Below are 96,603 nucleotides of genomic sequence, written 5' to 3'. Positions count from 1 at the left end.
ATTCGCAGGATCTCGCTCGGGGCAACCTCTTCATGTTACTCGGTTCGCGGCTCCTTGTCCAATCGCCTCGCGGCTTTCGGTGTGAGCTCGTCGTTCCGAGCGGGTTTCCATCTTACATCCTTTTGACCGGTTCGCTGACCGCTCTCCAGGCGTCCGATGGACCCTCTGTCACCGCGTCTCGCCCTTCCGGGCTGCTCGCTGGCAACTCGGAATAAGTTACACACATGTTTCAGCGTTGTCCAACCAGATCGGCCATAACTTGGTGACACCAGGTACGTCGCGGGCATCCTCCGGAGGGCCCGAGCGCTCGCACCGGCGGAGCCGCTCGGCGGGCAGCGAATCAAGCCCGTGAACCGACCTCGCGGCCCCGCGCGCGACAGTTCTGCCGCCCGAAGCACAGCTCGGTCCGCCGATCTGGATCGGACGTTCTCCTGCCGGCACGGCCGCCGCATCGTGCTCCGATGCGGGGGCGGGCAGCTCTTCCTGGCCCTACGCACGCGTTTCTCCGCGCCGCTCCCAACACTTGCACGCAAGGATGCGTTCTCAGCAGCGACGAAAGGAGCGGCGTGAACAGCTGGGGGGACACGCTCGAGGCCGTGGTGCGGGAACGGGGCGGCGCCTTGTACGCGTACGCCTACGTGCTGACCGGTGACGTGGACGGCGCACAGGACCTCGTGCAGGAGGCGCTGGTGCGAGCCTTCCGCAGGCGAGGCGCGCCGCAAGGCGTGGACGCTGCACACGCGTATGTGAAGCGCGCGATGCAGACCGCGGTGATCGACGCCCACCGGCGCGCTCAGGTGCGGCCGCAACGAGACGATCGGGACGCAGTACGCGTCAGCCCCGATCCCGCCGACTCCGCGGCCACCCTCGACGCGCTCATGGATGCCGTCACCTCTCTACCCCCTCGCGAGCGCACGTGCCTGGTCATGCGCTACCTCGACGGCCTCAACGCCACGGCGATCGGTGCCGAGCTGGGCATCGCCCCCGGCGCGGTACGTCGGTACCTGTACGACGGGCTGACGACCCTGCGAAGGACCCACGGAGACTTCGGTCTGGATCCCGACGACGCCGTCGACGGCGGCAGCGACCACACGGTGGTCATCACGACGAGGGGAGGCGCACGATGAGCAACGAGCTCGAGGAAGCGATGCAGAGGCGTGCCGCCGAGGGTCGCGCGATGTACTCGGAGCGCGCCGAGGAGCTGGTGGCGCCGGCGCGGGCGCGTGTGCGTCGCGCGCGGGCCACCCGTGCCCTCGGCACCGCGGGACTCGCGGCGATCGCGGTGGGCGCGGTGACGACCGTCGCTATCGCGACCGGCGGTCGGCCCACGGTGGCGCCGGCCACGGCCTCGCCCGAGCCGACCACGTCCGCGACGCAGTCGACAGTCGCCACCGACATCTCCGGTGAGGCGCTGACGGCCGAGGACCTGCTGCGTGAGTCGACCACCTCGCCGCACGCCGCGGCGCAGATCGCCTGGCTCTGCGAGCCCGCCGCGCCGCGCGCGTGCGCGCAGGTCTGGATCGGCCAGACGTGGATGCTCGAGATCGACCCCGCCGCCACCGCGGTGCGGGTCTCCGGCGCGACGGGCGCGGCGGAGGTCGAATGGGGCTTCACCAACGTCTCCGAGGCGGGTCTCATGGTCGTCGCGTGGGCGACCCTGCCGCTGATCGAGCCGACGTGGGACATCACCGAGACCGCTGCGGCGGCCCTGGAAGGACTCGGCTTCGTCGATGACGGCCACGCCACGGTCCTCGCGGCAGGCGCCACGGAGCAGGGCTTCACCGAGGTGGCGCTCGGTTCCAGCTCGGCGGTGACGCCCGGTACGGCGATCGACCTGAGCACGCTGGTGCGCGTCCCGTTCTCGGACGCTGCCGACGCCCGGGAGCTGTGGCTGCTCGCGAACGTCGGCTCGACTCCCGTGACCGCGTCCGGCGACGGTGCGGCCGCCTCGAACGCGGTGCTGACTGCCGAGGGCCTGCGGGAGGACGCGGTCGCCCGCCATCGGGAGGACTACGACCGCGGGTCCGCGCAGGCGGGCCTCGACTGCGCGCTCGCGTCGCGGCCCAATCCGCGCACCGACGGCGATCTCGACGGCCAGGATGCGTTCAACCCGGTCTGCGATGCCGTGTGGCTCACGGACGAGGCCCCGCTCATGACCGTGACCGAGGCCACGTTCGACCTCGACGAGGTTCACGACACGGTGAGGGTGCGGTGGTCCGCGAGGAGCTCCGGCGCGCTGCCGGTCGCGGTCGACACCGGCGCGGTCACCCTCGCGTTCGAGCAGCCGATCGAACGCGAACCGCTGAACAACGGCAGCATCACCTTCACCGGCGATGGCGCGATCTTCGCCACCAGCCTCTGGACCTCCGACACCGAGCGCCATGCGGTGGTGAGGCGCGCGAGCGCGATCGAGACCGTGCTGCCTGGTCAGCTGATCTCCGGTGAGGCGGAGGTCTCCGCGGCGGAGCTCGGCGACCTCGCGACCGTCCGGCTCACCCTGCAGATCAGGGTCGCCGCCATCGACGACACCGTCGGCGCGAGCGAGCTCTTCCTCGAGATGCCGTGGAACGGAGACGCCGCCACTTCGGGATGACGACGGCGCGATCTGCCTGACGACGTCTCACGATGCGCGCCGCACCTCGCGGTGGGAGGATCGAGGAGTCGTCAAGGGAGCCGCGGAGTGAGCCACTGGGAACGGGTGCTCGAGGCGACGACGCATGCGCGCGCCGCCGAGCTGTTCGCCTACGCGCACACCCTGACCGGGGACGATGCGATCGCCGCGGCGGTCGTGGAGGATGCGCTGGCGGCGGTCTTCGGCCGTCGGGCCTACCCGCGGACGGTCGACGAGGCCTGGACGCTGCTCCAGCATGCGATGCGACGGGCCGCTGTCCGCGCCCACCCGACCCCGTCGGCACCCACCTCTGAGGCGGCAGACGAGGACGACGACTTGCCGGCCGATCTGCGCACGCTTCCGGTCCGCGAGCGCGCGCTACTGGCGATGCGGTACGTCGACGGGCTCGCGGTCCCGGCGATCGCGCATGAGACCGGGCTGGCGACGCATGCAGTGGAGGATGCGCTCACCCGCGCGGTCGAGTCCCTCTCGGACACGCACCCGGAGCTGCGCCTGTCGGTACGCGATGCGCTCGAGGGAGGAACGCTCGCGCAGGACGTCGTCGTGATCGGCGCGGCATGACTCCCGGCCCCCTCGCCCAGGCGCTCGAGGCGGAGGCGGACCACAGACCCGCCTCGGACGACGTCGATGCCGTCACCGAACGTGCGCGCCGGCGAGCGCTGCGCGGACGGCGGATGCGCCTGCTGATCTGGGGCGCGGGAGGCCTCGCGCTGGTGGTCGCGGCGGCGCTCGCCCTGCGCACGATGGACCTCGGCGCCGAACCGCCCTCCCCCGTCGCCGCGCCACCCGCGCCGACGCTGTACGCCGAGGATCTCATCGGCACCGTCGTCGAGCGCGCCCGCGGCGTGGATCCGGCGCGCGCCGCGCAGGCGGCGGTGCTGTGCTCCGTCCGCGAGGGCCGCAACCCGTGGTCGTCGGCGGAGGACGTCGGCGTGATCGAGAAGGCCTGCTCGGCGGGATGGGCGGCGGACGGGCCGCTGATCGAGGTCGCGACGGACGCCACCGACGTCCGTGTCTCCGTCGGGGGCGGCCACGCGATCGTCACGGTCGCATGGGCCGTGCGCAACACCGGTGCGGCTCCCCTCGAGCTCGACACCGCCGGAGTGCTCATCTCCCTCACCACCGATCCCGACCAGGTCGCGACGGACCATCGGTTCGGAGACCACCAGTACGCCGGCACGTCGCTGTGGGCCTCGAACACGCAGCGCTTCGCCGCGCTCTCGGGAGGCGCACGCCCGGTCGAGGTCGCTCCCGGAGGACTCGTGCGCGGCACCACCGTCTTCGAGGCGACCATGCCCTCCGCCGGTGCCCGACGCGATCCCGTCTGGGACATCGCCGCCGGCGCCGAGCCGACCCTGGGCATCCAGATCCGCAGCCAACCCTTCGGCCTCTCGACGACGCGTGAGCTGTTCCTCGAGACCGAGACCACGCTCGCCGATGCGGGTCCCGGCGCGACGGCCGATGCGCTGGTCGCGGGCTTCACGTCGCGCAGCCCCGGCGAGGTGCGCACCGGCGCGCAGGCCGTGCTGCTGTGCGAGGTGCCCGAGCACCTCCGGGCCCGCGCCTCCTCGGACGCCTCCCGGCCCTACACCTGGGTCGAGGCGAGCTGCGAACCCGGCTGGATCCCGCGGGTCGTGCTGCGCGATGCGGGCTCCCTCACCCTGACGCAACGCGGTGTCGCGCCGAGCGCGGACTGGGAGGTGCTCAACGCCTCCGGAATGACGGTCCAGGCCGCGGACTGGCAGGTGGTGGTCGAGCCGCGACCGGAGAGCAGCCGGGACGACGGCGAGAGCCTCGCGCTGCTCGGGCGCACGGTCGTCTCCCGCACCAGCGCGTGGCAGGCGGACGGGACGCGCGCCGTGCTGCTCGACACGACGCGGATGAACCGCGTCGTGCGCGCGGGCGAGAGCATCGACGGCCACGACCCGCTGTTCCCCGGGCTGCTCACCAGCGACGAGCCCATCGATGTCGACGCCGTGGTCCGCGCGATCCGCGGCGGAGGAACGACCACGCTCCAGACGATGGTGCCGTTCCTCACGGACCGGTCGCGCGTGCTCGTGCTCGAGACACCGCTCGACTACGCGGGCGACTCGTCGCTGGCACCCGAGTAGCGCCGGAGCACACCGCGACGGTCAGTCGATCGCGCGGCCGTTGAGCTCGGCGCGGTGCTCGCGCCAGCCGGGAAGGTGACGGTCCATGACGGCGTAGAAGCCCGGTCCGTGGTTGGGCTCGATCAGGTGCGCGAGCTCGTGCACCACGACGTACTCGACCAGGTGGATGTCCTTGCGCGCGAGCTCCACGTTGAAGGTGAGCGAGCGCTTGACCTTGTTGCAGCTCCCCCAGCGCGTCCGCATCACCCGCATCCGCCACGTGGGGTGCGGCACGCCCATGCGCGGCACCCACTCGTCGATCAGCGCGGCGAGCAGAGGGCGCAGCTCGCGACGGAGCGCATCGGCCTCGGGTCCGGGCGCGAGCGCCGCCGGCTGCGCGGCGGCCTCGACCTGCTTCGCCGCGATCCACGCCGACTTCGAGCGGACCCACGCGTCGATCTCGCGCTGCGGCGTCCGCATCGGCGCGCTCACGCGGACCTCGCCCGTGCCCGGCGAGATCACCATGCGCAGGTTCTTCATGCGCTTGCGCGTCAGCGTGTACGCGGGGACCGGTCCGGACATGCGAACACTGTAGGCGCGCGATCCGACGCCGCCGGGCGTTCTCCCCAGGCGCATCGTCCGCCGGGCGGCTCAGCCCTCCGGGGCGTCGACCACCTTGCGCATCCAGCCGTGCGGGTCCTCGGCGCGGCCGTACTGGAGGTCCGTGAGCCGGGTGAGGACGGCATCGGCCACCGACTCGCCCTCGCGCGGCGGCACCGCGACGTCGAAGTCGTCGGAGACCAGGCGCGCGATCGGGGTCACCACCGCGGCGGTGCCGCACGCGAACAGCTCGACGATCTCCCCCGACTCGAGGCCCTCGAGGATCTCGGCGAGGGCGATGTCGCGCTCCTCGACGGTGCGGCCCTCGTCGCGCAGGAGCATGAGGATCGAGTCGCGGGTGATGCCGGGGAGGATGGTGCCGCCGAGGCGGGGAGTGACGACGCTCCCGTCCGCGCGGACGGCGATGAGGTTCATGCCGCCGAGCTCCTCGACGTACGTGTCCTCGCGCGCGTCGAGGAAGAGCACCTGCTGGCAGCCGTGCTCCTTGGCCTCGCGCTGCGGCAGCATGCTCGCGGCGTAGTTGCCCGCAGTCTTCGCCTCGCCGGTGCCGCCGGGGTTGGCGCGGTGGAAGCCTCGCGACACCCAGATGGACACGCCGTCGCCGGCGGTCGAGAGGTACGCCCCCACGGGCGAGGCGGTGACGAGGAAGTCGGCCTCGTTCGCGGGCTGTACCAGCAGGCTCGGCTCCGTCGCGATGATGAAGGGCCGGAGGTACAGGCTCGCGCCGGGCGTGCCCGGGACCCAGTTGCGGTCCGCGGAGACGATGCCCTCGAGCGCGCCGAGGAAGTCCTCCTCGCTCACCTCCGGCAGCGCCATGCGGCGGCACGTGGCCGCGAGACGCGCGGCGTTGGCCTCCGGCCGGAAGAGCCAGATGGAGCCGTCCTCGTGCCGGTACGCCTTGAGCCCCTCGAATCCCTGCTGCGCGTAGTGCAGCACCGCGGCGCCGGGGTGCAGAGGCAGCGGGGCGAGGGCGACGATGCGGCGGTCGACCCAGCCCTCCCCGTCACGCCATGTCGCGCGCGCCATGTGGTCGGTGAAGACCTTCCCGAAGACCGGGTTCTCCATCGCGAGCCACCGCTCCTCCTCGGACGCCGGGTGGCGGTTCGGGATCACGGTGAACGATGCGGGAGGGGCCTGCGTTTCCATGTTCCGAGACTAGTCCCGCGGAGCGAGCGGAAGCCGCGCGGCGATCGAGGGGACGTCGTCGAGGGTGCCGTCGGCGACGGCCATCGTCAGCGTGAAGAGACCGTCGTTGTCGAGCATGACGCGATGGCCGTTGAGATCGACGAAGACCAGCATGAGGATCGCCGCCAGACGCTTGTTCCCGTCGGCCAGCGCGTGGTTTCCGCACACGGAGTGCATCAGCGCTGCGGCCTTCTCCGGCAGGCTCGGGTACGCATCCCGCCCGAAGATGGTGGTGGCAGGACGTGCGAGCGCCGACTGCAGCAGCCCCGCGTCGCGGATGGGCCCGATCCGCTCGGCGTCGATGATGCGTACGGCGATCTCGAACGTGACGTCGCGCGTCACCGGCTACACCGAACCGAGCCTGTCGATCGCATCCCGATACTCGGATGAGACGCGCGCGTAGGCCTCCATCGCGTCGTCCTCGAGACTGCGCGAGCGGTCTGCCTCCTGAACGGCGCGCAGGATCGCCTCGGTCTTCGAGACACCCCAGCGCTGCGCGAGCCGCTCGATCACGGAGTCGATCTCGGGGGTGGTGCGCAGTGTCATCGCCATGAGGCGATGGTATCACCGCGGTATCACTTCGCCGCGGGACGCCCGTCGACCGGCCACGCGACCGAGACCGGCGTGCCGATCGCCCACGCCGCCGTGTGGATCCACAGCATGATCCCCGCGCCGAGGGAGGCGTACAGCAGGGATCCTGCGGTGAGGAGCATCATGCGTGCGACCAGGGTGGGCACGCTGCCGATGGGGCGGCGGGCGCGGGGCGAGAGGAACACGCCCCAGAACGCCGCCACCGCGACCGGGGCGACGACCGCGAGCACCCAGCCGAGCGCTCCGCCGATGGCGGCGACCGGCCACCAGGCGAGCGCGGTCAGAAGCGTGAGCTCGGAGAGGAACACGAGTCCCGCGCCGAGCCAGCGCATCAGAGCTGGATCCGCCCGGGCCGCGCGGCGGGCCCCTCGGACGTCGGAGCCCCCGGCCCCTCCGGTGCGGCAGACGGGGCGGCCGGGGTCGCATCGGCCACATCGGCCAGCGCGACGCCATGGTCGATGCGCGCCCAGTTGCGTGCGAAGTCGAGCTCGATCGCCTGGGCAAGCTCACGCTCGACCGCGCGGGCGGCGCGGCGGCCGCTCTCCCCCGGCTCGTGACGGGCGGTCGCGAGGCGCGTCTCCGCGGCGAGGCGGAGGTCGCGGACCGTCCACCAGTGGTCGACGAAGGCGTCGCGCGCCTCGTGGAGGAGCTGCTGGGCCCGGCGGTAGCGGATCACGTCGGCGACCAGCGCCGGGTCGCCCTCGAAGGCCGCCTGCGCCTCGGGGTTCTCGATGCGCGGGATGACGTTGCCCGGCACCGGGTCCTTCTGCACCGCCTGGGTCGCGAGGCGCAGCACCAGACGATGCTCGAGCGACTGCGGCGCATCCCCCATCACGCGGGCGAGCGTGCCGTCGAGCGCGCGGCCCCGGACGGCGAGGTCCTCGAGCGCGCGGTCGATCTCGAGCACCATGTCGATCGCGGGCACCGCGGCCTTCTGGCGGGCGGTGCCCCGCGCGAGGCGGACGGCGGGCTCGCGGACCCCGCGGGTGAGGCTCTCCGGGGGAACCAGCGAGGAAGGGTCCTTGGCCAGCGGCGGGATGAGGGTGTCGTGCGCGCTCGCGAGGGCGAGCGGCGCCTCCTCCGCCCATGCGCGGCGGCGGATCCAGTGGTCGGTGACGCGACGCGACAGATCCAGGTAGCCGCCGACCGATGCGCCGGCGACCACCGCGATGAGCAGGCCCGGCACCAGGATCGACCAGTCGATGGACATGCCTCGACCCTAGGGCAGCCACCCCCGACCGACCAGGGACCCTGGGCGGTGTCGGCGACTATCCCTTGGCGGCGCGGGCCTCCAGGGCGCGCAGGTCGTGGAGGTGCTGCCAGGCGGAATGCTCGGCGAGCGTGACGAGGTGCTGGTGCACGTGCGCGCGGCGGCTGAGCGACGCGTACGAGTGGCGGACCACGCGGGCCACCTCGTCGCGCTCGAACTCAGGGAAGTGCTCAGCGAGATGGTCGATCGCATCGACCAGCGCACGTTCGACGTGCTCGGGGTGCGCCTCGCGGTCGTACCCGTTGGCAGGGGCGAGCGTCATGATCCCCTCCGCTCCTCCGCTCCGTTGCGGACTCGTTCACCTCTTGTTCATCTTCCCACCGTGGGCATGCGAAGGCCAGCGTGCGCGGTGCCTGTGCGCCGAACGGGGCCGCTGCCAGCGGCGATCGCGCGGACTACGCTCCGGCGTCGAAGGCGACGATGTCCACGAGGTCGCCCCAGGCCCCTGCGACGGCCCGTGCGCTCGCGTTGCCCAACGTGGGGTCGCGCAGGACGGACCAGTCCTGCGCCCCCGCCTCGACGAACAGTTGCGCGTCCGCGCCGCGCTGCACATAGGCCTCGACGCCCGGCCACTCGAAGGCGGTCCACGCATCCCCGCTCGGCGCGGCCTCCGCCGGCAGGATGAAGTAGGCGACGGCCGCCGTGGCGCCGTCCGATGCGACCGTCTCGCGGAGGATCCGGTAGCCGTCCCCCGCCTCGGTCACCGTGACCTCGTCGCTGTGCGCGGGGAGGATCACGATGCCGTCGGCCGCCGCGGCGGCACGCGCCGCATCGTCCCCGCGCGATCCCAGGAGGGCCCACCCGCCGATCGCGAGAGCGATCACCAGCACCATCGCCACGGGGATGACCCAGGTACGCGAGGTGGCATCCGGCTCCCCGATGCCGTCGCCGCCGGGCGAGACCTCCGGCAGCCGCGGGTCCCGGGCCGTCGACGTGTGATGGGCGGCAGGACCGATCATCGGCTTGTGGATTCCAGCGGACAGGTCCATCGCGACACCCCCAGGTCTTCGCCGCCACTCTATCGAGCCAGCAGGCATCACACCTGCTTGACGCGCTCCACGGTGGGGAGGATCGCCTCGAGCTCGGCGCGCGTGGTGCGCTTGCCGTACGCCGGGGTGTCGCGCTCGACGCGCCACGACTCGGCAAGGGGGCCGACGTCGACAGCGTCGAAGCCGATCGCGTCGAGGAAGGCGGTCACCGCATCCTTGGCCGCCCGGTCGTCGCCGGCGATGGGAAGCGCGCGACGGTTCGCGGTGCCGGCGGGCGATGCGTCGGCGGGGATCTCGTGCGCGTAGATGTTGTTGAAGGTCTTCACGACCCTGGCGCTCGGCACGAGGTCCTGCAGCAGCTGCGACGTGGTGCGGGTGTCGTCGTCGAGCGAGGCGATGCGGCCGTCGCGCTGCGGGTAGTAGTTGTTGGCGTCCATGACGACCTTGCCCTCGAGCTGCTCCGCAGGGATCTGATCGATGCGCCCGAGGGGGACGGCGATGAGGATCAGGTCTCCGCGCTCGGCGGCGTCGGCGGGCGCGGCCGCGCTGGCACGGTCGCCGAGGTCCTCGATCAGGGAACCCAGCGTCGCGGGGCCCCGGGAGTTGGAGAGGACGACGTCGTAGCCGGCGGCGATCGCCGCGCGGGCGACGTTGGAGCCGATGCGGCCGGCGCCGATGATGCCGATGGTGGTCATAGTGGCGGGGGCTCCTGTCGGGGTGCGGGTGCGGATACCGAGGACGAACGCTGACTAGCTTCTCCTTGATGATTGCGGCAAGCTGCGACCGTGTCGATCCCATATCCGCTCTGGAAGCACTACCCGCTGAACTCGATTCCGCCCGAGTGGGCGCTCGAGGTGGTCGACGTGGTGAACCGCGCGGAGCTGACGATCTCGACCGTTGAGGGCCATACCGGGCTGTCATCGGACCAGGTCCTCGCCGCGCTGCGCCCGGGGCTCGAAGGCCTGGGCTTCGAAGTCGAGAGCGGCAAAGGCGCTCATCAGAAAGTGCGCCGAACCGTGCTCTTTGGCGAGAACGGTCGCCCCGAAGTCAACTACGACATCGACGCATTCAACGACCACCTCGGCGCTGCGATCGAGGTCGAAGCCGGACGAGGCGCAGCGAACAACGCCGACTACCGCGACATAGTTCGGACGGCATTGATCCTCGACGCCAGATTCCTCGTACTCATGCAGCCGCAGGCGTACCGGTCGAACCCAAGCGCGCGGCCCCTCCGCGCGTACGCCAACTCGCGAGACCAGCTCGATGCGATCTACGCCTCACAGCGGTTGCGTCTCCCCTTCGAGGGCATCCTCCTCATCGGTTACTGAGGACTGCACAGCCGTACCGTCGAGGGGTGGACGCACAAGCCTCGTGGGCCTCGTCTCCGGGCGTCGCGCGCTCGATGCGGAGCAACAAGAAGCGCGACACCGGGCCCGAGCTCGCAGTCCGGAGGCTCGTCCACGCCTCAGGACTGCGCTACCGCGTCGCGGCTCCCCCGCTCAAGGGCGTGCGCCGCACCGCGGACCTGCTCTTCGGCCCGACCAAGGTCGCGGTGTTCATCGACGGATGCTTCTGGCATTCGTGCCCGGTGCACGCGACCAGCCCGCGCACGCACAGCGACTACTGGCTGCCCAAGCTCGAACGGAACCGCGAGCGCGACGCCGAGACCACGCGCACGCTCACGGATGCCGGCTGGCTGGTGCTGAGGTTCTGGGAGCACGAGGAACCCGCGGAGGTGGCGGCGACCATCGTCGCGACGGTCCGCGAGCGCCGCGCCTGATCAGAGCGCGCCGAGCAGCAGCCACGCGCCGGCCGCGAGGCACGCCGCCGAGGTCAGCCAGAACAGCGCGACCCAGACCGCCCCGGGCACGTGGGTGAGCCGTGCGAGCGCATCGGCGTCCGAGCCGCGGGCCCCGCGACCTCGCGACGTCTGCAGCTCGACCACCGCACGCACTCCCCCGACCATGAGCAGCCAGGCCAGCCCGCTCGCGAGTCCCACGCGCCACTCATCGTCCAGCGCTGCCGCCGCGACCCCGAGCGCCGCACCCATGACCACCACGACGAGCACGCCGTAGACGTTCCGCACCTGCATCAGCACCGCCACGAGCACCGCGACCGCCACCCACAGCACCGCGACGCCGTGCCCCGCGGCCACGGCCCACGCCACGGCGAGCCCGACCACGCCCGGCGCCGGGTAGCCCGCGAACGCCTTGAACGCGAGCGGGAGCCGCCGGGCATCTCCGCGCGAGGTCGTGAGCCCCGAGGTGTCCGCGTGGAGCCGGATCCCCCGCACCTCGCGACCCAGCAGCGTCGCGACCACGGCGTGGCCGGCCTCGTGGACCAACGTCACCATGTGGCGCGCGAGATGCCACAGGAAGGGAACGGCCACGCTGACCGCCACGACCGCGAGCGAGATCCACAAGGCCCGCGGCGTCGGCTCGACCACGGCGGTGACGTCCGCCCAGATCGCGTCCAAGAACTCTGCTCTGCTCATGAGGCCTCGACCCTAGTCGCGGACCGCGCCGACGCCGCGCAGGCCGTGGCCCAAACGTGACCCGCGGCCGCTAGCGCGACACCCTCGCACCAGCGACGATGATCACATGGCCTGGAGCTCGCCGGCGGTAGCAGCCGCATCCCTCGCGGTGCGCATCGTGCCCGCGCTCGGCGCGGTGTTCGTGGGCCTGGCCCCGCTCGAGCAGCTGGAGACGTGGGACGATCCGTCCGCGGCCACGATCCCCACCGAGCACACGATGCCCTACGCCGCCAACTGGCTGCTCGGCCCGGTGATGCTCGCCGCCGCGATCGCGCTGATCGCGGGATGGGCCGTCCGCCTCCGATCCCGCAGGAACGGTGCGGCGGCCGGCGACGGCTGGGGCATCCGCGTATGGCGGGCGTGCGCGTGGGTCACCGCCATCGCGATGGTCCCGTGGATCGCCGTGCTCGCGGCCTCCCAATGGATCGCGTCGCGGCCCACCGACGGCGTCATCGGGATGGGATTCCCGGGTGACGCGGGCGACGGCCTGGCCGCGTTGGCGGCGCTCGCGACGCTCGTCATTGTGGCGCGCGACCTGCGGAAGGCGAGGGCGCGGCAGCACCGCGCCGAGGCCGCCGTCCAGTCCGCGCCCGCCTGACGACCGCGACCTATCCTGACGGTATGGGCCGGCTGATCGTCGAGCAGATCGTGTCCGCGGACGGCTTCGCCGCCGGACCGCAGGGCGAGATCGACTTCATGCGCGCCCCGGGAGACTTCGATCCGAACGATCCGGGCCAGCTCGCGATGGTCGCGCGCTGCGACGCGATCCTCCTGGGCCGGAACACGTACGGGATGTTCGCGGAGTACTGGCCCGAGCGCAGCGCGATGGACGAGACCATCGCGAGCTTCATCAACGGCGCCCCCAAGCACGTGGTCAGCAACACCCTGGCGAGCGCTCCCTGGGGCGACTACGCCTCCGCCACCGTCGAGCCGGGCGAGCCGCGCGACACCGTGCGCCGGCTCAAGCAGCGCTACTCGGGCGACATCATCCTGTGGGGCAGTCTCATGCTCGCCGGTGCCCTGCTGCAGGCGGAGCTGGTCGACCAGGTGCGCCTGCGCATCGTCCCCGTCCTCATCGGCGAGGGACGGACCGCGACCCCGGGGCTGCGCCACCCGCGGCACTTGCGCCCGACGGAGATCGACACCCTGCCGAGCGGTCACGTCACGCTCGTGTACGACGTCCTCTGACGCGGCGACGTCCGACCTCGACGGCGAGTGCACGATGCGGCACTCGAACGTGCACGGAGCGTCAAGGTACACGCTTGCACGGCGAAGGGGACGCGGGTCTGGGAGCCCGGACATGAAAGGACTCCGAGATCGGGAACCCGGAACTGGAAGGAAAGGGCACCCGACCTCGGAGTCGGTTCAATTATCCGCGATGAACGCTCCCGCACGCGACGCGCGCGCCGCGTTCACCCGGCGTTCAGTCGCAGTAGTCGCACGCGCCGGTGGACGGGAGGTTGGTGAAGCAGGTCGCACAGGTCGGGATGACCGCCTCCTCGACCTTCTCCGCCACCGCGGCGAAGCCCTTGGCGCTCGCCTGGTGGGCGGGCAGCTCGACCCAGAAGTTGTCACCGTCCTCGGGGTGCACCGCGACGTAGCCGCTCGCGATGAACGCGAGGGGGCTGCCGCCGCCGGCGGGCTCGAGCGCGATGAACGCGCGCGACTCGGGGATGTACACGTGCTCGTAGCGCAGCCCGCGCACCGTGTCGAGGATCATCTCGACGTTCTCGGCCGGCGGGCGGAAGTCCGCCAGCGCCGCCTCGAGGGTGCGGAAATAGGTGCGGGGCTCGATGTCCTGTGAGATTGTCACCGGAAGATTCTGGGGCATCCGGATGGCACTCCGTGACACCTTTGGTCCCGTCGGCCGGGCACTCCCGCGGCACCCCCGAAGGGACCAGGGACGATGCGATCAGCGAGGATCGCGATAGCGCCACATCGTCAGCGAGCCGAAGACGAGCACCAGCGCCGCGGACCACCCGAGCGACGCGAGCGCCTCGACGCCCACCTCGGTGCCGTTCATGAACGCGCGGACGGCCGTCACCAGGTCGGAGACCGGGTTGACCTCGACCCACGCCTGCAGCCAGCCCGGCATGGTGGCGGGGTCGACGAAGATGTTGGACCCGAACAGCAGCGGCATGAGCGTGAAGCCGGCCACCCCCATGATCGCTCCGGGCGTGCGCAGGATCAGCGACAGGAACGTCCAGATCCAGCCGAGCGAGAACGCGAAGATGAGCAGCAGGCCGATGCCCGCGGCCACGCCGAGCACTCCCCCCTCGGGACGCCAGCCGATCGCGAGGCACACGGCCGCGGTGAGCAGCGAGGCGACGAGGAAGCGCACCGCGTCGCCGAGCAGCATGCCCACCAGCGGGCTCGGCCGCCAGATCGGCAGCGACCGGAAGCGGTCGAAGACCCCGCGGTCGATGTCGGTGCGCAGCGTGGATCCCGTGTACATGGTGATGAACAGCACCGACTGCACCAGGACGCCCGGTGCGATGTACGCGATGTAGTCGGTGACCGAGCCCGCGATCGCTCCGCCGAACAGGTACGTGAACAGCAGCGTCATCATCACCGGGAAGACGGTGACGTCGAAGAGCTGCTCCGGCACGTGCTTGATCTTGAGCAGCGCGCGCCAGCCGAAGATGGTCGAGGTCTGCAGCGCGTTGGGACGCCGCGGACGGGACGATGACGTGAGCACCGAGGCGATGGCCTCCGCCTGCGCGACAGGCGACTCGGCGCGGGTCGAGGTGGTCATGCCGCCTCCCCCTCCTCCTCGTCGGGCTCGGCCTCGTGGCCGGTGAGCGCCAGGAACACCTCGTCGAGGGTCGGCTGGCCGAGTGCGAACTGGGCGAGCTCGATGCCCGCCTCGTCGAGCGCGGTCAGCGCGCGCGTCACGCGGCCGCGCTCCTCCAGCGCCGCGACGAGCAGGTGCGGGTCATGAGCCGCCGAGACCTCGACTCCGAGCTGGTGCACGAGCACCGCTCGGGCGCGCTCGCGGTCCGCGCGATGCATCACCCTCACGTGAAGCGATCCGGATCCCACCGAGGCCTTGAGCTCGGAGCTGGTGCCCTCGGCGATCACCTTGCCGTGATCGATGACCGAGATGCGGTCGGCGAGATGGTCCGCCTCGTCGAGGTACTGCGTGGTGAGCAGCACGGTGGTCCCGACGGCGACCATCGCGCGCACGATGTCCCATACCTCGTTGCGGCTGCGCGGGTCCAGACCGGTGGTGGGCTCGTCGAGGAACAGGATCTCGGGAGTCACGACGATCGACGCCGCGATGTCGATGCGGCGCCTCATGCCGCCGCTGTACTTCTTCACCTGCTTGTCCGCCGCATCGTCCAGGCCGAAGGCCGCGAGCAGCTCCCCCGCTCTCCGGCGCGCACCCTTGCCGTCGAAGCCGTAGAGGCGTGCGAGCAGGCGCAGGTTCTCCGCGCCCGTGAGGTCCTCGTCCACGGACGCGAACTGACCCGTGAGGCTCACCCGGCTGCGCACCTCGTCCGACTGGCGCAGCACGTCGTAGCCGAGGACCTCGGCCCAGCCGCCGTCGGGCCTGGTCAGGGTCGCGAGCATGCGCATCGTGGTGGTCTTCCCCGCTCCGTTGGGGCCGAGGAATCCGTGCACTCCCCCGCGTGGGATGCGGAGGTCGATGCCGTCGACGGCGCGCGTGTCGCCGTACACCTTGGTGAGACCGGTGGTCTCGATCGCGAGCTCGGACATGGGCACCTCCAGGCCGCGCCGCGGCGCGACCCCGTCAGGCTACGTCCGACCTCCGACAGCGTGAAGGACCCACTTCTGGGGGCATCGGCGCCCCCGTGCCGCTACGCGCGGTTGGCCGGCGACGGCCCTCCCGCGGGCGCGTAGATCGACTCGATCACGTCGGAGAAGTGCTCGATGACCACCGCACGGCGGACCTTGAGCGAGGCGGTGACCTCCTCGCGCTCCTCGGTGAACTCGCGCGGGAGGATGCGGAACTCGCGGATCGCCTCGGCGCGGGACACGTGCTCGTTGGCGTGCGCGATCGCCCGGCCGATGAGCGCGCGGACGCGCTCGTCGGTCGACGCCTCCTCGACCGTCATCTCGGGGAGGTCGTGCCCCTTGAGCCATGCGGGCAGCAGCGTGCCGTCCAGGGTGACGACCGCGGAGACGAAGTGCCGGCCGTCGCCGATCACCACCGAGTCCTGGATCGCCGGGTGCGAACGGATCGAGTCCTCGAGCACCGCGGGCTGGATGTTCTTGCCCGAGGAGAGCACGACGATCTCCTTCTTGCGGCCCGTGATGGTGAGGTTGCCGTCCTGGATCTCGCCGAGGTCGCCCGTGGCGAACCAGCCGTCGCGCATCACCTCGGCCGTGGCCTCGGGGGCGTTCCAGTAGCCGGCGAAGAGGTTGACGCCGCGCGCGAGGATCTCGCCGTCCTCCGCGAGCGTGATGTCGCAGCCGGCGATCGGGTGACCGACGGTGCCCATCACCTGGCCGGTGGAGGGCGTGCCCATGTGCGCGGCCGTGGTCTCGGTGAGGCCGTAGCCCTGCATCACCGTGACGCCGAGCCCGCGGAAGAAGTGGCCGATGCCGGGCGTGAGCTTGGCCCCGCCGGCGAGCACGAAGCCGAGCTGTCCGCCGAGCAGGTGACGGATCTTCTTCAGCACCAGCGCGTTCGCGACCGCGTACTGCACCTTGAGGACGATGCCGTGGCCGCCCGACTCCTCCGCCTGCGACACCTTGCGCGCCACCCACGCGGACCAGCGGAAGATCTTCTTCTTGAGGCCGGTCTGCGCGGCGTCCGCGCGGTTGTAGATGGTCTCGAGCACGCGCGGTACAAGCGGCATCCACGTGGGGCGGAACGAGGAGAGGTCGGCGGCAAGCGTCTTGTGGCTCGGCGAATAGCCGATCACGGCGCCCGAGGACAGCGCGAGCACCATCGCGAGGCGCGCGAACACGTGGGCGAGCGGCAGGAACAGCAGCACGCGGGTGTCGCCCTGGACGAAGGCGCCGAAGTGCGGGTCGCGCTCGATGTTCGCGCAGTGGGCGACGAGGTTGCCGTGGGTGAGCATCGCGCCCTTGGGCCGGCCCGTGGTGCCGGAGGTGTAGATGATCGACGCGAGGTCGCCCAGCACCACGTCGGCGGTGCGCTGGGCGAGCGTCGCATCGTCGACGTCGCCGCCGGCGGCCGCCACGGCGTCGAGACCCTCCACCGAGAGCTCGAGCGCGGTGGGCGCGTTGTCGAGCCCGGTGAGCATCGTGCGCTGGTCCTCGGTCTGCGCAGCCACGAAGGCGAGGCCGGCATCGTCCACGATCCACTGGCACTGCTTGGCCGACGAGGACGGGTAGATGGGCACCGTGACGCCGCCCGCGGCGAGCACCGCGAAGTCCATGACGGACCACTCGAGGCTGGTGTCGCCCATGATCCCGACCCGGTCGCCCGCGGCGACGCCGGAGGCGATGAGGCCCTTGGCGACCGTGAGCACCCGCTCCTCGAACTCCCCGAGCGAGACCGGGATCCAGCCGTCGGACCCGTCCTTGACCTCGGCGAAGGGCGCGGCGGGATCCGCTGCGGCACGCGCGCGCAGGAGCGCGGTGAGGTGGAGGTGGTCGTCGACGGTGGCAAGGGCGGGGGACGTCATGCTGCTCTGCATGGGGAAAGCCTAACCTACGCCACCGTAGGTTGGTGTGAGCCGAACGGCCCAGACGTCAGACGATCACCTGCTCGGCCCACCAGCGGTGGATCATGCGGGCGTGGCGGTCCGGATCGTCGAGCCACGGCTGGTGCCCCGAGCCCTCCATCACGTGCACCGACGCGCGCGTCGCGTGCCCGGCCCACGCCCGCACCCGTTCGGGCGCCGCGAACGGGTCCAGGTCCCCCACGATCCACAGGCTCGGCATGCGGAGCGCCTCGAGCTCCTCCTTGCCCGCGACCCACTCCGGCCGAAGCCCGCGCAGCGTGGCCGTGCGCCGGATGAGCGAGAGCTCGTGCCAGTACGTGTCGGTGTAGCGCGACAGGGCCATGCGCCAGGCGAGCTCCTCGGGCGGCGGTCCGCCCGCGTCGATGAGCGAGCCGTGACCCATCGCGCGGAACGAGCGCCTGAGGTCCGCCTCGTTGACCTTGTGTCCGGCGACGAGGCGCGCGATCGGGCTGAGCGCGGTGAGGCGCAGTTCGCGCGGCAGTCGCATCCCCCTGATCGCCGGGACCCCCTCGATCACGACGCTGCGCACCAGCGCCGGAAGCCGCGCGGCGGCGAGGACCGCCGCCCCTCCCCCGGCCGAGTTGCCGAGCAGGTCCACCGGGCCGTCGACGAGCGCGCCGATCACCGCCTCGACGTACGCCGCCACCGCGGAACGGAGGCCCTCCGGGGTCATGTCCGAGTAGTCGAGCGGGTCGCTCAGCCCGCAGCCCGGGCGGTCGACCACGATGGCCCGCACCCCGGACAGCGCCGCGACGAGCGGCACGAACACGTTGCCGGCGGTCGGGTTGCCGTGGATCAGCACCACCGGGCGCCCCTCCCCGTGCTCGAGCGCGCGCACCCGGATGCCGTAGCCGGGGACGTCCACCCACCGCTCGACCGGGGTCATGCCGTGGTGCGCCCAGACGGCCTGCTCGGCCTCGCGATAGCGGGCATCGTCCCGTCTGGAGACGCGTGGGACCACGGCGGTCATCGTTCCACTCCTCGAGAGCGCGTGGGGGCTATCCCTCAGGATGCGCCACTCGGCCGCTCCTCGCCACCGTCGGGCGCGATCTCGCCGTCGAAGTGCGCGAGCACGTGCAGCGCGTGGACCGGCACCAGTACCTGCTCGGGCGAGCCGAGCAGCGTGCGGTGGGTCTGGTACCGGACCGCGACGTCGCCGGCGAGGAGCCAGTCGAGGACCTCGCTTTCGACGCGTGCGCCCTTCACGTCTGCGCGGCCTCCGCATCCGCCTCGATGTGCGGTGCCGCATACGCATCGCACGTCGCGCGGTACGGCTCGTCGAGCATGTACAGACGCCACTCGCCTTCGGTCATGTTGCGACCAGCGACGCCGCAGGCCTGATCGGCACCGGCGACGGCCGCGTCCGGCTGCTCGTCGACGGACGCCGGCACGACACCGGTCGACACCATGTAGGCCTCGTCGTCGCCACCGGCGAGAACGAGCCACGTGCCGTCATCCGAGAGCTCGAGCATCCGCATGCTCTCCGGGAACGGGACGGAGGCCAGGTCGAGGTCGAAGCCCGAGACTGCGAGCGACGCTCCGGCCTCGAGCCCCCCGGTCGACAGCGCGACCGCCTTTCCGTCGGGAAGAAGCCCTGCGGCTCCGGCAGGCAGCGGGAAGTACCCGTCACCGACCAGCTCCTCGACGACCTGCCCGGTCTGAACATCGACCACGGCGGCGATCGGTCCCGTGGACTCGCCCGCCGCGCTCGTCGCCGGATGGGACATCACCACGCGAACGTTGTCCGGGGGCAAGATCACGCGGGTCGCGCCGTCCGAGGCCAACACGGTGATCGGAACCTCCATGGTCGCGAGGTACCCGGTCCGGGACACCTCGTACTTCCACGAGGACAGCACCTCCAGGCTCCCGTCGACCGCTACCACCTGCGACTGGCCGGTGCCGAACACGACGCTCGCACCGTCGGCGCTGCCCTGGGCGAAGAGGATCGTGTCACCCGGGAGCATGCGCTCCGGTAGACCCGATGCCGAGACCTCGCCGTCGGAGGCCAGCGTGACCGACTGCCCGGCGGCCACGAAACCCGTCGGCCCCCACGACGCGAGCGTGAGCGCGCCCGGCTCCACCGCCACCGTGTCGAGCGGCATGCCGGTCGCGTCGAAGGTCCGCAGCTCACCTCCGACGAGGGCGCCCAAGGTCTCACCGTCGTGCGCCCATGCGATCGCGTAGGCGGCGCCCTCGGTATCGACCTCCACCGGGCTCCCCGCCTCGGCCAAGGGCCAGATGCGGACCACGCCGCGCCAATCGACCGTGGCGACGTGCGCGAGCCCCGCGTCGATATCCGCGACGCCGCTGTCGTGGCCGAGCAGGCGGCGCGTCTCCGCCGTGGCCCGCTCGGTTCGCACGACCGAGCTGTCGGCGACCTGCGCGGCCGCCAGCGCGGCGGCGGCCTGCTCGGTCTCCGCCGCCCGGCCGGCCTCGATCGCGAGCAACGTCGCGAGCGCACCGTCCTCGGAACGTACCTGGTCCGCCAACGCCGCGAGCCGACGGCTCTCGCTCGCGGCACGTTCGAGCACCGCACGATCGCGCTCGCGCTCGGCCTCGGCTGCGGCGGCCGTCGCCAGCACCGCGCCCGCACCGGCGGCAAGCCCGAGCACTGCCAGGAGCGACGCCGTCGCCCGGGTGAGCCATCGCGTGCGTCTGCGCGCCCGGACCTCCTCCCCGAAGATCTGGTCCTTCGCGACACCGATCGCCGGGGCGACGATCTCCGCGACCTGCTCGGCGAAGACCGCGTTGCGCAGCGAGACATGCCGGGTGCGGTCGGCGCCGTAGTCGAGGTGCCGCGGAGGCGTGCGGAACGCCGTCACCAGCGCTCGCGGCACCGCCGTCGAGGCCGCATCGAGCGACCCACGGCTCACGTCCCAGTCCCAGGTGCCCGCCGTCACCACGACCTGGAAACGTGCGACCCCGACCGCCGTGGTGCGCGCGACGATGGCCCGCTCGACCGCCTCGCTCGCGGCCGCCTCGGGCGAGGCGAGGAGCAGGAACCAGTCGCGCGCGGCCGGGTCCCCGGCGCGCACCACCCGCACCCGGCGACGGCCCGCCGCGCGCGGAAGAGCGCTCTCGAAGGCATCCGCGAGGGACGCGTCCGGCCCGTCGGCGGCGCAGAGGTAGATCGTCGGCGTCGTCATGCGGCACCCTCGGCCCCGCACGCGACCGGCGTGTGGGCCAGCCCGGTCCAGGCCTCGTACTCCGCCGAGGTCGGCACGGAGCCGAGCGCCGTGCAGACGTACCCTTCGAGATCCTCGCCACGCACGGGCCAGACCCCGAGCTCGCTCAGGATGTAGCGACCGGCCTCAAGACCGGTGACCACGGCCCCGGCGCCGGATTCGTTCTGACACCCGACGCCCTCCGTGGGCGGCGGACCGTCGACCGGCAGGCTGGCCACGCGCGACATCGTCGGCACCGAGAGCAGCGCCGGCGGTTCGCAGGCGAGCGCTCTCGTGAGTGCGAACTCGTCGCTGAGGAACACCAGCGGCCCTGGAGACGAGATCTGCATCGCGTCGCCCTCCTCCTCGAGGGTGCGCGGATCGAGGACCAGGATCTCCGCGCCGTCGCGGACCCAGAGCTCCGTGTCGTCGTCGTTGAAGCGCGCGGTGCCGATCGCGGTCGACTCCCGGCGCATCACCTCGGTCAGCGCATCGGCAGCCGACGCGAAGGCGAGGACTGTGGCTCCGGCCCCCGCGTACGTGCTCGAGCCGGAGACCCGGACCGCCACGCTCTCAGCGTCCGCGGTGACGTCGATCGCCATGCATTCGGGGCACCACAAGTCGACATATGCATCGAGCGGCGCTCGCCGCTCGCCTCCGGAGGCCAGGTCCGCGAGCACGACATCCGGACCGTCAGGGCCGTCGGCCAGATACGCCGCGCTTCCGGCCGACTCGGCGAAGGCCACCTCCGACACAGGCGGCGGAAGCTGTGCGCCCGCCGTCACGGCTCCTCCGTCCTCGAGGTGGACGACCGTGCCCGACGGCCCCAGCGCGACCGTGCCGTCGGGCGAGAGCGCGATCCCCTCCTCGAGCGCGGTCCACGTCTCGCCCGTCACGGCGTCCATCACCATCGCGCCGCCGCCGGTGCTCACCACGAGGCGACCGGTCGCGGACGAGCCCTGGACCATGCCGGCGCCGACGCCCGCCGGAAGGATCGCCGACAGGTCGATGCCGCCCTCATGGTCGGCTCGGGCGGCGATCTCGAGCATCGCCCCCGCCGGCTCAGCGCTCGGCGCAAGCGCGTACGCCTCCGCTGCCAGCGCGAGCGCCGCACGCGAGTCCTCCTGCCCGCGGGCGAGCGCCGCGAACTCGCGCCCGAGCGCCACGCGCGCCTCCGCCTCCGCGGCATCCCTCTCCGCCGCCGCGACACGCTGGTTCTCCTGGGCGACGAGCGCCGCGACCACCGCGGCGGCGGCAGCGATCCCCATGAGGAGGACAGCCGCACCCACCATCGCGCGCGTGCGCCGACGCTGAGCGAGGTCGCGCCGGATCGCATCGTCCACGCTCTCGCCCGTCACCCGCGACACGATGCGCGCGACGTCCGCGCGGTAATGGCTGTTGTCGCTGGTCAAGTCGGCCGCGCGCTCTGCCCACTTGAGATCGACGAGGAACGGCTCCGCGTCGAGGACGCCGCGCAGCGCCGGGTGGATCGCCGTGGAATCGGCGGTGAAGTCCCCCGCCTCGTGGTCCCACTCGGCCTCGCCCTCCGTGATCACCACGATGAGGCGCTCGGGCCCCTTGGTCTCCAGGCAGTGCCGGATCTCCTTGCCCACCCAATCCGATCCCGCCGCCATGGGCGAGGCGAGCAGCACGAAGTACTCCGAGCTGTCGAGCGCCGCGACGATCGAGTCTTCCAGATCGGGATTCACCGACAGGCCGGTCTGGTCGCGGAACACCTCGAAGGAGCGGCGCCGATGCCACGGCCGCCCGAAGCGAGCGAGCGCGCGTTGGAGCGACGGCGCGAACTGTCCGTCGGCCTTGCGGGAGTACGAGATGAAGACGTCGTAGCGCCTCCCGGTGCCGCGGCTCTGCGGCTGCGCTTGCTCGCTCATGAGATCCTCGCGATCTGCAGGTCGGCCGCGGCCAGCACGCCGGGCATGCGGCGGATCTGATCACGGCTCTGGGCGGCGTTCTCGGGCGTGACATCGGCCCACTCCGGCGGTGGAGCCTGCGGGAACTCCTTGGCGAACCATCGCGCGTGCTCGGCGGCCGCGAGCTCCTCGAGCTCGTCGGGCGGGAAGGACTCCACCACGGGAGCGACGGCACCCAACGGCACCACGTCGTAGCCGCGCAGCCTGAGCTGCACCCACGCGTCCCGGGCCGCCGCGTAGTTATCGGCGCGGTACTCGGGCGACAACCGGTCCCACGGCCGGTAGGCGGCTTTGAGCCTCCGCTCGTCGAGCGTTCTGGTCCGGTCGAGCTGCCGCAGGTAGCCGAGGTGGAGAGCCCGTGCCATCTCGTCGAGCTGACCCCGCGCGATCGCCTCCTCGGAGCACAGCTCGTCGAGCACGTCGAAGACCTCGATGCGCGGATGGTCGCGCACGAGCGACACCAACGACCGGGTGATGGTGACGGCGACCACGCGCGTGTCTCCGCCACGCAGGCGCAGATCGGCGGCGAGGAGCAGCTCCAGCGCCTCCGCATCGTCGTCGTGCGCGATCACCACCAGTCCGGGCGGCCGTACGAGCCCGTCGAGCGCGTCGGCGAACCGCGTCCGCAGCGCGCCACGCGGCGCCTCGAGCGAGTCGACCGCGGCCTCCGCGGTCGAGACGACACCTCCGGCCGGGACCCCTTCCGGGCGGATCCAGAGGATGCTCATCCCGCTCGCGGTCGAGCCGTCGCGGACCCGCGCACGCCACTGGCGCGCCGCGGTCGCCGTCACCGATCGCGCAGCGGTCGTCCCACCGACGACCACGACCGGATCCGCGTGGGTCGCGCCCATGAAGCCGGCCCACCGGTCCACCACCAGCGGCCCCGCACGACCCTCGAGGCTGAAGAACTCCCTGCTGCCGGGCCGACGCGTGGCCGTGAGGAGCGCGTTGAGATCGTGGACGGCCCGACCGTCGCCTACCTCCACGAAGCAGCAGAAGTCATCGTGCATCGCCCCGACGCTCGCCTCGACCTCGGCCAGCGCATCGGCGACCGCGGCGCCGAGGGCTGCGTCTCCGACCAGGACGATCATCCGCTCCGCCCGGTCGACGCGCGCCGCGCGCAGCCGCTCGGGATCCGCTCCGGAGCCGAGCACCACCGGGATGCCCGCCCGGCGCGCGTCGCGGAGCCGCGGGCTCTCCGCGTCGGCATCGATCACGACGACCCGGCGGCCCCGGTTCCGGGCGCTGTGCGCCACCCGCCACCCGCGCTCGCCCAGGCCGACCACCACCACGTGACCGCGATACCACCGCGACCACCACTCCCCCGCACGGCGCCTCGCGAGCGTCAGCGCGGTGCCGACCGCCGCCGTCGCGAGCACCAGCGGCGCGAGCCAACGCGCGACTTCGAGCGCCCAGGGCACGGCCCCTTCGGCGTCTCCGTTCTCGAGGAAGAAGAGCGTGAGCGCGAGATAGAGCCGGGTGCCGAGCGACCAGTCCTCGCCGACGAGATCCGCGTACCGAGTGAGCCCGATGAGCCCCAGAAGGTAGACCGCGGCGACCGCGAGCAGCATGACGATCCAGCCGGACCTGTCCCAGTGCGCCCACAACCGATGTCGCATCGCGACTTCCCCCCTACGCGTGATGCTGTGAGTATCTTCACATATCGGATACGAGGGGTGAAGGGTGTGAACGAGGCTCAGATGGAACGGCTGGCGGAGCTCGCGCACGCCCGCTTCGCCGATGCCGCACCTGCATCTCCGGCTGCAGTCGAGTGGCGCGCGCTCGATGAGCACACGCGGGACGCGAATCGCGCCTGGGCGCGCTTCCAGCCCACGCTGGCCGCGGCGCTCGGCCTCCGCATCGTCCCACGAGAGGCGCCGGGTGCCCGCTCGAGGCTCACCCCAGAGGAGGTCGAGGCAGGAGGACGGATCGAGCACCTGCGGTGGGCGCGCTTCACGCGCGCATCGGGCCGCGGCACACATCCCGACCTCGTGGAGTGGGGGGAGCTCGACGATGCGACGCGCGAGCTTGACCTCATGCGCGTGCGCGACCTGCCGGAGCTGCTCGCTGCGGTGGGCCTCGCGGTCGGCGACGCGGACGGCTGACGACCGGTGGAGCGTCGCAGGCTGCTCGCGATCGACGGCGGCGGGATCCGTGGGGTTGTCGCGCTCGAGACCATCGTCGAGATCGAGGCGGTCCTGCGTCGCGAGACGGGCGACCCTGACCTGAGGCTGGGCGACTGGTTCGACTACATCGCCGGCACCAGCACGGGCGCCATCATCGCGGCAGCGCTCGCGCTGGGGAGATCCGCTCATGAGGTGCTGGACCTCTACCAATCGCAGGCTCGGCGCATCTTCCACCGCGCGAACGGGCTCGCCCGGCTGAGGCATCGCTACGACCATCGGGGCCTGACCGCGTTGCTCCAACGGGAGCTCGGCACCGACACCTTGCTGGGTTCGCCGCGCCTGCGGTGCCTGCTCATGGTGGGCGTCCGGAACGCGACCACGGACTCGCCCTGGCCGGTGAGCAGCAATCCTCGAGCCGCCTTCAACGACCCCGCGCTCGCGAGCTCGAACCTGCGCATACCTCTGTGGCAGCTGGTCCGCGCCAGCACCGCCGCGCCGACCTACTTCCCGGCGGAGCGCATCACGCTCGACGGCGTCTCGTTCGAGTTCACCGACGGCGGCACGACGCCGCTCAACAACCCCGCGTTCCAGCTCTTCCTCATGGCGACGATGCCGGAGTACCGCCTCGGCTGGGCGACGGGGCCCGACCGTCTGCTGCTGGTGAGCGTCGGCACCGGGTCCTCCCCGGTGACGGTGGCGCCAGGGACACCGGAGCGGATGCTCTGGGACCACGCGAACGAGGTCCCGTTGTCGCTGATGCATTCGATCGCGGTGCAGCAGGACCTCGCGTGCCGGTCGTTGAGCACCGTGCGCCACGGCCTGGATCTCGACGAGGAGGTGGGCGCCGTCGAGGGGTTGCCCGTCCATGCCGCGCCGCTCTTCACCTACACGCGCTACGACGCCGAAGCGCCGACCCCGCTCTCCACCATCGACGCGGTCGGCGCGGTCCCAGAGCTGCGCGCCTGGGGCCGCCGGATCGCGTCAGGGGTCGACGCCTCGCACTTCGCGGGCTTCGTGTGACGCCGCCTTGTCAGTCGTAGAACGCGCAGTGCTGCTTGACGGCAGCATCACCCGCGATGTCCTGGTTGAAGCCCAGGAATGCGAGGTCGCCATCGGCGAGGAGCGGCACGGGGTCCAGTGCGAACACCCAGAACGTCCGCGCGGGGTCGACCGCGAGCGCGGCCGTCTGCGGCGGCCCGACGCGCAGCTCGAAGCCCGTCTCCTCGAATCCGTCCAGCTCGGGGGCACGCGGGCACACGCCTCCCCACGCCGCGACCGGCGAGGTCTGCACCGGGTACCGCGCGCCCTCGACCTCGACGATCTCCACCTCGCGGAGCTGAACTCCCGACCCCTCGTCCTCGCATGCGAGCTGCGCGTCGGTCCAGGGCATGCGGAGCGCCTCGTCGATGCGGAATCCCGTACCTGTCGCCTCGACCGAGCGCACACGGTCGCCGCACGCGACGTCGCGCGCGATCGGGTACGGCACCTGGATCGCGGTCGGTTCGCCCTCCGCCGCGTGCTCGACTCCGAGCCACACGTACCAGAGCACCTCCGTGGTGTCGCCGAGCACCCTCGTGATGGGCAGCGCCGCATCGAGGACGCCGTCCGCATCCGCGTCCGCCTCGACGCCCCATCCGAGCTCGAAGTCACCACCGCCCGGCGCGTCGCTCGCCGCACCCTCGGCAAGCTGCACCGTCATCGGCATGCCCGTGCCTCCGGGTGCGTAGGACCATTCGGCGTCGGCCGCCCAGTCCATGATCGCCGCGATGCCTTCGCGGGTGGAGGGGCTCGGTTCAGGGGTCGGCGTCGTCTCCGCGCTCGGCGCGTCGGCCTCGGGCGTCGGTCCCTCCGGGACCGCGATCGACGACGCCGAAGGCGTCGGTTCACCGCTGTCCCCCTCGGCTCCCGCGCACCCCGTAGCCGCGCTCACCACCAGCACCATCACACCTGCACGCACGGCAGAGCGTCGCATCGTCCCATCCCCCCGTCTGGTCGACGGGTTCCACCCTAACCAGGGCGAACACGGACAGGTCAAGGTCCGTTTCTGCGGCGCTACCGGGAATAGGTCGCGACCAGCCTCGCCTGCTCGATCACCGCGTCGTCGTACGCGTGCAGGAACGCGTCGCGCGAGGGCTCGCCGATGACCGGGCGCGCGAGCGCGTAGACCCAGAAGTAGTAGCGGTGGTCGCCGTGGCCGAAGGGCGGGAACGGGCCCACGTAGCCGATGCCGCCGTCGTCGTGGGGGCCGGGCCTGCCGGCGTCGACGTCGATCTCGCCCTCGACCGCGGGCAGCCCGTAGAGCGTCCAGTGCGTGAAGCCGTGCGCCATCGGGGCGTCGGGGTCGTGGCACACGAGCGCGAGCTCGACCGTGCCCTCGGGGATGCCGGCGACCACCATGCGCGGGGTGTCGGCGCCGTGCTGACCGGCGAACTTGTCATCGATGCGCTCGCCCCAGGCGATGTCGGGGCTGGCGAGTGCGAGATCCTTCACGGCCACGAGAGGCTCCTTCCGTTCCGGTCCGTGTCCATCATGCGCGAGCACGCGCGGCGGTGCCACAGGGCTGCGACGCCCGTCAGCGGTCAACCAGCGATCAAGGAGTTCTGGAAGCCGCAGTGCTCGACGCCACCGGGTTCTCGGGGCATCTCAGTGACGAACGGGACGTACATCGCCGCGAGCCCGTCGTCGATGAGCTCCGCATACTCCGGCGCACCCATCCAGAACCTCTGCTCGGGCTCGACCGCGAGGGGCGCCGACGCCGGCGGCGCAGCACGGACCTCGATGCCGACGATGCCGACGCCCTGGTAGTAGCCCTCGACCCGGGTCTGAGGGCAGACCCCGCCCCAGGCGACGACGGGCGCGATCTGGATCGGGTACAGCTCGCCCTCGATCTCCCGCAGCGCCACGTCCTTCACCAGCAGACCGGTGCCGTAGTCCGCGCAGGACAGGTCGACGTCCGACGTCACCCAGAGCACCTCGTCCACACGGATCGCGCCGTCGAGCGCCGTCACCGAGTTGACCCGGTCGCCGCAGTGGACGTCCTTGGCGACCGGGTAGATCACCTGCTCGGCGACCGTCTCGCCGTCGGGCCCTTCACGCGCCAACCACACGTACCAGAGGGTCTGCATGGTGAAGGCGCGCTCCTCGACGATGGGGATCACCGCGTCGAGCAGCCCGTCGCCGTCCATGTCGACCTCCACCCCCTCGTCGAGGTAGTAGACGGTCTCGACATCGGGCTCGGCGCGTCCGTCGCGGATCTCGATCGGGATCGGTGCGAACCAGCCTGCGTTGGCGAACGACCAGTCGGCGTCCGAGACGTACTCCGTGATCGCCTCGAGACCGCCGACGACAGGCGTGTCCGGCGTGGGTGTCTCCGACGGCGCGACCGCGACCGCGGGCTCGGCTGAGGACGCCGCGACGGGGGGTGACTCCGACGCCGACTCCTGCTCCGACGTCACGGCCGGGCTGCACGCGCCCAGCGCCGCCAGACCTGCCCCGATCACCACGCACGCGCGCACGCGCCAGCCCGAGCCCCGCATGGTCTCGTCCCCCCGGATTCGGCCTCAGCGCGCCTTCACAGTAGGCACGCCGGATCGACCGGGGTCAAGGAACGCGCACGAAAGCCGCGCGGCGCATCGTCCGCGTCAGATGACCTGCGTCATCCAGCCGTAGGTGTCCTCGGCGCGGCCGTACTGGATGTCCGTGAGGCGCTGGCGGACCTTGAGGGTGACCGGGCCGGGCTCGCCGTCGCCCACGGTGACGTCGAAGTCCTCCGAGGCCATGCGGCCCACGGGGGTCACGATCGCCGCCGTGCCGCACGCGAAGACCTCGACGATGTCGCCGTCCTCGATGCCCTGGCGGAGCTCGGTGAGGGTGATGTCGCGCTCGACCACCTTGAGGTCCTCGTCCTCGACCAGCTGGATGATCGACGAGCGCGTCACGCCCTCGAGGATGTTGCCGTTGAGGATCGGGGTGAGCACGGTGCCGTCCTTGTGGACCGCGAAGACGTTCATGCCGCCCAGCTCCTCGAGCACCGAGCCGGTGGCCGCGTCGAGGTAGAGGACCTGGTCGAAGCCGCGCTCGATGGCCGCCATCTGCGGGCGCAGCGAGGCCGCGTAGTTGCCGCCGCACTTCGCGGCGCCGGTGCCGCCCGGGCCGGCGCGGTGGTAGTCGCGCTCGACCCAGATGCTCACGGGCTTGACGCCGCCCTTGAAGTACGGCCCCGAGGGCGAGGCGATGAGCAGGTAGTCGACGCGCTTCGGCGCGCGAAGCCCCAGGAAGACGTCCGTGCCGATGAGGAACGGGCGAAGGTAGAGCGAGGTCTCCGGAGCGTCGGGGACCCACGCCTGGTCGATCTCGACGAGCGCGTGGATCGACTCCATGAAGTCCTCGACCGGGAGCTCCGGGAGCGCCATGCGCCACGCGGAGCGGTTGAGACGCTCGGCGTTCGCGACAGGACGGAAGAGGTGCACCGAGCCGTCGGCCCAGCGGTACGCCTTGAGCCCCTCGAAGATCTCCTGCGCGTAGTGAAGCACGGAGGCGGCGGGGTCCATCTGCAGCGGACCGTAGGGCTCGACGCGACGGTCGGCCCAGCCCTCGTCGGCGGTCCAGGTCATGTGGGCCATGTGGTCCGTGAACTGGAGGCCGAAGGCCAGGTCCTTGAGGCGCTCGGCGCGCTCGGCGTCGGTGGCCGGGTTCGGGTTGCGGACGACCCGGAAGGCCTCCGCGGTGGACGATGCAGCGGTGTCGGTCACGTCGAAGCCTTCCTGTGATGCTGAGTGGATAAGAGAGTAGTGCGCCCTGGCAGTCGGTAGGTGCCGGAATCTGGGTCAGACTCCGCACTCACCGACTGCCAGCGCACGGATGCGGGCTAGCCGCGGATGCGGGCGGCGATCGCGTCGCCGACCTGCGAGGTGGACCGGGGGCCGTTGCCCTCGGCGCCGCCGGCGACCTTGGCCGCGGCATCGGCCGCGACCGCGTCCTCGACCTTCTGCGCCAGCTCCTTGTGGCCCAGGAAGTCGAGCATCATGCCGACGGACAGGACGGTCGCGGACGGATCCGCGATGCCCTCGCCGGCGATGTCGGGCGCCGAACCGTGGACCGGCTCGAACATCGACGGCCCAGTCTTGTCGGGGTTGACGTTGCCGGAGGCCGCGAGACCGATGCCGCCGGAGATCGCCGCGGCCTCGTCCGTGAGGATGTCGCCGAAGAGGTTGTCGGTGACGATGACGTCGAACGATGCGGGCGCCGTGACCAGCTTGATGGTCGCCGCGTCGACGTGCAGGTAGTCCCACGTGACGTCCGGGAACTCCGGCGCGACGGCCTCGACCGTGCGGCGCCACAGGTGACCCGCGTGGACGAGCACGTTGTGCTTGTGCACCAGGGTGACGTGCTTCCGCTCGCGCCCGGTCGCGACCGAGAACGCGTAGCGGACCACGCGCTCGACGCCGTGACGGGTGTTGACGGAGACCTCGGTCGCGATCTCGTGGGGCGTGTCGACGCGCAGCGCGCCGCCGTTGCCCACGTACGGACCCTCGGTGCCCTCGCGGACCACCACGAAGTCGATGTCGCCAGGCTCGCTCAGCGGCGAGACCTCGCCCGGGTACAGGCGGCTGGGGCGCAGGTTGACGTACTGGTCGAGCTCGAAGCGGAGCTTGAGCAGCAGGCCGCGCTCGAGCACGCCCGACGGCACGGTCGGGTCGCCGATCGCGCCCAGGAGGATGACGTCGTGGCCCTTGATCGCCTCGAGGTCCGCGTCGGTGAGGGTCTCCCCCGTCGCGTGCCAGCGCTTCGCGCCGAGGTCGAACTCGGTGGTCTCGAACGTGATGTCGGTGCCCTCGGTCGCGGCGGCGAGGCACTTGAGCCCCTCCGCCACGACCTCCGGGCCGATGCCGTCGCCGGCGACTACTGCGAGGCGGTACGTGGTCATCGAGGCTCCCTCGGTCGAATGATGTCGCGCCGCGCGATCGGGGGGCGACGGCTTCACGCTCATCCTAGGGGAAGTGTCCACATGTTGGGGACAGCGTCTCGCATAGCGAGATGCGGAGGGGTGCTCGATCACCCTTCACCGACGAAGTCGAGCCCCTCGATCGCGCTGTCGACGAAGGTGACGTACCAGTCGTAGCCGACCCGCTCAACGGGGACGGCCGCCTCGACGGCGATCACGCCATCCGGCCCGTCGAGCAGGTACAGGCGCACGGGCGACGTCGCCGTGATGGTCCGGTGCAGGTGGGTGCCGTGGTCGTCGATGAGGTAGGCGGCTGCCGGCTCCCCGACCGCTCCGGGGCAGGTGAGCTCCCAGTCCGGCGCGAGCGCAAGGTCCATCCGATATCCGGGCAGCCCGCCGACCTCGGCGGGTTCGTCAACCGCGACATCGAGCGCGGATCGCGTGGCGAGCGCATGGTGGATCGCCTCGAGGTCGCTGCCGACCTTGGGAGCCGCGGTGTCGCCGCACGGCGAGCGGGGGGTCAGCGGGTTCGCGAAGACCTCGACGGACGGCACCGCCACCGCCCCCGGCACCACCCAGTCGGGCAGGCGGAGGACGAGGTCGCCCTCAGGGAGCCTCGTCGCGGACCAGCCTTCGGGCAGCTCGTACGCGACGTCGAGCGGCGGGTAAGCGACGTCGAGCGGTCGGTATCCGGCGATCGGTGAGCCGGAGTCGTCCGGCGGCACCAGCACGGAGTACCCGTCCGAACCGACCGCGTGAGGGACGCAGACGGCCGCGGGCTCGCAGACAGCGGCTCCCGGCGCGCGGGCGTCCGCGCTCACCTGCGACACCAAGGCGGCACCCGCGACCAGCGCGGCCGCGGTCCCGCCAGCGGCGATCCATGTGGTGGTGGTGATCATGATGACCTCCTTCTGGTCGCCCTCAGTCGACGCGAGGCGCGTATGGCCTCGGTATGCAGAGCGCGTGGCGCGGTATGCGTCCGGTATCCGCTCGCGCGCTGGTCCTTGACCCGGGTCCTGCTCCCGCCGAGACTCGAGACGTGAGGGTCGCGGTCCTCGGGGGGAGGGGCGTCTCGGACGAGCCGAGAGTCAGCCCACGGGAGCGCGCTGTGCTCGAGGCGCTCCTGGTGAGCCGACCGGCGGACGCGAGCTCCGCCGCGCTCGCCGAGGCGGTGTGGGGGGAGGATCCGCCGGCGACCTGGGCCAAGCAGCTGCAGGCCTCGATCGGACGGCTCCGCAAGGCGTACGGCGCGGCGGCGATCGTGACCGTCGCCGGCGGATACCGCATCCTCCCCCGGGGCGCCGGCGGACCGCTCGAGGTCGACGTCGACGAGTTCGAGGAGGCCATCTCGCGTGCGAGAGAGCTCAGCGCAGCCCGTGAGCATCCGCGCGCGGCGACCGTGCTCGAGCGGGCGCTCGCCCTCTGGGAGGGACGACCCTACGCCGATCTCGAGGAGTGGCCCCCGGCGCACGACGAGGCCGACCGGCTCAGCGAGCTGCGCGCGGCAGCAGAGGATGATCTGCTCGAGGCGAGGCTCGCCGCCGGGGATCACCGTGCGGTCGCGGAGCACGCCTCCGGCCTGTGCGCGGCCGAGCCGTATCGCGAGCGACGGTGGCACGCTCTCGCGCTCGCGCAGTACAGATGCGAGCGCCAGGCCGATGCGCTCGCCACGGTGCGCCGGGCCCAGCGGAGGCTGGTGGACGAGCTCGGCATAGATCCGGGCGCATCGCTCGTCGCGCTCGAGCAGGCGATCCTGCGACACGACGAGTCGCTTCTCGCGGCGCCGGCGGCGCGGCCGCCGAGCCCCGACTGCCCGTACAAGGGACTCGCCGAGTACCAGCCCGAGGACGCCGAGCTCTTCTTCGGTCGCGACGACGACGTGCGCGCCGTCCTCGACACGCTCGAGCGCACCGGCTTCGTCACGGTGACAGGGCCGTCGGGCATCGGGAAGTCGTCGATCCTGCGCGCCGGCCTGGTGCCGGCGCTGCGCCGCCGCGGCCCCGAGCCCGTGCTGCTCGATGCGACCGCCGGCGTGGTCGACGTCGTGGCTGCTGCCGCCGGAGCGCCGATCATCGTCGACGACCTCGGCGCAGCCCTGACCGACGCGGACCGCGCGGGCGCGTTGTGCTCCGCGCTCGCGTCGGCGCACGAGGAAGGCAGGCTCGTGTGCATCGCGGTGCAGTCGCGGCATCTCGACGCGTGCGCCGCCCAGCCGGCCATCGGCGCGCTCGTCACCGCGGGAATCCACCTGGTGGCTCCGCCGACGGCGGCGGCGATCCGCGACGTCGTCGAACGCCCCGCGGTGCACAGCGGCCTCACGGTCGAGCACGGGCTCGTGGACGTGGTGCTCCACGACGCCTCACGTGTGGAGTCGGCGCTGCCGCTCCTCTCGCACGCGCTCGCCGCCACGTGGGAGCGCCGCGACGGCACCACCCTGACCATCGAGGCCTACGAGGCGACCGGCGGGCTCGCGGGCGCGGTCGCACGCTCCGCGGAGAGGGTGTTCGGCAACCTGACGGCGGAGCAGCGCGACGAGTGCCACGCGGTGATGCGTCGCCTCGTGACCGTCGACTCCACCGGGGCCGTCACGCTTCACGCCGCGGATGCCGCCGCGGTCGATGCCGTGCCTGCGCGTACGGAGGCCGTGGCGCGGCTCGTCGCCGCTCGTCTGCTGGTCGCGCGCGCGGACGACTTCCTCGTCGCGCACGAGTCCCTCACCCGCGAGTGGCCCCGACTCGCGGCGTGGCTGGACGACGACGTCGACACTCACCTGCTCGTCGCGCATCTCGCCGCCAGCGCGCGTGCGTGGGACGCGAGCGGAAGACACGCGGACGACCTCTACCGCGGCTCGCGACTGACGGCGGCGCTCGCATGGCAGGACGACTCGGCGGATGCGCTCGCGGAGGTCGAGCAGGACTTCCTCGCGGCATCCGCGGAGCGACACGACCAGGAGGCGGCCGCCCTTGCCGAGTCCGACGCGCGCGACCACCGCACCCGCCGCCGCGCAAGATTCCTCGGCGCCGTCGGCGCGGGCGCGGCGCTCGCCGCCCTCGTGCTCGGCGGCATGGCGGTCGCATCGCACCGGAGCGCCTCACGCCAGGCGGACGATGCGCTGGTGCAGACCCTCGCGGACGACGTCGCGACGCTCGCCGACAGCTCGCGCGAGGCTGCCGCACTCATCGCCGCCGAGCTGGCGCAGCGCTGGCCTGACGACCCCCGCGCGCGGGCGGCGCTGTTCGACGTCGCGGCCGCCCACCCCGACCTCGTACAGTCCGTCGTCACCGACGGCGCAACCGGGATCGCCGGTGCGTCCGACGCCGCCGGCGACATCATCGTCGCCACGCAGGCGGGCCTCGAGGTCCACGACCCGAGCACCCTCGAGGCACGGACGCGGATCGCGGACGCGCGGCTCACGCGAGGGGACCGTGCGGTCGCGGTCGCTCCCGACGGGTCGGTCGCGGTCGTGCTCGCTCAGGCGAGCGGCTGCGACACCGGCGCGGCGTGCGGGAGGATCACGTCGTACGACCTCGTCCGAGGCACGGTGCTGGCCTCCGAGCCTGCGACGGTCCCCGATGTCTCGGACAGCCCGCTCCAGGTCGCCATCGACGCCTCCGGCGCCGTGGTCGCGACCGTCGACCACAGTCGCGCAAGCGTCGACCTCCGCGACGCGCGCTCGCTCGGTGTGGTCACCTCGGTACGGGTGACCACACCCACCCCCAACAGGATCACGGTGGCCGCAGAGCCGGATGGCGCCTTCGTGATCGGATCCGAGGGATCGGTGAGCGTGGTCGATCCGACGAGCGGAGAGGTGCTGCAGTCGTGGGCGGTCGAGACGAGCGCGACCGGGCTCGGGATCGCGGTCACGGCGGATGGGCGTGCGCTCACCTCGGGCCCGAACCACGTCGCGCTCACCGACCTCGCGACCGGAGAACCGGCATGGATGGTGACGTTGCCGGACCCGCAGATGTACGCCTGCATGACGATGGTGGTGCCCGTCGCCGCGGAGAACTTCTACTGCGGCGGCGCGTTCGGCGAGGTCCAGGAGCGCACGCTCGACCGCGGCGGGCCCACCGGGCGCGCGTTCGACGTGCAGCACGGGTCCGCCGGCACGCTCGTGGCCTCCTCTACCGAGCTTCTCGCCTTCAGCTGGCGTTCGCCGGTCCTCACGCGGTGGGCGCTCGACGCGAAGGGTCCGATCCACCGTGTGATCGCAGGACCCGGCTACATCGTCGGGGACGGCTACCGTGACGACGGGCTCGCGCTGCTCCTCTGCGAGATGCACGGCGAGGATGAGCCCTGCACGTACGGGGTGTGGAGCATCCCGGAGGACACCGCCGAGACCATCGTCACAGGCGAGGCGGACGGCCTCAGCTGGGCGTCCGAGGACACCGTGGTCGCGTACTTCCCGTCCACCGACGACATCGGCCGGTACGACCTCAGCGAGCAGCGCCGGACCCTCACCTACCCGATCGGCGCCGAGGTCGACCACCACTTCCGAAGCGACGCCGGCGACCGCCAGCTCGCGGCGGACCCCGACGGGACGGTGTGGCCCTTCGACCTCGCCAGCGGCGAGCCGGATGGCCCGACGATCGACGTCGAGGGCGTCGCGGCGCACATCGTCACCTCGCCCGACGACCGGTACGTGGTCGTGTCCTCCCACCTCGCCGGCGGAGGCCTGGGCGCGCAGGTCTTCGACCTGCAGACGGGCGCGCCCCTCTCCCCCTTCGTGGACGGCCTCGAGAAGGCCGCGGTCAACGACGACGGCCTCGTCGTCGCGCAGATCGGGTCGCTGATCGGCCGCTACGACCTCGAGCTCAACCTCCTCGCGTCCACGGAGGGCTCGCGCGCGGAGATCGGCCGCTTCCAGTTCTCCGTCGACGGCGACGTGTTCCTCACCGCGGACCTCGGCCAGCGCAGCATGCTCTACGACTCCGCCACCGGTCGGCGCATCGCAGGACCGTTCCCCTCGCACGCGCCGCTCGCCTGGCCCGCGTGGCTCCGCCAGGACGGCCTCGAGGTCGCGGTGGACGAGTCGGAAGGCATCGGCATCTGGACGCTCGATCCCGACGCCTTGCGCGACGCGGCGTGTGCCGCCGCGGGCCGTGACCTCACCGCGGACGAGTGGGCCGCCTACCTCGCCCCGCTCGGTGAGTGGCGATCGACGTGCGGCTTCGGCGACGAGCCGTACGACGCATCGTCCTGAGGCACGACGAAGGGGAGGCCCCGTGCGGGACCTCCCCTTCGCGTCGTTCCGGTGAGCGGGATCAGCGCGCGGCGGAGCCGTCGACGTAGTCCTTGTCCGCGGTCGCACCGGACCACGAGAACAGCGCGCGGAGCTCCTTGCCCGTCTTCTCGATCGGGTGGCTCTCCTCCTTGGCGCGGAGCTCCTTGAACTCGGGGGCGCCGGCGTCCTGATCGCCGATGAAGCGGGTCGCGAAGGCGCCCGACTGGATGTCCGCGAGGACCTCCTGCATCGCCTTCTTGACGTCAGGCGTGATGACGCGCGGGCCCGAGACGTAGTCGCCGTACTCGGCCGTGTCGGAGATCGACCAGCGCTGCTTGGCGATGCCGCCCTCCCACATGAGGTCGACGATGAGCTTGAGCTCGTGGAGGACCTCGAAGTAGGCGATCTCGGGCTGGTAGCCGGCCTCGGTGAGGACCTCGAAGCCGTACTGGACCAGGTGCGACGTGCCGCCGCAGAGCACGGCCTGCTCGCCGAACAGGTCGGTCTCGGTCTCCTCGGTGAAGGTGGTCTTGATGACGCCCGCACGGGTGCCGCCGATCGCCGAGGCGTAGGACAGCGCGGTCGCCCACGCCGAGCCCGACGCGTCGACCTCGACCGCGATGATGTCCGGGATGCCGCGGCCCGCGACGTACTCGCGGCGCACGGTGTGGCCCGGGGCCTTCGGGGCGATGAGGATGACGTCGACGCCCTGCGGGGCCTCGATGTAGCCGAAGCGGATGTTGAAGCCGTGCGCGAACGCGAGGGTCTTGCCCTCGGCCAGGTTCGGGGCGATGTCGTTCGCGTAGATGGTGCGCTGGTGCTGGTCCGGCGCGAGGATCATGATGACGTCCGCCCACGCGGTCGCGTCGGCGACGTTCTGGACGGTGAAGCCGTCCTCCTCGGCCTTCGCGATCGACTTCGAGCCCTCACGCAGCGCGACGCGGACATCGACGCCCGAGTCACGGAGGTTCTGGGCGTGGGCGTGGCCCTGCGAGCCGTAGCCGACGATCGCGACCTTCTTGCCCTGGATGATCGAGAGGTCGGCGTCCTTCTCGTAGAACAGCTCAGCCATGCGGATATCTCCTTCTTGGGGTGACTTGCTAGGGGTGACGATCAGGCGGTGGCGACGCGGTCGAGCGCACGCTCCGTGATGGAGCGGGCGCCGCGGCCGATGGCGACGGTGCCGGACTGGACGATCTCGCGGACGTCGTGCGGCGCGAGGGCCGCGAGGAGCGCCTCGAGCTTGTCGGGCGTGCCCACGGCCTCGATCACCACGGAGTCCGTGGAGACGTCGACCACGTGGGCGCGGAACAGGTCCACGATCTGCAGGACGTCGGTGCGCTGACGCGCATCGGCCCGGACCTTGACCAGCAGCAGGTCGCGCTGGACCGAGCGGCCCTCCTCGAGCTCGACGATCTTGAGCACGTGGACCAGCTTGTTGAGCTGCTTGGTCACCTGCTCGAGCGGGAGCTCGTCGACGTCGACGACGACGGTGATGCGCGAGATCTCGGGGTGCTCGGTCTGGCCGACCGCGAGCGAGTGGATGTTGAACGCGCGGCGCGAGAAGAGGCCGGCGACGCGTGCGAGGACGCCGGGCTTGTTCTCGACCAGCACGGACAAGGTGTGCTTCGTCATGCGGGTCAGTCCTCCCGGTCCCACTGGGGCGCGATGCCCTTGGCGTACTGGATCTCGTCGTTCGACTTGCCGGCGGCGACCATCGGCCACACCATCGCGTCGCGCGACACGGTGAAGTCCACGACCACGGGCTGGTCGTCGATCTCGTTGGCGCGCTTGATGGTCGCGTCGACGTCCGCGTCGGACTCGCAGCGCAGGCCCACGCAGCCCATGGCCTCCGCGAGCTTGACGAAGTCCGGGACGCGGCGCGTGCCGTGGCCGGTGTGCAGGTCCGTGTTGGAGTAGCGCTGGTCGTAGAACAGCGTCTGCCACTGGCGGACCATGCCGAGCGACGAGTTGTTGATGATCGCGACCTTGATCGGGATCTCGTTGATGGCGCAGGTGACCAGCTCCTGGTTGGTCATCTGGAAGCAGCCGTCGCCGTCGATCGCCCACACCTGCTTGTCGGGCGCGCCGACCTGGGCGCCCATCGCGGCGGGGACCGAGAAGCCCATGGTGCCCAGGCCGCCCGAGTTGATCCACGTGTTGGGGTGCTCGTACTTGATGAACTGGCTGGCCCACATCTGGTGCTGGCCCACGCCCGCGGTGTAGATGGTGCGGTCGGGGTCGTTGAGCTCGCCCAGGCGCTGGATCACGTGCTGCGGGCTCGAGAGCTGGTCGTTGGTGGGCGTGTAGCCGAGCGCGTAGGTGCTGCGCCAGTCGTCGAGCTGCGCCCACCAGGCCTCGAGGTCCGGCTTGCCGTGACGCTCGTGCTCCGCGGCGAGCGCGGGCACCAGGGCGGCGAAGACGTCCTTGAGATCGCCCACGATCGGCACGTCGACCGCGCGGTTCTTGCCGATCTCGGCCGGGTCGATGTCCGCGTGGACGATGGTCGCGTGCGGGGCGAACGAGTTGAGCGCGCCCGTGACGCGGTCGTCGAAGCGCGCGCCGAGCGAGACGACGAGGTCCGCCTTCTGCATCGACGCGACGGCCGCCACGGTGCCGTGCATGCCGGGCATGCCCAGGTGCTGCGGGTGCGAGTCGGGCAGCGCGCCGCGCGCCATGAGCGTGGTGACCACGGCCGCGCCGGAGAGGTCGACCAGCTTGCGCAGGCCCTCCGAGGCGCCGGCGCGGATCACGCCGCCGCCCACGTAGAGCACGGGGCGGCGCGCGGTCGCGAGCAGGCGCGCGGCCTCCTGGATGGTCTTCTGGTGCGGGCGGGCGCCGTTGTTGAAGCCAGGCAGCTCGATGCGGCCGGGCCACTGGAACGTGGTGGTCGCCTGCTGCGCGGACTTCGCGATGTCGACGAGCACCGGGCCGGGGCGGCCGTGGCTCGCGATGTAGAAGGCCTCCGCGATCGCCTTGGGGATCTCGGCGGGGTCCGTCACCAGCACGTTGTGCTTGGTGATGGGAGCCGTGATGCCGACGATGTCGGCCTCCTGGAAGGCGTCCGTGCCGATCATGGCGGCGCCCACCTGGCCGGTGATCGCGACCATGGGGATCGAGTCCATGTTCGCGTCGGCGATCGGGGTGACGAGGTTGGTGGCGCCGGGACCCGAGGTCGCGATGCAGACGCCCACCTTGCCGGTCGCGTGGGCGTAGCCCTGCGCCGCGTGCCCCGCGCCCTGCTCGTGGCGGACGAGGATGTGACGCAGCTTCTGCGAGTCCATCAGCGGGTCGTAGGTCGGGAGGATCGCGCCGCCGGGGATCCCGAAGACGTCGGTCGCGCCGGCGCACTCGAGCGAGCGGATGATCGCCTCGGCGCCCGTCATCTGCGCGCCGTTGAGCGCGGGATCGGGGTTCGACTGCGGCGTGGGGCGTGCCAGCGTGGGCGCGCCCGGCGCCTGGCGGGCGATGCGGGCCGCGGGCACGCCCGGCTTGGCCTGAACCTGTGCCATCTTCTCTCCTGGTCGATCGAGGTGGAGGCGGTCCCTGCGTCCGCCTCGCATGGAAAGACCCCTCAGCCGGGTGGCATCGGGGTCAGCGCGCGGACGAGTTCGGGGCTACCGGTCGCGGTCCGCGCGCCTGGTAACTCGTACAAGGATCGTCTGCATGTCAGCGACTCTACGCCCGGGTCCGGGCGGGTGTCGCCATATGTGACATGAATCTCACATCGTGGTTCACCATCTTGAATTATGAGACGGAGCCACGAGCGGCGCGGCATTCGCCCCTTCTGGGAAGCTCTCGCCATCCATCCTTGCACCAGGGACGTCGGTACCTATTGACACTCTGTCAATGAGCGCTACGGTCACGGCATGGACCAGCGCCGCTCCCGCATCGTCAAGGCTCCCGACGAGCGCCACGACGAGATCGTCGCCGCCGCGCGCCTGATGTTCTCGCGCCAGGGGGTCCGCGGCACGACCTTCCAGCACATCGCCGACGAGGTCGGGGTGACGCGTGGCCTCGTCTACCACTACGCCGGGTCGATGGATCAGCTGGTGACGCAGGTGCTCGACGCATGCGTTGCCGACTTCGCCGACGAGCTCCGCTCATGGGACGCCGCACGCACCCCCGGCGACATCGACGGCGCCGTGCGGACCTACGTCGACCTGTTCCGGCGCAACCTCCCCCATCGCATCGACGGCGAGGCGCACACCGCGAGGCCTCTGCCCCGGTTCGACGACGCAGGGCTCTACGTCCGCTACCTCGACCAGTCGGTGGACGCGCTGCTGGACGTCCTCGAGGCGACCACCATCCCCGCGTACGCGGCGCGGCACACCATCGAGATCCACCACGTGCGCGCCACGTTCGCGATGCTCCTCCACGGCATCGTCGGCGTGATGCGCACCACCCCCGACATCGGCGACGACGTGCTCGCCGATCTGGTCCGCCAGACGCTCCGTCTGGCTTCTCCCCCCTCCCGGGGCCCCGACCGGGACCAACCGCTCGAAGGAGAGTGAGATGTTCCTGTTCGAATCGATCACGCTGGCCCAAGGGGTCATGTGGTTCGTGGTCCTCGGAGCCCTGATCGGGCTCAACGAGCTGTCACGACGAGGGCCCTGGGCCGGCATGTTCTTCTTCATCGCCGTGCCCGTGGTGCTGACGATCTTCGTGTGGCCGCACACCGCGGGCGAGGACTCGTCGACCGGCACCTGGTTCCACTGGGTGAAGGTCTACTCCGCGCTCGCCGGATGCCTCGGCTTCCTCGCGATCCGCTACATCCCGCGGTTGCAGAAGAACCGCTGGGCGCTCATGTTCCCCGCCGCGATCCTCGCGCTCAACATCTTCGAGGCCTGCCTCCGCGACTTCGAGGTGGGCGCGATGGGCGCCGACGGCATGGTCGACGGCGTGTACATGCTGTCCGGGTCCTGGAACTGGATGAACGGCGTCGCGGGCCTCATCAACCTGCTCGCGATCACGGGCTGGATGGGCATCTACATCTCCCGCGACAAGACCAAGGACATGATCTTCCCCGACATGATCTGGCCCTGGATCATCGCGTACGACCTGTGGAACTTCGCCTACGTCTACAACTGCGTCGGCGACCACTCGTTCTACGCGGGCGCCGCGCTGCTCATCTCCTGCACCATCCCCGCGTTCTTCCTGCGCAAGGGCGCATGGCTCCAGCACCGGGCGCACACGCTCGCGTTCTGGATGATGTGGACGATGGCCGTGCCGGCCTTCGTCTCCGACTCGTCCTTCGCGGTCGACTCCTCGCACGACCCGGCGGCGCTCTTCACCGTGTCCGCGATCGCGCTCGCGGCCAATGTCGCGCTCGCCGTCCTCCAGATCCGCAAGATGGTCACCGGCCGCAAGAACCCCCTCAAGGTCGAGATCTACGACGACACCGCGGCCTACCGCCGCGTGGTCGAGACCATCCCCGGTGCGTCCGACGCGCAGCTCGCGGCCGCGGCCGTCGAGCGCGAGCGCGCCACGGTCACCGCCTGATCGCCGCAGGATCGGAACGCGCGGAGGCCCCGCATCGTCCCTTCCGAGGGACGATGCGGGGCCTCCGTCATGGTGCGACGCGGCTCAGCTGAGGACGGCGCCCTTCGAGGCCGAGCCCACGAGCTTCTGGTACTTGCCGAGGACGCCCTTGGTAAAGCGCGCGGGGATGGGCTCCCAGCCCTCCTTGCGGGCCTCCATCTCCTCGTCGGACACGAGCACCTCGAGGGTGCCGTTGGCGACATCGAGCGTGATCCTGTCGCCGTCGCGCACGAACGCGATCGGGCCGCCGTCGACGGCCTCCGGCGCGATGTGGCCGACGCACAGGCCGGTGGTGCCGCCGGAGAAGCGGCCGTCCGTGACGAGCAGCACGTCCTTGCCCAGGCCCGCGCCCTTGATGGCGGCGGTGATGGCGAGCATCTCGCGCATGCCGGGGCCGCCCTTGGGGCCCTCGTAGCGAATGACGACGCAGTCGCCCTTCTGGATCTCGCCCGCCTCAAGCGCGTCGAGCGCGGCACGCTCGCGGTCGAAGACGCGGGCGGTGGCCTCGAAGACGTCGTCGTCGAAGCCCGCCGACTTCACCACCGCGCCCTCAGGGGCGAGCGAGCCCTTGAGGATGGTGATGCCGCCGGACTTGTGAATCGGGTTGTTGAGCGCGCGGACCACGCGGCCGTCGATCGCGGCGGGCTTGAGCTCGTCCATGTTCTCGGCGAGGGTCTTGCCCGTGACGGTCATGACGTCGCCGTGCATGAGGCCCGCGTCGAGCAGCGTCTTCATGACGGCAGGGACGCCGCCCACGCGGTCGACGTCGTTCATGACGAACTGGCCGAACGGCTTGAGATCACCCAGGTGCGGAACCTTGGCTGCGACGCGCGCGAAGTCGTCGAGCGTGAGGTCCACCTCGGCCTCGTTCGCGATCGCGAGCAGGTGGAGGACGGCGTTGGTCGAGCCGCCGAAGGCCATCACCACGGCGATGGCGTTCTCGAACGCCTCCTTGGTCATGATGTCCCGGGCGGTGATGCCCAGGCGCAGCATGTTGACCACGGCCTCGCCGGACTTGTGCGCGTAGTAGTCGCGGCGGCGGTCGGCGCTCGGCGGGGCGGCGGAGCCGGGGATCGACATGCCGAGCGCCTCGCCCACGGACGCCATCGTGTTGGCCGTGTACATGCCGCCGCACGCGCCCTCACCCGGGCAGATCGCCTTCTCGATCGCGAGACGGTCCTCCTCGGACATGAGACCGGCGGCGCAGGCGCCCACGGCCTCGAAGGCGTCGATGATGGTGACGTCCTTCTCGGTGCCGTCCGAGAGCTTGACGTGGCCGGGCATGATCGAGCCGGCGTAGAGGAAGACGCTCGCGAGGTCGAGGCGCGCCGCGGCCATGAGCATGCCGGGCAGCGACTTGTCGCAGCCCGCGAGCAGGACGCTGCCGTCGAGGCGCTCGGCCATCATCACGGTCTCGACCGAGTCGGCGATGAGGTCGCGCGAGACGAGCGAGAAGTGCATGCCCTCGTGGCCCATCGAGATGCCGTCGGAGACGGAGATGGTGCCGAACTCGAGCGGGTAGCCGCCGCCGGCGTGGACGCCGTTCTTCGAGGAGGCGGCGAGGCGCTGCAGCGAGAGGTTGCAGGGCGTGATCTCGTTCCACGAGGAGGCGATGCCGATCTGCGGCTTCGCGAAGTCGTCGTCGCCGAGACCGACCGCGCGGAGCATGCCGCGCGACGCGGTCGCCTCCAGGCCATCGGTGACCTGGCGCGAGCGGGGCTTGATGTCGGGAGTCTGCGTCATACGCGCGAGTCTAGGGCGCTCGCGTGGGACGCGGCGCCCGCATCGTGGACACGGACGATGCGCGGCCGGGCCGCCGGGGCGCGCAGCGCGGGGTCAAGGGGTTCTATGCGAGGTCCTCGCGCATTTCATGCACGAAGGGCGGCGGACGGGCGGCGGCGACGGGCGGCGGCGGACGGGCGGCGGCGCGGCGGTGCGGCGGTTTGGGATCGTCAGGCCGTGCGAGCGCGACGCTCGCGCATGAAAGGTGCGAGGACCGCGACCCTTGCCCCACCGCGCTTCGGTTGCTTGTGCGTGAAAGGTGCGAGGACCGCGGAGGGCCGGATCGCGACCGCCGCCAACGTTCACCGAGGATTCACCGCGCGATGTCCTGTTCGTCACCTTCGCGTCGATACGTTGAGGACGGCCCCGCGCCCGTTCTGGCAGGGACGATGCGCTCCCGGAGGCCGCAGACCGACCCGGAGGACCCGATGAAGCCGTTCCTTGCCGCCTGCGCGGCCGCCACCCTCGCCGTCGCGGCCGCCGCGCCCGCCGGCGCCGCCATCGTCGACGACCCGATCGCCCTCTCGGCGGACGGCGCCTCGCTCGCCCTCACGCCGCTCGGCACGTACGAGACGGGCGTGTTCGACGAGTCCGCCGCGGAGATCGTGGCCTTCCACGCGAAGAGCGCGCAGCTCTACAGCGTCGACGCCAACGCGGGCGCGGTGAACGTGCTCGACGCCTCCGACCCCACCGCGCCGACGCTGCTCGGCACGCTCGAGGTGGCCGGCATCGTCGATGCCTCCGGGACCTCGATCCCGGACGGCTCCGAGGCCAACTCCGTCGCCGTGCGCGACGACGGCCTCGTGGTCGTCGCCGTCGAGGCCGCGACCAAGACGGACCCGGGCTGGCTCGCGTTCTTCGACCTCGACGGCGAGGCGCTCGGCGCGGTGCAGGTGGGAGCGCAGCCGGACATGGTGACCGTGACCCCCGACGGCCGCATGGCCGTCTCGGCGAACGAGGGCGAGCCGAACGAGACGTACGAGATCGACCCCGAGGGCACCGTGAGCATCGTCTCCCTCCCGAGGAAGGTCGCGCCCCCGGCCCAGTCGGCCGTCCGCACCGCCGACTTCCACGCCTACGAGGGCGACGCGCTCCCCGAGGGCGTCCGCGTGTTCGGCCCCACGGCCGACGACGGCGAGGCGTACCCCGTGTCGCGCAACCTCGAGCCGGAGTATGTGGCGGTCGACGCGAGGTCCCGCACGGCGTACGTCACGCTCCAGGAGGCGAACGCGATCGCGGTGGTCGACCTGCGCTCCGCGACCGTCGCCGACCTGTGGTCGATGGGCACCAAGGACCTCTCGATCGAGGGCAACGGCATCGACCCGTCGGACAAGGACGATGCGATCGCCATCCAGACCGTGCCGCTCCGGAGCTTCTACATGCCCGACTCGATCGCGTCATACACCTCGCGCGGCATCACCTATCTGGTGACCGCGAACGAGGGCGACGCGCGCGACGACTGGAACGAGGGCACGGACGAGTACGAGGAGTCGACCCGCATCGAGGACCTCGCCGAGGACGGCCTGCTGTGCGACGGCCTTCTCACCGACGAGCAGCTCGAACGCGAGGTGCTCGGCCGGCTCGACGTCACCACCGCCTCGGGCTACAGCGAGGAGCTCGGGTGCTACGACGAGCTCTACGCCTTCGGCGGCCGGTCGTTCTCGATCTGGACCACCGACGGCGACCTGGTGTTCGACTCGGGCGACGACTTCGAGCAGCTCACCGCGGAGGCGCTGCCCGACTACTTCAACTCGACGAACGACGAGACCGAGTTCGACAGCCGCTCCGACGCCAAGGGCCCCGAGCCCGAGGGCGTCACCGTGGGCGAGCTGCGCGGCCGGACCTACGCCTTCGTCGGGCTCGAGCGCGTGGGCGGCGTGATGGTCTACGACATCACCTCGCCGGTCTCGCCGGAGTTCGTCACCTACGTCAACAACCGCGACTTCGAGGCGGACCCCGAGTCCCCCGAGGCGGGCGACCTGGGCCCCGAGGGCCTCGCGTTCATCGCCGCGAAGGACTCCCCCACCACGGAGGCGATGCTCGCGGTCGGCAACGAGGTCTCGGGCACCACGACGCTGTTCTCGGTCGAGACGCTCAAGGACAAGGCGTCGAAGCAGGGCAAGAAGGGCAAGCGTCGCCGCTGACGCGCCGCGCACAGGAGGCCGGATCGGGCGCTGCCCGGTCCGGCCTTCCGCATGCCCGGCCTGCCGCATGTCCGGTCGCACGTCCGACCGCGCGTCCGGGCCCCGCTTGACGTTGACGCGACGTCAACTCCTACCGTGGTCGACATGGACCTCGACATCTCCGCCGTCGCCCGGATCACCGGCGTGACGAGCCGCACGCTGCGTCACTACGACGCGATCGGGCTGCTCGCGCCCGCGGCGACCGGCCACGACGGCCGTCGGCGCTACGGCGAGGCCGAGCTGGTCCGCCTCCAGCACATCCTGGTGCTCCGCGAGCTCGAGGTCCCGCTCGACACCGTCGCGAGCATCGTCGACACGGACGATCCCGCGCTCACCGCCGCGCTCATGCGCGACCACCACTCCGCGCTGCTCGCACGGCGCGACCGCTTCGACGCGCTCGCGGAGACCGTCGAGCGCACCATCATCCGCCTCGAGAAGGGACTGCCCATGACCGCCGACGACATGTTCGAGGGCTTCGATCACGAGCGCTACGAGCCCGAGGCCCGCGAGCGCTGGGGGGACGACGCGGTGGAGGGCTCGAACGCCGCGTGGGCCACGCTCGGGCAGGACGGCCAGCGCGCGCACCTCGCGGAGCACGGCGAGATCGCCGCGGGGATCGCGCGGCTTGCGGCCGCCGACGTCGACGCAGGCGACGCCGAGGTGCAGGCGCTCGTCGCACGCCACCACGCCTGGGTCTCGCTCTTCTGGACGCCCGACCGCGACGCCTACGTCGGCCTCGGGCGCATGTACGCGGACGACCCGCGCTTCCGGGCGACCTACGAGAAGTTCGGCGACGGCACGGCCGAGCTGCTGCGGGACGCGATCGCCGTCTACGCCGAGGGTCTCGAGGGCTGACGGGAATGCGGCGCCCCACCTGGGGCGTTGCACCGCCGACCGCCTCGTCGGCGGCCGCCATACGACGATGGCGCGAGCACCTGAGGAAGGACCCTCCCCATGCCGGTCATCGGACTTCTGATGGGCAACCTGCCCCAGGCGCGCACCACGCGCCTGCTGTCGTCGCTGCTGCATGCGGCCGCCCCGTCGGGAACCAGGCTCGTCGAGCTCACGCCGACCGACCTCCCTCTCCACGGCCCGTACACGGACGCGCCGGTGCCGACCGCCGCGCTCGAGTGGAAGCGACGGCTCGAGGAGGTCGACGGGCTGCTGATCATCACGCCGACCCACGAGCGCGCGATCCCCGGCACCCTCAAGCACGCGCTCGACTGGGCGGTCGCCGCACGCAGTTCGCTCGTGGACAAGCCCGTCGTGATCGCCGGCGCCGCGGCACCCCGTCAGGGCAGCTTCATGGCGCTCGTCAACCTGCGCAGCGTCCTGAGCGACGCAGGCGCGCTGGTGATGCGCCAGCCCGAGCGCACGCTGACCGCGCAGGCGAGCGACTTCAGCGCGCACGGGCACTGCCACAGCGCGGAGCTCGACTCGCAGGCCCATGAGCTGCTCAGCGCCGCGGCGGGATACGTCGCGCATGTGGTCCGCGTGGGCGGCCCGGGGTCGCTCCCGTCCGTGCCGACGGACCCGATCCGCGCGGTGCGCGCGGCGCGCACTCCGGCCCCGCGGAGCCCCGCCGACGGGATCCCCGCCTTCTCTGACACGGCGTCGACCCCCGACCCGCTCGCGATCACCGCGGACCCCGTCCTCGGCACCATCAGCATGGACACGACGACGGGCGCACCCGCCTGAGCGGTACCGCTTCGCACGCGTCCCGCCTGGTCTACCAGGCATCGTCCATCCCGGTTTGTTGATGCGTCATCTTCTGGAATAGTTGATACGTCACCGTCGTTGCGGTGACCATCCGACGCCGTTGTCGGAGCCTCCATCCGCACCCTCTTCCAGGAGACACCATGACCCGCATCGGCTACATCGTCGGCTCGCTCTCGAGCACGTCCATCAACCGCCAGCTCGGACGCGCGCTCGAGACGCTCGCACCCGAGGGCATCGAGCTCGTCGAGCTCGACTTCTCCGCGCTGACCCTCTACACGCCCGACCACGACGCGGACTACCCGGTCGCGGCGCGCGAGTGGAAGGCCGCGATCGAGGGCGTCGACGGCGTCATCATCCTCACCCCCGAGTACAGCCGCTCGCTGCCGGGCGTGCTCAAGAACGCGCTCGACTGGGCCGCGCGCCCGTGGGGCACCAACTCGTTCAACGGCAAGCCCGTCGCGATCGCCGGCTCCTCGGTCGGCGCGATCGGCACCGCGGCGGCGCAGCAGCACCTGCGCGCGATCCTCGGCCACTTCAACGCGCCGACGCTCGGTCAGCCCGAGGTCTTCTTGACACACTCAAACGTCTTCGCTGCGGACGGCTCGCTGCTCGAGACCGCGCGTCCCGTGCTGGAGACCTTCCTCGCGGCCGCGATCGCGCACGTCGAGAAGCACGCGCCGGTCGCTGTCGCGTAAGCACTCGCGCAGACCCGAAGGCCCCGTCCGGCGTCGCGCCGGGCGGGGCCCTCTCACGTCCGGGCGCTCAGGCGTGCGCGAGCATCTGGAGCGCCACGACCGCCGCGGCGAGCACCGCGAAGGTGCCGAGGAGGACGACGCGCCGCGCCCACGTCGCGCCGACGCCACGCGCGGCGAGCCACACCACCACGGCCAGCCCCACCGCGACGGCGACGAGCGCCACCGACGTCGCCATCTGCTCGGAGAGCCAACCGGCGGCTCCGCCTGCGAGCACCACGACCGGGACGACGGCGACCGCGAGCGGCATGAGGGCGGCACGGACCGCATGCCGGAGCTCGCCGCGCTCGAGCCCGCGCTCGTGGATCACCAGGTGCGAGATCGCATGCGCGAGCATCATGGTCGCCGCGAGTGCCACCGCGGTGACGGCCAACGTCCCTGCAAGCCGAGCTGTCTCCTCGCCGCCGTGGGATGCGGTCGCGATCATCACCGCCACCAGCGTGAACGCGACGTAGATGGCCTCCGCGAGGGACTCCGCCCGCTCCTCGCCCGACGCGCGGCCGACGAACCGCCCGCGTCGCCCGTTGCGCCGCTTCATGGGCCGACCGCGGAGACGACCGCGCCGAGCATCACGGCATCGTTGGTCAATCCGCCTCCTCCAGGCTGGCAATGAGGGCGTGGAGGCCCTCCACCATCGTCGCCGCCAGGGCGGGCTCGCGCATCGCGAACGTCGCCATCTCCGACCCGAGCATCGCCACGTCCGCGGCGTCGACCACCGCCCGCCCCGCGGGCGTGAGCGTCACCACCCGCTCTCGACGCGAGGTCTCCGACGGCGCGGTCTCCGCATGCCCCGCCCTGCGCGCGCCGTCAAGGAGCCTGCTCACGGTGCCCTTCGTCAGCCCCAGGCGATCAGCGATGGCCTGCTGGGTCACAGGACCGGTCCGCGCGTGAACGACGCTCAAGACCATGTATTGACCCAACGAGACGCCGGTCGCGCGCGCGACCACGGCATCGGCGTGGCGCTCCATCATCGTGGCCGCCTTGCGCATGGCGAACCACAGTTGCTCGGCAGGGGTCGTCTCGCTCGTCACGTCGGAAAGTCTAGCGCTCAACCGTTTGACGCTCAACGCTCTTCATGGGATGGTTGAGTATCAAACTGTTGCAAGGAGTGCACCATGAACACCCTGATCGTCTTCGACCACCCGTACACCCGCACCGCATCCGAGAACGTGCCCCACCAGCGCAGCTTCACCGCGGCCATGACCGCCGCCGCCGAGCGCGGCCTGGAGCGCGCAGGCCACCACATCGACCTCATCGACCTGCACGCCGACGGCTTCAACCCCGTCATGAGCGCCGACGACCTCGCCGCGTGGCGCACCAAGAAGGTCGTCGACCCCCAGGTCGCCGACTACCAGCGGCGCGTCTTCGCCGCCGACCGTCTCGTCTTCGCGTTCCCCATCTGGTGGGAGTCCATGCCCGCCCTCACCAAGGGCTTCCTCGACCGCGTCCTGACCAAGGGCATCGTCTACTCCGAGCCCAAGAAGGGCCGCCCCTTCGTCAACCACCTCGACCGCCTCCAGGGCGTCACCGCGCTCACCGTGATGAGCACGCCCCAGTGGATCTACCGCACCGTCTTCGGCAGCCCGCTCACGAAGATGATGTTCCGCGGGACGTTCCGGAAGATGGGCGTGAAGAACCTCACGTGGATCAACGAGTCCGACCCGGCAGGGCGCACCCTCGAGCAGCGCCGGGCCTCGCTCGCAGGAATCGAGGCGCGCTTCGCGCGAGCGTGAACGGCTCGCCGAACGCGGGTCGGCCCGGCCAGCCCGAGGTCTTCCTCCAGCACACCGCGGTGTTCTCCGCGGACGGCGAGGTCCTCGACTCCGCCCGCCCGGTGCTCGAGGGCTTCCTCGCGGCCGCGATCGCGCACGTCCAGAAGCACGCGCCGATCGCCGTCGCGTAGTTCCTGCATTCAGGCCGTGGGCCCCGTCCGGCTATCGCCGGACGGGGCCTTGCACTGCTCGCGCCGACGATCGCATCGCTTCGCCTCGCGCCGCAGCGCGCTTGCCGCGGGGACGATGGTCCCGAGACTGCTTGACATCTGTTGCTTACCGTGGACAGGTACCCAAGCACCGGCGACGAAGCCGGATCCCATACCCCGAAAGGACGGGTCCACGATGAACCACCAGGAGCACTACGACGACGTGATGTGCGGCATCGGCGCGCTCGGCGAGCACATCCCCGGCACCATCAAGAGCTTCTTCTCGCTCCACCACGCGGCCCTCGCCGACGGTGCGCTGCCGAAGTCGACCAAGGAGCTCCTGGCGCTCGCGATCGCGATCTCGGTGCGCTGCGGCGGCTGCATCACCTGCCACGTCAAGGACGCCCTCGCCTCGGGCGCGACCCCCGAGCAGGTCTACGAGACCATCGGCGTCGCGATCCTCATGGGCGGCGGCCCCTCGGCCGTCTACGGCAACGAGGCGCGCAAGGCCGTCGAGGCCTTCGCCGGCGTTCCGGCCTAAGCACCACATTCACGAAGGCGGGGATCCCTCCGGTCCCCGCCTTCGTCGCGCCTGCGCAGATTCTCCGACGAGGACTTCATCTGCGCACGCGGCGCACGCCCTTGGCCAGCCCGAGGTCTTCCTCCAGCACACCGCGGTGTTCTCCGCGGACGGCGAGGTGCTCGACTCGGCGCGCCCCGTGCTCGAGGGCTTCCTCGCGGCCGCGATCGCGCACGTCGAGAAGCACGCGCCGGTCGCCGTCGCTTAGCACCCGCCCTCCAAGGCGAAGGCCCCCGTCCGGCGTCACGGCGGGCGGGGGCCTTCGCCACGTCGGCTGCACCCTTGCTCGTCCGCAGTCCCGGGCGCGTCGCACCGTCCGGTCGACCGCCTTTCGAGGCACGATGCTCGCAGCGCCGCGTGGCTTCCGCCGGCGCGGAGGGAGCAGGGATGTCCCGTCATCGCAAAGCGAGCATCGTCGCCACGACCTTCGCCGCCGTCGCTCTCGCCGGCTGCACCGACGCGGGCGGACTCGAGATCATGAACGAGACCGACGCGGGCATCGAGGTGAACGTCGACGGCATCGTCGACATGGTCGAGCCCTACGGCGGGGTGATCTACCTCGACCACGGGTGCACGGAGGGGGACGTGACGATCACGCTCGCCGACGGCACGAACCTCAGCGTCGTGGGGCCCGTCTGCCCGCCCGACCGCATCGTCGTCCGCGACGGCGCCGCCGCGCTCGTCACGCCCGCCTCCGACGGTTGAGCGGCCGCCCGCCGGAATCCCGCGACACTCTCGCCGCGTTGGGAGTGGCATGACGCTGACAGGCTGGGTCCGATGACGACGGTGTGGTGGGTGCGGCGCGATGCGCGCCTCGCGGACAACCCCGCGCTGCTCGCGGCGCAGGAGGACGGACCTGCCGCCGCCGTCTTCGTCTGGAACCGCGGCGTTCACCTGTGGTCGGGCCGTCGACGCGCGCACCTCGCGCGCGTGCTGTGGAGCCTGAAGGAGGACATCGGCGGAGCCCTCGGCGTCCGTCGCGGCGAGGCGGCCGATGCGGTCCTCGCGATCGCACGGGAGCACGATGCGCGGGTGGTCGTCGCCGCACGCGAGGGGTCGCCGGCCGGCATCGGCGCGCAGGACGCGGTGGCCTCCGCGCTCGCGGCGGACGGCCGCGAGCTGCGCCTGGTCGGCACGCCGTACGCCGTCGCTCCGGGGCGCGTGCGCAAGAGCGACGGCAGCGAGTACCGGGTCTTCACGCCCTTCTCGCACGCGTGGCGCGAGCACGGGTGGCCCTCCCCCGCCGCGCACGCGGACCCGGAGGCGTTCGTGCCGGTCGAGTCCGACGTCGACCTGGACGAGCGCGCCGCCCACGCGGACGCCGAGGACCCCCTCACGGCCCGCCACGAGTTCCGCGAGGAGCGCGTGCGGGAGGCTTGGGAGGGCTATGTCGACGGGCCCCTGGCCCGCTATGCGGAGGAGCGCGACCGCCCCGACCTCGACTCGACCTCGCACCTCTCGGTGCCGCTCGCCTACGGCCAGATCCACCCCCGGACCGTCCTCGCCGCGACCGCCGCGATGCCCGGCGAGGGACCTCGCAAGCTCGAGGCCGAGCTCGCCTGGCGCGACTTCCATGCGGACGTGCTGTTCCGCCACCCGCGAGCGCAGCGCGAGTCGCTCACCACCGTGCTGCCCGACGACTCGTGGACGACCGGCCGCGACGCGGACCAGGCGTTCATGGCGTGGCGCGACGGCAGGACCGGCTTCCCCCTGGTCGACGCCGGCATGCGCGAGCTGGCCGCGACGGGCACGATGCACAACCGCGTCCGCATGGTGGTCGCGAGCTTCCTGGTCAAGGACCTGCATCTGCCGTGGCAGCGCGGCGCCGACCACTTCCGCCGAGCGCTCCTCGACTACGACCACGCGCAGAACCAGCTCAACTGGCAGTGGGTCGCGGGCACCGGGCGGGACGCCGCCCCGTTCTTCCGGATCTTCAACCCGGCGGCCCAGGCGAGCCGCTACGACCCGGAGCGCCGCTACATCGAACGCTGGGTCGCAGAGGTCGACACCCCCGCCTACCCGGCGCCGATGGTCGACCACGCCGCCGAGCGCGCCGCGGCCCTCGCCGACCACAAGCGCGCGCGGGCCGGCGCGGGCGGCTGAGCCCATGCATCGTCCCGCCATACGGCACCGCGCGGCGTAACACAGTTATTTCCCTGTCGACACCGCGGCGACACATCGGCGCCGTACCGTGAGGCACGCCAGAGAGGGCGCCCCGCACCGGGCGCACGGCCCCGCCGAACGCCCTCGACGCCGGGCGCCCTCCTCCCACCGGGGAAGGGGAACGCCATGCCGCCCGCAGACACCGAGTACCTGGGATACGTCGGCCACCCCGAGCTCCCGCACGGGTACTACCCGTACCTGGGCCGCCGACCCGACCAGCGCAAGGACTGGCTCGCGACCGCCTCCGTCGCCGCCGGCGTGGTGCTCCTGTTCCCGGTCGCGATCACGCTGGGCCACCTCAGCCTGCGCGCGGTCCGCAACGGCGAGTCCGGCGCCGAGCGTCGCGCCAAGGCGGGCCTCGTGATCGGATACGGGGTCGCGGCCGCCGTCCAGATCGCCTACCTCGCCGTCGCCGCACACGCCGCCATGACCCGCGGCGCCGCCTGACGCGACGCGCGGACCGCTGCCGAGGGGCGGTCCGCGCAGGGCCTACGGCCATGTCCGATGACCGCGAGCGCGGCAGGTCCGCGATGCGTCACACTCGGGAGCATGTGGGACGACGAGACGCGCTACGCGGTGATCCGAGGCAAGGACGCGCGGTACGACGGGCAGTTCGTCACCGCCGTCCGGACCACTGGGATCTACTGCCGCCCGTCGTGCCCGGCGCGCACGCCGGCGCGCGCCAACGTCGACTTCTACCCGAGCGCGGCCGCGGCGCAGCGCGCAGGCTTCCGCTCGTGCCGACGATGCTTCCCCGACGACTCCCCCGGCTCGCCGCGGTGGCGCGTGGGCGAGGATGTCGCGAGCCGCGCGATGCGGCTCATCGACGACGGCGTGGTCGAGCGCGAGGGCGTCGCGGGCCTCGCGCACCGGCTCGGGTACACCGAGCGGCACGTGACGCGCGTCCTCACCGACGAGCTCGGCGCCGGGCCGCAGGCGCTCGCCATCGCGCATCGTCTCCATCACGCGCGCACGCTCCTCGAGACCACCGCACTGCCCGTCGCCGACGTCGCATTCGCGGCGGGCTTCGGGTCCGTGCGCCAGTTCAACGACGCCGCGCGCGCGGGGTGGGCGCTCACGCCGAGCGAGGTGCGGGGGCGCTCTCGCGCGGCTTCGGAGGGCGCCGCCGAGGGCTGGACGCGGGTCCGGCTGCGGCTGCGCCATCGTGCCCCGGCGGACATCCCGCGCGTGCTCGCCTGGCTGGGAGCGCGGGCCGTGACCGGCATGGAGACCTGGGACGGCGAGGCGTACGCGAGGACGATGCGCCTCCCGCACGGCGGCGCGCGGGTCCTCGTCTCGTCGCGCGAGGGGCACGTCGAGGCGGAGCTCGAGCTCGAGGACGTGCGCGACCTCAGCGCCGCCGTCGCCCGCTGCCGACGACTGCTGGATCTCGACGCCGATCCGGTCGCGATCGACGAGGCGCTGTCCGCCGATCCCCTGCTGCACGCCCACGTGGCCGCCGCGCCAGGACTGCGGGTGCCGGGCGCGGTCGAGCCGTTCGAGATGGTGGTGCGCGCGATCGTCGGCCAGCAGGTGAGCGTCGCAGGGGCCCGGAGCACGCTGGGGACGCTGGTGGCGACCTTCGGAGCGGACCTCAGCGTCCCGGGAGGGGCGCCGGAGCGCGAGCCAGCAGTACTGAGCGTCCCGACCCGGGTGTTCCCGGCGCCGGAGGCGCTGGCGGACGTCGACCCCGGCATGGGGCTCATGCCGCGGGCCCGGTGGCGTGCCGTCTCCGGCGCTGCACGCGCGATGCTCGACGGCGACCTCGACCTCGGACCGGGCGCGGACCGCGCCGGGGCGCGCCGCGCGCTGCTCGCGATCCCCGGCATCGGCCCCTGGACGGCCGAGTACGTCGCGCTGCGCGCGCTCGGCGACCCCGACGCGTTCCCCAACGGGGACCTGGTGCTCCGCAAGGCGACCGGGCTCGACGGCCCCGCGCTCGAGCGGGCCGCCGAGGCCTGGCGCCCCTGGCGCGCCTACGCCGCTCTTCACCTCTGGACCGCCGTCTCGGAAGGACGCTCATGACCCCGCTCGCCCGCCGCGACATCCCCACCCCGCTGGGCCCGCTCACCCTCGTCGCGGACGAGGAATCGCTGCTCGGCGCCTACTTCGCCGACCATCGGCGCCGCCCGGAGCTCGACGCTGTCGCGGCGCCGGACTCGCATGCCGTGCTCGAGAAGGCCGCCGCAGCCTTCGAGGCGTACTTCTCGGGCGAGGCCGCCGACGTCCCCGTCGACGACGTCGCGCCGGGGACGCCGTTCCAGCGCGACGTGTGGCAGTCGCTGCGCGCGATCCCCGCGGGCGAGACGCGCACGTACGCGCAGATCGCGCAGGCGCTGGGCCGGCCGAGCGCGACGCGCGCGGTCGCCGGGGCCATCGGGCGCAACCCGCTCACCATCGCCGTGCCGTGCCACCGGGTGATCGGCGCGGACGGCTCGCTCACCGGGTACGCGGGCGGCGTGGACCGGAAGCGATGGCTGCTCGCGCACGAGCGCGGCGCATGAGGCGGGTCTAGCCTCGGAGCATGGCCGACAACGACGTCGACGCCTGGATGGCGGCGTACGACAACCCGATGAAGGACGTGGTCGCGCACGTGCGGGAGATCCTGCTCGCCGCGGACCCTCGCCTCGAGGAATGCGTGAAGTGGCAGGCGCCCACCTTCACCTACCGGGGCAACCTCGCGAGCTTCTTCCCCCGCTCGAAGCAGCACGCGACGCTCATGTTCCACCAGGGCGCGCTCATCCCGGGCGACCACCCCCACCTCCTCGGCGAGGGGAAGGAGGGTCGCACCATGACGTTCGCCTCGGTCGCGGAGGCCGACGAGCGCCGGACCGAGCTCGAGGCGATCGTCGCGGCCTGGATCGCGATGCGCGACGAGGCGTAGCAGAGCGGAGAAAGGTCACGAAACGGTCACGACCCCTGCGGGTCGCGCACCTGCGGCCTAGCCTGTCGAGGGGAGGCGCCGCGCGGTTGCACCGCGCGAGAGCCACGGCTGAGGGGCGGTGCCTTCCCCGCGGAGGTGGGGCTACGCGGGGAAGGCGCCAATCAGCACCTGGTTGACCGCCTGCTCCCCCTGCGCGAGCGCCTGGATCTGACGGCGCACGAGGTCCGTGTAGCGGCGGTTGGTGAGCCGCTCCGTGCCGGCGATGTGCGGCACCACGATGCACCCGGGCGCTGCGAAGAGCGGGTGGCCGTCGGGCAGCGGCTCGGGATCGGTGACGTCGAGCGCGGCGCGCAGGCGCCCCGACTCGAGCTCCGCGAGCAGGGCATCGGTGTCGACCACCTTGCCGCGGCCCACGTTGATGAGCAGCGCATCGTCCTTCATCGCGGCGAGGAAGCCCGCGTCGACCAGCCGGTCGGTCTCCTCGGTGTGCGGTGTCACCACGATGACGATGTCGAAGCGCGGCAGGATGCCGCGGATGTCCTCGATCGCGTGCACCTCGGTCCCGTCTGGCGCCGTACGGGCGGTGCGGGCGACGCCCTCGACGTGGACCTCGCTCGCGCTCAGACGCACCGCGATCGCCTCGCCGATGCTGCCGTAGCCGACGATCAGGGCCCGCGCATCGGCCAGCGACGGAGTGTCCTGATCGGGCTCCCACACGCCCCGCCGCTGCGCGTCGAGGAACTGCGGGAGGTGCCGCTGGGACGCGAGCGCGAGCAGGAGGGTCATCTCGGCGACGCGGGTGTCGTGGACCCCGCGCGCGTTCGCGAGCGCGACGCCGGGCGGGACCAGCGCCGCGACGTGCTCGTAGCCCGCCGACGCGATCTGGATGACCTTGAGCTCCGGGCATGCCGCGAGCCGCCCGTAGACCCGGCGTCCTGCGGTCCAGTGCGGCATGCACACGAGCGCGATCCGGTCGCGCTCGGCCTCGGGGGCGTCGCCTTCCGCGGGGTTCCACACGATCACCCGTGCGTCCGGCCCGGGGTCCCCCAGCGCATCGGCGACTTCCTGCGAGGGCACGGCGACGGTGATCATGCGGCCAGTGTGCCAGGCAGGACCGTCACGCGAGCGCGGCCAGCGCCGTGCCCGCGGGATCGCGCAGGAGCGGGGCGAAGGCCCGTTCCGCGGCTCCGATGAGGAGCCGGTTGCCGCCGAGGGCGGCGCGGGCGATGACCACGTCCTCGGCGTCCGGCCGGAAGGCCATCGCACGGACCTGATCGGTCACCAGCTCGCGCCGGACGTCGAAGAGCGCGCCCAGGTAGCCGGCGAGCAGGACCGCGTCGGGGTCGAAGGCGCATTCGAGGTTCGCGATCGCGGCGGCGAGGACCTCGGCGAAGCGGTCGAGCGCGGCGGCGTCGTGCGCGGCCTCGTCGAGCAGCGCCGCGTTGACCTCGGTCTCGAGGCAGCCGCGGCGGCCGCACGAGCAGCGGTCGCCGTCCGACCGGATCATCATGTGGCCGAACTCGCCTCCGTAGCCGCGCCCGCCGCGCAGCATCCGTCCGCCGACCAAGGCCGCCCCGCCGATGCCGGACGCGGAACCGTTGAGGTAGACGACCGTGTCGACGCCCTTCGCGGCCCCGAAGCTCCACTCGGCCCGCAGACCCATGTTCGCGTCGTTGCCCACGACCACCGGGATGCCGAGCGCACCGCGCAGCCGCTCCCCCAGCGCGACATCGCGCCAGCCGAGGTGCGGCGCGTCGACGACGGTCGCGCCGTCGATGCCGACCAGCCCGGGCACCGCGGCGCCGATGCCGGCCGCGCGGACGCCGCCCAGCTCCGCCGCGACCTCGCGGGCGGCCTCCCAGGAGAAGGCCGCCGCATCGTCCGGCGTGGGCGGCGCGTCGAGGTTGGCCCGGCGGCGTGCGAGCACCGCGCCGTCGATCCCGACGGCGCCGAGCTCGAGGGCGTCGACGTCCGCGTGGAGGGCCAGCGCGACGACGTCGCGGCGGGGCCGCACGATGTGGCTGGGGCGGCCGACCGTCCCCGTCTCCGCAGCGGCGTCCTCGACCACAAGACCGAGCTCGGAGAGCTCGGCGACCAGGCCGCCGATGGTCGAGCGGTTGAGGCCCGTGTCCCGCGTGAGCTGCGCGCGCGTGAGCGGGCCGCCGTAGTGGACCGCAGTGAGGAGCGACGAGAGGTTGCGCCGACGCGTGTGGTCGTTGCGGCTGCCGCGCGCGGCGGCGATGCGCGCCTCCGCCGGGGTGTCCGCGTGCACCGTGTCCTCTGGCATCGATCCTCCTTCGTGCCCGTCAGTATGCCCGCCCGCGAGGCTCTCGACACATCGCGGGGCGCCGGAACCCCGTCGCTGGGCCTCGGGACGGTCGGCGCGGCGCGGCGGGTTTTGACCTGACCCCCTCGCGGGTATATGTTCTCTCCCGGAACATTTTATCCCTCAACGACGAAGGAGAGCCACGATGTCGCTCACCCCCACCCCCGCCGATCACTTCACGTTCGGCCTCTGGACCATCGGCTGGCCGGCGGCCGACCCGTTCGGCACCGCGACCCGCGGGCCGCTTGACCCCGTCGCGGCGATCCACAAGCTCGCCGCGCTGGGCGCCTACGGCATGACCTTCCACGACGACGACCTCTTCCCCTTCGGGTCCTCGGACGCGGACCGCCGGGCCGCGATCGACGCATTGAAGAAGGCGTGCGAGGAGACGGGGATGACGATCCCCATGATCACCACGAACACGTTCTCGCACCCCGTCTTCAAGGACGGCGGCGTCACGTCGAACGCGCGCGACGTACGTCGCTTCACCATCCGCAAGATCCTCCGCAACATCGACCTCGCCGCCGAGCTGGGCGCGAAGACGTTCGTCATGTGGGGCGGCCGCGAGGGCGCCGAGTACGATTTCTCGAAGGACGTCCGCGTCGCGCTCGAGCGCTACCGCGAGGCGGCCAACATCTTCGGCGACTACGTGCTCGAGAAGGGCTACGACCTCAAGTTCGCGATCGAGCCCAAGCCGAACGAGCCCCGCGGCGACATCCTGCTGCCGACCGTCGGCCACGCCATGGCCTTCATCAACACGCTCGACCACCCCGAGCTGGTGGGCCTCAACCCCGAGGTGGGCCACGAGCAGATGGCGGGCCTCAACTTCACCGCGGGCATCGCGCAGGCGCTCGACCACGGCAAGCTGTTCCACATCGACCTCAACGGCCAGCGCGGCATCAAGTACGACCAGGACCTCGTGTTCGGCCACGGCGACCTCATCAACGCGTTCTCGCTGGTCGACCTGCTCGAGAACGGCGGCCCGAACGGCTCGCCCGCGTACACGGGCCCGCGCCACTTCGACTACAAGCCCTCGCGCACCGAGGACTTCGACGGCGTGTGGGAGTCCGCCAAGGCGAACATGCGGATGTACCTCATGCTCAAGGAGCGCGCGGCCGCGTTCCGCGCCGACCCCGAGGTCCAGGAGGCGATCGCCGCCACCCGTCAGGGCGAGCTCGCGCAGACCACGCTGGCCGAGGGCGAGTCCACCGCCGACCTCCTCGCGGACACCTCCGCCTTCGAGGACTTCGACCCGGACGCGTACTTCGACGGCAAGGGGTTCGGCTACGTCCGTCTCCAGCAGCTCGCCGTCGAGCACCTCATGGGCGCCCGCTGACCCTCCCCCTCCCTGGCGTCCCGTCCGCTCTCCCTCCTTGGAGCGGGCGGGGCGCCCCTCCCCTCGGCAGTACTGAGCGTCCCGATCGCCGCCCGAAGGCGCGTGGCACCGGTGCTGAGCGTCCCGATCTCGAATGGAGCACCAGATGACCCTCGTCGCCGGAGTCGACTCCTCGACCCAGTCCTGCAAGGTCGTCGTCCGCGACCTCGAGACGGGCGCGGTGGTGCGCATCGGGCGCGCCTCGCACCCCGACGGCACCTCGGTGGATCCCGCGTACTGGTGGGACGCGCTGCTCGCGGCCCTCGCGGAGGCCGGCGGCCTCGCCGACGTGGCCGCGATCTCCGTGGGCGGCCAGCAGCACGGCATGGTCGCGCTCTCCGCCGACGGCGAGGTCATCCGCGACGCGCTCCTGTGGAACGACACCCGCTCGGCCGGGGCCGCCGCCGACCTGGTGGCGGAGTTCGGCGCCTCCGCGCTGGCCGAGCGCACGGGCCTGGTGCCCGTCGCATCGTTCACGTCGACCAAGCTGCGCTGGCTGCGCGACGCCGAGCCGGAGAACGCCGCGTGCGTCGCCGCCGTCGCCCTCCCCCACGACTGGCTGACGTGGCGCCTGCGGGGCTACGGCCCCGCGGCTACAGCCCCGCTCGGTCCGGACCTGGACGCGCTCACCACGGACCGCTCCGACGCCTCGGGCACCGGCTACTGGAGCGCGGCCACCGGCGAGTACGACCGCGAGCTCCTCGCCGCGGCGCTCGGGCACGATGCGACGGTGCCGCGCGTGCTCGGCCCGGGCGAGAGCGCAGGAACCGTGCTCGAGGAGATCGCCGGTCACGCCGGCTGCCTCGTGGGCCCCGGCGCGGGCGACAACGCCGCGGCGGGTCTCGGGCTCGGCGCCGCGGTGGGCGACGTGATCGTCTCGCTCGGCACCTCCGGAACGGTGTTCGCCGTGACCGAGCAGGGCTTCAGCGATGCCAGCGGGACGGTCGCGGGCTTCGCGTCCGCCTCGGGCGAGCACCTGCCGCTCGTGTGCACCCTCAACGCGTCGCGCGTGCTCGACGCGTTCGCGCGGGTGCTGGGGGTCGGCTACGACGAGCTCGGCACGCTCGCCATGGACGCCGAGCCTGGCGCGAGCGGCCTCACGCTCGTGCCGTACTTCGAGGGCGAGCGCACCCCGAACCTGCCGGATGCCACCGCGTCGCTGTCCGGGATGACGCTGGCCAACACGACGCGCGAGAACATGGCCCGCGCCGCGATCGAGGGCATGCTCGCCGCGCAGTCCGTGGGTATGGAGGCCATCCTGGCCGCGGGCGTGACCGCCAGGCGCGCGCTGCTCGTGGGCGGCTCGGCGCAGAACCCGGCCGTGCAGGCGATCGCGGCCCAGGTCTTCGACGTGCCCGTCGAGGTGCCCGAGCCCGGCGAGTACGTCGCCGCCGGCGCCGCCGTGCAGGCGGCCTGGGCGCTCACGGGCGAGCGCCCCGACTGGCCGCTCGCGGTCGTCGCGGCACCCCCGCAGGACACCAGGCCCGCGATCATGGCGCAGCACCGCGAGGCGGCAGCCGCTTATCTCGGCTGATCGGCGTCCATCCGGTCGAGCCAGTCCTGGAGCAGCGCGGCGACAAGCGTCGGTCGTTCGAGGTGCGCGTGATGGCCCGCCGCGTCCAGCACCGCGAACGTGCCGCGCGGATAGTGATCGCGGCGCGCCCAGCCATCCTCGTAACCCGTGACATGGTCCTGCCGGCCGAACACGTGCACCGACGGCCGCGTGAACGGCGCCGGACGCGCGTCCTCGGGCTCGGCGTCCAGCGCGTAGTCGGCGGCGACCGCGTCCATCACCGCCTGATCGGCGTCCCTCAGCCCCGGCTCCACCCAGCGCAGCTGCGCGGCGAGGGTCTCCGGTGTCTCGATCACCGCGATCTCGCGGAAGGCCTCCCCCGCCGCGCCGGCACGCTCGACGAGCGCATCGTCCCTCATGAGCGGTCGCGGTGTCGGGAGACGTCGCGACTCGTGACGAGGCTCGAACACGCCGACGAGCGTCGCGAGCCCCAGGGCCCGGGGCTCGCTCACGTGCGCGATGTACCGCGCGAGCTGCGCCCCGAACGAGTTGCCGAGCACCGCGAAGGGTTCGTCGCCGAGCCGGTCGGCGATCCCCTCGACCAGCGCCTCGGCGATGCTCTGCGCTCCGCCGGTCTGCGGCCCGGTCCAGCCCGGCGCCCACGGCAGGTCGACGTAGAGGCGCCTCCATCCGCGACCGGACAGCGCATCATCGAGAGGCAGCACGATCCTGTGGTCGACGCCGAATCCGTGGAGCATCACCACGGGCCGACCCTCACCGCGTTCCGTCACGAACATGACGACACCCTACGAGCACGGTCGGACAGCCCCGCCCCGACCACGGCATCGTCCCTCGACGGGCGCCTGTCGGAGCGCGCGCGTAATGTCCGTATTCAGGGCCTCCACCGGCCCCGGAGGGGCGGACATGACCATCAGCTTCGTGCTCGAGGCGATCGTGGTGCTCGGCTCGATCGTGCTCGGCACGCGCGCCGGCGGCATCGGCGTCGGCGTCTGGGGCGGCGTGGGCACGTTCGTGCTCGTCTTCCTCTTCGGGGAGGCTCCCGGCGGGGCGCCCATCACCGCCATCGGCATCATCCTCGGCGTGGTCACGGCCGCCGCGCTCATGCAGGCCGCAGGAGGCATCGACTGGATGGTCGCGATGGCGGCACGCGTGATCGAGAAACGCCCCAAGCAGATCACCGTGATCGCGCCGCTCACCGCGTTCCTGTTCTGCGCGGGGGCGGGCACGGGCAACATCGTGTTCCCGCTGCTGCCCGTGGTCTACGACCTCTCGGTGAAGAACGGCATCCGGCCCGCGCGACCCCTCACCGTGACCGTGGTGCAGTCCGGCATCGCGCTCGCCGCGTCGCCCGTGTCCGCGGCGATGGCCGCGATGCTGACCTTCACCGACGTCGCGCCGTACAACCTCGGCCTCGCGCAGATCCTCGCGATCACCTTCCCCGCGTGCGTCATCGGCATCGTGGTGACGTCGCTCGTGGTCAACCGCATGTGGAGGGACATGGACGATGACCCGGAGATCCAGGAGCGCATCGCCGCCGGCGCCGTCGCCGCGCTGAGGGACGGCGGGGGCGGCAGCTCGACCGCCCACCTCACCTTCACCGCGCGGGGCCGCAACGCCGCCATCGCGTTCCTGCTCGGGGTGTTCGCGATCGTGGCGTTCGGGATCTTCGAGGGGCTGCGTCCGTCGTACACCGTCGACGGCGAGACCGTGCGCGTCGACATGGGCGTGACGATCATCCTCGTGATGCTCGTCGTCAGCGCGATCATCATCTTCGTGGGGTGTCCCAAGGTCGGCTCCGTGCCCGACCAGTCCGTGTTCAAGGCGGGCATGGTGGCCGCGATCGCTCTGTTCGGGATCGCGTGGCTGACGGCGACCTTCATCGCCGCCCACGAGGAGTACATCGTGTCGACGGTCGGCTCCTGGGTCACCGACTTCCGCTTCATCTTCGCGCTCGCGGTGTTCCTCGTCGCGGCGATGACGACCAGCCAGTCGACCGCGACCAACACCATCGTCCCCATCGGACTCGCGGCCGGGCTGCCCGTCGGCTCGGTGGCGGGCATGTGGGCAGGCGGCCTCGGCGGCGTCTACACCCTCCCCGCCAACGGTCCGCAGATCGCGGCCGCCAACTTCGATGAGACCGGGTCGACCAAGCTGGGCACCAAGCTGCTCGATCACAGCTTCTTCGTGCCGATGCTCATCCTCTCGGTCACTACAGTCGGGGTCGGCGCGCTCATCGGCGCATTCTTCTGACCCGCATCCGCACGGAAAGGCGTTCACCCATGCCCGCATCGTCCATGGCCGCGAAGGTTCGCGACCTCATGCCCGGAGTCATCGCAGATCTCGAGGAGCTCATCTCGATCCCGTCCGTGGCGTTCCCGGGCTACCCCGAGGAGCCGGTGAACGCGATGGCGTCGCGGACGCTCGAGCTGGTGCGCGAGGCCGGCTTCGCCGACGCGCGCCTCATGGACGTGCCGTGGGGCTACCCGCCCATCTACGGCGAGATCCCCGGCCCTGCGGGCTCGCCGACGGTCGTGCTCTACGCGCACTACGACGTCCAGCCGGCCGCGATGTCGCAGGGGTGGACCTCCGAGCCGTTCACCCCGACCCGCAAGGACGACGGGCGCATCTACGGCCGCGGCGCCGCCGATGACAAGAGCGGCATCGCGACCCACCTGGGCACGCTGCGCGCCTTCGGAGGCGAGCCGCCGTGCACCCTCCGGATCATCCTCGAGGGCATGGAGGAGACCGAGAGCAACCTCGAGGAGTTCGTCGAGGCGCACCCCGACCTGTTCCAGTGCGACCTCTTCGTCGTGTGCGACATGGGCAACCTGGTCGCCGGCGAGCCCGTCCTCACCACCGCGCTGCGCGGCGACGTCTCCTGCAAGGTCACCGTCCGCACGCTCGACCACCCGCTGCACTCGGGCGTCTTCGGCGGCGCCGCCCCGGACGCGATGATGGCGCTCGCGCGCCTGCTCACCTCGCTCGTGGACGATGCGGGCGACGTGGCCGTCGCCGGCGTCACCGGCGGCTCGTGGGCGGGCGCGGTGCAGAGCGAGGAGAGCTTCCTCGAGGGCTGCCCGCTGCTGCCCGGCGTCTCGCTCGTGGGCACCGGGACCATCTCCGACCGGCTGTGGGCGAAGCCGTCGATCAACGCGATCGGCGTCGACATCACCTCGATCGCGGACTCCTCGAACGTCATCCACCCGGCGGCGAGCGCGAAGATCTCGATGCGCATCGTGCCCGGTACGGACCCGGAGGCGGAGCTCGACGCGCTTGTCGCGCACCTCGAGACGCACGCGCCGTGGGGCGCGCAGGTCGCGGTCGAGCGCGTGAAGGCGGCGCCCGCGTTCCTGGTGCCCGGCGGCGGCGCGGCGGTGTCGGCGGCGCGCGAGGCCATGGCGGAGGCCTTCGGGATGGAGGTGAGCGAGGTCGGCTCGGGCGGCTCGATCCCGCTGCTCCAGACGCTGCACGAGGCCTGCCCGACGGCCGAGTTCGTGCTGTGGGGGCCCGAGGACATGGAGCTGTCGCGCATCCACGCGTCCGACGAGAGCGTCGACCCGGCGGAGATCGAGCGGATGGTGGTCGCGCAGGCGCTGCTGCTGGAGAAGCTCGGCGCCCAGGGCTGACCTGCGGCTCCGGTCCTCCCTGCATCGTTCGCTCTTCCCCGACCGGCCCCGCGGCGATAGCCTGCGAGGACGGGCGTGAGGGCGCCCCGTGGGACGCACCTGGGGAGGCTGCGATGACCTACAAGGACGAGCTCGGCTTCGTGGGGCATCCCGAGCTGCCGCACGGCTACCTCCCGTATCTGGGCGCGCACCCGCGGCGCCGCGACGACTGGATCGGACGCCTCGCGCTCGCCGCGGGGACGATGCTGCTGTTCCCCTTCGCGATCGTGCTCGGCCACGTGAGCCTCGGGCGGTTCCGCGCCGGGAGCGCGCGGAACCGTCGCGCCGCGGTGGGCGCTCTGTGGCTCGGCTACGGGGCCCCGACCGTCGCTGCCTTCGGGTTCGCGGTCGCGCTCATGTGGATCGCGGCGGCGGGGGTCGGCCTGCTCGGCTGAGAGGCGTCTGAACCAGCACACCGCCCCTCCACAGGGCGCGTCCGTCTTGTCCTGATTGTCAGACCCTGCTGTTTGACTAGGGGCTATGGACGTTCCGAGCCTTCTTGATGCCGAGCCTGGCGGGGGTGAGACCGCTGTCGGCGGGTTCGCGCGGGCGTGCGCGGCGGCGCGGGAGTCGGTGGGGACGATGCGGGCGCTGACGGCCGAGGGCGGGTCGCCGGGTCGGGAGGTTCTCGGACAGCTCGAGGCGGTGGCGCTGCTGGCCCGGGAGGTCGACATGGTGCTGGCGCGGCTGAGCCGGGAGGCGCAGCGCCTGTCGGACGAGACCCCCGGTGGCGGGCTGGCACGCCGGCACGGGCATCGCGGTGCCGCGGACCTGGTGGCGTCGACCACGGGCGGCACCCGCGCCGAGGCTCAACGCCTCCTCGATGCCGGTCGGGCGCTCGAGGGGGTCGAGCCTGCACCGGCCGCGAGCGGAGCCGGTGCGAGCGAGGATGGTGCGGCCGATGCGGCCGGGACTGCCGTGCCCGTGCCTGTTCCGGCGCCGCGTCACCCTCATGTCGCGGCCGCGTTGGATCGCCTCGAGATCTCGGTGGACTGCGCCACCCAGATCATCGACATGCTCGACGCCCTCGAAGAGCGCGTGGAACCGGACCGGCTGACGCGTGCCGAACGGGAGCTGGTGGCGCGGGCGCGGGGGATGTCGGCGACACGGTTCGCGGCCGTGGTGCGCCGCACCCGCGCCGCCCTCGACATCCACGCACACGAGAAGAGCCTGGCGCGGATGCGGGCCGGCCGGTGGGTACGCATGCACGAGGACCGCGACGGGATGATCGTCCTGAACGGCCGTCTCGACCCCGAGACCGCCGCACCCGTGCGCGCGGCCCTGGACGCTCTCGTCGGCGACGCGATGCGCCGCTCCAAGGACGCCGTCGGCGAAGACACGCGCTCCACCGACCAGATGCGCGCCGACGCGCTCGCCGGGCTATCCCGTCACGGTTTGGGCTGCGCTGCCACGGACCTGCCCCTGTCGACCGTGACCGTCGTCGTACGCGTAGCCGAGAAGGACCTCCACGAAGGGCTCGGGCTGGGCGAGGTCGACGGCACCTCCACACCGGTCGACGTGGCCACCGTGCGCCGGATGGCCGCCGACGCGCACCTCATCCCCGCCGTCCTCGGCTCCCGAGGCGAGCTGCTCGACCTCGGACGGCGCCGACGCCTCTTCACAAGGTCGCAGCGCCTGGCCCTGGGCGAACGCGACGGCGGCTGCGCCTTCTGCGGCGCACCCCAGGCCTGGACCGACGCCCACCACATCCGCTGGTGGGGACGCGACCACGGCCTCACCGACCTCGCCAACGGCGTGCTCCTGTGCGGCCACTGCCACACCACGGTCCACACCCAAGGCTGGGACATCCACGCCACCGCCACCACCATCGACTTCATCCCGCCCACCAGCGTGGACCCCGCGCGACGGCCCCGCCCTGGAGGCCGACGCCGCTTCCACGCACCCCACGGACTCGCAGCTCGCCACGACCCCGACGCCGAACCAGCACCACCACCCGACGCCTCCTGACACCGGACCTGGCGGCCCCGGCACGGCGAAGCGCGCGTCGGTGAAGGCGAGGGACGCTTGGAGGTGAGCAAGCGCGACGGTATGGGGGTCAGGGCATCTCGGGGAGGACGAAGCTCCAGCCCTCGGCGAGGCGCTCCGTGACGACCTCGATGACCGCGTCGACGGTGCCGGAGCGGTTGCCGCCGCCGTCGTGGAGGAGCACCAGCTCCCCGGGGGTCATCGCAAGCCGGAGACGCGAGGCGAGGACCGCCGGATCCTGGTCCACCCAGTCCTCGATGACGTTCGCCACGTCGAGCGGCTGCATCCCCAGCCGGACCGCGACCGGGGCCGTCTGACCCCACGAACCGTTGGGGGCGCGCCAGTACGGCACCGGCACCTCGTCCCCGACCGCCTCCTCGATGATCGCGAGGTTCTTCAACATGTCGTCCCGGACGTCGAGCGCGTGCCAGGAGCCCATGTCCTCGAAGGACGTCGAGTGGTTGCACAGGACGTGACCGTCCGCGACGATGCGCTGCAGCACCTCCGCCCCCGAGGGGATGGGGGAACCATCGGCCGTGGTGCCTGCGGGACGCTGGATCTCCGCGCCGATGACCGCGAACACCGCCCGGATCCCCCGCGCCTTGAGGAAGTCGAGCAGACGGATCGTGTCGAGGCCGTTGGGGCCGTCGTCGAAGGTCAGCGCGCAGGCGGGGCCGGGAAGCGCGAGACCCCCGCTCGCGACGCGGCGAACGGGGGTCTCGCTGAGCATGGCTCGGGTCCTCTCGACCGGTGGCGTCAGCCCTCGACGCCGGCGCGCTGCAGGATGATCTCCCGCACGCGGCCCGCATCGGCCTGGCCGCGCGTCGCCTTCATCACGGCGCCGACGATCGCACCCGCTGCCTGGACCTTGCCGTCCTGGATCTTCGCGAGCACGTCGGGCTGGGCCGCCAGCGCCTCGTCGACGGCCTTCTCGAGCGCCGAGTCATCGGAGACGACCTCGAGGCCGCGGGACGCGACCACCTCGGTCGGCGAGCCCTCACCCGCGAGGACGCCCTCGAGCGCCTGGCGCGCGAGCTTGTCGTTGATCTTGCCCTCGTCGATCAGCCCCTGGAGCTCCGCGATCTGGTCGGGGGTCACGGGCAGGCTGGTGAGCGCGACCTCGCGGTCGTTCGCGACACGGGACAGCTCGCCCATCCACCACTTGCGCGCGGCCTGCGCGGACGTGCCCGTCTGCACGGTGGCAGCGATGAGCACCAGCGCATCGGCCGCGACCACGTCGCGCATCTCGAGGTCGCTGAAGCCCCACTCCTCGCGCAGGCGCGCACGCATCTTGGCGGGGTGCTCGGGGATGGTGCTCCGGAGCTCCTCGACCCACTCGCGCGACGGCTGCACCGGCAGCAGGTCCGGCTCCGGGAAGTAGCGGTAGTCCTCCGCCTCCTCCTTGGAGCGGCCAGGCGTGGTCGAGGAGGTGTCCTCGTGCCAGTGGCGGGTCTCCTGCACCACGGGCTGGCCGCCGAGCAGCAGCGTCGCCTGACGCGCGGCCTCGAAGTGCACCGCACGCTCGATCGCGCGCAGCGAGTTCACGTTCTTGGTCTCGGAGCGCTTGCCGAACGGGACGTCGTCCTGCGACTCCCCCGCCACGGCCTTGGGGCGCAGCGAGAGGTTGACGTCGGCGCGCACCGAGCCCTGCTCCATGCGGCCGTCCGAGATGCCGAGCGCCCGCACGATGTCGCGGATGGTCGCGACGTAGGCGCGCGCCACCTCGGCGGTGCGGTCGCCCATGCCCGTGATCGGCTTGGTGACGATCTCGACCAGCGGCACGCCGCCGCGGTTGTAGTCGACCAGCGAGTAGTCGGCGCCCTGGATGCCGCCCGAGCCACCCACGTGGGTGTTCTTGCCGGCGTCCTCCTCCATGTGCGCGCGCTCGATGCCGATCTCGACCACGGTGCCGTCATCGAGGACCACGTCGAGGGAGCCCTCGTAGCAGGTCGGCTCGTCGTACTGCGAGATCTGGTAGTCCTTCGCGAGGTCCGGGTAGAAGTAGTTCTTCCGGGCGAAGCGCGAGGACTCGCGGATCGAGCAGCCGAGGGCGAGCCCGAGGCGGATCGCCGACTCGACGGCCTTCTCGTTGGTCACCGGCATCGCGCCCGGGAGACCGAGGCAGACCGGGCAGACCTGGGTGTTGGGCTCGGCGCCGAACTCGTTGGCGCAGCCGCAGAACATCTTGGTCTTCGTGTTGAGCTCGACGTGGACCTCGATGCCGAAGACCGGGTCGAACTCCTCCATCGCCTGCTCGTACGTCATCGTGGTCACTCGGCCACCTCCAGCTCCGGGGCCTGCGCGGACAGCGGGCCGCCCCACTCGGCGGTCAGCGACGCCTCGAGGGCGGCACCGATGCGGTACAGACGGGCGTCCTCGTGGGCCGGCGCCAGGATCTGGAAGCCGACCGGCAGGCCGTCCTCGGGCGCGACGCCCGAGGGCAGCGACATGCCGGGGATGCCCGCGAGGTTCGCGGGGATGGTCGCGATGTCGTTGAGGTACATCGCCAGCGGGTCGTCGATGCGCTCGCCGATCTTGAACGGCGTGGTCGGCGTCGTGGGCGACACCAGCACGTCGCACTGCGCGAAGGCCGCGTCGAAGTCGCGCTGCACCAGCGTGCGGACCTTCTGAGCCGAGCCGTAGTAGGCGTCGTAGTAGCCCGCCGACAGCGCGTAGGTGCCGAGGATGATGCGGCGCTTGACCTCGTCGCCGAAGCCCTCGGCGCGGGTCGCGAGCATCGTCTTCTCGATCGTCGACTTCTCGACGCGCTTGCCGAAGCGCACCGAGTCGAACTTCGCGAGGTTGGACGAGGCCTCCGACGGGAGGATCACGTAGTACGCGGCGAGCGCGTACTCGAAGGACGGGCACGAGACCTCGACGATCGCGGCGCCCATCTCGCGCAGCCGCGACAGCGACTCCTCGAAGCGCTGGGTCACGCCGGCCTGGTAGCCGCCGTCGGCACCGCTCAGCTCGCGGACCACGCCGATCTTGACGCCCGTCAGATCCTGACGTGCGCCCTCGAGCGCCGCGTCGACCACGGCGGGGACCGGCTCGTCGAGCGACGTCGCGTCCATCTCGTCGTGGCCGCCCATGACCTCGTGCAGCAGCGCGGTGTCGAGCACCGTGCGGCCGCAGGGCCCCAGCTGGTCCAGCGAGGAGGCGAGCGCGATCGCGCCGAAGCGGCTCACGCCGCCGTAGGTGGGCTTCACGCCGACCGTCGCGGTGACCGACGCGGGCTGGCGGATCGAGCCGCCCGTGTCGGAGCCGATGGTGAGGGGCGCCTCGAAGGCCGCGAGCGCCGCGGCCGAGCCGCCGCCCGAGCCGCCGGGGATGCGGTCGAGGTCCCACGGGTTGCGGGTCGGACCGTAGCCCGAGTGCTCCGTCGAGGAGCCCATCGCGAACTCGTCCATGTTGGTCTTGCCCAGGATGGGCATGCGCGCCTCGCGGACGCGGCGCGTCACCGTCGCGTCGTAGGGCGGGATCCAGCCCTCGAGGATCCTCGAGCCGGCCGTGGTGGGCAGGCCCTTGGTGACGAGCACGTCCTTGATGCCGATCGGCACGCCGGCCAGGCGGGGGAGCTCGACCCCGGCGGCACGGTCCGCGTCGACCGCGCGGGCGGTCTCGAGCGCGCCCTCGGCGTCGATGTGGAGGAAGGCGTGGACGGGTCCGTCCACAGCGGCGATGCGGTCGAGGTGCGCCTGCACCAGCTCGACCGAGGTGACCTCGCCGGCGGCGAGGGCGTCGGCCATCTGGGCGGCGGTGGCCCGGGTCCAGTCGTTCATCAGGCCTCCTCCCCCAGGATCTGCGGCACGCGGAAGCGTCCGTCCTCCGCCTCGGGGGCGGCGGCCAGCGCATCGTCCTGCGCGAGGGACGGGCGGACCACGTCCTCGCGGTGGATGTTGGCCATCGGGATCGGGTGGCTCGTCGCCGGGACGTCCTCGCCGGCGACCTCGGCCACCTTGGCGACGGCGTCGACGATCACGGCGAGCTGGCCCGAGAGGCGGTCGAGGTCCGCGTCGGTCATGTCGATGCGGGCGAGCGCCGCGAGGCGCGCCACATCGGATCGCTCAAGGGAAGACATGGCGACGAGTCTAGTGGCGCATGCGGCCGCTCACGGCGCCGCGGGCGGCTCCCACGAGTAGCCCAGCAGCCGCACCGCGCCCTCGGGCGGCTCTCCGCCCTCGAGGGGGACCCGCGTGATCGAGCCGTCCGCGTTGTCGACGACCACCCAGTCGAGCTCGGCTCGCCGGGAGAAGCCCATCCGCTCGTACAGGCGGTGCGCGACGTGCATCGTGTCCATGGTCGACAGGACGATGCGGCTCGCACCAGCCGCCACGGCGCGCTCCATCGCGGCCCGCGTGAGGTCGCGTCCGATGCCGCGGCCCCGCTCGATCGGCGAGACCGCGAGCATGCGCAGCTCGTACTCGTCGTCGGACGCGAGCTCGATGAACGGGCTTCCCGGCGGCACCAGGGTGATGGTGCCCACGATCGCACCCTCGCCCTTCTCGCCGTCCATCATGGCGAGCAGGTCGGCGCCCTCGGCGCGCGCTTTGGCGTCGCGCAGCTGCGGCAGGTACGGATGGGCGTGGTCGACGAGACCGTCGGCCAGGTAGGCGAGCGCGGTGAGCTCGCCGATCTCCTGGAGCCGGGACTTGTCGTCGGGGCTGATGACGCGGACGGCAGATCTCACTGTGGCCCCTCGTTCGGGTCGATGCGGCGGTCCCAGTGCGGGGTGGACGTGTCGGACGGGGTGCCCTCGACGGGGTCGGGGTGTTGGCCGGTCGGCCCGCGGCCCGGGTCCTCGCGCGGCGCGGGCGGCTGGCGGCGCGCCAGGCTGATCGCGACCACGGCGACGAGGACGGCGAGCACCACCACCCCGGCGACGATGCCGATGATGAGCGCGGTGTTCATGAGGTGTTCCTCCCTCCCCCTCGCCGCCAGCCTACCCACGGCAGGGCGTCGCAGGGAGGGGTCCGCGACCGGGATCAGCACGAACCCGGTTCGGCTACGACAGCCCCGCGGGACCGCCCTCGAGCAGCATGACGAACTGTGCCTCGTCGAGCATGGGCACCCCGAGCGCCTCCGCCTTGGCCGCCTTGGAGCCGGCGTTCGCGCCGAGCACCACGTAGTCCGTGTTCTTGGAGACCGAGCCCGCCGCCTTACCGCCGCGGGAGATGATCGCCTCCTTGACGGAGTCGCGTGTGAAGCCCTCGAGCGAGCCGGTCGCGACGATGGTGAGCCCCTCGAGGGTGCGCTCGATGGTCTCGTCGCGCTCGTCGGCCATGCGCACCCCGGCGGCGGCCCAGCGCTCGACGATCTCCGCGTGCCACGGCACCGTGAACCACTGCAGCACCGATTCCGCGATGACCGGTCCCACACCGTCGACCGCCGCGAGCTCCTCCTCGGAGGCGGCGCGGATCGCGTCCATGGACCCGAACTCGGTCGCGAGCGCGCGCGAGGCCGTCGGGCCCACGTGCCGGATCGACAGCGACACGATGACCCGCCACAGCGCCTGGCTCCGCGCGGCCGCGAGGTTGTCGAGGAGCTTCTGCGCGTTCGCCGAGAGGTCGCCCGCCTGGCGCACCACACCCTTGATCTTGGAATCCTTCTCGAGCACGAAGAGCGGGACGTTCCGGAGATCCTCGGCCGTCAGCGCGAACAGGCCAGCCTCGTTCGCGAGCACGCCGCTCTCGACCAGGGCGGCCGCCGCCTTCTCGCCGAGCACCTCGATGTCGAAGGCGCCGCGCGAGCCGATGAACGCGATGCGGTCGACGATCTGCGCGGGGCATGACTCCGAGTTGGGGCAGCGCAGGTCCTTGTCGCCCTCCTTCTGCTCCGCCAGGGGCGTGCCGCACGACGGGCAGTCGGCGGGCATCGTCCACTCGCGCTCCGCGCCGGTGCGCGCCGCGACCACCGGGCCGACGATCTCGGGGATCACGTCGCCCGCCTTGCGGAGCACCACCGTGTCGCCGATGAGGACGCCCTTGCGCTTGACCTCGTGTGCGTTGTGAAGCGTCGCGAAGGTGACGGTGGAGCCGGCGACCAGCACCGGCGTCATGACCCCGTACGGCGTGACGCGGCCGGTGCGACCCACGTCGACGCGGATGTCCTCGAGCGTGGTGTGGACCTCCTCGGGCGGGAACTTGTACGCGATCGCCCAGCGCGGCGCGCGGCTGGTCGAGCCCAGCGCCCCCTGCACCGCACGGTCGTCGACCTTGAGCACCGCGCCGTCGATCTCGTGGACCAGGTCGTGACGCCGGGACTCGAGGTCGCGCAGGTACGCCTCGACCTCGGCGACGCCGTTCACGCGCCGCGCGTGCGCCGTCACCGGCAGCCCCCACGAGGCGAGGACGTCGTAGATGCCGTGCTGGGTCCCGATGGCCGGGTGCGGCGTTGCGTCGCCCCACTCGAGCGCGCCGAGCGCGTACGCCGTGAGCGCGAGCGGCCGCGTCGCGGTCACCGCGGCGTCCTTCTGGCGCAGCGAACCCGCGGCCGTGTTGCGCGGGTTCGCGTACGGCGCCTTGCCCTCCTCGAGCAGGCGCGCGTTGAGCTCCTCGAAGGCCGCGACCGGGAGGTAGACCTCGCCACGCACCTCGACCAGCGCGGGGACGTGGTCGCCAGACAGGCTCTCGGGCAGACCCGCGATGGTGCGGACGTTCGCCGTGACGTCCTCGCCGGTGGTGCCGTCGCCGCGGGTGACGCCGCGCACCAGCGTGCCGTCCTCGTAGGTGAGCGAGATCGACAGCCCGTCGATCTTGGGCTCGCAGACCACCGGCTGCTCGCCCGCGTCCTTCTCGACCCGCGCGAGCCACGCCTCGACGTCCTCGATCGAGAACGCGTTGTCCAGGCTCATCATCCGCTCGCGGTGGCGCACCGACGCGAAGCCCTGGGCCACCGCGCCGCCGACCTTCTGGGTGGGGCTCTCGGGGGTCGCGAGCTCGGGCCACTGCGCCTCGAGGTCGCGCAGCTCGCGCTCGAGGACGTCGTACTCGGCGTCCGAGACGGTCGGGGCGGCGAGCTCGTAGTAGGCGTGGCGGTGAGCCTCGATCTCCTGGACGAGCTCCTGATGGCGGGCGCGGGGGTCGGTCACGGTCCTATCCCACCACGGCCTACCGACACCCATGCACCGGCACTACCCTTGCCGCATGTCCCCGCGCCACGCCCGTCCGTCGCGCGGCGCCGTGCGCGCCGCGGCGGCCACGGCGACCACGGCGGCCTTCGCCGCGATCGGCCTCGCCGCAGCGCTCGCCTCGTGCTCGGCGTCGACCGACACCACGGGTGCCGAGGCCTCCCCCACCTCCGCCGTGGAGAGCCCGACGGCGGCCGCCAGCCCGTCGCCCTCCGCCACCGCATCGTCCGAGGCGTCGCCCGAGCCCACCGAGACTGCGAGCGCCGCACCGAGCGCCTCGCCCTCCCCGAGCGCGACGGTCAACGCGTATGCGCGCCCCGAGTGGCTGGGCGCCACGGTGCTCGAGAAGCAGGAGAACGGCCTGGGCGAGCCCGGCGGCACGCCGGCGGCCCTGCGCGACCGGCAGCTCGAGCCGCGCCCGGGCGCCTACCCCGACCCCGAGGACGATGCGTGGTTCGCCGAGGTGTCCGCGGTCCCGGACGACGTGCTCGCGCGCTCGAGCTGGCGCGACGAGTGCCCGGTCCCGCCCGAGGACCTCGCCTACATCGTCATGCCGTTCTGGGGCTTCGACGACGAGCCGCACACGGGCGAGATGATCACCTCCGCCGAGCACGCCGAGGCGATCGTCACCGTGTTCGAGAAGATGTACGAGCGCCGCTTCCCCATCGAGGAGATGCGCGTCACCACGTGGGACGAAGTCAACGGGGATCACACCGGCGACCAGAACGTCACCATCAGCTTCGAGTGCCGCCACGTCACGGGCGGCTACGACCGCTGGTCGCAGCACGCGAGCGGCCTCGCGATCGACATCAACCCGTTCCACAACCCCTGGCGACGCGACGGCTACGTGTTCCCGGAGCTCGCGCGCGCCTACCTCGACCGCGACTGGCACCGGCCCGGCATGATCGACGCGAAGCAGAGGACCGTCTCGGACTTCGAGAAGATCGGCTGGAGCTGGGGCGGCAACTGGGTCGAGCTCGACGACTGGATGCACTTCTCCGCGACCAACCTCTGACTACCCTGGTACGACGCACCCGTCTCCCGAGGAGGGCACATGGCCGGACCGACCCTGATCGAGGGCGGGCACGTCGTCACGATGAACGCCGCCGGCGCGGAGCTCACCCGCGGGTGGATCACGGTCCGCGGCGGGCGCATCGTCGACGTCGGCGAGGGTGCGGCCCCCTCCGAGGTGCGCGACGCCTTCCCCGACGTCATCGACGCGCGCGGCGCGCTCGTCACGCCCGGGCTGGTCAACACGCACCACCACCTCTACCAGTGGCTCACGCGCGGCTGGGCGCAGGACTCGATCCTGTTCGACTGGCTGGTCGCGCTGTACCCGACGTGGTCGCGCATCGATGCCGACACCGCGGGTGCCGCCGCGGCCGGCGCCATGGCGGTGCTCGCCCGCTCGGGCTGCACCACCGTCGGCGACCACCACTACATCTTCCCGCAGGGGTCGGGCGACATCGTCGGATCGATCGTGCACGAGGCGTCCGAGCTGGGCCTCCGCCTCCACGCGACGCGCGGCAGCATGGACCTGGGCGAGTCCGACGGCGGCCTCCCGCCGGACTTCGCGGTCGAGACCACGGCCGATGCCCTGAGCGCCTCGGCGGAGGCCGTCACCCGGTATCACGACGCGTCCTTCGACTCGATGGTCCGCGTCGCGATCGCTCCGTGCTCGCCGTTCTCCGTCACGAGCGACCTGCTGCGAGAGGCCGCGACCCTCGCGCGCGACCTGCACGTGCGGCTCCACACCCATGGCGCCGAGACGGTCGAGGAGGAGGCGTTCTGCCGCGAGCGCTTCGGGATGAGCCCCACCGACTATCTCGAGTCGCTCGGCTGGCTGGGCTCCGACGTGTGGATGGCGCATTGCGTCCACCTCTCGCCCGAGGACGTCGCGCGCTTCGCCGCGACCGGCACGGGCGTGGCCCACTGCCCGTCCTCGAACGCGCGCCTCGCCGCCGGGATCGCCCCGGTGCGCGGGCTGGTCGACGCCGGCGCCCCGGTGGGCCTCGGGGTCGACGGCGCCGCCTCGAACGAGCACGGCCGGCTCGGGTCGGAGATCCGCCAGGCCTCGCTGCTGTCCCGGCTGCGCGACGGTGCGACGGCGATGCCGGTCCGCGACGCGCTGCGCCTCGCGACGATGGGCGGGGCACGCGTGCTCGGGCGGGAGAAGGAGATCGGCTCGCTCGAACCGGGCAAGCTCGCGGACATCGTGCTGTGGGAGCTCGGAGAGGTCGAGCACGCGGGCATCGCGGACCCCGTGGCCGCGCTGGGCCTCGGCTCGCTGCCGACGGTGCGGCGCATGCTGGTGCAGGGGAACGATGTGGTGGTCGACGGGCGGCTCGCGCGCGGAGACGAGCGGGCGATCGTCGGCCGGGTCACGGAGGCTGCGGCGCTCCTGCGCGGTTGACCGCGGGCCACCCGGGGACATCCCGCACGCGCCCTCACGACCGAGCGGCATCGGAGCTGGCGGAAGGAGCCGTCGCGGTGCGCGGCGCCGACGGGTTCGAGTCGCCGTCCGCGCACATTTCACGCACGAACGAGCACCGCCGTGCGCCGAAAGCCGAACGCCGAACGCCGAACGCCGCACACTGGATTCCGCCCGCCGGATTCCGGCCGCCGGATTGGACCGAACCGTCGTGCGTGAAATGTGCGAGGAGTCGTGCATGCATCGGTCCGTGCCCGGCCGACACGCCGCCGACACGGCGTCGCCGCCACGCCCGCGCGCTGCGGGCTACCGCACCTGCTGCTTCACCACGAGCAGCCGGTACGGCCGCTCGGACCACCACCGGTGCGCGACCCCGCCCGCGTAGTAGACGGAGTCGCCGGCCGGCAGCGTGTGCACCTTCCCGTCGACCTCGACCTGAGGCGAGCCCGCGACGACGTACACGAACTCGTCCTCGGCGTGCACGAAGGTCTCTCCCGGCTCGACGGCGTCCGACTCGACCAGGATCGGCGTGAAGGGACGCGCGCCGCGGGCGAGCGAGACCGCCTCCCCGCGCGCGAAGCCCTCCGGCGTGGGCCGGCGCGACCCCGCGCGCACCACCTCGATGCGACGCGGCGACGCGCCCTCCCCCGGCTCGGCCGCAGCGACCAGCTCGACCGGGCTGGTCTCGAGCGCCACCGCGATGCGTCGCAGCGACTGCAGCGAGAGGTTGGCGAGGCCACGCTCGACCTGGCTGAGGAACGGATGCGACAACCCGGTCGCGTCCGCCAGCTGGACGAGCGTGAGCCTCCGCGCCTTCCGCAGCTCGCGCAGGCGCGTCCCCAACCTCGCGGCGGCCTCGTCGGGCTCGCCGCCGGCCGCGGTCACGCCTAGACCCGCTTCTCCGGATGCATGCCCATGCGCGCCAGCACCGTGCTCTCGAGGATCGCCACGAGGTTGTAGAGCACCAGCGAGACGCCCGTCACCACGACCACGGACGCCCACAGCTCGTCGAACTTCGCCGAGGTCGCGTAGCCGTTGATCACGCCGCCGATGCCGCCGCCGGTCGCGAGCCACTCGGCGAGCAGCGCACCGGTGATGGCGCCCGGAACGGACACGCGCACCGCCGCGAAGAACGCCGGCAGCGAGGCCGGGAGCGCCACGGTGGTGAGCTGCTTGAGCGGGCTGCCGCCGTAGACCTCGACCACCTCGAGCATCTGCGTCGAGGCCTGCTTGAGGCCGAACGCGATGTTGACGAGCGCCGGGAACAGCACGACGATGCCGCCCATGACCGCGACGGTCATGAACTCGCGTCCGAAGATCATGATGATCACCGGCGCGAACGCGATGAGCGGCACCGAGCGGAGCAGGAGCGCGAGCGGCATGACCGCGTGCTCGAAGCCCTGCGACAGCCGGAAGCCGATCGCGCCCGCGAGCGCGAGCAGCAGTCCGGCGACGAAGCCGATGGTCGCGTCGCGCAGGGTGACGGCGAGGTTGGTGGCGATCTCGGCACGGTTCTCGGCCGCGTCCTCCTCGACGAAGAGGAAGCTCCACACGTCGGCGGGCCCCTTCGCGACGTACGGCGAGAGGTCCGAGGCCCAGAGGACCACCTGCCACATCACCACGACGCTCACGAGCGTGAGCCCGAAGACCAGCAGGGACGAGCCCAGGGACTTCAGGGTCGCGCGCCGCGCCTGGCGACGGACCTGCTGGGCGAGCTCCGCGACCTGAGGCCCGGGCTGCTGAGGCTGCTGCGTGACGGCCATCAGGCTGCCGCTCCCTTCGCCCAGGGCGTGGACATGCGCGTGAGCAGACCCACGGCGAGGTAGAGGACCAGCGCGACCGCGCCCGAGGCGAGCGCGATGCCCCACACGCGGGGCGAGTTGAGCGACTGCTGTGCGATCACCATCGCGGGGCCGATGCCCGTCTCGACCTTGCCGAAGTACTCGCCGAGCACCGCGCCGAGGAAGGCCGCGGGCACCGCGATCTGCAGCGCCGTGAGCACGGCGGGCAGGGCCGCGACCACGCGCACCTTGCGCAGCTGCGTCCACGCGTTGCCGCCGTAGACGGAGACCACGTCGAGGCTCGCCTTGTCCGCCGCGTGGAGGCCCAGGAGCGAGCCGACGACGGTGGTGAAGAACACGCTGAGCGCCGCGATGAAGATCGCGGTGCCGGAGGGCTCACCCTTGGCCGGCACCTCGAAGATCAGCACCAGCAGCGGGCCGATGGCGACGATGGGGACGCAGTACGAGATCACCGCGAGCTGCGTGACGGCGCCCTCGAGGCGCGGGATCACCATGACGAGCGCCGCGAGGATCAGCGCGATGCCGTTGCCCCACAGGTAGCCCTGGACGGCCTCGTTGAGCGTGACCGAGAAGTGCGTGACGTAGAAGTCGAAGCCCACGTTGCCGTACTCGGAGACCACCTGGGGCGGCGACGGGATCGCCTTGGTGTCGCCCGAGCCCACGTTCGCGAAGACCGTGACGGACAGGATCCACCACGCGGCGACGAGGCCGACCGCGCTCACGGCGGCCGTGGCCCACGGCGGGAGGCGGCGGCCCATCAGTGGTCCTCGGTGGCCGCGCCGCCCGCGCCGAACAGCAGCTCCGAGGCCTGGTCCACGTACGCGTGGAACTCCGGGCTGCGCTGGATGTCCGGGGTACGGGGACGCGGGAGGTCGATCTGCATGACCTCCTTGACGCGTCCGGGGCGCGGGCTCATGACGGCGACCTGGTCCGCGAGGAAGATCGCCTCGGAGATGCCGTGCGTCACCAGCAGCGTGGTCGCGGGCTTGGCCGCGAGGATGCGCATGAGCTCGAGGTTGAGGCGCTGACGGGTCATGTCGTCGAGCGCGCCGAAGGGCTCGTCGAGCAGCAGCACCGAGGGCTTGAGCACCAGCGCACGCGCGATCGACACGCGCTGGCGCATGCCGCCCGAGAGCTGCGCGGGCTTGGCCTTCTCGAAGCCCTTGAGCCCCACGAGCTCGATGAGCTCCTCGATGTAGTCGTCGTCGACGGGCTTGCCGGCGACCTCGAAGGGAAGCTTGATGTTGGCGTACACCGAGCGCCACGGCAGCAGCGCGGAGTCCTGGAACGCGATGCCCAGCTCGTTGTAGGCGCGCAGATCCTTCGGGGACCGGCCGTCGACGCGGGTGCTGCCGCTCGTCGGCTCCTCGAGACCCGCGAGGATGCGCAGGATGGTCGACTTGCCGCACCCCGACGGACCGAGCAGCGCGAGGAACGAGCCGCGGTCGGTGTGGAGGTTCGCGTCCTGGAGCGCGGTGACGGTCTTCTTCCCGGAGGTGAAGACCTTGTTGAGGCCCGTGATCTGCAGGCCGGTGCCCGGGGCGGACTCGCCCCGGGCACCGGTCTCGGTGACGTCGGTCACTGGTTCAGATCAACCTGCGTAGGCGACGAGCTCGGGGTGCTCCTCGTAGACCTCGGCCAGGAGGCTGAGGTCGAAGAGGTCCGCGGGCTCGAGCTCGATGCCGGCACCGGCGAGCGACTCGATGGTCGACGCCTGGAGCGCGTCGGAGATGGTGAAGAGGCCGGCCGAAGCGGTCTCGTCCGAGACCACGAGGTCCTCCGCCTGCGCGATCGCGCCGGCGATGGAGTTCTCGGGGTTGAGCTCGAGGTCGGCACCGTAGACCTCGTACGCGAGGCGGGCGCCCTCCTCCGGGTCGTTGACGGCGTCGGTCCAGCCCTTGATCTCGGCGACGAGGAAGGCCTTGAGCTTCTCGCGGTCCTCGGCGATCGCCTGGTCGGTGACGGTGAAGGTCTCCGCGACGAACGGCAGGCCGTTGTCCGCGAACGGCAGGTTCACGGTGTCGTAGCCGGCGGCCTCGACCGTGATCGACTCGTTGGTGAGGTAGGCGATGAAGCCGTCGACCTCGCCGTTGGTGAGCGGCGCCGGGTCGTACTGGACCGGCACGATCTCGAGGTCGTCCTCGGTGAGGCCGTTCGCCGCGAGCAGCGCCATGAACAGCGCGGTGTTGGAGTCCTGGACGCCGATCTTCTTGCCGACCATGTCCTCGGCGGTGACGATGTTGCCGCCGTCGGCCAGCGAGAGGACCGTGAAGGGGTTCTTCTGGTAGGTGGTGCCGATGATCTTGAGCGGCGCCTCCTCGGCGGCGACGGCCGAACCGATCGAGACCGCGTCCGAGAGCGCGACGTCGGTCGAGCCCGAGAGGAGCTCCGCGACACCGGTCGACGGGCCGGGGGTCAGGGTGACGGCGTCGAAGCCCGCCTCGGTGTAGTAGCCGTTCGTGTCCGCGAAGAACTCTCCCGAGAACTCCTCGTTCTTGATCCACGACAGCTGGACCGCGAGGTCACCGTACTCAGGCGCCTCCATGGCCACGTCGTCGGAGCTGCCCGACTCCGAGGCCGCGGGCTCGGAGTCCGACGAGCAGGCCGCGAGCGCGAGCGCCGCGACGCCCGCGAGACCGGCGACGGCCGCGCGACGGCTCGCCTTGCCACTGATGAAACGCATGTGTTCTCCCTTTGGAATCGACGCACGATCGACCGGGAAGACAGGTGGTGGGGTCGCCTCCCGCGGTATCCGGGCACACTCCCGGCACGTCGCCGACGACGTTATGGAATGTAGATTTCATGAACATGCGTCGTTGTGTTTCGCCCTCGTAAATTCAGGGTTCCGTGACACAACCGTGACTTTCGTCCGTGGCAGACTCGCCGGAAGTCGGCTCGGAAGGGAGGCGTCATGGACCTCATGACGGTCACCGGATACCGCCGCGCCACCACCCGCGCGGACCTCGCGCTCGCCCCCGGCGAGCGCTTCCTCGCGGGCGGCACGTGGCTGTTCTCGGAGCCCAACCGCGACGTCACGGGCCTCGTCGACCTCCAGGGCATGGGCTGGCCGCGGCTCGAGGTGAGCCGCGACGGACTCGCCATCGGCGCGACGTGCACCATCGCCGACCTGCTCGCGCTGCCGCCCCACGTCGGGTGGGCCGCGCAGCCGCTGTTCGCCGAGGCCGCGAACGCGCTCCTCGCGAGCTTCAAGATCTGGAACGAGGCGACGGTGGTCGGCAACATCTGCCGCTCGTACGCCGCGGCCGCGATGCTCGCGGCCTGCGTCACCCTCGACGCGGCCGCCGTGATCTGGACCGCCGACGGCGAGGAGCGCATCGTCCCCGTCGCGAGCCTGCCCACGGGGAACGGCACCACCACGCTCGGTCACGGCGACCTGGTCCGCGAGGTGCGCATCGGCGCCGACGCCCTGCGGGCCCGGACCGCGCTGCGGAAGGTCGCGCTGGCGGAGCTGGGACGCTCGGGCGCGGTGGTGACGGGCCGCGTCCACGAGGACGGGCGCACCGTCATCGTCGTCACGGCCGCCACGCTCACGCCGACGGTGCTGCGCTACGACGCTCCACCGACGCCCACCGAGGCGCGGGACGATGCGCGCGCGGCCGACGGCTTCTACACCGACGCGCTCGGCGCGGAGGACTGGCGCCGGCACGTCGCGGGCGTGCTCGCGGCCGAGGTGGCAGAGGAGCTCGCATGAGGATGGACGTCGACGGCGCCGAGGTCCACGGCGAGCCCGCACCCGGCCAGTGCCTGCGCACCTACCTGCGCGAGCACGGTCGCTTCGAGGTGAAGAAGGGCTGCGACGCGGGCGACTGCGGCGCGTGCACGGTGCTCGTCGACGGCAGCCCCGTGCACTCGTGCCTCTACCCCGCGCAGCGGGCCGAGGGTCGGGAGGTCACCACCGCGGGCGGGCTCGCGCCGGGCGAGGAGCCGCACCCCGTGCAGGACTCCTTCGCCCGCCACTTCGCGTTCCAGTGCGGCTTCTGCACGCCCGGCATGACGGTCACCGCGTCGACACTGACCGAGGACGACCTGCCCGACCTCGACCGCCGCCTCAAGGGCAACCTGTGCCGCTGCACCGGGTACCGACCCATCCGCGAGGCGGTGGAGCACGCGGTCCGCGGCTGCGGCGGGGGCTGCCTCGGCTGCCCTGCGTCGGACGGCGCCACCGGGGACGATGCGTCGGCGGAGGCGGGCACGAGCGCGCGGCCCCCCGCGGCGGACCGCGTGGTGCAGGGCCGCGAGCCGTACACGTTCGACACCGACGTGCCGGGCCTCACCCACCTCAGGGTGCTCGGCAGCCCGCACGCCCACGCGCGCATCGTCTCCATCGACGCGACCGCGGCGCTCGCCATCCCCGGCGTGCACGCCGTGCTCACCCACGAGGACGCCCCCGCGACGCGCTTCTCGACCGCGCGTCACGACAACCGCATGGACGACCCCCGCGACACCCGGATCCTCGACTCGGTCCTGCGGTTCCGGGGCCAGCGGGTCGCGGCCGTCGTCGCGGACACCCCCGCGCTGGCCGAGGCGGGCTGCGCGGCGATCGTGGTCGAGTACGAGGTGCTGCCGGCGGTCCTCGACCCCGAGGAGGCCCGCTCCCCCGGCGCGCCGCTGGTCCATCCCGACCGCACGCCCGAGGACGGCGTCGCCGAGGCGTCGCGCAACGTGATCGCCTCGTGGAAGGGCGGCTACGGCGACGTCGACGCGGGGCTCGCGAGCGCCGCTGCCGTCGCGACGGGCACCTGGTCCAACGCGCGCGTGAGCCACGCGCAGCTCGAGACGCACGGCGCACTGGGATGGATCGACGAGGAGGGGCGGCTCACGCTGCGCACCAGCTCGCAGGTCCCGTTCCTGGTCCGCGACGAGCTCGCCGTGATCCTCGACCGCGACCCGGAGTCGGTGCGCGTCTTCACCGCCCGGGTGGGCGGCGGCTTCGGCGGCAAGCAGGAGATCTTCGCGGAGGACATCGTGGGGCTCGCGGTGCTGCGCACCGGCCGGCCCGTCGCGTACGAGATGACCCGCGAGGAGGAGTTCACGCGCACCGCGACCCGGCACCCCTTCCGCGTGACCGCGACGCTCGGCGCCTCCGCGAACGGGAGGCTCACCGCGATGGACATCCAGGTGCTGAGCAACACGGGCGCGTACGGCAACCACGCGATCGGCGTGATGTTCCACGGCTGCGCCGAGTCGCTCGAGGCCTACCGCTCCCCCGCCAAGCGCCTCGACGCCGAGGTGGTCTACACGCACACCACCCCCTCGGGCGCGTTCCGCGGCTACGGGCTGGGCCAGGTGATCTTCGCGGTCGAGTCCGCGCTGGACGATCTCGCGCTCGAGCTGGGCATCGACCCCTTCGAGCTGCGCCGCATCAACGCGGTAAAGGACGGCGACAAGCTCGGCGTCACCGAGCGGCGGCATCAGGACGACCTCATCTTCGGCTCGTACGGGCTCGACCAGTGCCTCGACCTGGCGGAGGAGGCGCTGCGCCGCGGCAACGGCGTCGAGGCGCCCGACGGCTGGGCCGTGGGCGAGGGCATGGCGCTCAGCATGATCGCGACCATCCCACCGCGCGGGCACCACGCGACCGCCTCGGTCACCGCCTTCCCGGACGGCAGCGCGCTGGTCGCGGCCGGCACGGTCGAGTTCGGCAACGGCACCCACACCGTCCTCACGCAGATCGCGGCCTCGGCGCTGGGGCTGTCTCCCGACGCCGTGCGGCTGCGCACCTCCGACACGGACGCGACCACGTACGACACCGGCGCCTTCGGCTCGACGGGCATCACGGTGGCGGGCAAGGCGGTGCACGCCGCCGCGCTCGCGCTGCGCGAGCTGCTCGACGACGGGACGGAGATCCCCGAGGGCGGCCTCACGGCGCACGGCGAGACCGACGGCAAGGTCCGCTCGCTCGCCTTCAACGTGCAGGCCTTCCGCGTCGCGGTCGACGTCGAGACCGGCGCGGTGCGGATCCTCCAGTCGATCCAGTCCGCGGACGCCGGCGTGGTGCTCAACCCCGCGCAGTGCCGCGGCCAGATCGAGGGCGGCGTGGCGCAGGGCATCGGCTCCGCGCTGTACGAGGAGGTGCTCATCGGCGATCAGGGCTCGCCGACGAATCCCGCCTTCCGCGTCTACCGCGTCCCGCAGATCTCGGACGTCCCGGAGACCGAGGTGTACTTCGCCGAGACCTCCGACTCGCTGGGCCCGCTCGGCGCGAAGTCCATGTCGGAGTCGCCGTACAACCCGGTCGCGCCCGCGCTGGCGAACGCGATCCGCCGCGCCATCGGTGTGCGGCCCATGGAGCTGCCGATGACCCGCGACCGCGTGTGGCGCCTCGCCGCGTCAGCCACGCCCGCCACCTCCACCACCCCGGCTCGGGACGCTCAGTACCGGTCCGGAGGCGGATCCGAGCCCTCCCGGGACGCTCAGGTCCGGTGAATATGCCCGTCCAGCTCGCTCAGCCGCCGACCCGTGCCCCCGGCACGCTCCGCGATCACCTCCGCGAGGATCGCGACGGCGGTCTCCGCGGGCGAGGACCCGCCCAGATCGAGCCCGATGGGCGAGCGCAGCCGTGCCAGCGCATCGTCCCCCACGCCGGCCTCACGCAGGCGGGCGAGCCGACGCTCGTGAGCGACGCGCGAGCCCATCGCGCCGACGTAGGCAGCCCGCGACGCGAGCGCGACCTCGAGCGCGGGGACGTCGACGCGGTCGTCGTGGGTGAGGACGCAGATCACGGTCGACTCCTCGATCTCGAAGGAGCGCAGGAAGGCGTCGGGCCACGCGACGTGGACCTCGTGCGCCGCGGGGACGCGCTCGGCGGTCGCGAACACGGGACGCGGATCGACCACGACGACGCGGTAGCCCAGGGCGTCGCCTGCGGCCGCGAGGGCCGGGGTGAAGTCGACCGCGCCCACGATGACGAGCCTCGGTGCGCGCTCCCGGACGATGCGCCGCCCGCCGGGCAGCGTCATCGTCACCTCGCCGTCCGCGAGCGAGGCCTCGAGGGCCGCGATGAGCTCCCGGTCGCCGGGCCCGATGCGGAAGGCCAGGACGTCCACCGCGCCGCCGCACGCGAGACCGGGGCGGAGCAGGTCTCCCTCGCCGCCGAGCGTCTCGGTCACGGGCTCGGGGGCGCCGAGGCACGCGAGCGCGAGCTCGTAGGCCTCGGACTCGATGCAGCCGCCGGAGATCGCGCCGAGCGCGCGGCCGTCGGACGTCACCGCCATCGCGGAGCCCGGCGCGCGGGGCGTCGAGCCGTGGACCGCCGTCACCACGACGACGCCGAGCGCGCCCCCTTCGTGGAGCACCCCCAGCGCCTCGCGCGCGATCTCGAACACGCCCGACAGTCTTGCACCCCACCCGGAGGGAAGAGATGAGCCACGACCTTGTCATCCGCGCCGCGCGCGCCGTGCTGCCGACCGGGGAGGTGCCCGCCGCGGTCTTCGTCAGCGGTGGCCGCATCGCGGGCGTCGGCCCGGTGGACTCCCCCGCCCCCGGGATCGCCGAGGTCGTGCTCGCCCCGGACGAGGTGCTCCTCCCCGGCGTGGTCGACACCCACGTGCACGTCAACGAGCCGGGTCGCACCGAGTGGGAGGGCTTCGACTCAGCCACGCGCGCCGCCCGCGCCGGCGGGGTGACCACGCTCATCGACATGCCCCTCAACTCGATCCCGCCGACGGTCTCCGTCGACGCCCTCGCCGTGAAGCAGGAGGCCGCCGCGGGCAAGACGCACGTCAACGTCGGGTTCTGGGGCGGCGCCGTGCCGGAGAACTTCGGGACGATGCGGGAGCTGTGGGACGCGGGCGTATTCGGCTTCAAATGCTTCCTCGCGCCGAGCGGCGTCGACGAGTTCGGTCACTTCAACGGCGGCCAGCTGCTGCGGGCGATGGAGGAGATCGCAGGCTTCGACGGGCGGCTCATCGTGCACGCCGAGGACCCCGAGGTGCTCGACGCGTACGACGTCGCGCCGGGCCGCGACTTCGGGGCGTTCATGGCGACGCGCCCGCAGGCGGCGGAGACGAGCGCGATCGCGACGGTCATCCATGCGATGCGCGAGACCGGGGCGCGGGCGCACATCCTGCACCTGTCAGCCGCGGCCGCGCTGCCGATGATCGCCGACGCGAAGGCCGAGGGGCTGCCGCTCACCGTCGAGACCTGCCCGCACTACCTCACGTTCGACGCGGCGCACGTGCCCGAGGGCGCGACCCAGTACAAGTGCTGCCCGCCCATCCGCTCGGAGGAGAACCGCGAGCGGCTGTGGGAGGCGCTCGCCGAGGGGCTGATCGACTTCGTCGCCTCGGACCACTCGCCCGCGACCGCGGACCTCAAGCTCGCCGGCGACGGCGACTTCGGCGCCGCCTGGGGCGGCATCGCGGGGCTGCAGACCTCGCTCGCGGCGGTGTGGACCGGCGCGCGGCTGCGCGGCTACTCGCTCGCGCACGTCATGCAGTGGATGTCGACGCGTCCCGCCGCGTGGGCGGGGCTTGGCGGGAAGGGCGCGATCGAGGCGGGACGCGACGCGGACCTCGTCGCATTCGCGGCGGACGTGCCGTGGGAGGTCCATGCGACGGAGCTCGCCCACAAGAACCCCGTGAGCGCGTACGACGGCGCCGCGCTCGCCGGACGGGTCCGGCGGGTCTGGCTCGGCGGCTCCGAGGACGCCGAGGGGGTCATGGTCCCGCGGCCCTAGACCCGCCGCCTCAGGAGGTGCGGCCCAGGGCGACGAGCGCGTCGCCCGAGACCCGGTCCCCCACCTCCGCGAGCACCGCGGTCACCACGGTGCCGTCGCGGTCGCGGTCGAGAGAGCGGTCGACGTCGCCGACCCACACGAGAAGCGACTCGTCGAGCTCGTCGCCGGCGATGCCGTGGTCCGCGTTGAAGTCGCGGATCGCCTGCGCCGTGAGAGAACCGTAGACACCGTCGATCCCGCCGGTGTCGTAGCCGAGCTCGCCCAGCATCTTCTGCATCCCGTGCGTCACGGTCCACGAGTACGGGATGCGCGCATCGTCGTCCCATGCGCCAGGCTCGTCGAAGGGCGCGGGGCCCGTGTAGGCGACCACGGGCCGGCCGTCGATCTCGGCGACGATGTCCCCCGTCCAGAGCCTGTCCCCCGTCGTGACGTACAGCGCGGTGAGCTCTCCCCGCGCCCCGGGTGCGGCCGTCAGCGGGTCGAGCGAGCCATCGCCGTCGAGCGCCAGGAGGCCCGTCTCGTGCGCGACGGCGGCGTCCTCGTCGTCGAGGGCGGAGCACCGCACGTCCGCCAGGTCCGTCATCGTGCGAGCGGCGACATCGAGGGTCATGTGCCAGCACCCGCCGGCGCTCCCATGGCCCGCGAACCAGTCCGTGCCGCCCCCGGTCTCGACCGACGCCGAGGTGCGCATCGTCAGGCGCGCGACACCGCCGTCGACCTCGCTGCCGAGCACGGCCGTAGTCCCTCTCCCGGACTCGCCCTCCGCGCACGCGCGCGCCGCGACCGCCGCATCGTCCCCTCCCGCGCCCTCGGCCAGCTCGCTCACGGCGAGCGCGGTGCAGGCGGTGACCGCGCCGAAGGCCGCGGCGGCGGACCCACGCGCGCCCGACTCCGCGTCGTTGTCCTTCGACCGCTGATCGAAGGCGATCGCGCCCAGCGGCACCGCCACGACGAGCACCGCGAGCACGCCGACGGCGGCCAGCACGCCCACGAGCGCGGTTTGCCACCACGGACGCACCGCAGCACGTCGAGAACCCCCCGAGGCCTCCGCCATGAGGCGACTGTAATCGGGGAACCCCGCACCAGGCCATATGCCCGTCATGCGCGGAAACGCCGGCGAAACCATCGATGGCTAGCGTGGGCGCATTCGCACCGCGTGCACGCGTGCACGCCTGAACGAGAGGCAGCCATGGGCATCATCCTGGGCGACCACCAGTACGGCAAGGCGGAGAACCGCATCGTGCGCATCGTGCGCGACACCCCTCGCCACGAGATCCGGGACGTCAACGTGTCCAGCTGCCTGCGCGGCCGCTTCGACGAGGCGCACCTTACGGGCGACCAGGGCGCGGTGCTGCCGACCGACACGCAGAAGCAGACCTCCTACGCCTTCGCCAAGACGGTCGGGCTGGCCTCGCTCGAGCGGTACGCGTACGCGCTCGCCACGCACTTCGTCGACGACGTCGAGCCCGTCGACCAGGCACGCGTCGAGCTCGAGGAGTTCGCGTGGGAGCGGGTGAGCGTCGGCGGCGAGGAGCACGACTTCTCGTGGGTGCGCAAGGGCCAGGAGGTCCGCACCGTCGCGGTGACGTACGACGCCGAGGGCACCTGGATCACCGGCGGCCTCAAGGACCTCGTGGTGCTGAAGTCGTCGGGCTCGGAGTTCCACGGCTTCCTCAAGGACGAGTACACGGTGCTCGAGCCGACCTCGGACCGCATCATGGCGACCTCCCTCGTCGCGAAGTGGCGCTTCGGCGCGGTGGACGTCGCGACCTTCGACTTCGACGCGGCCTACGCCGCGATCAAGACCGCGCTCGTCGAGACCTTCGCCGGCTTCCACTCGCTCGCGCTGCAGCAGACGCTGTACGAGATGGGCAAGGCCGCGATCGAGGCGGTGCCCGAGCTGGTCGAGGTGCGGCTGTCCGCGCCGAACAAGCACCACTTCACGTACGACCTCGCGCCCTTCGGGATCGAGAACGCGAACGAGGTCTTCCACGCCGACGACCGCCCTTACGGCCTCATCCAGGCGTCCGTGACCACGGACGATGCGCCGCCCGCCGGTCCGGCGTGGCAGCAGTACTCGGGCCTGGTCTGAGCGAGCCGCGCGCCGCATCGTCCCCGGACAGCGCAGAGGCCCCGCACCTTTCGGTGCGGGGCCTCTGCGCGTGGACGATGCGGGGGCTCAGAAGTCCCAGTCGTCGTCCGTGGTCTCCTCGTGCTTGCCGATCACGTACGACGAGCCCGAGCCCGAGAAGAAGTCGTGGTTCTCGTCCGCGTTGGGCGACAGCGCCGACAGGATCGCCGGGCTCACGTCGGTGACGGTGGACGGGAACAGCGCCTCGTAGCCCAGGTTCATCAGGGCCTTGTTGGCGTTGTAGTGCAGGAACTTCTTGACGTCCTCGGCCATGCCCAGGGGGTCGTAGAGGTCGTGCGTGTACTGGACCTCGTTCTCGTAGAGGTCGTACAGGAGCGAGAACGTGTAGTCCTTGAGCTCCTCGCGGCGGGCCTCCGACTCGGCCTCGAGCCCCTTCTGGAACTTGTAGCCGATGTAGTAGCCGTGCACGGCCTCGTCGCGGATGATGAGGCGGATGAGGTCGGCCGTGTTCGTGAGCTTCGCGCGGCTCGACCAGTACATGGGCAGGTAGAAGCCCGAGTAGAAGAGGAAGCTCTCGAGCAGGGTCGAGGCGACCTTCCGCTTGAGCGGGTCGTCACCGTGGTAGTAGTCGAGGACGATCTGCGCCTTGCGCTGCAGGTTCTGGTTCTCGGTCGACCAGCGGAACGCGGCGTCGATCTCGGGCGTCGAGCACAGCGTCGAGAAGATCGACGAGTAGCTCTTGGCGTGCACCGACTCCATGAACGCGATGTTCGTGTAGACGGCCTCCTCGTGCGGGGTGAGCGCGTCGGGGATGAGCGACACGGCTCCCACGGTGCCCTGGATGGTGTCCAGGAGCGTGAGGCCGGTGAACACGCGCATCGTGAGCGTCTGCTCCTCGGGCGTGAGGGTGGCCCAGGACTGCACGTCGCCGGACAGCGGCACCTTCTCGGGCAGCCAGAAGTTGGCCGTGAGGCGGTTCCACACCTCGACGTCCTTCTCGTCCTGGATGCGGTTCCAGTTGATGGCGTCCACGTGGCTGACCAGCGTGAGCTTCTCGGTCATGTCTTGTTCCTTCTTGAGACTTCTGGAGGGGTTCCGGCGGCGATTACAGCATGCAGCTGACGCAGCCGTCGACCTCGGTGCCCTCGAGCGCCAGCTGGCGGATGCGGATGTAGTAGATGGTCTTGATGCCCTTGCGCCACGCGTAGATCTGCGCCTTGTTGATGTCGCGCGTGGTGGCGGTGTCCTTGAAGAACAGCGTCAGGGACAGGCCCTGGTCCACGTGCTGCGTCGCCGCGGCGTACGTGTCGATGATCTTCTCGGGGCCGATCTCGTACGCGTCCTGGAAGTACTCCAGGTTCTCGTTGTCCATGAAGGGCGCCGGGTAGTAGACGCGACCCAGCTTGCCCTCCTTGCGGATCTCGATGCGCGACGCGATCGGGTGGATCGAGGACGTCGAGTTGTTGATGTAGGAGATCGAACCGGTCGGCGGGACGGCCTGGAGGTTCTGGTTGAAGATGCCGTGCTCCTGGACCTTGGCCTTGAGCTCGCGCCAGTCCTCCTGGGTCGGGATCGCGATGCCGGCGTCCTCGAACAGCGCCGCGACGCGGGCGGTCGCGGGGACCCACTCCTGGTCGGTGTACTTGTCGAAGAACTCGCCCGAGGCGTACTTCGAGTTCTCGAAGCCCTCGAAGGCCGTGCCCTGCTCCTTGGCGATGGTGTTCGAGGCCGCGATGGCGTGGAACAGCACCGTGTAGAAGTAGATGTTGGTGAAGTCCACACCCTCCTCGGATCCGTAGTGGATCCGCTCGCGGCCCAGGTAGCCGTGGAGGTTCATCTGGCCGAGGCCGATGGCGTGGGCGCGGTCGTTGCCGTAGCGGATCGACGGCACCGCGTCGATGGCCGACTGGGTCGACACGGCGGTGAGGCCGCGGACCGCGATCTCGACCGTCTTCTCGAGGTCGCCGCCGTCCATCGCGGTGGCGATGTTCATCGAGCCGAGGTTGCAGGAGATGTCCTTGCCGATCTCCTCGTACGTGAGGTCCTCGTTGAAGGTCGACGGGGTGTTGACCTGGAGGATCTCCGAGCAGAGGTTCGACATGTTGATGCGGCCCGCGACGGGGTTCGCGTTGTTCACCGTGTCCTCGAACACGACGTACGGGTAGCCCGACTCGAACTGCAGCTCCGCGACGGTCTGGAAGAACTGGCGGGCCGAGATCTTGGTCTTGCGGATCCGGGCGTCGTCGACCATCTCGTGGTACTTCTCGCTGATCGAGATGTCACCGAACGGCACGCCGTAGACGCGCTCGACGTCGTACGGGGAGAAGAGGTACATCTCCTCGTTCTTGCGGGCGAGCTCGAACGTGATGTCCGGCACCACGACGCCCAGCGAGAGGGTCTTGATGCGGATCTTCTCGTCGGCGTTCTCGCGCTTGGTGTCGAGGAACTTCATGATGTCGGGGTGGTGCGCCGAGAGGTACACCGCACCGGCACCCTGACGCGCGCCGAGCTGGTTCGCGTAGGTGAAGGAGTCCTCGAGGAGCTTCATCACGGGGATGATGCCCGAGGACTGGTTCTCGATGTGCTTGATGGGCGCGCCGGCCTCGCGGATGTTCGACAGCGACAGCGCGACGCCGCCGCCGCGCTTCGACAGCTGGAGCGCGGAGTTGATCGAGCGGCCGATCGACTCCATGTTGTCCTCGATGCGCAGCAGGAAGCACGAGACGAACTCGCCGCGCTGGGCCTTGCCCGCGTTGAGGAAGGTCGGGGTGGCCGGCTGGAAGCGGCCCGAGACGATCTCGTCGACCAGGGCGGTCGCGAGGCCCTCGTCGCCGGCGGCGAGCGTGAGCGCGACCATGACGACGCGGTCCTCGTAGCGCTCGAGGTAGCGCTTGCCGTCGAAGGTCTTGAGCGTGTAGCTCGTGTAGTACTTGAACGCGCCCAGGAAGGTCGGGAAGCGGAACTTCTTCGAGTAGGCGCGCTCGGTCAGCGCCTGGATGAAGGTGAAGTCGTACTGCGCGAGCACCTCGGGCTCGTAGTACTTCTTCTCGACCAGGTAGTCGAGGCGCTCCTTGAGGGAGTGGAAGAAGACCGTGTTCTGGTTGACGTGCTGGAGGAAGTACTCGCGCGCCGCCTCACGGTCCTTGTCGAACTGGATGTTCCCCTCGGTGTCGTAGAGGTTGAGCATCGCGTTGAGCGAGTGGTAGTCCATGCCCGTGCGCGGGGCGTCGATCACTGTTGCTTCCACAGGTCATCCAATCCATCGCGGACGGCGGTGACGTCGTCCTGCGTTCCGAAGAGCTCGAACTTGTACAGGTGCGGGACCTTGCACTTGCTGGCGACGATGTCGCCGGCGATGCAGTAGGCCGAACCGAAGTTGGTGTTGCCCGCGCTGATCACTCCCCTGATGTACGAGCGGTTGTGCTCGTCGTTCAGGAACTTGATGACCTGCTTGGGCACGGCGCCGCGGTCGTTGCCGCCGCCGTAGGTGGGGAGGACGAGCACGTAGGGCTCGTCGACCTTGAGGGGCTCGTCCGTGGGGTACAGCGGGATCCGGTCCGCGGGCACGCCCAGCTTCTGCACGAAGCGGTGCGTGTTGCCCGAGGTGGAGCTGAAGTAGACGAGCGAGGCCATGAGGCGGCTGGCTTAGGAGGCGACCCGCTCGGCCAGCGCGGCGATGCGGTCCGGCTGGAAGCCCGACCAGTGCTCGTCGCCGGCGATGACGACGGGAGCCTGGAGGTAGCCCAGCTTCATGACGGTGTCGTACGCGTCCTGGTCCTCGGTGACGTCGAAGATCTGGAACTCGAGCTCGGCGCGCTCGAGCGCCTTCTTGGTGGCGGTGCACTGCACACAGGCGGGCTTCGAGTAGACCGAGATCGTCATGGGGACGTCCTTTCGAGACGCGAGAGCGGGCTGAGTAGGCGCCACTATATATGGGGTCTGGCCGCCGATGCCACCACTAGATGGTGTGTCTCATCCACAAATTTACCCACAATTTACACACAGCCCCGCGTGTCGCCTGTGGGTAACTCCGCCCGGTCTGCGCGACACGCCGTGTCACCCAGGGACGGGACCCGCGCGCGCCCCGAAACGCTGTGGAAACGGGGCCGGTCTACGGTGACGATGTGCGCTCCCCTTCGCCCGGAGAAGGGGGCTGAGGAGGGGGCACAGACATGACCGAGCCGTCGCATCTCGCGTCCGGCGGGGAGGTGCGCGTCTACCGCGCGCACGTCTTCCACATCGCCGGCGCACCCGACCAGACCGACGTCGCGTCGCATCTGGTGTCGCTGCCCGACGGCGCGCTCGTGGTCGACGGCGAGGGCCGCATCGTCTGGCTGGGCGACTGGGCCGCGCTGCCCGCGGCCTTCGCGGGCGCCCCGGTCACCCGCGCCGACTACCTCGTCCCCGGCTTCGTCGACTCGCACGTCCACTTCCCGCAGTCGTACGCGACCGCGGCGCACGGCGGCGGTCAGCTGCTCGAGTGGCTCGACCACTGCATCTTCCCCACCGAGGCGCAGTTCGCGGATCTCGAGTTCGCCGACCGGGCGGCGCGCTACTTCACGCGTCGCCGCATCGCCGCGGGCACCACGGCTGCGATGGTCTTCGGCAGCGCGTTCCCGGTGGCGCAGGACGCCCTCTACCGCGCGACGCTCGAGGCGGGGCTGCGTGTGGTCTCCGGCCGCGGCATCCAGACCGTCGGACCCGAGGCCGCCTCCGCGCTCATCACGTCCGAGGAGGACGCGATCCGGCTGGTGGCCGAGGAGATCGACCGCTGGCACGCGGTCGACACCGGCGACCCGCGCTCCGCGCACGTCCAGGTCGCCGTGGTGCCGCGCTTCTCGCTGTCCGTGACCCCTCGCACGCTGGCCGCGCTGGGCGAGCTCTACGACGAGGCACGCATGACCGGCGTCTACTTCCACAGCCACCTCAACGAGAACAACCGCAAGGGCGACGGCGAGATCGCGGCGGTGCTGGGCTCGTACGGCGTCGAGGCCTACCTCGACACCTACGACGGTCGCTTCCTGCCGGGCTCGAAGTCGGGCGGCCACTCGCTGCTGGGCCGGCGCTCGTCGCTCGCGCACGCGGTGCACTCGCAGCCGCGCGAGCTCGCGCGCATGGCGGAGACGGGGACCTCGATCGCGCATTGCCCCACCTCGCAGCTGTTCCTGGGATCGGGAACGATGCCGTGGCGGGCGACCGTCGAGGCCGGGGTGAACATCGCGCTGGGCTCGGACATCGGCGCGGGCGACGAGTGGCTGATCTCGCGCGTCGCGGGCGACTGCTACAAGGTCCACATCTCCGAGGAGGGCGACGCGGGCACCGCGATCCACCCCGCCGAGCTGCTCTTCGCCGCGACCCTCGCCGGCGCGCGGGCGCTCGACATGGAGCACGCCTTCGGCAACCTCGACGTGGGCAAGGACGCGGACTTCCTGCTCATCGAGACGTCCCGCTGGGAGCCGCTCGAGGGGATGCTGTCGATGGGCATCCGCTCCGACGACGAGGAGCAGGCGACGCTCGAGGAGCTCTTCACGCTCCTGGTGGGGCTGCGTCAGCCGGCCATCGCGGCGGTCTACGTCGCGGGCGAGAAGGCGGTCGCGCCCGAGCTGTAGCACCGCCGCCTCTCCTGCCGTCGCCCGAAAGTGGTAGGTGAGCGTCGGTTTCAGCGGGTCTCTGCGCCGGAGCGGTAGGTCATTGTCGTTCTCCCTGGTGAGGGCTATGTTCAACGCATGCACCCCACCGCCAAGCGATGCGCCCAGTGGGCCACCGGGCTGGTGCTCATCGGCACGTTCGTGGTCATCGCCGGTCCGGAGATCATGAGTCGCGCCAGCTACGCCACCGGCGCCGGCGACGAGGTCGTGTTCTGGTTCCTCAACTACGTGGTCGGCGGACTGCGGCTCTTCGCCGTGCCGATCGCGGCGGCCCTGGTGTGCGCCGCGGTCGTGATCCAGGTGCTGGCGCCCACGCGCGAGGACGCCTCCACCGAGGACACTGAGCACCCGACCGAGGCCTGACCCGGTTGTCGCCTCGTCGAGCCGGATCGATGCCGCGTTCTTCCTGGGGTGGGGACCATCGTCCCTAGGATGGTTGACACCTGTTACTTACCGTGGAATCACCCACCGGCACCGTCGCCGGGATCCCCACCGAAAGGAACCAGGTCATGCAGAACCACCAGGAGCACTACGACGACGTGATGTGCGGCATCGGCGCCCTCGGCGACCACATCCCCGGCACCATCAAGAGCTTCTTCTCGCTCCACCACGCCGCCCTCGCGGACGGCGCGCTCCCCAAGTCGACCAAGGAGCTCCTCGCCCTCGCGATCGCGATCTCGGTCCGCTGCGGCGGCTGCATCACCTGCCACGTCAAGGACGCCCTCACCGCCGGCGCGACCCCCGAGCAGGTCTACGAGACCATCGGCGTCGCGATCCTCATGGGCGGCGGCCCCTCGGCCGTCTACGGCAACGAGGCCCGCAAGGCCGTCGAGGCCTTCAGCGCCGTTCCGGCCTAAGCACCTCCTCCACGAAGGCGGGGATCCCTCCGGTCCCCGCCTTCGTCGTGCCCGGGCGCACCGCGCGGCGTGAGAGGATCGCCGCCGTGGCAGTGGTGAGCGATCGGGTGGCGGAGCGCGCGGCGGAGGACTTCGGACGGTCCGCGCCGCGCATCGTGAGCGCGCTCGAACGCCTCGCCGTCACCCCGGGCGCCGACCCCGAGCGGGTCCACGCCGCCGTGCTGCTCTCGGGCCGCGGCGACCTCACCCTCTTCGAGGACGCCCTCGAGCACGCGCGGGACGACTGGCGCGACCTGCTCGACCGGGCCGCGCTCGCCGGTCCCGACTGGCGCGAGAGGCTCGATGCCGAGCTCGGCCTCCAGTAGGCGCGGGACGATGCGTCGGCGCGGCTGGGCGATCGCGGCAGGAGCCGCCGGACTCGCGCTCGCGCTCGTCTTCGTCAAGGCGTCGCTCGCCTGGTCCGACGCGCAGCCCTACGACCCTGCGGTGACGGAGCCCCGGTACATCGTCCTCATCCTCATCTCGCTCGCCATCGCGGGCGCGGGGCTGCTCGCCGCGATCCGGCTCTGGACCGGGCCCTGGCGAGGCCGCCAGGACCGGCGTCGATAGCCGCACGGGCCACCGGGCGCGCAGGTCCTGGGCGCATCGTCCCCGACACGACTAGCCTGGCAACCGTGACTGCACCTATCGATCCCACGACCACGTCCGCCTGGGCCGAGCTGTCCGCCCACCAGGCATCGTTCACCCCGGATCTCCGCGGGTGGTTCGCCTCCGACGCGACCCGCGTCGAGCGCTTCTCGCTGCCCCTGGCCGACCTCCACGTCGACCTGTCGAAGAACCTCGTCACCGACGAGATCCTCTCCTCGCTGGTGAAGCTGGCCGAGGAGACCGGCGTCGCCGACCGCTACGCCGCGATGCTCGCCGGCGAGCACATCAACACCACCGAGGACCGCGCCGTCCTCCACACTGCGCTGCGCCGCCCCGCCGGCATGGAGCCGGCCCTCGAGGTCGACGGCCAGGACGTCGACGGCGACGTCCAGTCCGTGCTGTCCGCGATCGACGCCTTCGCCGACCGCGTCCGCTCGGGCGAGTGGAAGGGCGTCACCGGCAAGGCCGTGACGCACATCGTCAACATCGGCATCGGCGGCTCGGACCTGGGCCCCGTCATGGTCTACGAGGCCCTCGAGCCGTACGCGAACGCGGGCATCGAGGCGCGCTTCGTGTCGAACATCGACCCGACCGACATGGGCCAGAAGGTCAAGGGCCTCGACCCCGAGACCACGCTCTTCATCGTCGCGTCGAAGACCTTCACCACGCTCGAGACCCTCACCAACGCGCGTCTCGCGCGCGACTGGCTGTGGGACTCGCTCGCGGAGGCGGGCGTCTCCGTCGCCACCGACGCGGAGAAGGACGATGCGGTCGCGCACCACTTCGTCGCCGTCTCGACCGCGCTCGACAAGGTCGCGGCCTTCGGCATCGACCCCGCCAACGCCTTCGGCTTCTGGGACTGGGTCGGCGGCCGCTACAGCGTGGACTCCGCCATCGGCCTGTCGC

Annotated in this window: 96 protein-coding genes (1 of these 96 cut by a window edge); 44 read left to right on the top strand and 52 right to left on the bottom strand. The window is 71.8% G+C overall.

Annotated elements, in window-relative coordinates; all coding sequences use genetic code 11:
• Positions 1 to 566 precede the first annotated feature (566 nt).
• The 4 genes from TR42_RS06665 (at position 567) to TR42_RS06650 (ending at position 4,743) form a co-directional block, all read left to right on the top strand.
• Entirely contained in the window at positions 567 to 1,127 is a 561-nt protein-coding gene (locus tag TR42_RS06665) for an RNA polymerase sigma factor (protein WP_052405716.1), read from the top strand.
• Positions 1,124 to 2,593: a hypothetical protein gene (locus tag TR42_RS06660; RefSeq protein ID WP_042214194.1), complete on the top strand. Its 1,470-nt coding sequence runs from the start codon at positions 1,124 to 1,126 to the stop codon at positions 2,591 to 2,593. The genes TR42_RS06665 and TR42_RS06660 overlap by 4 nt, the downstream gene beginning before the upstream one ends.
• Before the next feature lie 87 nt (positions 2,594 to 2,680).
• Positions 2,681 to 3,193 (top strand): RNA polymerase sigma factor, encoded by a 513-nt coding sequence (locus tag TR42_RS06655; RefSeq protein ID WP_052405714.1) that lies wholly within the window; start codon positions 2,681 to 2,683, stop codon positions 3,191 to 3,193.
• Entirely contained in the window at positions 3,190 to 4,743 is a 1,554-nt protein-coding gene (locus TR42_RS06650; RefSeq protein ID WP_042214192.1) for a hypothetical protein, read from the top strand. Before TR42_RS06655 ends, TR42_RS06650 begins: the two co-directional genes overlap by 4 nt.
• A 21-nt stretch (positions 4,744 to 4,764) precedes the next feature.
• Here the strand turns inward: TR42_RS06650 and TR42_RS06645 are convergent, their stop codons facing one another.
• From TR42_RS06645 to TR42_RS06605, 9 genes are all read right to left on the bottom strand, one after another.
• Positions 4,765 to 5,304, bottom strand: coding sequence for a M48 family metallopeptidase (locus TR42_RS06645; protein WP_042214190.1), 540 nt, complete (start codon positions 5,302 to 5,304; stop codon positions 4,765 to 4,767).
• Positions 5,305 to 5,373: 69 nt separating this feature from the next.
• On the bottom strand, positions 5,374 to 6,489 hold the full coding sequence (locus TR42_RS06640; protein ID WP_042214188.1) for a branched-chain amino acid aminotransferase: 1,116 nt from the start codon (positions 6,487 to 6,489) through the stop codon (positions 5,374 to 5,376).
• A gap of 9 nt (positions 6,490 to 6,498) precedes the next feature.
• Positions 6,499 to 6,870, bottom strand: a complete 372-nt coding sequence (locus TR42_RS06635) for a type II toxin-antitoxin system death-on-curing family toxin (RefSeq protein WP_042214186.1) — start codon at positions 6,868 to 6,870, stop codon at positions 6,499 to 6,501.
• A 3-nt stretch (positions 6,871 to 6,873) separates the two neighbouring features.
• The gene (locus TR42_RS06630; protein ID WP_042214184.1) at positions 6,874 to 7,080 is read right to left on the bottom strand and encodes a hypothetical protein; all 207 of its coding nucleotides are present in this window, start codon (positions 7,078 to 7,080) and stop codon (positions 6,874 to 6,876) included.
• A gap of 23 nt (positions 7,081 to 7,103) precedes the next feature.
• Positions 7,104 to 7,451: a DUF2568 domain-containing protein gene (locus tag TR42_RS06625; RefSeq protein ID WP_042214182.1), complete on the bottom strand. Its 348-nt coding sequence runs from the start codon at positions 7,449 to 7,451 to the stop codon at positions 7,104 to 7,106.
• Complete coding sequence (locus TR42_RS06620; protein WP_042214181.1) at positions 7,451 to 8,329, bottom strand: hypothetical protein; 879 nt, start codon at positions 8,327 to 8,329, stop codon at positions 7,451 to 7,453. Before TR42_RS06620 ends, TR42_RS06625 begins: the two co-directional genes overlap by 1 nt.
• A 58-nt stretch (positions 8,330 to 8,387) precedes the next feature.
• On the bottom strand, positions 8,388 to 8,651 hold the full coding sequence (locus tag TR42_RS06615) for a three-helix bundle dimerization domain-containing protein (RefSeq protein ID WP_042214179.1): 264 nt from the start codon (positions 8,649 to 8,651) through the stop codon (positions 8,388 to 8,390).
• A gap of 133 nt (positions 8,652 to 8,784) precedes the next feature.
• Positions 8,785 to 9,378, bottom strand: a complete 594-nt coding sequence (locus TR42_RS06610) for a hypothetical protein (RefSeq protein WP_042214178.1) — start codon at positions 9,376 to 9,378, stop codon at positions 8,785 to 8,787.
• 47 nt (positions 9,379 to 9,425) lie between these two features.
• A complete protein-coding gene (locus tag TR42_RS06605; RefSeq protein ID WP_342341829.1) occupies positions 9,426 to 10,109 on the bottom strand; it encodes an NADPH-dependent F420 reductase in 684 nt (227 codons plus the stop codon).
• Between the two features lie 54 nt (positions 10,110 to 10,163).
• On the opposite strand from TR42_RS06605, the gene TR42_RS06600 reads away from it, so the two are divergent.
• Both TR42_RS06600 and TR42_RS06595 read left to right on the top strand, forming a co-directional pair.
• Complete coding sequence (locus tag TR42_RS06600) at positions 10,164 to 10,706, top strand: hypothetical protein (protein ID WP_052405711.1); 543 nt, start codon at positions 10,164 to 10,166, stop codon at positions 10,704 to 10,706.
• Positions 10,707 to 10,732: 26 nt separating this feature from the next.
• Complete coding sequence (locus tag TR42_RS06595) at positions 10,733 to 11,158, top strand: very short patch repair endonuclease (protein WP_236623380.1); 426 nt, start codon at positions 10,733 to 10,735, stop codon at positions 11,156 to 11,158.
• Here the strand turns inward: TR42_RS06595 and TR42_RS06590 are convergent, their stop codons facing one another.
• The gene (locus tag TR42_RS06590) at positions 11,159 to 11,872 is read right to left on the bottom strand and encodes a M50 family metallopeptidase (RefSeq protein WP_042214175.1); all 714 of its coding nucleotides are present in this window, start codon (positions 11,870 to 11,872) and stop codon (positions 11,159 to 11,161) included.
• 106 nt (positions 11,873 to 11,978) lie between these two features.
• Here TR42_RS06590 and TR42_RS06585 point away from each other — a divergent pair, with 106 nt between their 5' ends.
• The gene (locus TR42_RS06585; RefSeq protein ID WP_042214173.1) at positions 11,979 to 12,509 is read left to right on the top strand and encodes a hypothetical protein; all 531 of its coding nucleotides are present in this window, start codon (positions 11,979 to 11,981) and stop codon (positions 12,507 to 12,509) included.
• Positions 12,510 to 12,532: 23 nt separating this feature from the next.
• Positions 12,533 to 13,099: a dihydrofolate reductase family protein gene (locus TR42_RS06580; protein ID WP_052405707.1), complete on the top strand. Its 567-nt coding sequence runs from the start codon at positions 12,533 to 12,535 to the stop codon at positions 13,097 to 13,099.
• 235 nt (positions 13,100 to 13,334) lie between these two features.
• On the opposite strand, the gene TR42_RS06575 is transcribed toward TR42_RS06580, so the two are convergent.
• The 9 genes from TR42_RS06575 to TR42_RS06535 all read right to left on the bottom strand — a co-directional run bounded on the left by TR42_RS06575 (position 13,335) and on the right by TR42_RS06535 (position 24,306).
• On the bottom strand, positions 13,335 to 13,724 hold the full coding sequence (locus tag TR42_RS06575; protein ID WP_042214171.1) for a hypothetical protein: 390 nt from the start codon (positions 13,722 to 13,724) through the stop codon (positions 13,335 to 13,337).
• Positions 13,725 to 13,823: 99 nt separating this feature from the next.
• Positions 13,824 to 14,666, bottom strand: a complete 843-nt coding sequence (locus tag TR42_RS06570) for an ABC transporter permease (RefSeq protein ID WP_042214169.1) — start codon at positions 14,664 to 14,666, stop codon at positions 13,824 to 13,826.
• Positions 14,663 to 15,631, bottom strand: coding sequence for a daunorubicin resistance protein DrrA family ABC transporter ATP-binding protein (locus TR42_RS06565; protein ID WP_042214167.1), 969 nt, complete (start codon positions 15,629 to 15,631; stop codon positions 14,663 to 14,665). Before TR42_RS06565 ends, TR42_RS06570 begins: the two co-directional genes overlap by 4 nt.
• Positions 15,632 to 15,732: 101 nt before the next feature.
• Complete coding sequence (locus TR42_RS06560) at positions 15,733 to 17,544, bottom strand: AMP-dependent synthetase/ligase (protein ID WP_052405706.1); 1,812 nt, start codon at positions 17,542 to 17,544, stop codon at positions 15,733 to 15,735.
• Between the two features lie 55 nt (positions 17,545 to 17,599).
• On the bottom strand, positions 17,600 to 18,562 hold the full coding sequence (locus TR42_RS06555; protein ID WP_042214166.1) for an alpha/beta fold hydrolase: 963 nt from the start codon (positions 18,560 to 18,562) through the stop codon (positions 17,600 to 17,602).
• Between the two features lie 35 nt (positions 18,563 to 18,597).
• Positions 18,598 to 18,798 carry a hypothetical protein gene (locus TR42_RS14790; RefSeq protein ID WP_042214164.1) on the bottom strand — a complete coding sequence of 67 codons (201 nt, stop codon included), beginning with the start codon at positions 18,796 to 18,798 and terminating at the stop codon, positions 18,598 to 18,600.
• Positions 18,795 to 20,738 carry a hypothetical protein gene (locus TR42_RS06545; protein ID WP_042214163.1) on the bottom strand — a complete coding sequence of 648 codons (1,944 nt, stop codon included), beginning with the start codon at positions 20,736 to 20,738 and terminating at the stop codon, positions 18,795 to 18,797. Before TR42_RS06545 ends, TR42_RS14790 begins: the two co-directional genes overlap by 4 nt.
• On the bottom strand, positions 20,735 to 22,648 hold the full coding sequence (locus tag TR42_RS06540; protein WP_042214161.1) for a toll/interleukin-1 receptor domain-containing protein: 1,914 nt from the start codon (positions 22,646 to 22,648) through the stop codon (positions 20,735 to 20,737). The genes TR42_RS06545 and TR42_RS06540 overlap by 4 nt, the downstream gene beginning before the upstream one ends.
• Positions 22,645 to 24,306 carry an NAD-binding protein gene (locus TR42_RS06535; RefSeq protein WP_161786628.1) on the bottom strand — a complete coding sequence of 554 codons (1,662 nt, stop codon included), beginning with the start codon at positions 24,304 to 24,306 and terminating at the stop codon, positions 22,645 to 22,647. The genes TR42_RS06540 and TR42_RS06535 overlap by 4 nt, the downstream gene beginning before the upstream one ends.
• An 81-nt stretch (positions 24,307 to 24,387) precedes the next feature.
• On the opposite strand from TR42_RS06535, the gene TR42_RS15010 reads away from it, so the two are divergent.
• Positions 24,388 to 24,792, top strand: coding sequence for a hypothetical protein (locus TR42_RS15010; protein WP_042214157.1), 405 nt, complete (start codon positions 24,388 to 24,390; stop codon positions 24,790 to 24,792).
• A 6-nt stretch (positions 24,793 to 24,798) separates the two neighbouring features.
• A complete protein-coding gene (locus TR42_RS06525; protein ID WP_042214155.1) occupies positions 24,799 to 25,833 on the top strand; it encodes a patatin-like phospholipase family protein in 1,035 nt (344 codons plus the stop codon).
• A 10-nt stretch (positions 25,834 to 25,843) separates the two neighbouring features.
• Here the strand turns inward: TR42_RS06525 and TR42_RS06520 are convergent, their stop codons facing one another.
• The 6 genes from TR42_RS06520 to TR42_RS06495 all read right to left on the bottom strand — a co-directional run bounded on the left by TR42_RS06520 (position 25,844) and on the right by TR42_RS06495 (position 31,656).
• Positions 25,844 to 26,569: a hypothetical protein gene (locus TR42_RS06520; RefSeq protein ID WP_143058919.1), complete on the bottom strand. Its 726-nt coding sequence runs from the start codon at positions 26,567 to 26,569 to the stop codon at positions 25,844 to 25,846.
• Positions 26,570 to 26,865: 296 nt separating this feature from the next.
• A complete protein-coding gene (locus tag TR42_RS06515; RefSeq protein ID WP_236623379.1) occupies positions 26,866 to 27,309 on the bottom strand; it encodes a YbhB/YbcL family Raf kinase inhibitor-like protein in 444 nt (147 codons plus the stop codon).
• A gap of 83 nt (positions 27,310 to 27,392) precedes the next feature.
• Complete coding sequence (locus tag TR42_RS06510; RefSeq protein ID WP_042214151.1) at positions 27,393 to 28,349, bottom strand: hypothetical protein; 957 nt, start codon at positions 28,347 to 28,349, stop codon at positions 27,393 to 27,395.
• A gap of 105 nt (positions 28,350 to 28,454) precedes the next feature.
• Positions 28,455 to 29,564, bottom strand: a complete 1,110-nt coding sequence (locus TR42_RS06505; protein WP_042214149.1) for a branched-chain amino acid aminotransferase — start codon at positions 29,562 to 29,564, stop codon at positions 28,455 to 28,457.
• A 116-nt stretch (positions 29,565 to 29,680) separates the two neighbouring features.
• On the bottom strand, positions 29,681 to 30,739 hold the full coding sequence (locus tag TR42_RS06500; protein ID WP_042214148.1) for a 3-isopropylmalate dehydrogenase: 1,059 nt from the start codon (positions 30,737 to 30,739) through the stop codon (positions 29,681 to 29,683).
• Between the two features lie 128 nt (positions 30,740 to 30,867).
• On the bottom strand, positions 30,868 to 31,656 hold the full coding sequence (locus TR42_RS06495) for a hypothetical protein (protein ID WP_042214146.1): 789 nt from the start codon (positions 31,654 to 31,656) through the stop codon (positions 30,868 to 30,870).
• Positions 31,657 to 31,865: 209 nt separating this feature from the next.
• On the opposite strand from TR42_RS06495, the gene TR42_RS06490 reads away from it, so the two are divergent.
• Entirely contained in the window at positions 31,866 to 35,960 is a 4,095-nt protein-coding gene (locus TR42_RS06490) for an nSTAND1 domain-containing NTPase (RefSeq protein WP_042214144.1), read from the top strand.
• Positions 35,961 to 36,021: 61 nt separating this feature from the next.
• Here the strand turns inward: TR42_RS06490 and ilvC are convergent, their stop codons facing one another.
• Genes ilvC through TR42_RS06475 form a run of 3 tightly spaced genes read right to left on the bottom strand, consistent with a single transcriptional unit; the run spans position 36,022 to position 39,493 of the window.
• Positions 36,022 to 37,053, bottom strand: a complete 1,032-nt coding sequence (gene ilvC, locus TR42_RS06485; RefSeq protein ID WP_042214142.1) for a ketol-acid reductoisomerase — start codon at positions 37,051 to 37,053, stop codon at positions 36,022 to 36,024.
• A gap of 41 nt (positions 37,054 to 37,094) precedes the next feature.
• Positions 37,095 to 37,616, bottom strand: a complete 522-nt coding sequence (ilvN, locus tag TR42_RS06480; RefSeq protein ID WP_042214140.1) for an acetolactate synthase small subunit — start codon at positions 37,614 to 37,616, stop codon at positions 37,095 to 37,097.
• A 5-nt stretch (positions 37,617 to 37,621) separates the two neighbouring features.
• The gene (locus TR42_RS06475; protein WP_042214138.1) at positions 37,622 to 39,493 is read right to left on the bottom strand and encodes an acetolactate synthase large subunit; all 1,872 of its coding nucleotides are present in this window, start codon (positions 39,491 to 39,493) and stop codon (positions 37,622 to 37,624) included.
• A gap of 357 nt (positions 39,494 to 39,850) precedes the next feature.
• Here TR42_RS06475 and TR42_RS14230 point away from each other — a divergent pair, with 357 nt between their 5' ends.
• Both TR42_RS14230 and TR42_RS06465 read left to right on the top strand, forming a co-directional pair.
• Positions 39,851 to 40,495: a TetR/AcrR family transcriptional regulator gene (locus tag TR42_RS14230; RefSeq protein ID WP_052405704.1), complete on the top strand. Its 645-nt coding sequence runs from the start codon at positions 39,851 to 39,853 to the stop codon at positions 40,493 to 40,495.
• A 1-nt stretch (position 40,496) separates the two neighbouring features.
• The gene (locus TR42_RS06465; protein WP_042214136.1) at positions 40,497 to 41,483 is read left to right on the top strand and encodes a DUF5692 family protein; all 987 of its coding nucleotides are present in this window, start codon (positions 40,497 to 40,499) and stop codon (positions 41,481 to 41,483) included.
• Positions 41,484 to 41,567: 84 nt separating this feature from the next.
• Here TR42_RS06465 and ilvD read toward each other — a convergent pair whose 3' ends face one another.
• A complete protein-coding gene (gene ilvD, locus TR42_RS06460; RefSeq protein WP_042214135.1) occupies positions 41,568 to 43,265 on the bottom strand; it encodes a dihydroxy-acid dehydratase in 1,698 nt (565 codons plus the stop codon).
• 467 nt (positions 43,266 to 43,732) lie between these two features.
• Between ilvD and TR42_RS06455 the strand changes: the two genes are divergently transcribed.
• The 4 genes from TR42_RS06455 (at position 43,733) to TR42_RS06440 (ending at position 47,901) form a co-directional block, all read left to right on the top strand.
• Complete coding sequence (locus TR42_RS06455; RefSeq protein ID WP_042214255.1) at positions 43,733 to 45,448, top strand: choice-of-anchor I family protein; 1,716 nt, start codon at positions 43,733 to 43,735, stop codon at positions 45,446 to 45,448.
• A 144-nt stretch (positions 45,449 to 45,592) separates the two neighbouring features.
• Positions 45,593 to 46,342: a MerR family transcriptional regulator gene (locus tag TR42_RS06450; RefSeq protein WP_042214133.1), complete on the top strand. Its 750-nt coding sequence runs from the start codon at positions 45,593 to 45,595 to the stop codon at positions 46,340 to 46,342.
• A 99-nt stretch (positions 46,343 to 46,441) separates the two neighbouring features.
• Positions 46,442 to 47,185, top strand: coding sequence for an NADPH-dependent FMN reductase (locus tag TR42_RS14225; protein ID WP_052405702.1), 744 nt, complete (start codon positions 46,442 to 46,444; stop codon positions 47,183 to 47,185).
• Between the two features lie 161 nt (positions 47,186 to 47,346).
• A complete protein-coding gene (locus TR42_RS06440; protein WP_042214132.1) occupies positions 47,347 to 47,901 on the top strand; it encodes an NADPH-dependent FMN reductase in 555 nt (184 codons plus the stop codon).
• Between the two features lie 67 nt (positions 47,902 to 47,968).
• Here the strand turns inward: TR42_RS06440 and TR42_RS06435 are convergent, their stop codons facing one another.
• A complete protein-coding gene (locus TR42_RS06435; RefSeq protein ID WP_042214130.1) occupies positions 47,969 to 48,496 on the bottom strand; it encodes a hypothetical protein in 528 nt (175 codons plus the stop codon).
• Positions 48,497 to 48,542: 46 nt separating this feature from the next.
• Positions 48,543 to 48,989, bottom strand: a complete 447-nt coding sequence (locus TR42_RS14220) for a MarR family winged helix-turn-helix transcriptional regulator (RefSeq protein ID WP_052405700.1) — start codon at positions 48,987 to 48,989, stop codon at positions 48,543 to 48,545.
• An 84-nt stretch (positions 48,990 to 49,073) separates the two neighbouring features.
• On the opposite strand from TR42_RS14220, the gene TR42_RS06425 reads away from it, so the two are divergent.
• The 9 genes from TR42_RS06425 to TR42_RS06390 all read left to right on the top strand — a co-directional run bounded on the left by TR42_RS06425 (position 49,074) and on the right by TR42_RS06390 (position 55,506).
• Positions 49,074 to 49,691 carry an NAD(P)H-dependent oxidoreductase gene (locus tag TR42_RS06425; RefSeq protein ID WP_042214128.1) on the top strand — a complete coding sequence of 206 codons (618 nt, stop codon included), beginning with the start codon at positions 49,074 to 49,076 and terminating at the stop codon, positions 49,689 to 49,691.
• Complete coding sequence (locus TR42_RS15005) at positions 49,688 to 49,861, top strand: hypothetical protein (RefSeq protein WP_161786627.1); 174 nt, start codon at positions 49,688 to 49,690, stop codon at positions 49,859 to 49,861. The genes TR42_RS06425 and TR42_RS15005 overlap by 4 nt, the downstream gene beginning before the upstream one ends.
• A gap of 214 nt (positions 49,862 to 50,075) precedes the next feature.
• Positions 50,076 to 50,420, top strand: coding sequence for a carboxymuconolactone decarboxylase family protein (locus tag TR42_RS06420; protein WP_042214126.1), 345 nt, complete (start codon positions 50,076 to 50,078; stop codon positions 50,418 to 50,420).
• 426 nt (positions 50,421 to 50,846) lie between these two features.
• Positions 50,847 to 51,164 carry a hypothetical protein gene (locus TR42_RS06415; RefSeq protein ID WP_042214125.1) on the top strand — a complete coding sequence of 106 codons (318 nt, stop codon included), beginning with the start codon at positions 50,847 to 50,849 and terminating at the stop codon, positions 51,162 to 51,164.
• Between the two features lie 72 nt (positions 51,165 to 51,236).
• A complete protein-coding gene (locus TR42_RS06410; RefSeq protein WP_042214123.1) occupies positions 51,237 to 52,562 on the top strand; it encodes a cryptochrome/photolyase family protein in 1,326 nt (441 codons plus the stop codon).
• Positions 52,563 to 52,748: 186 nt separating this feature from the next.
• Positions 52,749 to 53,069, top strand: coding sequence for a DUF4190 domain-containing protein (locus TR42_RS06405; RefSeq protein WP_042214121.1), 321 nt, complete (start codon positions 52,749 to 52,751; stop codon positions 53,067 to 53,069).
• Positions 53,070 to 53,171: 102 nt separating this feature from the next.
• Positions 53,172 to 54,647: an AlkA N-terminal domain-containing protein gene (locus TR42_RS06400; RefSeq protein ID WP_162473312.1), complete on the top strand. Its 1,476-nt coding sequence runs from the start codon at positions 53,172 to 53,174 to the stop codon at positions 54,645 to 54,647.
• On the top strand, positions 54,644 to 55,126 hold the full coding sequence (locus TR42_RS06395) for a methylated-DNA--[protein]-cysteine S-methyltransferase (RefSeq protein WP_042214118.1): 483 nt from the start codon (positions 54,644 to 54,646) through the stop codon (positions 55,124 to 55,126). Before TR42_RS06400 ends, TR42_RS06395 begins: the two co-directional genes overlap by 4 nt.
• 20 nt (positions 55,127 to 55,146) lie before the next feature.
• Positions 55,147 to 55,506: a DUF1801 domain-containing protein gene (locus tag TR42_RS06390; RefSeq protein ID WP_042214116.1), complete on the top strand. Its 360-nt coding sequence runs from the start codon at positions 55,147 to 55,149 to the stop codon at positions 55,504 to 55,506.
• A gap of 141 nt (positions 55,507 to 55,647) precedes the next feature.
• Here the strand turns inward: TR42_RS06390 and TR42_RS06385 are convergent, their stop codons facing one another.
• Together TR42_RS06385 and TR42_RS06380 are read right to left on the bottom strand one after the other, a co-directional pair.
• Entirely contained in the window at positions 55,648 to 56,598 is a 951-nt protein-coding gene (locus TR42_RS06385; protein ID WP_042214114.1) for a 2-hydroxyacid dehydrogenase, read from the bottom strand.
• A 25-nt stretch (positions 56,599 to 56,623) separates the two neighbouring features.
• On the bottom strand, positions 56,624 to 57,793 hold the full coding sequence (locus tag TR42_RS06380) for an ROK family protein (protein ID WP_042214112.1): 1,170 nt from the start codon (positions 57,791 to 57,793) through the stop codon (positions 56,624 to 56,626).
• A gap of 184 nt (positions 57,794 to 57,977) precedes the next feature.
• On the opposite strand from TR42_RS06380, the gene xylA reads away from it, so the two are divergent.
• Positions 57,978 to 59,168, top strand: a complete 1,191-nt coding sequence (xylA, locus tag TR42_RS06375; protein ID WP_042214111.1) for a xylose isomerase — start codon at positions 57,978 to 57,980, stop codon at positions 59,166 to 59,168.
• A gap of 145 nt (positions 59,169 to 59,313) precedes the next feature.
• On the top strand, positions 59,314 to 60,741 hold the full coding sequence (gene xylB / locus TR42_RS06370) for a xylulokinase (RefSeq protein ID WP_042214250.1): 1,428 nt from the start codon (positions 59,314 to 59,316) through the stop codon (positions 60,739 to 60,741).
• Here xylB and TR42_RS06365 read toward each other — a convergent pair.
• A complete protein-coding gene (locus TR42_RS06365; RefSeq protein WP_042214109.1) occupies positions 60,729 to 61,517 on the bottom strand; it encodes an alpha/beta fold hydrolase in 789 nt (262 codons plus the stop codon). The genes xylB and TR42_RS06365 overlap by 13 nt on opposite strands.
• Positions 61,518 to 61,644: 127 nt before the next feature.
• On the opposite strand from TR42_RS06365, the gene TR42_RS06360 reads away from it, so the two are divergent.
• The 4 genes from TR42_RS06360 (at position 61,645) to TR42_RS06345 (ending at position 66,374) form a co-directional block, all read left to right on the top strand.
• Positions 61,645 to 62,991 (top strand): anaerobic C4-dicarboxylate transporter family protein, encoded by a 1,347-nt coding sequence (locus TR42_RS06360; protein WP_042214107.1) that lies wholly within the window; start codon positions 61,645 to 61,647, stop codon positions 62,989 to 62,991.
• 29 nt (positions 62,992 to 63,020) lie between these two features.
• Positions 63,021 to 64,367: a M20/M25/M40 family metallo-hydrolase gene (locus TR42_RS06355; protein WP_042214106.1), complete on the top strand. Its 1,347-nt coding sequence runs from the start codon at positions 63,021 to 63,023 to the stop codon at positions 64,365 to 64,367.
• A 113-nt stretch (positions 64,368 to 64,480) separates the two neighbouring features.
• Complete coding sequence (locus TR42_RS06350; RefSeq protein ID WP_042214105.1) at positions 64,481 to 64,801, top strand: hypothetical protein; 321 nt, start codon at positions 64,481 to 64,483, stop codon at positions 64,799 to 64,801.
• Positions 64,802 to 64,886: 85 nt separating this feature from the next.
• Entirely contained in the window at positions 64,887 to 66,374 is a 1,488-nt protein-coding gene (locus TR42_RS06345) for an HNH endonuclease signature motif containing protein (protein ID WP_052405698.1), read from the top strand.
• 88 nt (positions 66,375 to 66,462) lie between these two features.
• Here the strand turns inward: TR42_RS06345 and TR42_RS06340 are convergent, their stop codons facing one another.
• The 7 genes from TR42_RS06340 to ligA all read right to left on the bottom strand — a co-directional run bounded on the left by TR42_RS06340 (position 66,463) and on the right by ligA (position 73,515).
• Positions 66,463 to 67,122 carry a polysaccharide deacetylase family protein gene (locus tag TR42_RS06340; RefSeq protein WP_042214103.1) on the bottom strand — a complete coding sequence of 220 codons (660 nt, stop codon included), beginning with the start codon at positions 67,120 to 67,122 and terminating at the stop codon, positions 66,463 to 66,465.
• Positions 67,123 to 67,148: 26 nt separating this feature from the next.
• Positions 67,149 to 68,657, bottom strand: coding sequence for an Asp-tRNA(Asn)/Glu-tRNA(Gln) amidotransferase subunit GatB (gatB, locus tag TR42_RS06335; protein WP_042214247.1), 1,509 nt, complete (start codon positions 68,655 to 68,657; stop codon positions 67,149 to 67,151).
• 5 nt (positions 68,658 to 68,662) lie between these two features.
• Entirely contained in the window at positions 68,663 to 70,174 is a 1,512-nt protein-coding gene (gene gatA, locus TR42_RS06330) for an Asp-tRNA(Asn)/Glu-tRNA(Gln) amidotransferase subunit GatA (RefSeq protein WP_042214101.1), read from the bottom strand.
• Positions 70,174 to 70,473, bottom strand: coding sequence for an Asp-tRNA(Asn)/Glu-tRNA(Gln) amidotransferase subunit GatC (gene gatC, locus TR42_RS06325; RefSeq protein WP_042214099.1), 300 nt, complete (start codon positions 70,471 to 70,473; stop codon positions 70,174 to 70,176). The genes gatA and gatC overlap by 1 nt, the downstream gene beginning before the upstream one ends.
• A 30-nt stretch (positions 70,474 to 70,503) precedes the next feature.
• Entirely contained in the window at positions 70,504 to 71,082 is a 579-nt protein-coding gene (locus TR42_RS06320; protein WP_201770783.1) for a GNAT family N-acetyltransferase, read from the bottom strand.
• Entirely contained in the window at positions 71,079 to 71,303 is a 225-nt protein-coding gene (locus tag TR42_RS06315; RefSeq protein WP_042214097.1) for a DUF6479 family protein, read from the bottom strand. The genes TR42_RS06320 and TR42_RS06315 overlap by 4 nt, the downstream gene beginning before the upstream one ends.
• Before the next feature lie 94 nt (positions 71,304 to 71,397).
• Positions 71,398 to 73,515, bottom strand: coding sequence for an NAD-dependent DNA ligase LigA (gene ligA, locus TR42_RS06310; protein ID WP_042214095.1), 2,118 nt, complete (start codon positions 73,513 to 73,515; stop codon positions 71,398 to 71,400).
• 22 nt (positions 73,516 to 73,537) lie between these two features.
• Here ligA and TR42_RS06305 point away from each other — a divergent pair, with 22 nt between their 5' ends.
• Together TR42_RS06305 and TR42_RS06300 are read left to right on the top strand one after the other, a co-directional pair.
• Complete coding sequence (locus TR42_RS06305; RefSeq protein ID WP_052405697.1) at positions 73,538 to 74,536, top strand: M15 family metallopeptidase; 999 nt, start codon at positions 73,538 to 73,540, stop codon at positions 74,534 to 74,536.
• A 39-nt stretch (positions 74,537 to 74,575) separates the two neighbouring features.
• Complete coding sequence (locus TR42_RS06300) at positions 74,576 to 75,934, top strand: 8-oxoguanine deaminase (RefSeq protein ID WP_042214093.1); 1,359 nt, start codon at positions 74,576 to 74,578, stop codon at positions 75,932 to 75,934.
• Between the two features lie 324 nt (positions 75,935 to 76,258).
• On the opposite strand, the gene TR42_RS06295 is transcribed toward TR42_RS06300, so the two are convergent.
• The 5 genes from TR42_RS06295 to TR42_RS06275 are packed head-to-tail and all read right to left on the bottom strand — an operon-like array spanning position 76,259 to position 80,437.
• Positions 76,259 to 76,837 carry a helix-turn-helix domain-containing protein gene (locus TR42_RS06295; protein WP_042214092.1) on the bottom strand — a complete coding sequence of 193 codons (579 nt, stop codon included), beginning with the start codon at positions 76,835 to 76,837 and terminating at the stop codon, positions 76,259 to 76,261.
• A gap of 2 nt (positions 76,838 to 76,839) precedes the next feature.
• Complete coding sequence (locus TR42_RS06290) at positions 76,840 to 77,715, bottom strand: ABC transporter permease (RefSeq protein ID WP_042214090.1); 876 nt, start codon at positions 77,713 to 77,715, stop codon at positions 76,840 to 76,842.
• Positions 77,715 to 78,512 carry an ABC transporter permease gene (locus TR42_RS06285; RefSeq protein WP_042214088.1) on the bottom strand — a complete coding sequence of 266 codons (798 nt, stop codon included), beginning with the start codon at positions 78,510 to 78,512 and terminating at the stop codon, positions 77,715 to 77,717. Before TR42_RS06285 ends, TR42_RS06290 begins: the two co-directional genes overlap by 1 nt.
• Positions 78,512 to 79,336, bottom strand: a complete 825-nt coding sequence (locus tag TR42_RS06280; protein ID WP_042214086.1) for an ABC transporter ATP-binding protein — start codon at positions 79,334 to 79,336, stop codon at positions 78,512 to 78,514. Before TR42_RS06280 ends, TR42_RS06285 begins: the two co-directional genes overlap by 1 nt.
• A gap of 9 nt (positions 79,337 to 79,345) precedes the next feature.
• The gene (locus TR42_RS06275) at positions 79,346 to 80,437 is read right to left on the bottom strand and encodes an ABC transporter substrate-binding protein (RefSeq protein ID WP_042214085.1); all 1,092 of its coding nucleotides are present in this window, start codon (positions 80,435 to 80,437) and stop codon (positions 79,346 to 79,348) included.
• A gap of 228 nt (positions 80,438 to 80,665) precedes the next feature.
• On the opposite strand from TR42_RS06275, the gene TR42_RS06270 reads away from it, so the two are divergent.
• Positions 80,666 to 81,466 carry an FAD binding domain-containing protein gene (locus tag TR42_RS06270; protein ID WP_042214083.1) on the top strand — a complete coding sequence of 267 codons (801 nt, stop codon included), beginning with the start codon at positions 80,666 to 80,668 and terminating at the stop codon, positions 81,464 to 81,466.
• Positions 81,463 to 84,201, top strand: a complete 2,739-nt coding sequence (locus TR42_RS06265) for a molybdopterin-dependent oxidoreductase (RefSeq protein ID WP_081953215.1) — start codon at positions 81,463 to 81,465, stop codon at positions 84,199 to 84,201. Before TR42_RS06270 ends, TR42_RS06265 begins: the two co-directional genes overlap by 4 nt.
• Here TR42_RS06265 and TR42_RS06260 read toward each other — a convergent pair.
• On the bottom strand, positions 84,189 to 85,100 hold the full coding sequence (locus tag TR42_RS06260; protein WP_042214081.1) for an XdhC family protein: 912 nt from the start codon (positions 85,098 to 85,100) through the stop codon (positions 84,189 to 84,191). The genes TR42_RS06265 and TR42_RS06260 overlap by 13 nt on opposite strands.
• A gap of 35 nt (positions 85,101 to 85,135) precedes the next feature.
• On the opposite strand from TR42_RS06260, the gene allB reads away from it, so the two are divergent.
• Positions 85,136 to 86,452, top strand: coding sequence for an allantoinase AllB (gene allB, locus TR42_RS06255; RefSeq protein WP_042214079.1), 1,317 nt, complete (start codon positions 85,136 to 85,138; stop codon positions 86,450 to 86,452).
• Between the two features lie 10 nt (positions 86,453 to 86,462).
• Here allB and TR42_RS06250 read toward each other — a convergent pair whose 3' ends face one another.
• Positions 86,463 to 87,506 carry a peptidoglycan-binding domain-containing protein gene (locus TR42_RS06250; protein ID WP_074789244.1) on the bottom strand — a complete coding sequence of 348 codons (1,044 nt, stop codon included), beginning with the start codon at positions 87,504 to 87,506 and terminating at the stop codon, positions 86,463 to 86,465.
• Positions 87,507 to 87,641: 135 nt separating this feature from the next.
• Here TR42_RS06250 and pucL point away from each other — a divergent pair, with 135 nt between their 5' ends.
• Positions 87,642 to 88,544 carry a factor-independent urate hydroxylase gene (gene pucL, locus TR42_RS06245; protein WP_042214075.1) on the top strand — a complete coding sequence of 301 codons (903 nt, stop codon included), beginning with the start codon at positions 87,642 to 87,644 and terminating at the stop codon, positions 88,542 to 88,544.
• 87 nt (positions 88,545 to 88,631) lie between these two features.
• On the opposite strand, the gene nrdF is transcribed toward pucL, so the two are convergent.
• The 4 genes from nrdF to nrdH are packed head-to-tail and all read right to left on the bottom strand — an operon-like array spanning position 88,632 to position 92,426.
• On the bottom strand, positions 88,632 to 89,606 hold the full coding sequence (nrdF, locus tag TR42_RS06240) for a class 1b ribonucleoside-diphosphate reductase subunit beta (RefSeq protein WP_042214073.1): 975 nt from the start codon (positions 89,604 to 89,606) through the stop codon (positions 88,632 to 88,634).
• Between the two features lie 43 nt (positions 89,607 to 89,649).
• Positions 89,650 to 91,755: a class 1b ribonucleoside-diphosphate reductase subunit alpha gene (nrdE, locus tag TR42_RS06235; RefSeq protein ID WP_042214241.1), complete on the bottom strand. Its 2,106-nt coding sequence runs from the start codon at positions 91,753 to 91,755 to the stop codon at positions 89,650 to 89,652.
• Positions 91,756 to 91,775: 20 nt separating this feature from the next.
• A complete protein-coding gene (gene nrdI, locus TR42_RS06230) occupies positions 91,776 to 92,177 on the bottom strand; it encodes a class Ib ribonucleoside-diphosphate reductase assembly flavoprotein NrdI (RefSeq protein ID WP_042214072.1) in 402 nt (133 codons plus the stop codon).
• Between the two features lie 12 nt (positions 92,178 to 92,189).
• Positions 92,190 to 92,426, bottom strand: a complete 237-nt coding sequence (gene nrdH, locus TR42_RS06225) for a glutaredoxin-like protein NrdH (RefSeq protein ID WP_042214070.1) — start codon at positions 92,424 to 92,426, stop codon at positions 92,190 to 92,192.
• A 290-nt stretch (positions 92,427 to 92,716) separates the two neighbouring features.
• Between nrdH and TR42_RS06220 the strand changes: the two genes are divergently transcribed.
• The 6 genes from TR42_RS06220 to pgi all read left to right on the top strand — a co-directional run.
• Positions 92,717 to 94,153 (top strand): amidohydrolase family protein, encoded by a 1,437-nt coding sequence (locus tag TR42_RS06220; protein WP_042214068.1) that lies wholly within the window; start codon positions 92,717 to 92,719, stop codon positions 94,151 to 94,153.
• 117 nt (positions 94,154 to 94,270) lie between these two features.
• Positions 94,271 to 94,555, top strand: a complete 285-nt coding sequence (locus TR42_RS06215; protein ID WP_042214066.1) for a hypothetical protein — start codon at positions 94,271 to 94,273, stop codon at positions 94,553 to 94,555.
• A gap of 146 nt (positions 94,556 to 94,701) precedes the next feature.
• Positions 94,702 to 95,049, top strand: a complete 348-nt coding sequence (locus TR42_RS06210) for a carboxymuconolactone decarboxylase family protein (RefSeq protein WP_042214065.1) — start codon at positions 94,702 to 94,704, stop codon at positions 95,047 to 95,049.
• Between the two features lie 86 nt (positions 95,050 to 95,135).
• On the top strand, positions 95,136 to 95,414 hold the full coding sequence (locus tag TR42_RS06205) for a hypothetical protein (protein WP_052405695.1): 279 nt from the start codon (positions 95,136 to 95,138) through the stop codon (positions 95,412 to 95,414).
• Positions 95,415 to 95,424: 10 nt separating this feature from the next.
• Positions 95,425 to 95,658, top strand: a complete 234-nt coding sequence (locus tag TR42_RS06200) for a hypothetical protein (protein ID WP_042214063.1) — start codon at positions 95,425 to 95,427, stop codon at positions 95,656 to 95,658.
• Positions 95,659 to 95,723: 65 nt separating this feature from the next.
• Positions 95,724 to 96,603, top strand: the 5' portion of a protein-coding gene (pgi, locus tag TR42_RS06195; protein WP_042214061.1) for a glucose-6-phosphate isomerase. Its footprint extends 800 nt past the window's final position; 880 of the gene's 1,680 nt are visible here — the first part of the coding sequence; it begins with the start codon at positions 95,724 to 95,726; its stop codon lies off the right edge, out of view.

It is taken from the genome of Demequina mangrovi, from assembly GCF_000759715.1.
Taxonomy (GTDB): Bacteria; Actinomycetota; Actinomycetes; order Actinomycetales; family Demequinaceae; genus Demequina; species Demequina mangrovi.
The sequence above is the reverse complement of the archived record's forward strand: the minus strand, read 5'-3'. Positions and strand labels throughout refer to the sequence as shown.

Bases quoted from the DNA above. Each gene is read 5' to 3' on its own strand.
- TR42_RS06660 (WP_042214194.1), top strand. From the start codon at position 1,124: ATGAGCAACGAGCTCGAGGAAGCGATGCAGAGGCGTGCCGCCGAGGGT.
- TR42_RS06650 (WP_042214192.1), top strand. From the start codon at position 3,190: ATGACTCCCGGCCCCCTCGCCCAGGCGCTCGAGGCGGAGGCGGACCAC.
- TR42_RS06645 (WP_042214190.1), bottom strand. From the start codon at position 5,304: ATGTCCGGACCGGTCCCCGCGTACACGCTGACGCGCAAGCGCATGAAG.
- TR42_RS06640 (WP_042214188.1), bottom strand. From the start codon at position 6,489: ATGGAAACGCAGGCCCCTCCCGCATCGTTCACCGTGATCCCGAACCGC.
- TR42_RS06630 (WP_042214184.1), bottom strand. From the start codon at position 7,080: ATGGCGATGACACTGCGCACCACCCCCGAGATCGACTCCGTGATCGAG.
- TR42_RS06625 (WP_042214182.1), bottom strand. From the start codon at position 7,451: ATGCGCTGGCTCGGCGCGGGACTCGTGTTCCTCTCCGAGCTCACGCTT.
- TR42_RS06620 (WP_042214181.1), bottom strand. From the start codon at position 8,329: ATGTCCATCGACTGGTCGATCCTGGTGCCGGGCCTGCTCATCGCGGTG.
- TR42_RS06615 (WP_042214179.1), bottom strand. From the start codon at position 8,651: ATGACGCTCGCCCCTGCCAACGGGTACGACCGCGAGGCGCACCCCGAG.
- TR42_RS06610 (WP_042214178.1), bottom strand. From the start codon at position 9,378: ATGGACCTGTCCGCTGGAATCCACAAGCCGATGATCGGTCCTGCCGCC.
- TR42_RS06590 (WP_042214175.1), bottom strand. From the start codon at position 11,872: ATGAGCAGAGCAGAGTTCTTGGACGCGATCTGGGCGGACGTCACCGCC.
- TR42_RS06585 (WP_042214173.1), top strand. From the start codon at position 11,979: ATGGCCTGGAGCTCGCCGGCGGTAGCAGCCGCATCCCTCGCGGTGCGC.
- TR42_RS06580 (WP_052405707.1), top strand. From the start codon at position 12,533: ATGGGCCGGCTGATCGTCGAGCAGATCGTGTCCGCGGACGGCTTCGCC.
- TR42_RS06570 (WP_042214169.1), bottom strand. From the start codon at position 14,666: ATGACCACCTCGACCCGCGCCGAGTCGCCTGTCGCGCAGGCGGAGGCC.
- TR42_RS06565 (WP_042214167.1), bottom strand. From the start codon at position 15,631: ATGTCCGAGCTCGCGATCGAGACCACCGGTCTCACCAAGGTGTACGGC.
- TR42_RS06560 (WP_052405706.1), bottom strand. From the start codon at position 17,544: ATGCAGAGCAGCATGACGTCCCCCGCCCTTGCCACCGTCGACGACCAC.
- TR42_RS06555 (WP_042214166.1), bottom strand. From the start codon at position 18,562: ATGACCGCCGTGGTCCCACGCGTCTCCAGACGGGACGATGCCCGCTAT.
- TR42_RS06545 (WP_042214163.1), bottom strand. From the start codon at position 20,738: ATGACGACGCCGACGATCTACCTCTGCGCCGCCGACGGGCCGGACGCG.
- TR42_RS06540 (WP_042214161.1), bottom strand. From the start codon at position 22,648: ATGAGCGAGCAAGCGCAGCCGCAGAGCCGCGGCACCGGGAGGCGCTAC.
- TR42_RS06535 (WP_161786628.1), bottom strand. From the start codon at position 24,306: ATGCGACATCGGTTGTGGGCGCACTGGGACAGGTCCGGCTGGATCGTC.
- TR42_RS15010 (WP_042214157.1), top strand. From the start codon at position 24,388: ATGGAACGGCTGGCGGAGCTCGCGCACGCCCGCTTCGCCGATGCCGCA.
- TR42_RS06520 (WP_143058919.1), bottom strand. From the start codon at position 26,569: ATGGACTGGGCGGCCGACGCCGAATGGTCCTACGCACCCGGAGGCACG.
- TR42_RS06510 (WP_042214151.1), bottom strand. From the start codon at position 28,349: ATGCGGGGCTCGGGCTGGCGCGTGCGCGCGTGCGTGGTGATCGGGGCA.
- TR42_RS06500 (WP_042214148.1), bottom strand. From the start codon at position 30,739: ATGACCACGTACCGCCTCGCAGTAGTCGCCGGCGACGGCATCGGCCCG.
- TR42_RS06495 (WP_042214146.1), bottom strand. From the start codon at position 31,656: ATGATCACCACCACCACATGGATCGCCGCTGGCGGGACCGCGGCCGCG.
- ilvC (WP_042214142.1), bottom strand. From the start codon at position 37,053: ATGGCTGAGCTGTTCTACGAGAAGGACGCCGACCTCTCGATCATCCAG.
- ilvN (WP_042214140.1), bottom strand. From the start codon at position 37,616: ATGACGAAGCACACCTTGTCCGTGCTGGTCGAGAACAAGCCCGGCGTC.
- TR42_RS06475 (WP_042214138.1), bottom strand. From the start codon at position 39,493: ATGGCACAGGTTCAGGCCAAGCCGGGCGTGCCCGCGGCCCGCATCGCC.
- TR42_RS14230 (WP_052405704.1), top strand. From the start codon at position 39,851: ATGGACCAGCGCCGCTCCCGCATCGTCAAGGCTCCCGACGAGCGCCAC.
- TR42_RS06465 (WP_042214136.1), top strand. From the start codon at position 40,497: ATGTTCCTGTTCGAATCGATCACGCTGGCCCAAGGGGTCATGTGGTTC.
- ilvD (WP_042214135.1), bottom strand. From the start codon at position 43,265: ATGACGCAGACTCCCGACATCAAGCCCCGCTCGCGCCAGGTCACCGAT.
- TR42_RS06455 (WP_042214255.1), top strand. From the start codon at position 43,733: ATGAAGCCGTTCCTTGCCGCCTGCGCGGCCGCCACCCTCGCCGTCGCG.
- TR42_RS06450 (WP_042214133.1), top strand. From the start codon at position 45,593: ATGGACCTCGACATCTCCGCCGTCGCCCGGATCACCGGCGTGACGAGC.
- TR42_RS14225 (WP_052405702.1), top strand. From the start codon at position 46,442: ATGCCGGTCATCGGACTTCTGATGGGCAACCTGCCCCAGGCGCGCACC.
- TR42_RS06440 (WP_042214132.1), top strand. From the start codon at position 47,347: ATGACCCGCATCGGCTACATCGTCGGCTCGCTCTCGAGCACGTCCATC.
- TR42_RS06435 (WP_042214130.1), bottom strand. From the start codon at position 48,496: ATGAAGCGGCGCAACGGGCGACGCGGGCGGTTCGTCGGCCGCGCGTCG.
- TR42_RS06425 (WP_042214128.1), top strand. From the start codon at position 49,074: ATGAACACCCTGATCGTCTTCGACCACCCGTACACCCGCACCGCATCC.
- TR42_RS06420 (WP_042214126.1), top strand. From the start codon at position 50,076: ATGAACCACCAGGAGCACTACGACGACGTGATGTGCGGCATCGGCGCG.
- TR42_RS06415 (WP_042214125.1), top strand. From the start codon at position 50,847: ATGTCCCGTCATCGCAAAGCGAGCATCGTCGCCACGACCTTCGCCGCC.
- TR42_RS06410 (WP_042214123.1), top strand. From the start codon at position 51,237: ATGACGACGGTGTGGTGGGTGCGGCGCGATGCGCGCCTCGCGGACAAC.
- TR42_RS06405 (WP_042214121.1), top strand. From the start codon at position 52,749: ATGCCGCCCGCAGACACCGAGTACCTGGGATACGTCGGCCACCCCGAG.
- TR42_RS06400 (WP_162473312.1), top strand. From the start codon at position 53,172: ATGTGGGACGACGAGACGCGCTACGCGGTGATCCGAGGCAAGGACGCG.
- TR42_RS06395 (WP_042214118.1), top strand. From the start codon at position 54,644: ATGACCCCGCTCGCCCGCCGCGACATCCCCACCCCGCTGGGCCCGCTC.
- TR42_RS06390 (WP_042214116.1), top strand. From the start codon at position 55,147: ATGGCCGACAACGACGTCGACGCCTGGATGGCGGCGTACGACAACCCG.
- TR42_RS06385 (WP_042214114.1), bottom strand. From the start codon at position 56,598: ATGATCACCGTCGCCGTGCCCTCGCAGGAAGTCGCCGATGCGCTGGGG.
- TR42_RS06380 (WP_042214112.1), bottom strand. From the start codon at position 57,793: ATGCCAGAGGACACGGTGCACGCGGACACCCCGGCGGAGGCGCGCATC.
- xylA (WP_042214111.1), top strand. From the start codon at position 57,978: ATGTCGCTCACCCCCACCCCCGCCGATCACTTCACGTTCGGCCTCTGG.
- xylB (WP_042214250.1), top strand. From the start codon at position 59,314: ATGACCCTCGTCGCCGGAGTCGACTCCTCGACCCAGTCCTGCAAGGTC.
- TR42_RS06365 (WP_042214109.1), bottom strand. From the start codon at position 61,517: ATGTTCGTGACGGAACGCGGTGAGGGTCGGCCCGTGGTGATGCTCCAC.
- TR42_RS06360 (WP_042214107.1), top strand. From the start codon at position 61,645: ATGACCATCAGCTTCGTGCTCGAGGCGATCGTGGTGCTCGGCTCGATC.
- TR42_RS06355 (WP_042214106.1), top strand. From the start codon at position 63,021: ATGCCCGCATCGTCCATGGCCGCGAAGGTTCGCGACCTCATGCCCGGA.
- TR42_RS06350 (WP_042214105.1), top strand. From the start codon at position 64,481: ATGACCTACAAGGACGAGCTCGGCTTCGTGGGGCATCCCGAGCTGCCG.
- TR42_RS06345 (WP_052405698.1), top strand. From the start codon at position 64,887: ATGGACGTTCCGAGCCTTCTTGATGCCGAGCCTGGCGGGGGTGAGACC.
- TR42_RS06340 (WP_042214103.1), bottom strand. From the start codon at position 67,122: ATGCTCAGCGAGACCCCCGTTCGCCGCGTCGCGAGCGGGGGTCTCGCG.
- gatB (WP_042214247.1), bottom strand. From the start codon at position 68,657: ATGACGTACGAGCAGGCGATGGAGGAGTTCGACCCGGTCTTCGGCATC.
- gatA (WP_042214101.1), bottom strand. From the start codon at position 70,174: ATGAACGACTGGACCCGGGCCACCGCCGCCCAGATGGCCGACGCCCTC.
- gatC (WP_042214099.1), bottom strand. From the start codon at position 70,473: ATGTCTTCCCTTGAGCGATCCGATGTGGCGCGCCTCGCGGCGCTCGCC.
- TR42_RS06315 (WP_042214097.1), bottom strand. From the start codon at position 71,303: ATGAACACCGCGCTCATCATCGGCATCGTCGCCGGGGTGGTGGTGCTC.
- ligA (WP_042214095.1), bottom strand. From the start codon at position 73,515: ATGGGTGTCGGTAGGCCGTGGTGGGATAGGACCGTGACCGACCCCCGC.
- TR42_RS06305 (WP_052405697.1), top strand. From the start codon at position 73,538: ATGTCCCCGCGCCACGCCCGTCCGTCGCGCGGCGCCGTGCGCGCCGCG.
- TR42_RS06300 (WP_042214093.1), top strand. From the start codon at position 74,576: ATGGCCGGACCGACCCTGATCGAGGGCGGGCACGTCGTCACGATGAAC.
- TR42_RS06290 (WP_042214090.1), bottom strand. From the start codon at position 77,715: ATGGCCGTCACGCAGCAGCCTCAGCAGCCCGGGCCTCAGGTCGCGGAG.
- TR42_RS06285 (WP_042214088.1), bottom strand. From the start codon at position 78,512: ATGGGCCGCCGCCTCCCGCCGTGGGCCACGGCCGCCGTGAGCGCGGTC.
- TR42_RS06275 (WP_042214085.1), bottom strand. From the start codon at position 80,437: ATGCGTTTCATCAGTGGCAAGGCGAGCCGTCGCGCGGCCGTCGCCGGT.
- TR42_RS06270 (WP_042214083.1), top strand. From the start codon at position 80,666: ATGGACCTCATGACGGTCACCGGATACCGCCGCGCCACCACCCGCGCG.
- TR42_RS06265 (WP_081953215.1), top strand. From the start codon at position 81,463: ATGAGGATGGACGTCGACGGCGCCGAGGTCCACGGCGAGCCCGCACCC.
- allB (WP_042214079.1), top strand. From the start codon at position 85,136: ATGAGCCACGACCTTGTCATCCGCGCCGCGCGCGCCGTGCTGCCGACC.
- TR42_RS06250 (WP_074789244.1), bottom strand. From the start codon at position 87,506: ATGGCGGAGGCCTCGGGGGGTTCTCGACGTGCTGCGGTGCGTCCGTGG.
- pucL (WP_042214075.1), top strand. From the start codon at position 87,642: ATGGGCATCATCCTGGGCGACCACCAGTACGGCAAGGCGGAGAACCGC.
- nrdF (WP_042214073.1), bottom strand. From the start codon at position 89,606: ATGACCGAGAAGCTCACGCTGGTCAGCCACGTGGACGCCATCAACTGG.
- nrdE (WP_042214241.1), bottom strand. From the start codon at position 91,755: ATGGACTACCACTCGCTCAACGCGATGCTCAACCTCTACGACACCGAG.
- nrdI (WP_042214072.1), bottom strand. From the start codon at position 92,177: ATGGCCTCGCTCGTCTACTTCAGCTCCACCTCGGGCAACACGCACCGC.
- nrdH (WP_042214070.1), bottom strand. From the start codon at position 92,426: ATGACGATCTCGGTCTACTCGAAGCCCGCCTGTGTGCAGTGCACCGCC.
- TR42_RS06220 (WP_042214068.1), top strand. From the start codon at position 92,717: ATGACCGAGCCGTCGCATCTCGCGTCCGGCGGGGAGGTGCGCGTCTAC.
- TR42_RS06215 (WP_042214066.1), top strand. From the start codon at position 94,271: ATGCACCCCACCGCCAAGCGATGCGCCCAGTGGGCCACCGGGCTGGTG.
- TR42_RS06210 (WP_042214065.1), top strand. From the start codon at position 94,702: ATGCAGAACCACCAGGAGCACTACGACGACGTGATGTGCGGCATCGGC.
- TR42_RS06200 (WP_042214063.1), top strand. From the start codon at position 95,425: ATGCGTCGGCGCGGCTGGGCGATCGCGGCAGGAGCCGCCGGACTCGCG.